Origin of the sequence: Enterococcus sp. 9E7_DIV0242 (genome assembly GCF_002140975.2) — a bacterium.
In the GTDB taxonomy this organism is placed as follows: domain Bacteria; phylum Bacillota; class Bacilli; order Lactobacillales; family Enterococcaceae; genus Enterococcus_L; species Enterococcus_L clewellii.
Genome location: NZ_CP147247.1, coordinates 345,338 through 460,680 on the forward strand (window position 1 = coordinate 345,338; position 115,343 = coordinate 460,680).

Annotated in this window: 99 protein-coding genes and 1 pseudogene (1 of these 100 cut by a window edge); 52 read left to right on the top strand and 48 right to left on the bottom strand. The window is 39.6% G+C overall.

From position 1 onward, the window contains the following. Positions 1 to 13 precede the first annotated feature (13 nt). Entirely contained in the window at positions 14 to 1,294 is a 1,281-nt protein-coding gene (locus tag A5888_RS01735; RefSeq protein ID WP_086347546.1) for an MFS transporter, read from the bottom strand. Between the two features lie 475 nt (positions 1,295 to 1,769). Between A5888_RS01735 and A5888_RS01740 the strand changes: the two genes are divergently transcribed. The 5 genes from A5888_RS01740 (at position 1,770) to A5888_RS01760 (ending at position 6,257) form a co-directional block, all read left to right on the top strand. Continuing rightward, positions 1,770 to 2,546 carry a DUF4097 family beta strand repeat-containing protein gene (locus A5888_RS01740; RefSeq protein ID WP_086347547.1) on the top strand — a complete coding sequence of 259 codons (777 nt, stop codon included), beginning with the start codon at positions 1,770 to 1,772 and terminating at the stop codon, positions 2,544 to 2,546. A 348-nt stretch (positions 2,547 to 2,894) separates the two neighbouring features. After that, on the top strand, positions 2,895 to 3,323 hold the full coding sequence (locus A5888_RS01745) for a cupin domain-containing protein (protein ID WP_086347548.1): 429 nt from the start codon (positions 2,895 to 2,897) through the stop codon (positions 3,321 to 3,323). 189 nt (positions 3,324 to 3,512) lie between these two features. Then, entirely contained in the window at positions 3,513 to 4,487 is a 975-nt protein-coding gene (locus tag A5888_RS01750; protein ID WP_086347549.1) for an ROK family transcriptional regulator, read from the top strand. Then, entirely contained in the window at positions 4,484 to 5,686 is a 1,203-nt protein-coding gene (locus A5888_RS01755; protein WP_086347550.1) for an MFS transporter, read from the top strand. The genes A5888_RS01750 and A5888_RS01755 overlap by 4 nt, the downstream gene beginning before the upstream one ends. Beyond that, positions 5,673 to 6,257: a DUF1349 domain-containing protein gene (locus tag A5888_RS01760; protein WP_086347551.1), complete on the top strand. Its 585-nt coding sequence runs from the start codon at positions 5,673 to 5,675 to the stop codon at positions 6,255 to 6,257. The genes A5888_RS01755 and A5888_RS01760 overlap by 14 nt, the downstream gene beginning before the upstream one ends. 288 nt (positions 6,258 to 6,545) lie before the next feature. Here A5888_RS01760 and A5888_RS01765 read toward each other — a convergent pair whose 3' ends face one another. Next, on the bottom strand, positions 6,546 to 6,947 hold the full coding sequence (locus A5888_RS01765; protein WP_086347552.1) for an organic hydroperoxide resistance protein: 402 nt from the start codon (positions 6,945 to 6,947) through the stop codon (positions 6,546 to 6,548). A 437-nt stretch (positions 6,948 to 7,384) separates the two neighbouring features. On the opposite strand from A5888_RS01765, the gene A5888_RS01770 reads away from it, so the two are divergent. From A5888_RS01770 to A5888_RS01790, 5 genes are all read left to right on the top strand, one after another. Next, a complete protein-coding gene (locus A5888_RS01770; RefSeq protein ID WP_086347553.1) occupies positions 7,385 to 8,188 on the top strand; it encodes a phosphotransferase enzyme family protein in 804 nt (267 codons plus the stop codon). After that, a complete protein-coding gene (locus tag A5888_RS01775) occupies positions 8,182 to 8,469 on the top strand; it encodes an HD domain-containing protein (protein WP_086347554.1) in 288 nt (95 codons plus the stop codon). The genes A5888_RS01770 and A5888_RS01775 overlap by 7 nt, the downstream gene beginning before the upstream one ends. A 90-nt stretch (positions 8,470 to 8,559) precedes the next feature. Further along, positions 8,560 to 9,165: a hypothetical protein gene (locus tag A5888_RS01780; protein WP_086347555.1), complete on the top strand. Its 606-nt coding sequence runs from the start codon at positions 8,560 to 8,562 to the stop codon at positions 9,163 to 9,165. A gap of 42 nt (positions 9,166 to 9,207) precedes the next feature. Beyond that, entirely contained in the window at positions 9,208 to 10,059 is an 852-nt protein-coding gene (locus A5888_RS01785) for a leucine-rich repeat domain-containing protein (RefSeq protein WP_339101871.1), read from the top strand. 124 nt (positions 10,060 to 10,183) lie between these two features. After that, complete coding sequence (locus tag A5888_RS01790; RefSeq protein ID WP_086347558.1) at positions 10,184 to 10,444, top strand: hypothetical protein; 261 nt, start codon at positions 10,184 to 10,186, stop codon at positions 10,442 to 10,444. A gap of 123 nt (positions 10,445 to 10,567) precedes the next feature. Here the strand turns inward: A5888_RS01790 and A5888_RS21460 are convergent. Further along, positions 10,568 to 10,687, bottom strand: a pseudogene (locus A5888_RS21460) (DUF5680 domain-containing protein); the annotation flags it as partial. 182 nt (positions 10,688 to 10,869) lie between these two features. On the opposite strand from A5888_RS21460, the gene istA reads away from it, so the two are divergent. Both istA and istB read left to right on the top strand, forming a co-directional pair. Next, a complete protein-coding gene (gene istA / locus A5888_RS01795; RefSeq protein ID WP_086348506.1) occupies positions 10,870 to 12,324 on the top strand; it encodes an IS21 family transposase in 1,455 nt (484 codons plus the stop codon). After that, positions 12,321 to 13,052, top strand: coding sequence for an IS21-like element helper ATPase IstB (istB, locus tag A5888_RS01800; RefSeq protein ID WP_086347227.1), 732 nt, complete (start codon positions 12,321 to 12,323; stop codon positions 13,050 to 13,052). Before istA ends, istB begins: the two co-directional genes overlap by 4 nt. A gap of 19 nt (positions 13,053 to 13,071) precedes the next feature. On the opposite strand, the gene A5888_RS01805 is transcribed toward istB, so the two are convergent. Continuing rightward, the gene (locus A5888_RS01805) at positions 13,072 to 13,605 is read right to left on the bottom strand and encodes a helix-turn-helix domain-containing protein (RefSeq protein WP_086351178.1); all 534 of its coding nucleotides are present in this window, start codon (positions 13,603 to 13,605) and stop codon (positions 13,072 to 13,074) included. Between the two features lie 144 nt (positions 13,606 to 13,749). Here A5888_RS01805 and A5888_RS01810 point away from each other — a divergent pair, with 144 nt between their 5' ends. From A5888_RS01810 to A5888_RS01850, 9 genes are all read left to right on the top strand, one after another. Further along, positions 13,750 to 14,235, top strand: coding sequence for a GNAT family N-acetyltransferase (locus A5888_RS01810; protein WP_170924919.1), 486 nt, complete (start codon positions 13,750 to 13,752; stop codon positions 14,233 to 14,235). A 126-nt stretch (positions 14,236 to 14,361) separates the two neighbouring features. Continuing rightward, positions 14,362 to 14,973, top strand: coding sequence for a TetR/AcrR family transcriptional regulator (locus A5888_RS01815; protein WP_339101872.1), 612 nt, complete (start codon positions 14,362 to 14,364; stop codon positions 14,971 to 14,973). A gap of 13 nt (positions 14,974 to 14,986) precedes the next feature. After that, positions 14,987 to 15,394 carry an FMN-binding protein gene (locus A5888_RS01820; protein WP_086347557.1) on the top strand — a complete coding sequence of 136 codons (408 nt, stop codon included), beginning with the start codon at positions 14,987 to 14,989 and terminating at the stop codon, positions 15,392 to 15,394. A 316-nt stretch (positions 15,395 to 15,710) separates the two neighbouring features. Next, the gene (locus A5888_RS01825; protein WP_086347559.1) at positions 15,711 to 17,855 is read left to right on the top strand and encodes a hypothetical protein; all 2,145 of its coding nucleotides are present in this window, start codon (positions 15,711 to 15,713) and stop codon (positions 17,853 to 17,855) included. Between the two features lie 102 nt (positions 17,856 to 17,957). Beyond that, a complete protein-coding gene (locus A5888_RS01830) occupies positions 17,958 to 18,449 on the top strand; it encodes a GNAT family N-acetyltransferase (protein ID WP_086347560.1) in 492 nt (163 codons plus the stop codon). A gap of 13 nt (positions 18,450 to 18,462) precedes the next feature. After that, positions 18,463 to 18,915, top strand: a complete 453-nt coding sequence (locus A5888_RS01835; protein WP_086347561.1) for a GyrI-like domain-containing protein — start codon at positions 18,463 to 18,465, stop codon at positions 18,913 to 18,915. 38 nt (positions 18,916 to 18,953) lie between these two features. Further along, on the top strand, positions 18,954 to 19,325 hold the full coding sequence (locus A5888_RS01840; RefSeq protein WP_086347562.1) for a hypothetical protein: 372 nt from the start codon (positions 18,954 to 18,956) through the stop codon (positions 19,323 to 19,325). 583 nt (positions 19,326 to 19,908) lie between these two features. Next, on the top strand, positions 19,909 to 20,319 hold the full coding sequence (locus tag A5888_RS01845) for a GFA family protein (protein WP_086347563.1): 411 nt from the start codon (positions 19,909 to 19,911) through the stop codon (positions 20,317 to 20,319). 153 nt (positions 20,320 to 20,472) lie between these two features. Then, positions 20,473 to 21,030: a GNAT family N-acetyltransferase gene (locus A5888_RS01850; protein WP_086347564.1), complete on the top strand. Its 558-nt coding sequence runs from the start codon at positions 20,473 to 20,475 to the stop codon at positions 21,028 to 21,030. A 61-nt stretch (positions 21,031 to 21,091) separates the two neighbouring features. Here the strand turns inward: A5888_RS01850 and A5888_RS01855 are convergent, their stop codons facing one another. After that, positions 21,092 to 22,387, bottom strand: a complete 1,296-nt coding sequence (locus tag A5888_RS01855) for an ISL3 family transposase (protein ID WP_339101873.1) — start codon at positions 22,385 to 22,387, stop codon at positions 21,092 to 21,094. A gap of 568 nt (positions 22,388 to 22,955) precedes the next feature. On the opposite strand from A5888_RS01855, the gene A5888_RS01860 reads away from it, so the two are divergent. The 3 genes from A5888_RS01860 to A5888_RS01870 all read left to right on the top strand — a co-directional run bounded on the left by A5888_RS01860 (position 22,956) and on the right by A5888_RS01870 (position 25,885). Continuing rightward, positions 22,956 to 23,978: an ROK family protein gene (locus A5888_RS01860; RefSeq protein WP_086347566.1), complete on the top strand. Its 1,023-nt coding sequence runs from the start codon at positions 22,956 to 22,958 to the stop codon at positions 23,976 to 23,978. A 27-nt stretch (positions 23,979 to 24,005) separates the two neighbouring features. Beyond that, entirely contained in the window at positions 24,006 to 24,812 is an 807-nt protein-coding gene (locus A5888_RS01865; protein ID WP_086347567.1) for an HAD family hydrolase, read from the top strand. Positions 24,813 to 25,018: 206 nt separating this feature from the next. Then, positions 25,019 to 25,885: an aminoglycoside 6-adenylyltransferase gene (locus tag A5888_RS01870; RefSeq protein WP_086347568.1), complete on the top strand. Its 867-nt coding sequence runs from the start codon at positions 25,019 to 25,021 to the stop codon at positions 25,883 to 25,885. A 104-nt stretch (positions 25,886 to 25,989) separates the two neighbouring features. Here A5888_RS01870 and A5888_RS01875 read toward each other — a convergent pair whose 3' ends face one another. After that, positions 25,990 to 26,301 carry a hypothetical protein gene (locus A5888_RS01875; protein ID WP_086347569.1) on the bottom strand — a complete coding sequence of 104 codons (312 nt, stop codon included), beginning with the start codon at positions 26,299 to 26,301 and terminating at the stop codon, positions 25,990 to 25,992. 166 nt (positions 26,302 to 26,467) lie between these two features. Here A5888_RS01875 and A5888_RS01880 point away from each other — a divergent pair, with 166 nt between their 5' ends. The 8 genes from A5888_RS01880 to A5888_RS01915 all read left to right on the top strand — a co-directional run bounded on the left by A5888_RS01880 (position 26,468) and on the right by A5888_RS01915 (position 31,288). Continuing rightward, positions 26,468 to 26,872: a VOC family protein gene (locus tag A5888_RS01880; RefSeq protein ID WP_086347570.1), complete on the top strand. Its 405-nt coding sequence runs from the start codon at positions 26,468 to 26,470 to the stop codon at positions 26,870 to 26,872. Between the two features lie 23 nt (positions 26,873 to 26,895). Beyond that, positions 26,896 to 27,432 (top strand): hypothetical protein, encoded by a 537-nt coding sequence (locus tag A5888_RS01885; protein WP_086347571.1) that lies wholly within the window; start codon positions 26,896 to 26,898, stop codon positions 27,430 to 27,432. A gap of 87 nt (positions 27,433 to 27,519) precedes the next feature. After that, complete coding sequence (locus A5888_RS01890) at positions 27,520 to 28,062, top strand: GNAT family N-acetyltransferase (RefSeq protein WP_086347572.1); 543 nt, start codon at positions 27,520 to 27,522, stop codon at positions 28,060 to 28,062. A gap of 190 nt (positions 28,063 to 28,252) precedes the next feature. Further along, positions 28,253 to 28,705 carry a MarR family transcriptional regulator gene (locus A5888_RS01895; RefSeq protein WP_086347573.1) on the top strand — a complete coding sequence of 151 codons (453 nt, stop codon included), beginning with the start codon at positions 28,253 to 28,255 and terminating at the stop codon, positions 28,703 to 28,705. 17 nt (positions 28,706 to 28,722) lie between these two features. Then, entirely contained in the window at positions 28,723 to 29,244 is a 522-nt protein-coding gene (locus tag A5888_RS01900) for a GNAT family N-acetyltransferase (protein WP_086347574.1), read from the top strand. A gap of 30 nt (positions 29,245 to 29,274) precedes the next feature. Further along, positions 29,275 to 29,709 carry a GNAT family N-acetyltransferase gene (locus A5888_RS01905; RefSeq protein ID WP_086347575.1) on the top strand — a complete coding sequence of 145 codons (435 nt, stop codon included), beginning with the start codon at positions 29,275 to 29,277 and terminating at the stop codon, positions 29,707 to 29,709. A 69-nt stretch (positions 29,710 to 29,778) separates the two neighbouring features. After that, positions 29,779 to 30,651: an aminoglycoside 6-adenylyltransferase gene (locus A5888_RS01910; protein WP_086347576.1), complete on the top strand. Its 873-nt coding sequence runs from the start codon at positions 29,779 to 29,781 to the stop codon at positions 30,649 to 30,651. A gap of 52 nt (positions 30,652 to 30,703) precedes the next feature. Next, entirely contained in the window at positions 30,704 to 31,288 is a 585-nt protein-coding gene (locus A5888_RS01915; RefSeq protein ID WP_086347577.1) for a GNAT family N-acetyltransferase, read from the top strand. 69 nt (positions 31,289 to 31,357) lie between these two features. On the opposite strand, the gene A5888_RS01920 is transcribed toward A5888_RS01915, so the two are convergent. Genes A5888_RS01920 through A5888_RS01930 form a run of 3 tightly spaced genes read right to left on the bottom strand, consistent with a single transcriptional unit; the run spans position 31,358 to position 33,267 of the window. Then, on the bottom strand, positions 31,358 to 32,209 hold the full coding sequence (locus A5888_RS01920; RefSeq protein ID WP_086347578.1) for an aldo/keto reductase: 852 nt from the start codon (positions 32,207 to 32,209) through the stop codon (positions 31,358 to 31,360). Further along, the gene (locus A5888_RS01925; protein ID WP_086347579.1) at positions 32,187 to 32,648 is read right to left on the bottom strand and encodes a MerR family transcriptional regulator; all 462 of its coding nucleotides are present in this window, start codon (positions 32,646 to 32,648) and stop codon (positions 32,187 to 32,189) included. Before A5888_RS01925 ends, A5888_RS01920 begins: the two co-directional genes overlap by 23 nt. A gap of 40 nt (positions 32,649 to 32,688) precedes the next feature. After that, positions 32,689 to 33,267 (bottom strand): histidine phosphatase family protein, encoded by a 579-nt coding sequence (locus A5888_RS01930; protein ID WP_086347580.1) that lies wholly within the window; start codon positions 33,265 to 33,267, stop codon positions 32,689 to 32,691. A 194-nt stretch (positions 33,268 to 33,461) separates the two neighbouring features. Here A5888_RS01930 and A5888_RS01935 point away from each other — a divergent pair, with 194 nt between their 5' ends. The 3 genes from A5888_RS01935 to A5888_RS01945 all read left to right on the top strand — a co-directional run bounded on the left by A5888_RS01935 (position 33,462) and on the right by A5888_RS01945 (position 35,907). Further along, a complete protein-coding gene (locus A5888_RS01935) occupies positions 33,462 to 34,202 on the top strand; it encodes a class I SAM-dependent DNA methyltransferase (protein WP_170924676.1) in 741 nt (246 codons plus the stop codon). Between the two features lie 73 nt (positions 34,203 to 34,275). Next, complete coding sequence (locus A5888_RS01940; protein WP_086347582.1) at positions 34,276 to 34,956, top strand: HAD family hydrolase; 681 nt, start codon at positions 34,276 to 34,278, stop codon at positions 34,954 to 34,956. A 66-nt stretch (positions 34,957 to 35,022) separates the two neighbouring features. Continuing rightward, positions 35,023 to 35,907 carry a GNAT family N-acetyltransferase gene (locus tag A5888_RS01945; RefSeq protein ID WP_086347583.1) on the top strand — a complete coding sequence of 295 codons (885 nt, stop codon included), beginning with the start codon at positions 35,023 to 35,025 and terminating at the stop codon, positions 35,905 to 35,907. A gap of 132 nt (positions 35,908 to 36,039) precedes the next feature. Here A5888_RS01945 and A5888_RS01950 read toward each other — a convergent pair whose 3' ends face one another. Beyond that, positions 36,040 to 37,836 (bottom strand): heavy metal translocating P-type ATPase, encoded by a 1,797-nt coding sequence (locus A5888_RS01950; RefSeq protein WP_086347584.1) that lies wholly within the window; start codon positions 37,834 to 37,836, stop codon positions 36,040 to 36,042. 380 nt (positions 37,837 to 38,216) lie between these two features. Between A5888_RS01950 and A5888_RS01955 the strand changes: the two genes are divergently transcribed. From A5888_RS01955 to A5888_RS01965, 3 genes are all read left to right on the top strand, one after another. Continuing rightward, positions 38,217 to 38,924, top strand: coding sequence for a class I SAM-dependent methyltransferase (locus A5888_RS01955; protein WP_086347585.1), 708 nt, complete (start codon positions 38,217 to 38,219; stop codon positions 38,922 to 38,924). 42 nt (positions 38,925 to 38,966) lie between these two features. Next, a complete protein-coding gene (locus A5888_RS01960; protein WP_339101874.1) occupies positions 38,967 to 39,896 on the top strand; it encodes an aminoglycoside phosphotransferase family protein in 930 nt (309 codons plus the stop codon). A gap of 148 nt (positions 39,897 to 40,044) precedes the next feature. Continuing rightward, positions 40,045 to 40,698 (top strand): B3/B4 domain-containing protein, encoded by a 654-nt coding sequence (locus A5888_RS01965; RefSeq protein WP_086347587.1) that lies wholly within the window; start codon positions 40,045 to 40,047, stop codon positions 40,696 to 40,698. A 368-nt stretch (positions 40,699 to 41,066) separates the two neighbouring features. Here A5888_RS01965 and A5888_RS01970 read toward each other — a convergent pair whose 3' ends face one another. After that, positions 41,067 to 41,423 carry a MerR family transcriptional regulator gene (locus tag A5888_RS01970; RefSeq protein ID WP_339101875.1) on the bottom strand — a complete coding sequence of 119 codons (357 nt, stop codon included), beginning with the start codon at positions 41,421 to 41,423 and terminating at the stop codon, positions 41,067 to 41,069. A gap of 74 nt (positions 41,424 to 41,497) precedes the next feature. On the opposite strand from A5888_RS01970, the gene A5888_RS01975 reads away from it, so the two are divergent. Together A5888_RS01975 and A5888_RS01980 are read left to right on the top strand one after the other, a co-directional pair. Beyond that, positions 41,498 to 42,349: an SDR family NAD(P)-dependent oxidoreductase gene (locus A5888_RS01975; RefSeq protein WP_339101876.1), complete on the top strand. Its 852-nt coding sequence runs from the start codon at positions 41,498 to 41,500 to the stop codon at positions 42,347 to 42,349. Between the two features lie 429 nt (positions 42,350 to 42,778). Next, positions 42,779 to 43,063 (top strand): hypothetical protein, encoded by a 285-nt coding sequence (locus tag A5888_RS01980; protein WP_086347589.1) that lies wholly within the window; start codon positions 42,779 to 42,781, stop codon positions 43,061 to 43,063. A 123-nt stretch (positions 43,064 to 43,186) separates the two neighbouring features. Here the strand turns inward: A5888_RS01980 and A5888_RS01985 are convergent, their stop codons facing one another. Then, on the bottom strand, positions 43,187 to 43,564 hold the full coding sequence (locus tag A5888_RS01985; RefSeq protein WP_086347590.1) for a VOC family protein: 378 nt from the start codon (positions 43,562 to 43,564) through the stop codon (positions 43,187 to 43,189). 102 nt (positions 43,565 to 43,666) lie between these two features. On the opposite strand from A5888_RS01985, the gene A5888_RS01990 reads away from it, so the two are divergent. The 6 genes from A5888_RS01990 (at position 43,667) to A5888_RS02015 (ending at position 49,137) form a co-directional block, all read left to right on the top strand. After that, positions 43,667 to 44,620 carry a LacI family DNA-binding transcriptional regulator gene (locus A5888_RS01990; protein WP_086347591.1) on the top strand — a complete coding sequence of 318 codons (954 nt, stop codon included), beginning with the start codon at positions 43,667 to 43,669 and terminating at the stop codon, positions 44,618 to 44,620. Between the two features lie 235 nt (positions 44,621 to 44,855). Then, a complete protein-coding gene (locus tag A5888_RS01995; protein ID WP_086347592.1) occupies positions 44,856 to 45,272 on the top strand; it encodes a MarR family winged helix-turn-helix transcriptional regulator in 417 nt (138 codons plus the stop codon). Then, positions 45,272 to 46,141, top strand: coding sequence for an NmrA family NAD(P)-binding protein (locus A5888_RS02000; RefSeq protein ID WP_086347593.1), 870 nt, complete (start codon positions 45,272 to 45,274; stop codon positions 46,139 to 46,141). Before A5888_RS01995 ends, A5888_RS02000 begins: the two co-directional genes overlap by 1 nt. Positions 46,142 to 46,384: 243 nt before the next feature. After that, on the top strand, positions 46,385 to 46,666 hold the full coding sequence (locus A5888_RS02005) for a metal-sensitive transcriptional regulator (protein WP_086347594.1): 282 nt from the start codon (positions 46,385 to 46,387) through the stop codon (positions 46,664 to 46,666). A 24-nt stretch (positions 46,667 to 46,690) separates the two neighbouring features. Next, positions 46,691 to 48,016, top strand: coding sequence for an MATE family efflux transporter (locus A5888_RS02010; RefSeq protein WP_086347691.1), 1,326 nt, complete (start codon positions 46,691 to 46,693; stop codon positions 48,014 to 48,016). Positions 48,017 to 48,141: 125 nt separating this feature from the next. Further along, positions 48,142 to 49,137 carry an IS30 family transposase gene (locus tag A5888_RS02015; protein WP_086347690.1) on the top strand — a complete coding sequence of 332 codons (996 nt, stop codon included), beginning with the start codon at positions 48,142 to 48,144 and terminating at the stop codon, positions 49,135 to 49,137. A gap of 219 nt (positions 49,138 to 49,356) precedes the next feature. On the opposite strand, the gene A5888_RS02020 is transcribed toward A5888_RS02015, so the two are convergent. Beyond that, on the bottom strand, positions 49,357 to 49,863 hold the full coding sequence (locus tag A5888_RS02020) for an ATP-binding cassette domain-containing protein (protein ID WP_086347689.1): 507 nt from the start codon (positions 49,861 to 49,863) through the stop codon (positions 49,357 to 49,359). A gap of 281 nt (positions 49,864 to 50,144) precedes the next feature. Between A5888_RS02020 and fabI the strand changes: the two genes are divergently transcribed. Next, positions 50,145 to 50,900 carry an enoyl-ACP reductase FabI gene (gene fabI / locus A5888_RS02025; protein WP_086347595.1) on the top strand — a complete coding sequence of 252 codons (756 nt, stop codon included), beginning with the start codon at positions 50,145 to 50,147 and terminating at the stop codon, positions 50,898 to 50,900. Positions 50,901 to 50,995: 95 nt separating this feature from the next. Here the strand turns inward: fabI and A5888_RS02030 are convergent, their stop codons facing one another. The 4 genes from A5888_RS02030 to A5888_RS02045 all read right to left on the bottom strand — a co-directional run bounded on the left by A5888_RS02030 (position 50,996) and on the right by A5888_RS02045 (position 74,787). After that, positions 50,996 to 52,000: a 4-hydroxy-3-methylbut-2-enyl diphosphate reductase gene (locus A5888_RS02030; RefSeq protein ID WP_086347596.1), complete on the bottom strand. Its 1,005-nt coding sequence runs from the start codon at positions 51,998 to 52,000 to the stop codon at positions 50,996 to 50,998. Between the two features lie 78 nt (positions 52,001 to 52,078). Further along, on the bottom strand, positions 52,079 to 52,765 hold the full coding sequence (locus A5888_RS02035) for a thioesterase II family protein (protein WP_086347597.1): 687 nt from the start codon (positions 52,763 to 52,765) through the stop codon (positions 52,079 to 52,081). A gap of 92 nt (positions 52,766 to 52,857) precedes the next feature. After that, positions 52,858 to 65,010, bottom strand: a complete 12,153-nt coding sequence (locus tag A5888_RS02040; protein WP_086347598.1) for a non-ribosomal peptide synthetase — start codon at positions 65,008 to 65,010, stop codon at positions 52,858 to 52,860. 42 nt (positions 65,011 to 65,052) lie between these two features. Continuing rightward, positions 65,053 to 74,787, bottom strand: a complete 9,735-nt coding sequence (locus tag A5888_RS02045; protein ID WP_086347599.1) for a non-ribosomal peptide synthetase — start codon at positions 74,785 to 74,787, stop codon at positions 65,053 to 65,055. A 518-nt stretch (positions 74,788 to 75,305) separates the two neighbouring features. Between A5888_RS02045 and A5888_RS02050 the strand changes: the two genes are divergently transcribed. Next, entirely contained in the window at positions 75,306 to 76,007 is a 702-nt protein-coding gene (locus A5888_RS02050) for a 4'-phosphopantetheinyl transferase family protein (RefSeq protein WP_086347600.1), read from the top strand. 38 nt (positions 76,008 to 76,045) lie between these two features. Here the strand turns inward: A5888_RS02050 and A5888_RS02055 are convergent, their stop codons facing one another. From A5888_RS02055 to A5888_RS02080, 6 genes are all read right to left on the bottom strand, one after another. Next, positions 76,046 to 76,759, bottom strand: a complete 714-nt coding sequence (locus A5888_RS02055; RefSeq protein ID WP_339101877.1) for an ABC transporter ATP-binding protein — start codon at positions 76,757 to 76,759, stop codon at positions 76,046 to 76,048. Positions 76,760 to 76,867: 108 nt separating this feature from the next. Then, on the bottom strand, positions 76,868 to 79,354 hold the full coding sequence (locus A5888_RS02060; RefSeq protein ID WP_339101878.1) for an FtsX-like permease family protein: 2,487 nt from the start codon (positions 79,352 to 79,354) through the stop codon (positions 76,868 to 76,870). Between the two features lie 437 nt (positions 79,355 to 79,791). Then, positions 79,792 to 80,178, bottom strand: a complete 387-nt coding sequence (locus A5888_RS02065; RefSeq protein ID WP_086348329.1) for a MerR family transcriptional regulator — start codon at positions 80,176 to 80,178, stop codon at positions 79,792 to 79,794. Between the two features lie 27 nt (positions 80,179 to 80,205). Continuing rightward, positions 80,206 to 80,778, bottom strand: a complete 573-nt coding sequence (locus A5888_RS02070) for a histidine phosphatase family protein (protein WP_422389742.1) — start codon at positions 80,776 to 80,778, stop codon at positions 80,206 to 80,208. A 230-nt stretch (positions 80,779 to 81,008) separates the two neighbouring features. Beyond that, complete coding sequence (locus A5888_RS02075) at positions 81,009 to 82,910, bottom strand: endonuclease MutS2 (protein ID WP_086347604.1); 1,902 nt, start codon at positions 82,908 to 82,910, stop codon at positions 81,009 to 81,011. Between the two features lie 490 nt (positions 82,911 to 83,400). Continuing rightward, positions 83,401 to 84,045, bottom strand: coding sequence for a hypothetical protein (locus A5888_RS02080; RefSeq protein WP_086347605.1), 645 nt, complete (start codon positions 84,043 to 84,045; stop codon positions 83,401 to 83,403). Between the two features lie 179 nt (positions 84,046 to 84,224). On the opposite strand from A5888_RS02080, the gene A5888_RS02085 reads away from it, so the two are divergent. Then, positions 84,225 to 84,758: a DUF2179 domain-containing protein gene (locus A5888_RS02085; RefSeq protein ID WP_086347606.1), complete on the top strand. Its 534-nt coding sequence runs from the start codon at positions 84,225 to 84,227 to the stop codon at positions 84,756 to 84,758. A gap of 145 nt (positions 84,759 to 84,903) precedes the next feature. Then, a complete protein-coding gene (locus tag A5888_RS02090; RefSeq protein WP_086347607.1) occupies positions 84,904 to 85,839 on the top strand; it encodes a PTS sugar transporter subunit IIB in 936 nt (311 codons plus the stop codon). Here the strand turns inward: A5888_RS02090 and A5888_RS02095 are convergent. From A5888_RS02095 to A5888_RS02130, 8 genes are all read right to left on the bottom strand, one after another. Beyond that, positions 85,813 to 86,256 carry a helix-turn-helix domain-containing protein gene (locus A5888_RS02095; RefSeq protein ID WP_086347608.1) on the bottom strand — a complete coding sequence of 148 codons (444 nt, stop codon included), beginning with the start codon at positions 86,254 to 86,256 and terminating at the stop codon, positions 85,813 to 85,815. The two genes, A5888_RS02090 and A5888_RS02095, sit on opposite strands and share 27 nt — an antisense overlap. A 66-nt stretch (positions 86,257 to 86,322) precedes the next feature. After that, positions 86,323 to 87,228, bottom strand: a complete 906-nt coding sequence (locus A5888_RS02100) for a DUF1803 domain-containing protein (protein ID WP_339101879.1) — start codon at positions 87,226 to 87,228, stop codon at positions 86,323 to 86,325. 199 nt (positions 87,229 to 87,427) lie between these two features. After that, entirely contained in the window at positions 87,428 to 88,354 is a 927-nt protein-coding gene (locus tag A5888_RS02105; protein ID WP_086347610.1) for a manganese-dependent inorganic pyrophosphatase, read from the bottom strand. A gap of 333 nt (positions 88,355 to 88,687) precedes the next feature. Then, entirely contained in the window at positions 88,688 to 89,452 is a 765-nt protein-coding gene (gene pflA / locus A5888_RS02110; protein ID WP_086347611.1) for a pyruvate formate-lyase-activating protein, read from the bottom strand. A 178-nt stretch (positions 89,453 to 89,630) separates the two neighbouring features. Then, a complete protein-coding gene (gene pflB, locus A5888_RS02115) occupies positions 89,631 to 91,877 on the bottom strand; it encodes a formate C-acetyltransferase (RefSeq protein ID WP_086347612.1) in 2,247 nt (748 codons plus the stop codon). Between the two features lie 269 nt (positions 91,878 to 92,146). Continuing rightward, a complete protein-coding gene (gene parC / locus A5888_RS02120) occupies positions 92,147 to 94,612 on the bottom strand; it encodes a DNA topoisomerase IV subunit A (RefSeq protein WP_086347613.1) in 2,466 nt (821 codons plus the stop codon). A 210-nt stretch (positions 94,613 to 94,822) separates the two neighbouring features. Further along, positions 94,823 to 96,868 carry a DNA topoisomerase IV subunit B gene (parE, locus tag A5888_RS02125; RefSeq protein ID WP_086347614.1) on the bottom strand — a complete coding sequence of 682 codons (2,046 nt, stop codon included), beginning with the start codon at positions 96,866 to 96,868 and terminating at the stop codon, positions 94,823 to 94,825. A gap of 129 nt (positions 96,869 to 96,997) precedes the next feature. Next, positions 96,998 to 97,423 carry a CoA-binding protein gene (locus A5888_RS02130; protein WP_086347615.1) on the bottom strand — a complete coding sequence of 142 codons (426 nt, stop codon included), beginning with the start codon at positions 97,421 to 97,423 and terminating at the stop codon, positions 96,998 to 97,000. Between the two features lie 291 nt (positions 97,424 to 97,714). Here A5888_RS02130 and plsY point away from each other — a divergent pair, with 291 nt between their 5' ends. After that, positions 97,715 to 98,344: a glycerol-3-phosphate 1-O-acyltransferase PlsY gene (gene plsY, locus A5888_RS02135; RefSeq protein WP_339101880.1), complete on the top strand. Its 630-nt coding sequence runs from the start codon at positions 97,715 to 97,717 to the stop codon at positions 98,342 to 98,344. An 82-nt stretch (positions 98,345 to 98,426) separates the two neighbouring features. On the opposite strand, the gene A5888_RS02140 is transcribed toward plsY, so the two are convergent. The 17 genes from A5888_RS02140 to A5888_RS02220 form a co-directional block, all read right to left on the bottom strand. Beyond that, entirely contained in the window at positions 98,427 to 99,302 is an 876-nt protein-coding gene (locus A5888_RS02140; RefSeq protein ID WP_086347617.1) for an aldose 1-epimerase family protein, read from the bottom strand. Positions 99,303 to 99,310: 8 nt separating this feature from the next. Beyond that, entirely contained in the window at positions 99,311 to 100,102 is a 792-nt protein-coding gene (gene codY, locus A5888_RS02145; protein ID WP_086347618.1) for a GTP-sensing pleiotropic transcriptional regulator CodY, read from the bottom strand. 20 nt (positions 100,103 to 100,122) lie between these two features. Then, the gene (gene hslU / locus A5888_RS02150; RefSeq protein ID WP_086347619.1) at positions 100,123 to 101,523 is read right to left on the bottom strand and encodes an ATP-dependent protease ATPase subunit HslU; all 1,401 of its coding nucleotides are present in this window, start codon (positions 101,521 to 101,523) and stop codon (positions 100,123 to 100,125) included. Between the two features lie 14 nt (positions 101,524 to 101,537). Beyond that, positions 101,538 to 102,086, bottom strand: a complete 549-nt coding sequence (hslV, locus tag A5888_RS02155) for an ATP-dependent protease subunit HslV (RefSeq protein ID WP_086347620.1) — start codon at positions 102,084 to 102,086, stop codon at positions 101,538 to 101,540. Positions 102,087 to 102,111: 25 nt separating this feature from the next. Further along, complete coding sequence (gene xerC / locus A5888_RS02160; protein ID WP_086347621.1) at positions 102,112 to 103,011, bottom strand: tyrosine recombinase XerC; 900 nt, start codon at positions 103,009 to 103,011, stop codon at positions 102,112 to 102,114. A gap of 218 nt (positions 103,012 to 103,229) precedes the next feature. Next, positions 103,230 to 104,543: an FADH(2)-oxidizing methylenetetrahydrofolate--tRNA-(uracil(54)-C(5))-methyltransferase TrmFO gene (gene trmFO / locus A5888_RS02165; RefSeq protein WP_086347622.1), complete on the bottom strand. Its 1,314-nt coding sequence runs from the start codon at positions 104,541 to 104,543 to the stop codon at positions 103,230 to 103,232. A gap of 179 nt (positions 104,544 to 104,722) precedes the next feature. Beyond that, positions 104,723 to 106,801 (bottom strand): type I DNA topoisomerase, encoded by a 2,079-nt coding sequence (gene topA / locus A5888_RS02170; protein ID WP_086347623.1) that lies wholly within the window; start codon positions 106,799 to 106,801, stop codon positions 104,723 to 104,725. Positions 106,802 to 107,020: 219 nt separating this feature from the next. Then, the gene (dprA, locus tag A5888_RS02175; protein WP_339101881.1) at positions 107,021 to 107,896 is read right to left on the bottom strand and encodes a DNA-processing protein DprA; all 876 of its coding nucleotides are present in this window, start codon (positions 107,894 to 107,896) and stop codon (positions 107,021 to 107,023) included. A gap of 61 nt (positions 107,897 to 107,957) precedes the next feature. Continuing rightward, complete coding sequence (locus A5888_RS02180) at positions 107,958 to 108,731, bottom strand: ribonuclease HII (protein WP_086347624.1); 774 nt, start codon at positions 108,729 to 108,731, stop codon at positions 107,958 to 107,960. After that, complete coding sequence (gene ylqF, locus A5888_RS02185) at positions 108,721 to 109,584, bottom strand: ribosome biogenesis GTPase YlqF (RefSeq protein WP_086347625.1); 864 nt, start codon at positions 109,582 to 109,584, stop codon at positions 108,721 to 108,723. Before ylqF ends, A5888_RS02180 begins: the two co-directional genes overlap by 11 nt. 13 nt (positions 109,585 to 109,597) lie before the next feature. Next, positions 109,598 to 110,149, bottom strand: coding sequence for a signal peptidase I (gene lepB, locus A5888_RS02190; protein WP_086347626.1), 552 nt, complete (start codon positions 110,147 to 110,149; stop codon positions 109,598 to 109,600). 68 nt (positions 110,150 to 110,217) lie between these two features. Beyond that, positions 110,218 to 111,642, bottom strand: a complete 1,425-nt coding sequence (locus tag A5888_RS02195) for a S41 family peptidase (protein ID WP_339101882.1) — start codon at positions 111,640 to 111,642, stop codon at positions 110,218 to 110,220. 209 nt (positions 111,643 to 111,851) lie between these two features. Next, a complete protein-coding gene (locus tag A5888_RS02200; RefSeq protein WP_086347627.1) occupies positions 111,852 to 112,070 on the bottom strand; it encodes a YozE family protein in 219 nt (72 codons plus the stop codon). Then, positions 112,071 to 112,592: a peptide-methionine (S)-S-oxide reductase MsrA gene (msrA, locus tag A5888_RS02205; RefSeq protein ID WP_086347628.1), complete on the bottom strand. Its 522-nt coding sequence runs from the start codon at positions 112,590 to 112,592 to the stop codon at positions 112,071 to 112,073. A gap of 14 nt (positions 112,593 to 112,606) precedes the next feature. Further along, entirely contained in the window at positions 112,607 to 113,308 is a 702-nt protein-coding gene (locus A5888_RS02210) for a YpmS family protein (RefSeq protein ID WP_086347629.1), read from the bottom strand. 1 nt (position 113,309) lies between these two features. Next, complete coding sequence (locus A5888_RS02215) at positions 113,310 to 114,194, bottom strand: SGNH/GDSL hydrolase family protein (protein WP_086347630.1); 885 nt, start codon at positions 114,192 to 114,194, stop codon at positions 113,310 to 113,312. Between the two features lie 168 nt (positions 114,195 to 114,362). Next, entirely contained in the window at positions 114,363 to 115,205 is an 843-nt protein-coding gene (locus A5888_RS02220) for a DegV family protein (protein WP_086347631.1), read from the bottom strand. Between the two features lie 133 nt (positions 115,206 to 115,338). Here A5888_RS02220 and trhA point away from each other — a divergent pair, with 133 nt between their 5' ends. Continuing rightward, positions 115,339 to 115,343, top strand: the 5' portion of a protein-coding gene (trhA, locus tag A5888_RS02225) for a PAQR family membrane homeostasis protein TrhA (protein ID WP_086347632.1). It continues 649 nt past the right edge of the window; 5 of the gene's 654 nt are visible here — the first part of the coding sequence; its start codon is at positions 115,339 to 115,341; the stop codon falls past the right edge of the window.

Consider the following 115,343-nt stretch of genomic DNA (forward strand, 5'->3'; position numbering starts at 1 on the left):
GTATAATCATGGATCAACCAAGCTCTTTCATTCTTTTTAATGAGCCAAAATAGAGAACGATCAAAACGCCAAGTATTCCCAGAATAAACAAGAGAAAAGCCGAGCCGGAACCCTTTCCTTCACCGAAAATGGAAAGGAGAGAGGAAGTCTGTTGATGCATAATTGGTTCAAACCATTCATCAATCATCAAACCAGCGAGTAAATGGCCCAACGGAATCGTAAAAAACTGCAGGGCATTTCTCACGGAATAGACACGTCCTTGCATGCTCAACGGAATTTTTTCCCTCAAGAGAACATCCATATTTGCACTCATAAAAGGGATTGGAAGCCAACCGAGAATGGCACCTATACACCAAATTGGAATAGAATCCGTTACTGCCAAAATGAAGTTTTCCGTGGCCATAGAGATGAATAAAGCTACACAAATGACCTTGATTCGATTTTTAGGTGCTCGTCGAATCGAGACGATGACGCTTCCAATTAGACTCGCTAAACCAGTACAGCCATTTACGATGCCTAAGACGGTTTCTTCATCAGGATATTTTGCCAGAACAAGCGCGGGTAGTGCTGTATCAGACATTGAAGCAATTAAGTTGATTGATGATAGAAAAAGAATCAACTCAAGAATGCCTCTGTTCACCTTCAAAAAATCGATGCCTTCTTTTATTAATGATAAAATAGAAGCATCTTTAGAATTGTCACTCAAGGGTTCATCGGGCTGTTCGATGGGAACGAATAACAGTAGAGCAATGAATGCTGTGCTGAAGGTAAGACCATCCACTAGTAGAACAACCTCAAGTCGAAAGAATGATAAGAGCATTGTTGCGATCACCGGTGTCAACATTGTAACCAGCGAATTCGAAAAGGACCGCATACCACTGGTTTTTTGAAAGTATTCTTTGGGAACCAGTAAAGTAATCGCCACATCAGAGGCCGGAGATTGAAACGCCCCCATCACACCATTAACGATGTTGATGAGGTAGAGGTGCCAGATGGCTAATTGTCCGCTTTGAAGTAAAAAGAAAGCAGACAGCGTTCCTAATACAGCGATACTATCGCAAATCAACATCGTTCGTTTCTTGTTCCACCTATCACTAAGTGCTCCGGCAAACATACTTAAAAGGACATAGGGTGCATAGGAACAAACAGTAAGAAGTCCCATTGTTAGAGCCGAGCCTTGCTGTTGATAGATCCAGATAATCAATGCAAAACTGGTCATGGCACTCCCAAAGGATGACAGTGTCTGTGTAATCCAGAGAATAATAAAACGGTTTAAATTTTGTTGTTGCTTCATAATGACTTTGCTCCTTAATAAACATTTTTGTATTATCAAAAATGCAAAGTCGTTTGGAACAGGTTCCTAGGACCTGTTTGAGACAGTCGAAAATAACTGAATGCTTCGATTAGTCCTTAAGTGATTCTCCATGCAAGTTGTTCCAAAGACTTTGCATGGAGTTTTTTGATGCAAATAACCATGATTGTATCCTCCTTGTTGCTACTATATTTTTTCATTATAACGGATTTTACCTATCGTGACGAGAGTGATTTGACTAATTCTTTGCCTCCTTCTATAGACAGCTCCTTAAATAAATGAAAGCAAGCTGATTCGATTATTTACCACGGCTGTTGAAAAAAATGTGTGAATATAGGTTGCCTAGAAAAATATCCGTCGTATGACCTATAGAAAATCCGTCGTGGGACTTATAGGAGAAAGATGGATACTGATATATACTCAATGTATAAATGAAAATAGTTAGGGGATAAAGAAAATGAAAAAAGTAGGATTAATAGCAGTAGGGTTAGGTACATGTTTTTTATTGGCAGGATGTCAATCTCTTGGGGGCTCTTCTTATGAAGAAAAGCACTATGAAAATGATGGCAATATTCAAATATTGGAAATTGCTGATGATAATATGAAGATCAATGTGGTTGGGGTTTCGAGTGATCAACCAATATCGATTAATTACTATGAAAGAAAAAATGAAACCTATACATTTAATGAAAAGAGCAACAAGGTTTCAATGAAAAAAAACAATCGTTCTTCCGGCTGGAATATTTTTTCTATCTTTAATTGGAACACTGAGAATATAGAAATGACTGTTGAAGTTCCGGAAAATCAATTAGATAATTTGATGGTCAAAACTGAAAACGGTAAAATTCTTTTAGAGAACATTGCAATTGAAGAGACAAACTTGAAAACAACAAATGGAAAGCTCGAGGTACAAGATAGTCAAGTGGATAAGCTGTTGAAGCTGGCAACAACCAACGGCAAAGTAGAGCTCGAAAATGTCAAAGCGAAAGATGTGACTATTGATACTACGAATGCCAAGATATTGTTTAATGATCTTATGATCAACAATTCTCTTAAAGCTGAGACGACCAATGGGAAAATCAGCGGAACCATTGATGGGAATCAAAAAGACTTTGCGATCGATTCACAAACAACAAATGGTAAGAATAGCTTAGGAAATACGAAATCGGGAAGCAAACAGCTAAAATTGAAAACGACAAATGGAGCGATCGATGTTGACTTCAATGAAGACTAGTCAGGAACATACATCTTAAAATAGGTTTATTCTTAGAGCTGTGGTAGCAGAAATTATCACAGCTCTTTTCGGTTTGTCTTCAAAAAGAAAAGGGGTTTTGTTAAAATGAGAGGGTAGAGTGATAGGATTTATCATTCTAATAGCGGAACAAGAGTATGAGAGAACTTTGACTAGTCTGAGTCGAGCTGAAGATAGGCTGTTCCTAATGAAAAGTTTGGAGGGCTGGTTTAGCTGTTGTACCGATTATGTTTATGAAGGAAAGACGCTTTATTCCGTAAGACGATTGATTTTAGAGAAATAATGATTATCGGTCACAGTGATCGAATAGAAAAGAACGGAGGAACATAAATGGCGAATGATTCATTAGATATACGAAAATTACAGGAGTCTATTTTTGTAAAAAAGGATGAAGGAACAGAGGTCAATTATTTTCTTTATCCAGAGTTTGAAATACATAAAAATGTTCTTACCGTAGGTGTTATTCAAGAGTGGCATACTCATACTGTTGTCGAGGAAGTCATCGTTTGCACAAACGGTGTGTTTCATGTTGAAACAATCGAGAACCATTCCATGTCCTCAGTGTGTGTTAAACCAGGGGATGTTGTTCGAGTAAAAAACAGTGTCCATCGTTTGGTGAACAGTGGAGAGGCAGATGCGGAGTTTCTTGTCTTTCGTTTTGTTCCGGATGGCACGAATAAGCAGGAAATCATCAAGCAAGACAAATGTGTGTATACAGAAAACCAAATTCAAGATTTGCTGAAAAAAAGAGAAGAGTAAAGCGAAAGAGTAGAGGGAAAATCGAACAAGAAGTAGTTTGTGGAAGAAGCAGTACAGGTTTATGAAATCTAGCTGTTCATCATCAAATCCTTGCGGTAGCAAAGAAATAGAAACTTCTTGTTTCATTTTTCATTTATGGTATACTTATGAAACAAACTTATAAAAGAATCTTTCATAAGGGGTGAGAAGTTGAAAAGTGTACAACCAAAAAACATGAAAAAGTATAATGAGCGATTACTTATTGAGTTTCTTTTATCCTGTTCAAATGCTACAAAGGCGGAAATTTCTGAAAAAACCGGGATGAGTATCACGACAGTGCGAACTCAGTTGCAGGCATTAATGGATAAAGAGGCAGTCTGTACTATGGGAGAACCCGAATCGATTGGCGGGAGACCGGCTGAAAAATATGCCTTATCCAGTTCTTATGCGCCCTTTCTATTTATCGATTTCGGTTTTGCAAAATCGACAGTAATTGTTCAGTCCTTATCTGGAAAAAAATTAGTGGAACAAGTTCTTCGGACAGAACAGATAGAAGCAGTAATCATTGCGTTATTGGATCAGTTTTCTCAAATTGAATTGATAGAGATTGCTGTGCCTGGAATACCAGTTGAACAGGGATTTCTCTATGGAGAAAATTTGGATGAAAAGAAGACGTATCATTTCGATTTTCTGAGTCAAGTGAGCGAGACTATTTCTGTTGAAGTCATTAATGATTTAAATTTATGTGCATTTGGTCAGCTACAGAAATATCCAGCTGTTGAGCACCTTGTCTATCTATCCTTTGGCGACTGCGTAGGGACAGGGATCATCATTGATCGCAAGCTTTATACCGGTTATCAAGCCTTTGCAGGAGAAATCGGGTTGTTAAACTACGAGGGCCATGTGATCGATGAATGGTTAAGAACTTCTGATGACAACCAAAGGGAAGCCGTCATTCGCTATGTCCTTGAGCTGGTTTCTTTGCTGCTCAGTCCGCAGATGATCATTATTTCTGAATGTCGATTATCTGAAAAAGCAATCGAAATGGTGAGTGAAGAGGTCAATAAACGGATTTGGTCAGAGCAACAGATTGTGCTGACGAAAGAAGCAGAAGGAGATCGATTATCCGGAGCTTATCGTCAAGCTGTAAATAATTTTATGGAGAAGGGATGGACGGAAGCATGAGTAAGAAAAAAATAACTCTTTTTTTACTAGTGATTTACTTGACCTTTATCAGTTTAGGTCTCCCTGATTCAGTATTAGGCACTGCTTGGCCGGTGATGTATGATGAGTTTCATGTGTCCTCAGGAGCAGCGGGGCTGATTGCGATGGTCGTCGCGATTTGTACTGTTATTTCCAGTTTGAAGACCGTTGCATTGGTTCAAAGATTTGGCACAGCTCGTTTAGTGATTTTCAGTGTGTTGCTGACGGCTGTCGGTCTTTTGGGGTTTGGAGTAACGCAACAATATCTCTTTTTCGTACTGTTTGCCATTCCTCTTGGGCTAGGTGCTGGAGCGATCGATACAGCGTTGAATGATTATGTTGCTTTGCACTTTAAAGCTCATCACATGAATTGGCTACATGGTTTTTGGGGCATTGGGGCAACGTTGGGTCCTATGATCATGGGGACCGTTCTCCTGAGGCAATGGAGCTGGAGATCCGGCTATTTCTTATTAGGAGGACTCCAACTTATTGTAGTCATCGTATTGTTGTTTAGTTTGCCGCTTTGGAGAATGCCTTCTAAAACAGCCAAAGCAAAGCAATCAAATGAGGCAGCAGGAATGAGTATTCGAGAGACCTTACGCATTCCAGGGGTATGGTACTCTGTGCTGTCGTTCATCTTTTATGTAGGTATCGAGGCATCGATGGGCTTGTGGGGCAGCAGTTATCTTATTCTGGTGAAAGGAACCACCGTTGGCCACGCCGGATTCATCGTTTCTGCCTTTTACGCAAGCTTGACGATCGGCCGAATGGTCTCTGGATTTTTGACCTTTCGATTTTCTAACCGATTTATTCTATACATGAGTGAGGTGCTATTGCTAGTTGGTGTGTTCCTCATTTTCTTATTTGAAGGAAGCTTGGGAATTATTGGGTTTGCATTGACCGGCTTAGGCAGTGCCGCTATTTTCCCAACAATGCTTCATGAGACACCAACCCGATTCGGTGTCACTCATTCCGGTCAGGTGATGGGCGTACAAATTGGTTTAGCTTATATAGGAACTGCAGGACTGCCCTTCTTGCTGGGATTGCTGGGTGAAACCTTTTCTATGGCGATTTTCCCACCAATGCTAATGACCTTTGGGGTGATACTATTAGTTGCTACGATCAGAATTGAAAAAATAACAGAAAATAAGGAAAAGAGGGGAAAAAATGACAATTATTGACAAACGACTATTTGACTGGTTAACGGAATCTTCTTGTGTCGTTAAGGAGAACGAGCTCCAAATGGAGGCAACAAAAAAATCAGATTACTTTATTCATCCGGAAACAGGAGAAAGCTCGTTGAATGCGCCTTTTTTGTATACAACAATCAGTGGCGATTTTACCATTCGTGCGAAAGTCACGCCTCAATTTAAGGAAATATATGATGCTTGCGGCTTACTGATTTATGATCGTGCGTCACTTTGGGGAAAATTATGTTTTGAATATACAGATATGGGCGTGAATGCTGTTGTTAGTGTGATCACTGATAAAGCTTCTGATGATGCCAACGGACAGTCATTGGTAAGTGACAATGTTTGGCTGCAAATTTCGAGAAAGGGACAGTTGTTTTCCATGCACTATTCTCTTGATGGAAAGGTATTTCGCATGGTGCGCTATTTCTCTCTACCATGTAATGAAGAAATCAAGGTTGGTTTCTTGGCCCAATCTCCTTTAGGTGATGGTGGCAGTCCCTTGTTCCAAAATATCTTTTTGGTAAATGAACCATTGACTGATATGAGACGAGGGGAGTAAATCATAGAGAAAAGCCTGAACCATTTATCAAATTCCTAGCGAACTATGCATCTAAAGAGAGTAACGGACAAGGCAACACTCTCTCCGAAGGTTGAGAAGAATAAAGATATAGAAACAGTTTTTTTGCTAAAAAGCCGAAATTCACCAAAAATCATGAAGCATTTTTGGTGAATTTCGGCTTTTTCTTTTCTTATATAATCATTTTGTCACAGTCTAAAGTCTATAAAAACTTGAAACTAAACACCTTAATTTTAGCTGTTTTAAATTATCTGATACATCAAAGTTATTTTATACAAGCGCAAGTTCTACATCGATATTTCCGCGTGTTGCTTTAGAATATGGGCAAAAGTCATGTGCTTTTACTAAATAGTCTTTCGCGGTAGCTTCATCAAGTCCTTCAATATGAACATCCATGACTACACCGATTTGATAGCCCCCATCATCCGTTGTATAAAGTGAAACACGAGCTTTTACTGTTGTTTCTGCTTCAATATTCCCTTCCTTTAAAACATGTTGCAAGGCACCGTTGAAGCAAGAAGCATATCCAGCGGCAAATAATTGTTCTGGGTTGGTACCTTCCGCATGAAGTCCCGGTGGTGTGATTTTCATGTGCATAGTTCCATTAGGAGCTTCTACATAACCGTCTCGTCCACCGTGGTTTGTCATAGCTGTTTCGTACATTTTCTTCATCTAAATTCCTCCGTCCTATTCCTTACCTCTATTCTATTGCTTAAATAGCTTTCATTCAATCAATTTGACTTGTAATATGTACGTGAAAATTAGATGGATCAACAAAAACTGAATATAAAATAACGATTGTAATCATCAGTACACGAGTATGGGTGTTTCGTCTTTAGCATTAAAATTTGAGTTAGCAGAACAGGACTAACTATTATTTTATAACTTATCTAGCTTGCTTTAAGGTTCCTTGACTATGCTTTCTTAAAGGTAGAAGGATTATGGTTCAAAAAATGATACACGCTTTCTTATCGTTGGAAAATAGGATACTATTAGAGGGAGTATGGTGACCAACATTTTTGATTCATCAAGATAAATGGTTCGCTAGGTGCGCCCTTTATTTTACCATTATGTGAGTCAGTTGCACCTTAATTTGGGAGGGGAAGCAGATGAAGAAGACACTTTTTGGTGGACGAGCAGATAAAATCTTTAAGCAGGCAGATACAGTAGTACGGCCTACAAATCGTTGGACAAAGAATGTTCACACATTCTTGCATTACCTGAAAAACAAAAAAATAGCGTTTGTTCCAACACCTATAAGTTTGATGGAGCAGGAAGAAGTCGTTTCTTTTATGCCAGGAAAGGTATACAACGAGCCATTACCGGCATCGTTTTTCACAGATGAATTGATTGTTTCAGCTGCACAACTGCTTCGTGATTTTCATGAGGCTGGATCAGATTATGTGGATCGACTGACAGGTACAGAGGAATGGATGCTAGCTGTAACAGAAAAGCCGGAAGTAATGTGTCATGGGGATTTTGCTCCATACAATGTGACTGTTAATGACGGGAAAGCAGTGGGAATGTTTGATTTTGATACATTGCATCCAGGAAGTCGCATAGAGGACATTGCGTATGCTGTTTATCGTTGGGTTCCCTTCTATGATGGAAACCAAAGTACTGAAAAAGCTCAGAATACTTGGAGGCGCTTTCGATTGTTTATTGATGCGTATGGACTTGAGGCTTCTGAAAAAGAGCAGCTGCCTGCTGCAATGGTAAAAAGATTGGATCAGTTGATTGCATTTATGAAGAGGGAAGCAGAAAAGGGAAATAGTGACTTTAGAAGGAATATCGAAGAGGGACATCTTGATAAATATAGGATTGATCGCATATATATTAGTGAGATGAAGGCAAAGATGCTTCGGATAATGAACGATCCTTCTGTTTTGATAGAGGAGGACAACAGATGTTGATTCAGGATGAGTTGTATGGAAGTTACTTACTTGAGGATGTTCTGGTCGACTTATTGGAGAGTGACGAGGTACAGCGGTTGAAGGATGTTCATATGGCAGGAGCTGCTTGTCTGGTCAACCCGGCATGGAATGAAACCCGTTATGAGCACTCGGTGGGTGTTATGTTGTTGATTCGTCGTCTTGGCGGGTCGTTGGAGGAACAAATCGCCGGGCTTCTTCATGATATCTCACATACAGCCTTTTCCCATTTAATTGATTTTGTTCTGAAAAAGGAGAAGTAGGATTTCCACGAAGAAATCAAAGCAGAATGGCTTCAAGGAAGCTCGATCCCAAGTATTCTTTCAAAGCACGGATATGAGTATACGCAATTATTGTTGGATGATTCGAAATGGTTTCTGTTGGAACAATCGGTACCGGATTTATGTGCAGATCGGATCGATTACACCTTGAGAGAAGTTCATCGTTACTTTGATGTTGCGCTTGAGGAAATCCATGCGTTTATCAGTCAACTTGTTGTCAACGAAGGAAAAGTCTGTTTACGTGATCTGCATTCAGGAGAATGGTTTGTCCGCCAGTATCGGAAAATCGTGATTGATTTTTTCTATGATCCATTGAATGTATTTAGCCATGAAATTGTTGGGAAAGTACTTTCTTACGCTATAGAGGCTGGCGAAATTACTCTATTCGATTTGATGCAAACGGATACGGAGGTTTGGGAAAAAATACAAGCAATCAGTGATCCTGAAATTGTTGATTTCTTGACGCTGCTCACTACCCCGATTATTTTTGAGCGGGTTGACGAAAATGGGCCTTATGACGGCTTTCAACGGAAAAAAGTGAGGTATGTAGATCCATTGGTACTTAATCAAGAGAGATATGTTAGAGTATCTGAGTGTTCCGTAGAAGCTAAAAGAATAATTGAAGCTACATTGGTGGATGGCAATAAGGGCATCTATTTTAAGTATCGCAATAATTAGTTAGTCATTACATGTACTAAGAATAAGAATGGGGGAGCAAATATGGAAATAGTCTATATGTCGATGAATTTAGAACAGTTACCTGTACAGGCCTATGAACCACTAGAGGTGACTGTTTGTAATATCTATAATAATAAGTTTCAACAAATTCCACAGTCCGTTTTTAAAATGACAAATTTACATGAGTTAAACATCTCAGCAAATCAGATTACGACGATTCCAAGTGAAATCGCTCTATTAAGTAAGCTACGGTCCGTAGATTTTGGGCACAATCAAATTGAAGAACTGCCGGAAAGCTTCTTTTCGTTATCTGAGCTGAAAGAGTATGTGTATCTACATAATAATCAGCTAAAAGAAATTCCTGATCTGTTTGATAAAACCAATAAGATTGAATATCTAAACTTGAGTGACAATCAACTAGAAAAAGTACCAACTAGCATCGGTACGTTGAAAAATCTACTTGAATTGAGAACTATGAACAACTGCCTTAAAGAGCTTCCGGAATCGCTGAGCGAGACGATCGAATTAAGAGAGCTTCATTTACGAAACAATCAACTGCAATATCTTCGTTTTGATAGACTTCAGTGGCATAAATTGCGTGTACTTGACGTTGAGGCAAATCAAATTGCTGACATTTCGCTTGATTTTTCTGTATTAAAAAATCTACAAAGGCTCAATCTGAGACAGAATGCGTTGACTGAGCTGCCAAAATCTATTGGACAAGCGAAGGGATTGATTGAGCTCGATTTAAGAAGTAATGAATTACAAAGCTTACCAATAGAGCTGATGGAGTTGCATCAGCTGAAACGTCTTGATCTACGTTGGAATCATAAGCTTGTAAAGCCTAATTGGTTAAATGAGCTGAAAAGCAGAGGATGTATTGTTTATATGTAAGAGGGAGATGCGTTGATTAGGAGAAAACAGTTACTTTTTACAGCGTATTAATTGACTTAAAGTGGGCTCGAAGGTGTATACTTATTGTTGTTATGTATTTCATACAACAAAGGAGGAGATGCATGTGTCTGGAGCGCTAAAATCAATTGAGGGATCTGTTCAACGAAAAGTGGCTGTTCATTTTTCTTTTTCAAACCGCAATCTTTATTTGATCCCTGTTAAGGAAGAGTTCCAGGAAAGTCTGATTGTTCCGCTGGATAAGATTGCTGTTGCTTGTAATGATACGAATGTTCAATTAACCTTTGTGGAATCTGACAGCTGTTATGAATTTTCGTTTAGCACGACACATATGAATCGGAACTTATGGAACCGATTGAGCCAATAAAAATAAGCGTTAGGACAGAAGTAGTTATTCTGCCCTAACGCTTATTTTGGTCAAAAGGGTTGTTACTTGCTCGTGTTACAACTCCGTCTTGCGCTGAAACACAATGCCTGAACGCGGTTGTTCTTATTTCAGTGTTCCCCCGTGAAAAAAGCATTCGTACACTGCTTCGCTTCGGTATAAAATTTCTTCGTATCCTTGAAACCAATCTATCGATCCAGTTACTTTGCAGTTATACAAATAGTCGCCGTTTTGGTAAAAAGTGGGCCCTCTATATGGAAATTTGGCGGAAACGGAGAGTAGTTGTTTATGCTAGTTTAAAAAGGGGCCACTTTTCATAGAAACGATGGTTGAAAAAGGGACCACTACTAACTCACAATAAGTAAAGAATCAATTTACTTATTGGAGGTCTTGGAGTGATAACTTTTATGGATAAATTAACAATCATTCGTCTGCTGGAAGGTGGCCGTTCTCAACGTTCTGTTGCGAAAGAACTGGGTCTCAATCGAAAAACTGTTGGTCGTTACTGGCGGCAGTATCAAGCAGCACAACGATCATTGGAACAAGATCCTGCCAATCCGATAAAAAAAGAGCAGTTAACGGCTCCACCAACTTATCAAACAGAGAATAGGCAACCTAGAAAATATACACCTGAAATCGACCAACGGGTCGAAGAAATTCTCGCATTTGATCAATTAAAAGCCAAACAGCTTGGTCCTCATAAACAACGATTGACCACTGTAGCGATTCACGAAATGTTGGTATCAGAAGGGTTTGATATTGGACAGAGTACATTACGTCCATATATTCGAGAAAAACTTCAAGCAAAAAAAGAGGCGTATATCAAGCAGCTTTACCCATTGGGTTATCGAACCGAGTTTGATTTTGGTGAAGTAAAATGTCTGATCAACCAACAAAAGAGAACATTGACGATCGCGGTATTCTCTTGCCCAGCTTCTGGTTACCGCTGGGGAAAGCTCTATGAATCTGCCAACCAACAGGTTTTCTTGGATGCCCATATTTGTTTCTTTGAACAGCTTCAGGGTGTTTACTCTACGGTTGTTTATGACAATATGCGAAACGTAGTGAAACGCTTTGTCGGCCGACATGAGAAGGAACTCAATGACGAGTTAGTGAAAATGGCTCTTTATTATCGCTTTGAGCCAGTGGTGACCAATCCCTTCAGCGGCCATGAAAAGGGACACGTAGAGAAAAGTGTGCAGGTTTTACGCCGAAAAGCGTTCACAAAACAGTATGAGTTTGAATCGATTGGACATGCCCAAAAACATTTAGATCAAGCTATACTTGAATTAAACTTAGACTCGACGATCGCTGTGGAACAGGCACAATTACAGCCGCTCCGAGGATTTTATGACTACGGTATCACTACAAAGCAAACCGTAGATAAATATAGTTTTGTCCATGTGAATGGCAACTACTATTCCGTTCCAGATTATCTGGTTGGTCAGAAAGTCATCGTGAAACGTTATCTCAATGAACTGAAAATTGTCGGTTCCAGCCAGATTATCGCGACACACCTTATTCAGAAGGGAGAAAAGCAATACTCGATCGATATTCGTCATTATTTAACGACTTTTTTACGGAAGCCTAAGTCATTGGAACACTCGCTTGTTTTGAAGAAGACACCTAAGTTGCGGCATTGTTTTCTTCAGTATTATCAAAAGACCCCGCGTAGATTTCTTCAATTTATTGAAAATCATTTAAGTATCTCTTTGGATCAATTGATCATCCAGTTAGAAGAAGAAGCGTTGAAAGACCATAAGGTCTCTAAAACACCACCTAGTCGAGCGGTAAATGAAGCGAGAAACCAACTGCAGGAATATAATCTGATCCACCAAGTGAGAAAGGCGGCCAATAAATGATCGAAGCATATGCCAAGCAATTAAAATTACCTTATCTGAAGAAAAACTATTCCACTTTACTCCAGCAAGCGATCGACCTGGATCAAAATTTTGAGGAGTTTCTTACACAGCTGCTTACGTTAGAGATTGAACAGCGGCAAAACAATCGGATTCAAACACTGATTCGTCAATCAAAATTGCCAAGTAAAGTGACGTTCGATGACTACATGGACAGTCATTTAGAAGTGAAAATGAAGAAACAAATCAAAGAGTTGAAAACATTACGATTCATCGATCAAAAAGAGAATCTTATTTTAATGGGCAATCCTGGCGTTGGGAAAACCCATTTAGCAACTGTTCTCGGAATGGAAGCCTGTCTTTCCGGAAAAAGTGTCCTCTTTACGAATATCCCTAACTTGGTCATCGAACTAAAAGAATCCATGAGTGCGAACCAGTTGAATTTTTATAAGCGCCGGTTTGGCAAATACGACTTAGTTATTCTAGATGAATTAGGTTATGTGTCATTTGATCAAATAGGAAGCGAGATTCTCTTTAATCTTCTCTCGAATCGAACGACTGCCGGCTCGATGATCATCACGACGAACCTGTCCTTCGATCGCTGGGAAGAAACCTTTAAAGATCCAATGCTTACAGCAGCAATGGTGGACCGTTTGGCCCATCGGGCTCATGTGTTGGATCTCAGTGGTCCATCTTTTCGTGTAGAAGATACAAAGAAATGGCTAAACTAATTTTTGGCCCCTTTTTGAATCATCCAGTGGCCCCTTTTTCAGTTGCGTTTAACAGTAGTGCAGCTTTCAGAAAGTCACTACTGAAGGATTCACTTAAGACTCTGCCTTGGTAATTCATTGAGTAAATTGGTTGTGACTTATACCAAACAGCTTCTTCCCCCGAAAATGCTGAATTTCCCAAGTAAGTATCAATGTATAAATAGTCGTCGGAATCATAGAGATAGTCTTGAGACATAGGGCGAGAAGAAGCCACTTTCCCTTTTTTCGCTGCATAGGTTTGCTTTTTAGCTTGAACCAAGAAGTCAATTAACGCAGCTTCGGAGCCTTTATCCAATAACTTTAACTCCTTTTCACACTCATTGTCTTTTACAAGATAATCAACAGTTAATCCAAAGATCGTACTGACAGCGATTAAGTTATTGATGTCCGGATAGGTCTGGCCACTTTCCCATTTAGCTACGGCCTGTCTTGATACGTGTAGATTTTCTGCCAGTTCCTCTTGTGTTAGTCCTCTACTTTTTCTTATTAATTGAAGCTTTTCCGAAAAAATCATTAGTTATCACCTCTGGAATTAGTATAGCACCGCTCTCTCTGAAAAAATATGAACCTCTGGGTGCAATTTTGCTCCTTTTCATTGCCTAATCTGCTGAAGCTATCGATTATCCATGATACACTAGTACAAAAAGGAAGGGTGAGCATGCTGGATTATATTATTAGACCATTAAAAAAAGAAGAGGTCTATTTGCTGGAGACGTTTCTTTATGAAGCGATTTTCCAACGACCAGGAGTGGAAAAGCTGCCCGAATATGTGATTCATGAGCCTGAGATTTGGGTATATATTGATAGTTTTGGTAAAGATACAGATCATTGCTTAGTGGCCGAGTATCGCTCCGAAATCGTAGGCGCAGTATGGACCAGAATTTTGGGTGGGGCTGTTTCCGGGTTTGGACATCTTGATAATCAAACGCCCGAATTTGCACTCTCAGTTTTGGAAGACTTCCGCGGACAAGGAATAGGAAAAAGCTTGATGGAACGAATGGTGAAGGACCTGAAAGAATTAGGCTTCTCACAAGCCTCATTAGCTGTTCAAAAGGATAATTATGCTGTACGACTGTACCAGCAGGTTGGTTTTCAAATCATTGATGAGAATGAAGAGGAGTTTATCATGCTATGCAAGCTGTAAAAGCATTCATAAGGGGAAAAGGCGTTGCTATCGATTATTTCATGGATAGCAACGCCTCTTCCTATTGAAATCAATGTGAACTAACGGTATAGTAAATGTACTTATAGTTCAGAAAGGTAAGAAATAATGAATAAAAAAGAAATGCTTGCTCAACTTCATAAAAAACGAATCATTGAAGTAGCTGAGGCTCTTTTCTTACAATATGGGGTAGAAGCGACAACAATGGACAGGATTGCTAAAGAAGCAAACTACAGTAAAACGACAATTTATAAGTATTTTGAAAGTAAACAGGAGATTTATTATATAGTCACGTATCAGAGTTTTGTGATGCAAAAGAAAATACTTGAAGAAGCCATTGAGAAAGAACAGAATTTTTTTGATCAATATTTTTGTTTGTGTGAGGAGATGGTCGTTTTTCAGAAAAAGTATCCTCTCTATTTTGATACATTGATGGAAACCATAGATATTAATTCTGAAACGCCTATTTTGAATGAGATTTACGATATTGGTGAAGAGATCAACAGTATCCTTCAACGACTTTTAGAGAAAGGAATCAAAGATGGGATGATTTCCAGCAATATAAAGTTTCCCGAGGTCATTTACATCATGTGGTCTTCTATTTCAGGAATCATCACAATGGCTAGCAAAAAAGAGCAATATTTTACCCAGACTTCAGATATGTCGATAACTGCTTTTAGAAATTATGGATTTAAAATTTTACTTCAAGGGTTGATGTAAGGAGGAGATGCACATGAAACATAAAAAGAAGATGATTTATTGGATAGTTGGTCTTGTAGTCGTAGCTAGTCTTATCTTTGGAGGAAATTATCTATACAGAATGCAAAAGTACAAGACAATAGTTGCAGCTATTGAAATCGCACCTGTTGATTTGACTCAAATATCGGATGGAGTATATACAGGTCAATTTGATGCCGTGCTTGTTGGAGCAAAGACGAAGGTGACTGTAAAAAGCAATCAGATTACCGCAGTTGAACTGATGGAGCACAAAACAGAGCTTGGAGCAAAGGCGGAGAAGATTGTCGATAGTGTTGTCAGTCAACAGTCTGTGCAGGTCGATGCTGTTAGTGGTGCCACTAATAGTAGTAAAGTTATCTTGAAATCAATTGAAAAAGCATTGCATTCCAAAGTGAGTGAGTAGTTTTTTTGAATGTTTGCAACAGAGTAATTATAGATAAAGCAGCTTATTTTTAATGGATTAGCACACTTTTATTTCATTTATGGTAAAAAACAAGTGCTTTTTATCAAAAAAAGGGTGAAAAACTCAAAAAACTATGAAAACATCAGTTATTTTGACTGATGTTTTTGCTATACTTAGAGAGGTGGAACTGTTCATAGGAAAAAAGGGGCGTTTTTAAAAATGGTTTAAAGCCATTTAGAATAAGTAGTAAGTGTCAAATGAAAAATGTTTACAACTTTTCGTTTGTAGACCAAAAGAGCGTTAGGGGAAGATGTGTGTGAGTTTTTATATGGATGTCCAATTTGTGGATGAGAAAAAGGGAAATATCAGTGTTTTTGAAGTGGTCTTTTCTAATCACTCAGATGACAAAATGATTGAAGGAATCATCTCTGGTGGACTAAACGCGTTTCAAAAGAGAAATCCGTATATCCAAGTAGAAGATGGTTTTATTGAGTTTTTTGATGATAACTCGATCAAATTACGAATTGAAAGTATTTGTAAGTATCCTTTATCCAAAAGAAGAATCGAAGATCTGAAACAAGAATTGATTGTTGCTTTTAAAATGACCAGTGAGGAAAGAGCACTTTTACAGAGTAAGCGTCAAGTCGAAAATAAAGACAAACAAGTATTGACTGCTATTCAAGAAATGAGAGAAGAGTGGGATACTCGTCTAGTTAATGAAATCGCAGAGCTGAGAAAATCTTTCACTGATCAACTTTCAGCCCTTCAGCCTGGGGTGGATCAAGGAATTGGTTTACAGCTGCAAGCAAAAGAAGCACAACAACTCCTTCAGTATCAGGAGCTTCAAGAAGCGATCATGCTGGGAAATGAATACATGACGGAGCATGTGCAGGAAATCATTCAAAAAGAGAAGAGCAGTTCCGCTCAACTAAAGAAGAGAATTGCTGCGCTAGACTCATCGATAGGCAAAAGAAATGAAGAGTTGAGTAGCTCATTGACAGAGATCTATAAGGAAATAACTGCGGGTAATTTCGAAAAAGTTGATTTTCTAAAAGAAAAGCTTTCCAGCGAAATTGATGAAAATAATTTTGAACTAAAAGAAGAAATCAGAAACCTGAATACAGTTTTGAGCAAGAAAATTGAGGAGGATGTGCAGCAATCCGTTAGCAAAATCCAACAGTTGGCTGAACAGCTTGTTTCCGGTAATAAGAAAGCAACTGAAAGTGAGAAACAGCTCAATCAACGTCTCAATAATCTTATTGCAACTTTTGAACAGGTTGATAAAAGAGTAGCGCCACTGAGTACTCTCTTAGATGAAAAGCTTGGAGAAAAAATAACTGCTATTGAGCAGTCAATCAATGCACTTTCTGAAAAAGTGATTAAATTACCTTCTGTGCAGGTAGAGGATCATAGTGATATTCTTTTATCCAAAATCTCCGAAGTCAAAAATGAACTGGATAAGAAGATGGATAGTCAAACGCAGACAATCACAGAAGCAGTCCAATTGACGCAGGAAAAATCTACTGTGGAAACAAATGGACATGCGGCTGTCGATCTTGAAGCGCAGTTGAACAAGATGAAACAGTTGATCAGTGCAAATGTGCACCAAATCACACCGATGTTTTCTACCTTGCAAAAAGAGAATATTTTACTTTCTCGCAAAATCGATAGCCTTGAATCAATGATTACTGAATTAAAAGAGGCCAATGAAGAAAGACAAGTTTCTACTACGAGCGAAGCGGTAATAAAGGAACCTGTTGTAAGCTTACCTGAGAAAGAGGTGGTGATTGCAGAAAAAATTGTTCCGAAAGCTGCAGAACCGAAACCAGAAGCGAGTGCTGCTACTCCTGTTTTAAATAAGGAGCAGGTAAAGCCTAAAGAACCGTCGAAACTTTCTGAGCCAGAACGAACAATCAAAAAAATTACTGCGAAGGATTCTAAACCGGTAGAAGGGGAGAACTCCAATCCAGTAAAAGAAGAAAAAACAGATGTTTTGAAGACGAAACGACCAGCACCACAGCGTCTTCTTCCTAAAGCAGAAGAGGTAGGAACTACGCGGAAAGAACCGAGGAAGCGGCCAGTTGTCAATCCATTTCGTTCGGATTTTCTGACATTAAAAGAATGTTTTTTAGAATTGGAAAACGCACCGCGTTTTGACAAGCAGGTTCGATTGAGTAAATTTGATTATCGAAAATCTGTTACTCATGTTCATTATATCGAGTACCGTTGGGAGAATGCAGTTCTTGATAAGGATGATTATCAGTTTTTCGGATTAGAGAACTTTGAGAAGCAGGTCAAAGAGTTACCAGAATTTCTTGCGGTCTTGAAATCTGATAGCAAAAAGGAATCGCTCTTTAATCAGAATAGCTTCAAAATGAAAAAGACTGTTTGGGAAAGAATAAAGGCCTACCATTTATTAAGTATTTATTTGGACCAGATTCTTGAATGGCGTCAAGGATAATCCCAATTTTTCATAGTGACGGGGCAAGGTGGCTAGGACTCTATGAGTGTCCTAACTACTTTGCCCTATTGAGATTATAGGAACAAGGAGAAAGATGAGACAATGAAGCTTATTTCCGTAAAAGAACAGCCTGAGTATCAAGAAGCTGCTATACAGTATTTCCAAAAACGTTGGGGAAGTGAAGAAACAAATGCGCTTTATGCAGATGCTATCTCGCATGCTGTTACATCCGATTCACCTCTTCCTCAGTGGTATTTGTTGTACAAAAATCAGCAGATTGTCGGCTGTGCCGGTTTGATCACGAATGATTTTATCAGCAGAATGGATCTATACCCATGGCTTTGTGCGTTGTATGTGGAGAAAGCAGCTCGGGGCCACAATTTGAGTCGTCTATTAGTAGAGCAGGCAAAAATAGATGCGGAAGAATCGGGTTTCAAACAACTGTATTTATGTACAGATCATGTTGGATTTTATGAAAAAATGGGTTTCTCCTATATCGGGGATGGCTATCATCCGTGGGGAGAAAAGAGCCGAATTTATTCTGTTTCACTCAATGAACAAAATGAAGAATTAAACATTATTTATAAAGATTAAAGGAGGGAAAAGTATGAAATCAATAGTAGATTATGAAGTTGTTTTTTTAAAGAGAAAAGTGTTGATGGGGCTTTCTTCAGATGTACAAGAGGAAACGCCCGATATGGAGTTATGGGGAGCCTTCTATAAAAACTTTTATGAGAAGGTACCAAACAGGTTGAACGAAAAGGTTTATGAAGTATACTCTAGTATTGATTCACATCTGTTGACCTGCCAGGTTACTATCGGTTGTGAGGTCGCTAACTCAGAGAAGCCTCCGAAAAATGCTAGGGAAATAGTGATTCCAGCGGGGAACTTTGCTAAATTTACGCTTAGAGGAAATGTTTACGAGATAGTTCCAAATTTTTGGAAGCAATTGAAGCATGTGACTCTTCCGTTTGAACGCAGCTATAGCTATGATTTTGAAGAATACCCGACAAGTGAAACAGATGATGTAACTGTTTCTGTCTATTTAGGTATTCAATGAGGGCATAGTAATTTTTAGAAAAGGATAAGGAGGTACGTGTGAGCAATAAAGAACAGGAGCTATTTGAGCTTCATTATCGAGGGCAAGGATTTGTTATTATGAAAAGCAAATTATCCTATCAAATCAGGTGGTTAGTAGGTGCTTTTGGTAGAGAAGCAATTTATCCTATTTCTGAAGAACTCGTGCAGACAGCAATGCAATCAAACGCAGAGGCTTGTGCGGTAATGAATTATGTAGAGACAGGGAACTGGCCAACAAAACAAACAGAAGCTGAGAAGGAACAAGCAACGAAAGCCTTTTTAAGGAGACATCCGGAGCTGCTGATTAAGATACCGGATAATCAGAAAAAGTTTGATTCGAAGGAGTTGAAAGACCTATTGTCTCGTGGTAAGCGTATTTTAGAGAAATAGGGTGATCTGATTAAAAGGATACGGAAAAGGGCGTAGCTGATGATTATAGCAGAAGGATTTTTTCCTGAGAATATTACAGGGTTTGGGGTAGTTGAACGAGACAAGCACTGTGACGAGGTACTTCGGACACAAGTTTATCAAGCTGTAAGGATGTGCTAAAAAGAAGTAATCTCTTGGGTGCCTCCAACGTATCCTAAGAATTTTTATTAAGCCTTTTTGATTGGGAGAGGGCAATAGCTGAGTTGTTTGATACATGAGACATATAACCGCGTGAATTGAATGTAAGAGACGATATAGGAGATACAATGGATGAGCTGATTCCGTCATTAGAAATGGATACTTGAAGTGTTTGCTGAGGCGCTAAGGGCTATCAAGACCTGTCGGCAGCTCACTGTATAGTATATCCAATCACAATAATGTTTTAACCTCTGAGGTATTTGATCAAATTCTGACCATGATTTAAGAAGAAATGGAACAAATCAAACCACGTTTTTTGAGAACAGGCTGTTTTTCATTTTTTATTCTGTTATACTAAAAGAAAGAACAAACGTTCTTATTATTTATTGGCGAAGGAGAAGAGGCAATGAAGAATATTCAAGGAACCTGTTTGTGTGGGAAAAATCATTTGGTAATCAAAGAGTATGGGCATTTTGTCTACAGTTGTCACTGTGATATGTGCCGCAAAATGTCAGCGGGGCCTGTCATGGCAGTTGATCCTGAAACAAGTGATAATGTGGAATTACAACTGGATGATTCTTCAGTTACTTACTATCATTCAAGCCCGGAAGTAGAGCGGGCCTTCTGCTCGACATGCGGGACCTATTTGTTTTGGCATCATATCGAACGAGACCATTACTGTATGAATGCTGAGTTGTTCCCAGATATCATCAAAGGGGCTGAGTTTGGGTTGCAGGTGTTTTATGATAAAAAGCCGAACTACTATGATTTTTCAAATAAAACAAAGAAAATGAGCAGCAAGTGGGAAGAAATGTAAAAGAATAGTTAATAGAAAAGGCTGGGCTGATACATCGGTCTTTTCAGCTATCTTGAGGCCCTTATTAGTACAAATACAACGCAGCATAACCTAGTTGAACAACTTGTTTCGTTTGTCTTAGAAGAAAGTACAAAGGAGAAAGTGAGGGATTGTATGCTACGATATACCGAACGTCTAGTTTTACGTCCTTGGAAAGAAGAGGATGCCGAGTGTCTCTACGAACTCGCGAAAGACCCTAAGGTAGGACCCATGGCTGGTTGGCCACCACACATTAGCGTCGAGAATAGTAAAGAAATCATTCAGCAGGCCTTAATGGCTCCTCTTACTTTCGCATTAGCATTGAAGGATGAGCCACATAAAGTAATCGGAAGTATAGGTATTATGCTGAATTCGGAAGAAATCCGTTTCCCTTTTATGGATCAAAAGGATGCAGAAATCGGTTTTTGGTTAGGCGTTCCTTATTGGGGAAAGGGCTATGTACCGGAAGCAGTAAGAAATCTCTTAGCCTACTGCTTTGAAGAATTGCTTTTAGATAATATCTGGTGTGGGTATTATGAAGGAAATGACAAATCTAAAAGAGTTCAGGAGAAGCTTGGATTTGACTATGTCCGAACGGAAAAGCAGCTTTACGCTCCTTTGCTTGATGAATACCGCGATGAACATTTTACAAAATTGAGTAAGAAACAATGGCTCATTGTCAAATTGGACTGATGAGTAGAAATAAGGAGGTTGGTTATTGAAAGAGAAAATCTTTTGATAACCAACTTCTTTGTTATGTCATTTTTATCAGATCGTTCATAAGAAAAATTCGTGTTTTCATATTTTGAAAGGATTTAAACCCATAAGAGACACGCTTTAGTGCTTTTATATGAGTATTCATTGCTTCTATTTTTCCATTCGAATAAGGATAAATCATGGCATTTCGGATTCCTTCTTCATAGGTTAATAAGTTGGTGATTGATTGACGAAATACTTCATCTAATTCTTCTGGAAGGGTCCGTAGTTGTTCAAAGAATTGTTCATGATCTTTCCTTCGGAAAGCCTCGGTTAATTCATGAAATACTTGATACGTAAAATGCAGTGCCGGAGAAAACTCAAGGAGTCGATCAATCATCATGGCTTCTGTCAGATAAGGAAACTTAGGGGCTCTAAAGCTGCGCCAAGTTTTGTAGATCGAATGATTAATATGGGCTCGATTTTTCAATAAAAAGCGCCAATTACTTTTTAATTTATTCGCTAAAGGATGTTTATTTTCCTGTCTCAATCGCGCAACCTCTTTGATACGAAAGGCATTAAAGGCCCGATTAAGGTGTTGAACAACATGAAATCGGTCAACGACCAACTTTGCTTGAGGGAATACACGGGGAATCAATTGAAAATAAGCGGCATTCATATCTGTGACTAGAAATTGTACCTTCTCCGGATTTGAACATTTTTGAAAGTAATGAACCAAATGGTTCAATTTTCTAGAAGGAAGAATATCAACCAGTTCACCTGTTTCTCCATCAGCACAAATAAAACTCATCTTATCTTCAATAGACGTATGAGAACGGAATTCATCAACCATTAAAACAGAAGGCAGATAGGTTCGTTTTCGTGTAGGAAGATAGGCTTCTGTTGTCTTAAGTACACGAATGACTGTCGTAATAGAGACATGGCACAGAGAGGCAATCAGGCGAAGAGATATCTTCTCTTTTAGTAGTGCAAGAATTTTAACCTGTAACTGTTTGGCAATAAAGCAATGTGGTGCAACGAAATAAGACTGAGCCGTCCAGTGGCGAGAACAGGAACGACAAAAGTAGCGTTGTTTCGCTAATTTCATGACTAGGGGCAAGTATTGATAGGAATCAAAACGAATCATTGTCGCTTTTGTTCCATTTTTAACCACTGCTTGTTTCCCCGTGAGGGGAACTTTTGAAGAAGAGCAGTAGGGACAATGAGCCATACAGGGAGAAAGCTTGGCGTGAACGATAAGTGTCTGCGTTCCTTTGATTTTTTGTTCTGAGACTTCTGAAATAGTTAGGTTTTTGTCTATGATTCGTAGCATTTTTTTGATAGTATTAGTCATAGCATATCGTTCCTTCCGATTAGATTTGGTTGTGGTGACTTAATCCTATCAGAGAACGATATGTTTTTTTAGATAAAAATAAACATGGGACTGAAAAAAGTATTTCTACTTTCATCAGTCCCATTTATTATAGAGCCGAAACAATGGGGACTAAAGAAAGCATGTGAATAAAAAAATAAGCCTTTAAACCTTTTCATATGAGAAGGTTTAAAGGACGATGGTTCTTCTGGATTAGAAGAAGAAGCCAATGATAGTCATAGCTGCATCATATAAAAATTGTAAAGCACCAAAAATGAATGACATTTAAGTAACCTCTTTATTTCTTAATGTAATAATAAAATAACATATATCTACGCTGAACACAATACTTTTTTTGAAAGAAATTATTTACATTAGAAAAAGATGTGAGACCTCTACCAAAAAAGCTTTAGAACGAATGATTTAGTCGGAATAAAGATAATCTATTAATTTCTACTAGGGTGGTTTACATTTGATTCTTTTTTTTATATACTTAGTTAAGCAACTTAATTAAGTTCGTTAATTAATTAATTGGTTGGTGAGGAAAGGAATGGATTCTGTGACTATCAATAAAAAGCATTTGATAAAGGAAGAAAACTTAAAGAATATGAAGATGTTCCTTTATCAGAAGGAGATGGCAACAAAAGCGGAGTTGGCTGAGGCGGCAAATGTCAGTGTGGTAACCTCCAACGCTTTAGTAAAAGAACTTGTTGAAGCGTCCATTTTTCTTGAGGGTGCACAAATCCAGCGAGAAATGGGGCGTCCGGCAACGAACTATTATTTCAATTATAACTATCAGCACTACTTATTACTTTCCATTCAAGAAAAAGATCGTGTGTTAAAAATTATGGCAAGAGTTATTAATTCTAAAGGGATGTCTTGCTTAGATCAAGAAGTTGATTTTAGCTCCGTTGATTTAGATGAATTGGCAGTATTGAGTAAAAAGCTTTGTGAAACTTTCCCCACAATTGTTGCTATTGGTATTTCATTTCCGGGGAAAACCGCGGGTGATATCGTGACATCTAGTTGGTATGACAAGATGAATGGGTGGAATTTCAAAGCAAAAATCAGCGAGGTTCTCTCTCTTCCCGTATATGTTCAAAACGATGCTAACTTAGCAACCATTGGGTATTGTCTTACACATGGAATATCACCCTCTCGTTTAGTCACTGGCATTTATTATCCAGAAAAGAGCATGCCGGGGATATCTGTATTTGTGAATAATCATTTGCTTCTCGGGAATAATGGCTTAGCAGGAGAAGCGAAATACTTGCCGCTTTTTATTGATCAGGAAGATACGCAGCAGCTTGATTTTGAACAGTATTATAAGAACTTGATTGAGCTTATTATTCTTTATAATGGCTTTATTGCCCCACATACCATAGTTGTTTTCAACTATGGTAATGATCTATTAGCAGAGCAGATAGAGCAGAGCTTAGCGAAAACAAAAGCATTTACTCGTCAACCGAATCGACCAAAAATCAGTGTCACAGATTCATTTGATACGAGTGTATTTAAAGGAATTCAATGGCTGGCGATGAAAGAATCGATCTATTTTGATGCGCTGAGCTAGAATATAAATAGTAGGAGGAAGATACAGATGATCAAATTAATTTTATCGGATATGGATGGTACGTTCCTTAATCGACAAGGCGATTTTAATCGAGAGCTGTTTCAGGAAATGCAGCAGCTGCTGAAAGAGACAGGAGTTATTTTTGCGCCATGTACCGGGAAACAATGTGAACGCATCGAGGAGCTTTTTGGCTCAGAGACAGCAAAGGATTTCTGGATCCTGGGAGATAGTGCAACACGGATCAAACATGAGCAGGCATATGTCTATCAGTCACTATTACCGAATGAACTAGGACTGCAAATGATTCAAAAATTGGAAGATATCAGTAAAGAATATACTATTATTGCGTGCACACCAACTGCAGCTTTTGTAAAGAAGACGATCTCTTCAGAGGAATTGAAAATCGTTATGGGGTCTTATGCAAAGGTAATTCAATTGGATGCATTTGAGGAAATAGAAGAAGATTTCGTTAAAATCACGATCCATGACAAAAAGCTTCAATGCTTTAAAACAAGAGAAAAACTATCTGATTTCTTTGACAAGGCGTATATCGTCGCTTCTGAAGCAGCTTGGATCGATATTTCTAACTTAAATGTCCATAAAGGGACAACGGTTGAAAAGCTTCAAGAGATGCTAGGGATCGATTATGAGGAAACGATGGTTTTTGGTGATGGCTTGAACGATGTCGAGCTGATGGAGAGAGGGGCTTTCAGCTTTGCGATGAGAGATGGCTTCGAGGAAACGAAGGAAGCTGCGAACTACATTATTCGGACAAATGAAGAGGATAGCGTGATGAAAACGATCATGCAAATTGTCTCTTTGCAGAAAAAGTAATTTTACTACTAAACTATTTTACAAACAGCTGGGACTATTTTCAATGTCCCAGTTGTTTTTTTGAGAGTAGAACACCATGTTTAGTCGGTTATCTCGACCAATGGACAAGGATACTTTGCTGTATTTTCTAGTGAAAAAAGAAAAAGGAGAGCACGTTTATCTGTGGGGAAATGATATACTAAAGGAAAAAGTGGAGTGATGATAGGATGAGGAATCAAGAGTTTTACAGCGAGTTTGTTAAGCAGTTTGCTAAGGCCGGTCGGAAAAGGAGCGATATGAAAGCTGCCTATATTATTGGCTCTCAAGCTAGAAAGAAGCATCCTGCGGATCAATGGTCAGATTTAGATATTTTGATCTATACAGCTGATCCCGCGTATTATTTGGAGACTTCTGATTTTTTACAACAGTTTGGTGAAATATGGAGTTCCTTTGCGACGAAAACATTGGGTGGCGATAAAGAGCGGCTGACACTTTTTGCAGGTGGATTTCAGGTGGATCTTGTTGTGAAAACCGCGCAGGAATACGACCAGCAAGTTGCTTCTAGACAAGCTCCCTGGTTGTTTAAGCGAGGAGTTCAGCTAATTATCGATAATACTGGTCATGCAGAAGAGTTATTACCAAAAGAAGACATCTTACCGGAAAAATTGCCGTTAAATGAAGCGACACTCAATGAGATGAATCAGATGTTCTGGTTTGTGACGATGTATATCAGCAAACAGCTGTTACGAGAAGATAATTGGGCAGCGAAAGCCAGAGATATGGACTATAAAAATATTTTACTTCAACTCATTGAATGGTATGAGCAAAGCCTACATGGATCAGCTTATGATACATGGCATGGTGGAAGATTTATGAAAGTATGGGTTGAATCGGACATTTATAATGAGCTTTTTGGCATTTTTGGTCATTTTGATTTGGCAGATAGTTGGTCAGCCTTGGAGCAATCAATTAGATTGTTCATAAAATTGAATGATGGCATTCAAGCATCAACAGGTATCTTTATTGAAAAACACCTCCAAGCGAATGTAACCAATTGGATAAAAAGTAAAAAAGCGGATTTTGCAATAGACTAAATAAGTGATTCGATCCTCGTTGAGCGAGAGGATTGGCTCAGATAGCGGATAAGAAAAACGAGCACTCTTACCAGCTCAATGTCTGGGAGAGGTGCTCGTTCATTTTATGCTCTTTTTTGTACTCTTGCAGCAACTCTATATACAATAAAGCTCATTAGCAAGGATAGCAGTAGGAACCATAGATTATCATAAATGTCTAACGGGAGAATTTTTCCACCAAAGTAGAAGAGTGCAAATGTTGCTAAAGCAAAAACCAAAGCAGTTATTTTTTTACGGACATTTCGTTTCGAATAGTTTGACGTTATAGAGTCATCAGAGGGAACATAGGCAGAAAGATTAGGATCACGGCTCAGCATTTTGTTGTCCCGGTCGATATCATTTTTTCCAACAGACCAGCGCTTATCACCCATACTCATTGTGTTCATCTCCTATCTGAATCATATATAGTAAGTATAACATATATCGAACAATACCGTATCAGAGCTGTTTAGCAACTTGGACATGAGAGACAAAGAAATACGTGAAAAAAATGCTTAACTACGCCATTATCTTTGGTATAATTTCTTTAAAGAGGTGAGAAAAATGAAAAAATTTGAAACAAGAGGTTACGTTGTGAGAGAGACAGGGCCCGTTTATTATACAAAAGATATGGATCGAACCATCCAGTGGTTTGAATCAGTTCTTGGTTGGTATAGTGAAGTGGATGAAAGAAATGCCTCTGGATTTGGCTTGTACGGTTGTGTGTATGATACACCACCGGTATTTGAAAATTTACATTTAGCTCCGTTTACAGGAATCCATCTGTTTTATGGTGAGCCAAAGCAGGGGATGGTCGCCTTTTTAAAAGTGTCTGGTATAGAAAAGCTTCATGAGTATGTAAAGCTGACTGGTTGGAAAGAAATGACGGAAATCAAACTGGAGCCTTGGGGCGGAAAAACCTGTTCAATAGAGACTGTTGATGGCTGTGAATTACGGTTCTTTGAATAGTAGCGAAGAAAGGTTAGGGGAAAATGGTAAATGAAAAGTTGAGGGTAGCATATTCCTTGTCTGTAGAGGACAATTTGATTTATCTGAAAAAGATTTTTTTTAGTAAAAAGAATCCCAGTATTGTGGAGGGCATCCAACGTTGGATAAGAAAAGCTTTTTTGTTGCTTGTTGTATTGTATCCATTATTGATATTTGTCCTGACAAACTCAGTTAGGTCTGCCATAATCACAGGTCTAATTGGTTTACTGCTGATGGGTGTATTATGGTTAAATGCAACGAAGATTTATTGGGCAAGGTATTGTTCAAAAGCGAAAAAGGATTTAATCAGGTTTCATTTTGACAATGATCCAGAGGGAAGAGTTCCAATTGAAGCTGTATTTACCGAAGAAGAAGTAACGATTATTTCAGAAGCCAGAACGAAGACTCTTCGAAGTTCAGACATTTGTTTGACAGAAGTCACAGAGGATTACATTATTTTCTACACAATCAAATACGATGGTTCATTCATTCCTTTAAATGGTCTTATAAACAAGCAAGAAGTCATTGCATGGTTCAGCTAACCAGATAAACACTGTTTTGGGAAATGCAGGGAGAATAGCTAGAGCAAAAGAATTAAAAAATGAGGTTTTTCGGGAGGAATTTTTACGATGTTAACAATCAGAACTGCAACAGAAAAGGACAGTAAAGCATTACTTGCTATTTATGCCCCCTATGTTTTGGAAACACCGATTACATTTGAGTACACTGTTCCATCATTGGAGGAATTTACCCAAAGAATAGTAAATACTTTGTCGAGCTATCCGTATCTGGTGGCAGTGGATGAAAAACATACTATTGTGGGCTACGCCTATGCCCATAGCTATAAAGCTAGAACTGCTTACGATTGGTCAGTAGAGGTGACAGTTTATATAGCAGAACGTGCACATGGACTTGGGGCAGGAAAGCTGCTCTACCGCGCGCTTGAAAAAGAACTTGCGGCACAGAATGTGGTAAATTTGACTGCCTGTATCACGGGACAAAATGATGGCAGCATTCGCTTCCATGAAAAGATGGGCTACAAGTATGTGGGGGCGTTTGAAAAAATCGGCTATAAATTTGATCGATGGTATGATGTCATCTGGATGCAGAAGCGCTTGGAGAATAACTCAGAGCAGGCTGCGTTCATCCCTTATTCTGATTTAGGAAGATAAGCAACTAAGAGTTTGTGACTAGACAGAAAAATGTCTGGTCCTTTTTTTTTATTGAATGTAAAAAATAGGCATACTTAGATTACCATAATTATATTATGTAAACCGGCCAATGTAACTCCAGTTTTTTGTTGCATTTACTACAAAAAAGTTGTAGGATAACAATAAGAAAAAGAAGGGGAGGAAGAAAAGGATGGTGGATATTCTCAGGGATATAGGGGTGATCCATCGAGCCTTGGATTCGATTGCTAACATAGAGTTCAAGGATTTCGCGCTTACCAGGGGACAATATCTCTACTTGGTGAGGATAGTTGAAAATCCTGGTATCATTCCAGATAAATTAGCGGAAATGATCAAGGTCGACCGGACAACAACGGCCAGAGCTGTAAAAAAGCTGGAAGATACTGGCTTTATCGAAAAAAAGCCAGATGAACAGAATAAAAAAATTAAACGACTATTCCCAACAAGTAGAGGAGAGGAAGTAGCAGCATATATTATTAAAGAGACTATCTACTCGAACAGTCGGGCATTAACAGGATTTAGTGAAGAAGAGGCAGAGGAACTTTCACTGTTGCTTCAAAGGGTTAGAGCCAATATCGAAGATGATTGGGATTATGTAAAAAAAGGGAATCATCGAACATATTAGGAAAGGGAGCTAAGACAATGACAACGAAAATTACCCCATGTACTAAGAATGACTTAGAAACACTGCAAAAAATCAGTATTGAAACTTATTCAGATACCTTTGGTGCACAAAACACCGAAGAAAATCTTAAAACCTATTTGGAGCAAGCGTTTAATTTGAAGAAGCTACAGGATGAGCTATCAAATCCCACAAGTAAATTTTTCTTTATTTACTATGAGGACCAATTGGCTGGGTATCTTAAGGTAAATTATGATGGTGCACAGACGGAAGACATTGCAGAAAATGCCTTGGAGGTTGAACGTATCTACATTCGAGTAGCGTTCAAGCGAAACGGATTGGGGCAATTGTTGATCAATAAGGCGATTGACTGCGCAGAGGAGCTGCAAAAGAAGCACATTTGGCTAGGCGTTTGGGAAGAAAATGATGCTGCGTTAAAATTTTATCAAAAAATGGGCTTTGTGCAATCAGGGCAACATTCCTTTTTCATGGGCGACGATGAACAGACGGATTTAATCATGGTCAAGGCTCTGACAGAATAATCCAAAGTCTGATATTTTTAGGAGGAGAAGATGGAATTTATAAATTTTCGTAGTGACGAGGCTATTTATCAGGAGTCATTAGTCCTACGTAATCGGATCTTACGCTTGCCACTGGGAAGAGATGTTTATGCGGAAGACCTTCTGATCGAAAAAGAGAATGATTTCTATGGTATTCTGATAGATGAAAAGCTCATTGCAACGATGAGTGTGTATAGAGAAGCGCCGTTTATTGCTCATTTAACAGCTTTTGCTGTTGACAGCTCTTATCAAAGAAAAGGATATGGTCGTGAGCTGCTTGAATTCGTTCTAGCCGACTTAAAAAAGAAAGGCTATAAAAGAATCAATGTCGATGCACGTGCGGAGGCCAAAGTATTTTATGAAAAATGTGGTTTTGGAATTATCGGAAAGACTGTTCAAAACAAATTACTAGGTATTGATGAGTACAAAATGAGCTACGTATTTTAAAAGCAGTGGGTGTAACAACAATGACAAAGAATACGTAGCCGACTTGTCGGAAGAGCGGAGGGAACCAGTATGCAAGAACCTGTGATGACACAATTAATGGATTTTTTCGAAAGCAATGATGATTTAAAAATTTTCAGTATGAACGGCTCAAAAACAAACACGAATATTCCTGATGATATTTTTAAGGATTACGATGTGGTCTTTTTTACAGACAATGTTTCTAAGTATAAAATAGATTCGAGCTTTTTAGAGCAGTTTGGCGAGATCCTTTTATTCACTGAGCCGGAAATTGAAGCTGTCGATCCACTGTTCCCACAAGGCAATGGCTATATTTATCTTGTACAGTATACGAATGGCGTTCGGATCGATGTTCAATTTCGTTCGCTGGATCAGCTAGAGACTTATCTAAAAGAAGATAGTTTAACACAACTTATCGCTGATAAGGAAGGCTTGGTAACAAAAGCACCGCTACCTAATGACTCTGATTATTGGCTGAAGCCGCCAACGAAAACAACCTTCGAAGCATCGGTCAAAGAGTTTTGGTGGGAAATGAATAATACGTTGAAGGCTACACTTAGGGGCGAGCTTTTATTGGCACAATTCTACTTAGCGTTGACAAGAGAAGAGCTGATCCTTTTGATGACTTGGACGCTTGCGCATGAGCATGGTTACGAAAGAAATTACGGGAAAAAGTATACTGGTATACTCAAGTATCTATCTGACGAAGAAAGACAGCTGTTGATGGGAACCTTTGACACAGGTTCAACAGAAAAAATATATCATTCATTGAAGCAGATGAAAAAACTGGAAGAAGATTATCTGCCGGTCCTTGGAGAGGCGTGTGGCTTTGATTACCAAGACCTAATTAGCCTGAACGAGGTACCAGCAAAGTACCTAAATAGTAAAAATCAGCAAGAATTAGCTGCATATTTTGAAAGCTAGGAACAAAAAAATAGGACAAGCAGCAAAAAGGAAATGGGAAGGAGGAGATCGAATGATTGAAACCAATAGACTGATAATAAGAGAAATGGATTCCTCTGACCGAGATATCGAAGCACTTTATGCTATTTTATCCGATGTGGAAGTGAATGCTTACCTTCCTTGGTATCCACTTAAAAGCGTGGACGAAGCAAAAACGTACTTCCAACAAAGAATCCAACCTAAGTACGATGCAGTGGATGAAGGGTATTACTTTGCTGTTTGTAAAAAAGCGGACAACAAACCAATCGGGTATATTGCAGTAAGCGGGGATGAGAGTCACGATTTTGGCTATGGGCTGAGAAAGGATTTTTGGAATCAAGGGATCATTACTGAGGCAGCAGCTGCTGTGATCGATTTTTTGAAGACCAAGAAATGGTCCTATATTACTGCAACACATGATCGCAAAAATCCTGCAAGCGGAGCGGTCATGAAAAAACTAGGCATGGACTATAAATATTCCTATAACGAGCAATGGCAACCCAAAGATATATTGGTCACTTTTAGGATGTACCAGATGAATTTTGATGGAAAAGAGCGTACCTATCAACAATATTGGGAGAAATATTCGGAGCATTTTATTGAGGACGAAGTACAATAGTTCAGAATAGATGGAAGCCTCTCCGGACATCCAAGAGATTGATTTGTCCGGAGAGGCTTTTTTGTTGGGCTATACGTTCATTTTTCGTTCTGCCATCCAACGAATCATAGCGGGATCAGCATGAGAGAAAAATTGACTTTCACCTTGATTTAGCGCAGTGATCGCCAGTTTATCTTCGTCTGTAAGAGAAAAGTCAAAAATGTCTAAATTTTCGGCCATTCGTTCAAGCTTGACAGATTTTGCTAAAACGACGAGTTCCTGTTCGACTAACCAGCGCAGAATAACTTGCGCAACTGTTTTATTGTATTTTGCTCCAATCTTCATCAAGGTATCATTCGTGAATATATGGTTCTTTCCTTCGGCAAAGGGAGCCCAAGCTTCTGGAATGATTTTCTCTTCTTTCAATGCTTGAATCACTTGTGTTTGCTGGTTGAACGGATTGATTTCTATTTGATTTATCTGAGGTGTTACTTTATTGAATTCAGCGAGATCGACTGCTCGATCAACCGCAAAGTTCGAAATACCGATCGAGCGAACGAGCTTTTCCTCCAACAGTTCTTCCATAGCACGCCAAGCACCATAGACATCGTTGTAAGGTTGATGAATCAGCAAAAGATCAATATATTCAAGCCCAAGACGTTCAAGAGAGCGTTGAAAGGATTCCTTTACCCCATGATAGGAAACATTCTCTACCCATATTTTAGTAGTAATAAAGAGTTCGTCTCTAGCGATCCCAGAGGCGGCAATTCCTTGACCGACTGCGGCTTCGTTTTGATAGGATTGGGCGGTATCGATATGACGATATCCTGCCTGCAATGCATCAATCACAGCTTGACGTGCCTCGTTTGGATCAGTGATTTGGTAGGTGCCAAAGCCAAGTACAGGGATTTCTACACCATTATTCATTGTGATTGTTTTCATTCTGATTTTCCTCCGCTTCTTCTTTAAAATGGGGCATTTTCCACAATTCTTCGATATCATCGTCTGACGTCTCTCCACTTTTAAACTTCGCTAGATGCTCATCATAGGTATCGATCTTGTATTCAAGAAGATTACGCACACGCATCATCTCTTCAAGCTTGTCATTCAATTCGTTCAGTTGTTCGTTCAAAATATCTTTTTGCGCGAGTCGTTTGTCATCTTTAAGCTGGGAAAGCGCAGCAAATTCAATCAATGATTCAATGGAAAGACCAGCGTTGCGCAAACTTTTTGCTAGAAACACCCAGTTTAAATCACGTTTTTTAAATATACGGTAGCCATTTTTATCTCGTTCAACTGGCGGAATCACACCAACTCGTTCGTAATAACGAATGGTTTCGACAGTCAAGTCGAACATGTCTGCTACTTGTTTGATATTCAATGGTCTGTCCTCCTTTTATGAGTGATTATGGGATGAGCACTCAATCAAGAATAGAAAAATCATGATTGATAATTTCCAATAACTCAAAAGAATCATCAGCAAATGCAAATTTTAGAATGCAGCAATTGCCAATTCGTGCTTGTTGCTCGATCCCGCTTGTATGTTCCCAGTTTCTCATAAATTGGCGACAAGAGGCCCCATGAGAAACGACAAGAACGGTTTTACCCGCTGTTTCCTGCATCAGCTGCAGCATAGTATCAGACATTCGTTTCCTAAATGCCTGCTCCTCTTCGCCACCGTAAGCCACAAAGAAGTCGCGATAGGGGAGAGGTGGGTTCAAGTATTCATGCTCGGCTTCCATTGAACCAAAATTCCACTCCTTCAGACCTTTGAGCTGTTTGTAATCAAGGTCTGTGACCAGCTCTAATGTATCACAGGCTCGTTCAGAGGTTGACGAAAATGCTTGATCAAAATAAATACCTTTCGATAAAAAATACTCTCGGGCGATCATGGCCTGCTGTTTGCCTTTTTCCGTCAATGGAGAATCACACCAGCCTTGAATTTTTTTCTGTTGATTAAACAATGTTTCTCCATGGCGCATTAAATAAACTGTTTTCATTCCTGAACATCCTTTCCTTCACATTGTCTATCTATCATAAACCCTTAAGTGGACTTCAGGGCAAGAGATAAAGTGAATTTTTTTTAAAAAGGTATCGGTGCCACACATGAAAGCGCTGAGTAACCCATATACAAGCGAGGAGGGATGCGATAAACTGAGTGTGTGACAAACGAATGGATAAAGGAGTTGTAGGGATGTTTATTGAATATGGTGAATTAAGCACAATAATGTACGAGTTGACCAAGCCTGTCGGTTCTTCGATGAATGGCGATGTAGAATATTACTATGAACAACTAGTGGGTACAACTGGAAAAATTTTAGAAGCCGGTGTAGGCACAGGTAGAATGATGATTCCTCTTCTTCAGAAGGGGCTATCTATAGAAGGTGTTGATTTGTCTGAGCAAATGTTAGCACAATGCCGCAATAATCTGGAAGAAGCAGGACTTAGTGCCCCCCTGTATCAAGGGGATCTAACAGCGTTGCGGCTGGAAAATAAGTATGAGGCAATTATCATGCCAACAGGTAGTTTCTGCCTTCTTCCAAGAAGCTGTGTACAGGCAGTTTTGCAGTCATTTTTTACCCATTTAGAAGTTGGCGGCAGACTTATCATTGATTTGGAGCTACCATCATGGTTTGTGGCAAAGGAAGTCGAAACAAGTGAGTACCCAATGGATAAGGAATCTGGCATTCTTTTTACTTGTACAGCCCAAACGATGGATTGGCATGAGCAGAAAACCTCTTATATCCATCGTTATGAGTTGGTAAGAAACGGTTATGTTGAGAAAACAGAGCTATCAAATTTTGTTCTCTATTGGTATGGTATTGAGGAGTTCACGATGCTGTTGAAGGCAGCTGGTTTTTCTTCAATTTCTTATGAGGTAGGTTACGGGAAAGATCCTGCCGCTTCTCTCCTAACATTTTTTGCAGAGAAATAACGTGCGTCAAATCAGTTAGAAGGAATCGTTTTTACACAATACTGCAAATCAAGAAAAGACATAGGGGGTAACTATGAACAGACAAGCAATCATTTTTGATATGGATGGCGTTATCGTTGATACTGAATTTTTAGATTTTCAGATTCAAAAGGAGTTTATCAATAACCTCAATGGAACACAGGTGACGGATGAAACACTGGATTACAGTGTGCTAGTTGGCAGGTCGTATGATGATTTGTATCGAACCATGCAAACCTTCATCAAGCAACAATATTCCTTAGTTGAGTTAAAAGAACTGTTTCAACATTTTAATGCCAAAAGATACTGCCAATTGGACTATCCTTCCTTGTTTAGAAAGGATATCGTCAGCATTCTGCAAAAAGCCAAACAGCAGGAACGATTACTGGCTGTCGCATCTTCATCAGAGCATGCTCATATTCTCGAAGTGCTGGAGGCTTGCGGGATTGTGGACTATTTTGATGTCATTTATAGCGGGGAATTCGTAAAAGAAAGCAAACCACATCCGGAGATTTATCTAAATACGTTAACTAAACTAGGCGTTCTTCCTGAGCAGGCCATTGCCATTGAAGATTCTCCTCATGGGATAAGAGCGGCCAAAGGTGCTGGTATCCAGACGATTGCCTTTGAGGAAACGAGAATGAACATCGATCAATCGGAAGCGGATTATTTAGGTGGAAACATGATTGAAATTAGAGGAATCATTGATGAACACTTTGGGAATATGAATAACTAGAAGAGTGTGTTCGAGCGTAGATGACAAGCTCTCTTTTTGAATTTTGAAAGGTGGAGGTTTATATGTATGGACTATAGATATCAAAAGCTTGAAGGAGTAGATACTCCGTTGCTTTATCAGACTTTTTTAGCTGCTTTTTCAGATTATGCTGTTGATCTCACTCTTTCCTATGAAGACTATAAAAAAATGCTAGAAAGACGCGGACTAACGAAACACATTTCAATAGGTGCCTATCAGCAATCTGATTATTCACTAATCGGTATGATACTCAACGGCTTACGGGAATGGCAAGGAAAACGAACAGCCTATGATTTGATGACGGGCGTTGCCCCCGACCATAGAAAATTAGGGGTCACAAAGAAAATGTTTGCAGAAGTATTGACCGTTTTAAAAGAGGAGCAGGTCGAACAATACTTGCTTGAGGTTTTGCAGGAAAATCAGGCAGCAGTCTCTTTGTATAAAAATCAAGGATTTGAAATAACAAGAGCGTTCTCGGTTTTCAAAGGGAGTAAAGAAGAGCTCCTCAAACGATCGATTCCCGATACTAAAGATGTTTCTATCCTTGATGCAATCGAACGACTTGATTGGAAGCAGCTCAGCAATTTCTGGGATTTTCAGCCATCTTGGCAAAATTCTATTGCTTCTATCTGTGCGGTTGAAAAGGCTTTCTGTTGTGTAGCAGTATTCCACAGCGGACAAATCATAGGGTATGGTCTGATTGATAAAAAAACAGGGGATATCCCTCAACTCGCTGTTCATAGAAGCTATCGGAGGCAGGGGATTGGCAAGAGTCTGGTTGTAGCATTAGCGAATCAGGCAGAGGTGCAATCAGTTAGTATGATCAATGTTGATGACCAATGTGACGAAATGGTTCAATTCTTACGGCATTTGAATTTCACACTAACGACCAAGCAATATGAAATGATGTTGACTCTTAAGAATATGAAATAAGAAAAAAGGGCTAGGACATTCGTGTGCCTCAGCCCTTTAAAACCGGATAAACGGTGTTCCAGACGCAGCGTCTGTCACAACCTATTTTTCATAGCTATCAGTAATAGTTATAGTACATTTCATTGGCATTACTCAACGTTCTCGACGAGCACGAAGCGCTGATAAAATGGAAACCGTGTCAACAACTTCCTGAAGAGCTGCGCCTAAAAGTGCTGGGATGATTCCAGTGCTGGCAACTAACATGAGAAAAACACAAATAAATATACCGATAAGCACAGATTGGCGGGCAATGGTCATCGTATCTTGAGAGATTTTTACGGCTTCTGCTACTCGTGTTAGATCATCCTTCAATATGACCGCATCTGCACTTTCACTGGCAGCTGTTGAACCGCGGGCACCCATAGCAATTCCAATATCTGCAACTGCCAAAGCTGGTGCATCGTTGACACCATCACCAACCATTACAACCGGACGGTCGGATTCAGCCGCTTGATTCAGAACGGCAATTTTCTCTTTTGGTAGACATTGTGCGTGCACCTCAGTTATTCCAACCTGACCAGCTATTTGTTCTGCAACGGCTGATTGGTCACCAGTCAACATCAACAGTCTGTTTATTCCTAAGTGTCTCAGTTTTGAGATTGTTTCTTTTGATTCAGGGCGGATGCTGTCTTTGAAACTGATTTTCCCGCTATAGACCTGATCGATTGATACCCATACACTTGTTTGATCAGCAAACGCTTCTTCATCACAATCAGCGAATGCAGCTTTTCCAACCTTGATCAGCTGCCCCTTAACTAGTGCTTGAATTCCTTGTCCAGTGATTTCCTCTAGGTTAGTTACCGGGTAGAGAAGAAGAGTGGTATCTTTTGCATAGGCAACTAAAGAACGAGCCAGAATATGTGAAGACTCTTGTTCCGCACTGGCAGCTAATCGAAGGAGCTCTTCAGAAGTAATTTTTGGAGAGTCTGGTTCGATTGAGTCAACGAGCAGTTTCCCTTCAGTTAATGTTCCTGTCTTGTCAAAGGCGATTGTTCTTGCTCGTGCTAATTTCTCAATGGTTGTCCCACTTTTCACAACAATTCCATTTCGACTGGATCGACTCATCCCTGCGACTAACGCAATAGGGGCAGCTAAAATCAACGGACAAGGGGAAGCAACCACTAATACTTCCGCAAACCGCACAGGATCTTTCGAGAAGAACCAAGCAAGTCCACCAATAATATAAGCAATGATGGTAAAAGGGACAGCGTACCTATCTGCTAATCGAACAAAGTGTGCTGGTTTCGCTTCGGACTCCTTAACTAGTTTGACGAGTGTTTGATATTGACTGTCAGCTGCTCTCTTTGTTACCTTGAAACGTAAGGCTGTATCCCCATTGATCGATCCTGACATCAATTCATCAGACCGCTTTTTTTCTACAGGTGTTGATTCACCGGTAAGTGAAGATTCATCAACCAAAGATTCTCCGTCAATAATAATGCCATCGACTGGAACCAATTCACCGGGTCTTACTAACAGTAAATCATTGATCTGCACATCATTTACAGGGATATCCTCATTCTTTTCGGATGAAATACGATGTGCAGTTTGAGGAGAGTTATCAAGCAGTGCTCGAAGCTCCTTACCAGCTTGCTTTCCGGCATAATCCTCTAAGCTATCTCCACCCGTCAGCATGACAAGGACCATCAGACTAGCCCAATATTCACCTACAGCCAAGGTTGCAATGATGGCGGTGATTGCCAGAATATCGACCCCGTATTTCCCTGATTTCAAGGTTTCGATCATCCCCCACAGCATGGAAATCGTTGTGACACCACCTACAAAAACAATTAGCCAGAAAGCGAGAGTAGGCTGATCAAAAATAAACTCACTGATTAATGCGGCAACTCCGACCAGAATCGTAACTGTAAATTTCTTAAAATTACTCATAATAATTCCTCCGTTTCATTCTCCTTGCTTTGAGTATAGCATCAGGATAAGAAGCAGAATAACAAATAGGGCTAAGTGAAAATGATAGTCATTTCAAGTGCTTTCAATACGTAAATGTGGTCAGATACTATAATCCGCCGTAACACCCATTAAGTGCCTATAAACAGAAGGAAGCAATTGATCTAACTATGCCTGCATTTGACCCGTTCGAAGCAAAAAACTGGATGAACTTACTCCTAAAATGATTGAAAGCTATCCTTCATAAAAAAGTCGAAAATAAAATGGTCCAATCGCCAAACTATGCTACACTGTTTCTATAGATGCTGTTCGCTTATAATGTATAACTGAAATTGAAAGCTAAAAAGGGAGTGTTGTAATCAATGGATAAGCATTTAGAGCAAGTTGGGCAATCTTATGATAAAGCAATTGACTATGGCAGCAAGGGAATCGATCTCTATCAGAATCTTCCTGATCATATTATTAATGATCCTGATTACCTGTTTTATCAAAAATGTGAATCAGATAGTTCTTTTTCAGATAGTGGACGCAAAGAAATTTTTGAGTTTCTAAAACCACAAACAGGTATGTTGTTCGTTGATTTGGGCTGTTGTTTAAACCTCATGTTTCGCGGATATGATACATGGCCTTCCACATATTATGGTGTGGATATAAGCAATAAGACGATTCAATTGTTGAAGCATTTTGTGTCATCAGAAAACTCAACAGTTGGTGCATTGCATAATGGAAGTATTCATGAAACCCCATTTGCAGAGGCACAATTTGATATTGGTGCATGTATCGGTGTGCTTGAATATTTTGACCGTGATTTTGTAGAAAAAGCCTTGAAGGAAATGAGTAGGATCATGAAACCGGAGGGAAGACTAGTGATTGATGTTCCCGATTTGGGCAGCCCAGAGTGCCGGATTGCGATGATGATCGAGGCACATTTGGAAAGACCGGACAATTATAATTTATCCGTCGAAGAATTTGAGAAGCTGCTCCATCCTCATTTTATTATAGAGAGGAAAGAGAAAGTGGGACCAATGATCCAGTATTTCTTGCGGTGCGAGGGCCAGAATTTACGGTGAGAAGGGGAGGGGCAGTCAGTCATTTCGAAGGAGAGATAGCCTGTGAGCAAAGCAGAGAAAATACAGAACGATTACCCGAGTTTCACCATTGAATCCATGCAATATTTAAGTTCTGGCTATGACAGTGAAGCATATAGTGTTAATGAAGACTTGATTTTCAAATTCCCAAAACATGGGAAGGCAGCAGTTAATCTTTATAAAGAAGCCCATGTCTTATTGGAGATTAGAGACCGGTTGCCAATCAAGGTTCCTGAGGTAAAGTTTTTAGGTAAAGCAGAAAATGAGGGAGCTATGGCATTTGTTGGTTACGAAAAGCTAACTGGTGAGCAAATGACTCCTGAATTGATTGATTCATTAAGTGAAGAAAGAATGGATGAACTCGCCCAAGAAATTGCTGCTTTTTTTAAAGCACTGCATAGTATCAACTTGAAGAGTCCGATTGATGGATTACCTCTTGATAAGAAAGCGAAAGCATCAAAGGAGTTTGAAGTAATTAAAAGTGTTGCTTTTCCCGTTGTATCAGAAGAAATTAGGGAACAAATCACTATGATTTATGCGTGTATTTTGACCACTATCTATACGGAGCCCAGTTGCTTGGTTCATAATGATTTTGGTGCAAGTAATATTTTCTTTGATAGACAAACAAACAAGCTTTGCGGGATTATCGATTTTGGAGATATTGCCATTTATGATAAGGATATTGATTTTGTGTGCTTGTTGCAAAGCCAGGAAGAAGGATTTGATCAAGCATTTGTTGATAAAGTCTTAACTTATTATGGGCATCAAAATAGAAAACTATTGGAAAAGAAGAATGCGTTTAATCAATTTTATGCTCAGCTTGAAAATGTGGTGTTGGGTCATGTATTTGAAATGGAAGGACTACTTGAAGAGAGCTTAGAAAATTTAAGATTGGGAATTGTAGGTTATGAAAAGCATATCTTGATTGAAAAAAATTATAGATACTATATTTAGCAAGTAATCACTAAAGTAAGGAGGGATCGTATGATCTACGCACCATTATGTGAATGTGATGTACCAAATTTCTGCTAATCAGCGGAAGTTCTCCGCTGGAAGAAGATACGATAAAATAAAAGATCTATTATGCGGAGGTTTACAAGAAATGAGTATTAAAAAATTAGAACAATTGCCTGATTCGGCCCGATTGGCTGTAACAGAAATAAAACTGGTCAATAGTAGCTATGACGAACAGCTATGGCAGACATATCTGAATCCATTGATAGATAGTCTACAGGATCATTCGATAGAAGAAATCCGGACGGAACCACGTATTTTAGCGACAAGAAAAGCCTATAAAAATTTGGGTTTGGACCCGTCAAGGTATCGTCCATCCTCCGAAAGTCTTCTTCGTAGGGTGAGTAAAGGTAACGGGCTATATCAAATCAACACATTGGTGGATTTCAATAATTACCTTTCTTTACTGCTACGTTTTCCTGTTGGCAGCTACGATAAGGCAAAAATAGCAGAACCAATCGTTTATGGAGTTGGACGAGAAGGGCAATATTATGATGGGATTGGAAAGAAGAGCATCACTATCAATCACTTTCCCGTATTGATCGACCAAATGGGCCCCTTCGGCAGCCCGATATCTGATTCTACGAAAGCTATGATTTCATTGGAAACGGAGCATGCGCTACTTATTGTCTATTGCTTCGATGAAACCGAAGAGGGGATAGAAAAAATGCAAACCACGATCAAGGGAGCCATTGAGAACATGCTGCCGAAAGCTCAAGTTATTCAGCAGTTAATCGTTTAGTGGATTAAGCTGTTTGATACTACTTACAAAGTAAGACAATGTCAAAAAAACATTGTCTTACTTTTTTTCATCAATACTTCGCTGCTATTATCGCTAGTTCTTATATGTCGGAACGAAGTGCAATACTCAGTGTATTCTTGTTGGCTATTTTTTCTGTGGAATAATAAGCAACTCCTATAAGACAAATTTTATAATAGCAACCAATAAAAAATAGACTTAGTGAAGTATGAACTTTTTACAAAAGGGATAAATAGCAACTCTCTATAAAATAGCATAGCTAACTTATTATGCACACCAAATCAAGTAAAAAAGAAGACGTTTTGTAAAGTATAGATTTACCGAATAAAAGGATAACGACTACTATGCCACTATCCTTTTAATACATTCTTTTGAAGGTAATCTATTTTTGTGGTTAACAATTTATCAGCTTGTTCTAATTTGTTTATATCAGCCTGAATTGTTTTTCGATAATCTATTAAATAATCAACTCGTTCTTGCATACTAGTGCCCTGAATGCCAATCAAACTTTTGATGGGAATACCAATTTTTCGGATAATAATGATAACTTTAATCCAGTCGATATCCTCTTCTGTATAGCGGCGATAGCCATTTTTATTGCGCATAATTGGGCCAATAATTTCATTTTGTTCATAGAAACGTAAAGCTGCCTTTGATGTACCAACTAATTGGGCAGCTTGTTCTGCTGAAAAGGTCTGTTGATTCATGAATAATTCTCCTTGCTATAAAGTTTGCTTTATAGTTTATAATCAACTCAACTTAAAAGCAAGGAGAAATTGACATGACAAACAAAGTAGCATTAATTATTGGCGGAAATTCTGGCGTAGGGAAAAAGACTGCTCAAGATTTGACTCAAAAAAACTATCGAATTCTAATCGTGGGCCGAAATGAGCAAAAAGGGAAGCAAGTCGTTCAGCAGTTGAATCAACTCAATTCCAATTCACAAGTCTTTTTTCTGCAAGCTGATTTAAGTACTAAAGCTGCAGTTAATGATTTAGCTAAAAGACTTGCTGATCTGGTGGATCACATTGATGTACTCGTTAGTTCTGTGGGGATTTTGGAAGAGACGCAAGTGTTAACCGAAGAGGGATATGATCAAAATTTTGTTTTAAATTATTTAGCCCATTTTTGGTTAATAAACGCTTTATTACCATTATTAAAAAAATCTTCTCAAGGTCGGATACTATTGGTTGGAGCTTTGCCCATCATCATTCGCCATCTTAAAGTACAGGTACCGCAACCAGTTCCTAGTAAAGAAGGTTATAGTGGGATGGTGATTACCGGACAGGCACTGGCTGGTAGACTCTTACTAACAAAAAAATTATCCAAAAGATTGCAAGATACAAAAGTTACGGTAAATATCTTTCATCCGGGTAATATTCCAGACTCTGATTATGGTTCGACAAGCAGTAGTTTATTTCTGAATTTAATGGGTTCCTTGCTTGCTAAGTTATCGAAAAAAAATAGATCGATTGGTGCCCAACAACCGATCCTAAACTTGCCCAAACAAGTGGTCAATTCTTTAATGAATCGGGTAAATCTATCCCATTTCCGAGCCAATTTTCTGAAGAAATGGCTGATCAATGGTGGGCTGTTAGTCAAGGCTTATAAAAGCTCTTACGATAAAATATAGAAGAGAGTTTTTGGAAGTAGAAAATGGTAAAAGAATATATTGTAAAAGCAAGAAGTGGAATAAACATTCCAGTGAAGAAGGGGGGGAATTGAAATCATTTTTCTTGGCGAACATCAATCAGACCGTAAATGTGGTATTCAAGACTGAAAAAGAAGAGGTTACTCCATTCAACATAATGGCAAACTTATGGTCTTTTTTTCTACATGACTATGCAGTTTTAAGTACTCTAAAATAGATATATTGAGTGGATGACTTTAAGAAAATTGGGAATAAAATGATTATCAAATAATAATACCTCAGGAAAAATTGGAAAAATAAAACTTTTCACTTGCTCTGGAACTAGTTCCATCATTTATGCTGTTTATATAGAAAATAGTAAGAGACAAATTTTCCGAAAAACAGTGAAATGATCAGGAGGAGGAACAAGCGATGTTTACCAATTTGGAGATACAAGAAAATACAAGTAGACGATTCAACCATGTAAGATTGACGATTGAAGGGGCGAATGTGGTAATCAAGAGTTTAGCAGGTGATGATAGAGGACAGCAGGTAGTGATACCTATTAATAAGCTGGAGTCGCAGGTCTTTGATTTATATTGGGGTGGCCAAAGGTGGTCCTTTGAGTTTTCAGGAGTTACCTGGACAGTCTTTGAAATTGGCTTAGGATTATTTGAATATATTAAGAAAAATTTGCCTGAGAAGGTAGCATCCTAGTTTTTAGTAGATGGATATATCTAGCTAAAAAAGCCTTGATGGGTATCATAATCAATCAAGGCTTTTACAAGTTAGAGATTTACTAAATTGACTACATTATTTTTTTCTACCTATACTGTTAACTCAAACTGTTAACTCAAGTAGATTCCCTTCTGGATCAGAGACAACTGCTTCATAGTAGCCATCGCCAGTCCAACGTGGTCCATTTAGAATTTCGAACCCATCGTTGATAAACTGAGTGGCCATTCTATCAACATCAGCAACTTCACCAACTTTAATTGCTAGGTGGGCAAAACCGAAAGCCAAATTATTGGCTGCTGCAAGCCCTTCTTTATGTTGGATTTCCAATCGCGCGCCATCTTCAAAGTTTAAGAAATAAGAACGGAAACCTGTTTTAGGGTTATGATATAGTTCAGTTGACGTTACATCAAAGTATTTTGTATAAAAAGCCTTCATTTCTTCTAAATTATTTACCCAAAGTCCGACATGTTCGATTTTCATATTGAATTACCTTCTTTCATTATATTCGATAAAAGTTTATTATAAAGTAACTATATTCTATGGAACGCGTTCCAAGTCAAGGGGAAAAGGGGAGTATAAAAAATGGCGACTATCTCAGATATTGCAAAAATTGCAGGAGTATCAAAAACAACAGTATCCAGAGTGTTAAATTCAGAAAAATATGTGTCAGATGACTTAAGAGCACGAGTTAAAACAGTTGCTGATGAGCTAGGATATATTCCTAATGGCAATGCAATCAGTCTTAGTACCGGGAAGACCAACACATTAGGAATCTTATTACCTGCTAACGATTATTGCTACGATGAGTTGGTCAATTCTATTTTGTTGAATGCGAAAGAAAAGAATTATCGTGTAATGGTTCTGCCGAGTTATTACGAAACAATGGCAGAACAAGCGTATTATGAGATGTTTAGAATGAAAGTTGTTGATGGTTTGATCCTTGCTTCCACCAATACACCAGAAGAAATTACAGAAAAACTACAGAATTATGGGAAAATAGTCTCTGCTGAGAAATTGGAAAATACGGATATTTCAATGATTTATCCAGATAGAAAAAAAGGGTATCAAACCTTATTTGCTCATTTAAAATCAACAGAAAAAAAGGATGTTGTTTTTACATTAGAAAGAGATCCTAAGGTTAGTAAAAGTTCAAGATATAAAATAAATGCGTATAAAGAATATTTTGATGAACCAATTGAGAACGAAAATTATTTCGTTGGAATCAAAGGGTTTATAGAAGGATACGAATGGGCCAAACAAACTTTTTCAACAAGAGAAATACCGGAAGTGATTTACACTAGTGGTGATCAGATCGCTGCTGGCGTTATCAAAGCCCTGAATGAACAACAAGTTTATCACGGTCAAGAGTATGAAATAATAGGTGAAGGAAATACACCATATAGTCAATCCATGGATTTTTCTTCTGTTGATTTTCGATTACATGAAATTGGAAAAGAGCTTGTTGAATTTATGCTTTCTGACGCAGAGCGCAAAGTAAAGTCCTATGAGCCTCAATTTCATTTTAGGTATGATTAGAATCGATAAGTTGTCAATTATAGAACGCTAGAGCCAATGTGATTGATGATGTATTTGTATTTAAGAGGGTGATAGGGGCCCTTAAAAGAACTTTTAAATGGATAAAGTGCAACACTCAGCATGTTTTGGTTGAGTGTTTTTGTTATGGAAAGATTAATATTGACAAATCCTCTTTATATAGTTAGTATACTAACTATATAATTAACGCACTAATTATATTGAAAGGAGAAAGATAATGGACACAGGCTATTTATTAATGAACATTTCTAAAAACTTAAAATATACACTGAATCAAGCTCTAATAAAAAAAGGGGTGACTATCCAACAATGGGCAGTTATTCAGCAATTGTCTATACGCAAAGGGTGCACTGCAGCAGAATTAGCAGTCATTCTAGATATGGATAAACCAACAATTTCGGGAATTGTGAAAAGACTCGAACTAAAAAAGTTATTGGTAAAAAATGATAATCCTTTAGATCAACGCTCTAAGTTCCTGTCATTAACTAATTTAGGGGAGGTTCTGCTAAATGAATGCCAAGACATAAGTGAAACAATTATTAGTAAATACTTAGTTGTACTGTCTTCCGAAGAACAACAAAAGTTGAATCAGCTACTAATGAAAATCAATAAGAATGAAGTGGGGGAATCGTAATGGATCATATACTTATAATTGGGGGAACTGGAAATATCGGATTTCCATTAATTGAAAGTTTATCAAAAAACAAAGAGTTAAAAATTAAAGTAGGGATTCGTACTATTTCACCAAACATAAAAGAACAATTTGAGCATTTAAATAATCTGAGCTTTGTTCACTTTGACTTTCTTGATCCGAATACATTTCCAGAGGCATTTATTGGCGTGAACAAAGTGTTTTTTGTTCGACCACCTCAATTATCTACCCCTAAAGAAGACATGTTCCCATTTTTATCCTATGCTAATCAACAAAAGCTTCAGCAAATTGTTTTTGTTTCACTTATTGGTGTTGAGAAAAATCCAGTTACCCCACATCACAAAATCGAAAAAATGATTCGCCAGCTAGAAATACCTTATACCTTTATTCGCCCAAGCTTCTTTATGCAAAATTTAACTACAACACATCTGGAAGACATAAAAATTCAGCATGATCTTTTCATTCCTGCTGGTCATGCGAAAACTAGTTTTATTGATACCAGAGACATTGGAGAAGTAGCAGCTGTTTGCTTAACAGATTCAAATTATATCAATCAAGAATTAGAGCTGACTGGTCCAGAAGCTCTGACTTATAACGAAATAGCCAAAGATATGAGTAATATTTTAGGAGTAGAAATAACATATAGTAAGCCTGGTTTGTTAAAATTTCGACGAGTTATGATAAAGAGAGGAATTCCTAAAGAGTATGTAAATGTTATGGTGATGCTTTATCTAATTACTCAGTTGGGAAATGCGAAAAAAGTAACGAATACTGTAGAGAAGGTTTTGAAACACTCGCCAAGGAATATCAAAGAATTTATCAATGATTACAAGAATGATTTCACCGGATAAAGCTGAGCAGAGTTGCTATAAAAGAAGAAGTTGCGCTTGTGTCAATATTATGCGCAACTTCAAAACAGTTCGAAACAACTCCTTTTAAAAACAACTCCTACATGTCAGAATAAAGTGCAACATTCACCATGCCTCTGTTGGGTATTTTTGTTATGGAATGAGGAAGCTTGAAATTACTGAAGCTTCGTATTAACATATAGGGTATAGGGGTATGCTCTATATATTAATTAAGGAGTGAACTATATGTCACATCATCCAGATCATGAAGTAGGTAATTTAGTTAAGCGCATCAATAGAATCGAAGGACAGGTAGGTGGAATTAAAAACATGATTATTGAAGAACGTCCTTACGACGAAGTAATCATCCAATTGAATTCTGCTAGATCTGCTCTTCAAAAAGTCAGTCAGATCCTTTTAGAAGCTCATGCCGATCACACATTTATGGACGCCGTTCAATCAGGCCAGACTGAAAAAGAGCTCGCAAGTCTTAGACGGGCCATTCAGCAATACAGTAAAATGTTGTAATTAGGAAAGTAGTAGGTGATATGTATGAATACATGGAAGGAAAACAAAATCATTTGCTTAGCATTACCAGCAACTATAGAGAATGTTCTTCAAACACTTGTTGGCTTCATCGATACTCTTATGATTTCCAAAATCGGACTATTAGCTGTAACAGCCGTTGGTGTCGCGAATACCATTTTAAACGTGTATCTAGCGTTGTTTATTGCTTTAGGAGTAGGAACATCTGCGTTGATCGCTCAAAAAATTGGTGCCGGCAAGGGAAAAGAAGCACAGACTATTACCAACCAATCGGTGATCTTGGCCATCTTGATCGGGCTTTTTTTAGGTGTGATCTCCATCCTGTTTGGCCGCCCGTTATTAGGGATTATGGGTGCATCAGCGGAAGTCTTAGATTCCGGAATGCAGTTTTTTCTGGTTGTTGGGGGAGCTTCTGTGTTTATCGCTTTAATGACTATTTTTGGGAGCATCCTACGTGCAACTGGTGATACAAAATCACCTATGGAAATAAGTGTTGTAGTAAATATTGGGAATATCGTGATTGATTACATTTTGATTTTTGGGTTTGGTCCAATTCCAGCTCTAGGTGTACTGGGTACAGCGATTGGGACAGTTCTATCACGAGTGATTGGTTGTGTACTGCTTTACAGAAAGGTGCAACAGTCCCAAAGTCCAATTGATTTACCTAACTTATTTTCAAAGAGCAATTTCAAACCGCTGATCGATATTTCTATTCCAGCTGCATTAGAACGTTTGGTTATGCGACTGGGACAGGTTGTTTATTTTGGTTTAATTGTCAGTATTGGCGCTAAGACATTCGCTGCCCATTCAATTGCCGGGAACATTGAAAGCTTTACTTACATGCCTGGTTATGGATTAGCGACAGCAGCAACTACTCTGGTTGGAAACAGTATCGGTGCTAAGAACTATAAGCAGACGAAGGAATATGCTTACTCATCTGTAAGATATGGGGTAATCGTCATGTCAACCCTTGGTGTGATTCTTTTCTTTGGCGCACCATTCTTCGCTTCTTTATTTACTGACGATCAGGAAGCTATTCGACAAATCATTATTGCTTTAAAAATTGATGCTTTCGCTCAGCCAGGGTTGGCAATAAGTTTAATCACCACAGGTGCTCTTCAGGGAATGGGGGATACTAAAGCACCATTGTATAGTACCGCCCTTGGAATGTGGGGTGTCCGAGTGGTGGGAGTTATTCTTCTTTCGAAAGTATTGAATATGGGGATTGCAGGAATTTGGCTATCTATAGCCGTTGATTTATACTTACGTTCACTGTTTTTGGTTTATAGATTTGGAAAGAATTTGAAAACCTATGAGAAAAATAGGAAATAATCTGTTAGTTCTCTATTTGGTAAGACTCTTATTCATGTAAAGGAAAGGAAGTCTGTTATACCAGGCTTCCTTTTATTCCGGCAGCAAAGTAATTTAAACTATACAAAAGGAGAGTGTAATTGTTCATGTCAACTTATCAACATTTAACAGCTGAGGAACGAGGAAAAATCGAAGCATACTTAGACGAAGGTTTGTCTCAGGCTGAGATAGCAAGACGTTTAGACCGGCATCGATCAACAATCTCCAGAGAAATCCGGAGAAACAGCGAAGAGAGAAAAGCAAACAGCCTGGCAGCATTGCGCTATCAGGCTTCAAGTGCTGGTAATTTGGCTCGCATGAGAAAAAGAAACTGTGGAACAACTACAAAAGCAACTGTACATAATACAAAAACTATTTTGAAATACTTGAAGAAGAAATACTCTCCAGAACAGATAGCAAACAGTGTACGCAGCATCAATGTATCTACAAATACCATCTACAACTGGATTTATTCTGGTTTGATCAAGTTTCCAATAAAGAAGCTACGACTGAAAGGGAAGAGATACCGGAGAAAATATAGCGGTAGATTACTGAAGAAAACTCCATCACCACAATTCTATGAGAATCGCTTAGTCACTGATCGACCTGAAGCAACTATTCTAAGAACTGATTTTGGTCATTGGGAAGCTGATACAGTACTCTCTAAGCGTGGTGTAGAAACTTGTCTAGCAACGTTCGTAGAACGTAAATCACGGCATTATGTGGCCATTAAAATGACTCGAAAAGACGGTGCTTGTATGTTGGCAGCTATGGAACGCTTGGTTGAAATGTATCCCTCAGGTGTGAAATCAATTACCTGTGATCGTGGTATTGAATTCGTGAACTTCCATAATGTAAAACACATGGAAGATACCTATGGTATTAAAACATATTATGCGCACCCATATGCGCCACACGAACGTGGATCAAACGAATACCATAATGGACTACTAAGAGAGTATTTTCCAAAGCCTACAGACTTCAATAAAGTATCCCAGTTAAAGATCGATCAATCAACAAATGAAATCAACAATCGGCCAAGAAAACTGTTCAAATGGAAGTCAGCAAACCATAAATTCCATTTGGAGTACGCTAAAATATAAAACAATGTTATTCAATGAAAAGCATTTTCAAGCAAACCGTTTAAAAAAGCGGAACAAAATTGTATAATGAAAACCATTAAGAATGTTATTAAGATTTGTTTAAGATGTTGCACTTAGTATTGACAAGTGCCACCTTAAAACAACTTCGTATAATATATATTATGTAAACTAGAACAAAGAATTTTATATCAAGCGCTGTAAATACACATCCACTATTCCTCACATCAGTTGATCATAAAAAGTATCCAGTTCTTTTTGGTTTTTTATAACCACTAGCTTTTCTTCATAAGTAGTTGTGATCTTTTTAAACGCATCTCGCTTTTTCTTATCTCTTCCTTTATAGAGAATCCACCAAATGAATTCAGCATCTAATTTTTCTATACAACCATCTGTGACATCCGGTCGAGTCTTGCCGCGATATGTCTTGTACCGTTGAATAATTCTTTTTAAGCAAACCAAACGCGGGAAATCCAAAAAAATAATTTGATCTGCTTGTTCCAGGCGATCTTTTTGATAGAGGCTTTGATAGTTGCCCTCAATGATCCAGCTCTCTTGATTCAAATGATTTTTTACTATTGTGAGGGCCTCTTCTTGTTCTCTGATTTGCCAGTCTCGATCAAAATAAACCTGATCCAAATGCAGCAGTGGCATTTGTTTTGTTTCAGCTATATATTTTGCAAGGGTTGACTTGCCGCAACCGCTATGCCCTAAAATCACTAATTTCATTTTTACTACTCCCCTTCCCTAACCATCGCTTATAGTATCATAAAAAATACTTCTATTTCTACACTCTTTTTTCATTCTCAACGATAAGTTCCTTCCTTTGATTTCTCTATAAAAAGTTGTTCACTTCATTTTTGTTTATTATATGGCAGGACTGAGAATAATTATTTTGACAATCAAAGTATTTTATTGAATAATAGTGATTAGAGCTTTCACCTGTTGAAGCTGTGACCACAAAATAAACAATGGTTAATTTAAACGTTAATTAGGAGGAATAATCATACATGGGATTTTTAGAGGGTAAAAAGATTGTAATTATGGGTGTGGCTAATAAACGCAGTATTGCTATGGGCTGTGCCAATGCAATGCTAGAGCAAGGCGCAGAGCTTATCTATACCTATCAAAATGGGCGCATGAAAAAATCAGTGGAAAAGCTGGTAGATGCTTCAGCTTTACTGGTTGAATGTGACGTGGCTAGTGATGATAGTATCGCTACAGCATTTGAAACAATTGAAAATACAGTTGGAAAAATTGATGGTGTCGTCCATTCTGTAGCTTTTGCTAAAAAAGAGGAGCTTTCTGGAGATGTGACCGATATCAGCCGAGATGGCTATGCTCTTGCGCAAGATATCAGCAGCTATTCTCTTCTCGCTGTTTCTAAATATGCCTTACCAATATTAAACGAAAATAGTGCAATTGTGAGTTTATCTTATTTAGGAGCTGTACGTGCAATCCCGAATTATAATATGATGGGGATCGCTAAAGCGGCGTTAGAAGCTGCTATTCGTTATTTGGCAGCTGAGCTAGCTCCTAAAGGTGTACGTGTGAACGGGATTTCTGCCGGAGCCATCAAAACATTAGCTGTGACAGGTGTAAAGGATTATCAAAAGCTGATTCAGCTTTCTGAGGATCGGACACCTGATAAGGTGGGTGTGACGATTGAGGAAGTTGGTAATACTTGCGCGTTTCTTATGAGCCCTCTTTCAAGTGGGATTATTGGAGATATTGTTTATGTAGATAAAGGAGTCCATCTCACTTAATTTCATATACTATCAAAAAAGAAGTACCGTGAAAATGACATCACGATACTTCTTTTTTTGTATTCAGAGTTTTCTTACTGATTCAATAGCTAGTCTTATGCATGTATTTGCATGTAACGATCTCTTAGCTGTTCCATTTTTCGTTCTCTGGAATGACTGATTTCTTTTGTACTCCCCTTTGGTAACACCTTATCAGAGGTACATTGGCTTTCGCGGTCCCACGTCATAGGGTCGCCATAGTCAAATTGAGTTAAAAATTGTACGGTTTCACGGATAACGTAGGTCGGTGTGGATGCACCACCGGTTACGCCAACAACATTGACATCCTTCAGCCACTCAATCTTGATATCAGAAATATCTTCGATCAAATGAGCGGGCGTCCCTGCTTGCTCGATCGATACCTGTGCCAAACGATTACTGTTGTTACTTTTCGCATCCCCTACGACTAACAGCAAGTCACAATCGCCGGCTTGCTCTACTACAGCTGCTTGACGCTCGATTGTCGCACTGCAAATATCTTTGTTGTAAATAGCATTTGGAAACTTGTTCATTAGGTGTTCTGTCATTTCTTCTACATCCCATTGACTCATGGTTGTTTCATTTGAAATGTAAATCTTATCATTATCAAGCTCAATTGCTTCCGCATCCTCAAGTGATGTTATCAAATGAACTTTTTCAGGATTGATCCCAATTGTTCCAACGGCTTCCGGGTGACCCGCCATGCCTATATAGAGGACATCAAAACCATCTTCAACTCTTTGTGCTACGATTTCATGAATAATTGCAACTTCCGGACAGGTTGTATCAACAACCGCCAGATTTTTTGCTGCAGCAATCTCTCTCACTTTAGGAGAAACCCCGTGTGCGGTAAAAATAACTGTACCGGAATCGATTTTTTCCAGCATTTCTTCTCGATCGCCTTCCATCACGATGATTCCTGCTTCTTCAAATGCTTTGGCCACGATCGTGTTATGCACGACATACCCAAGTGAATAGATTGGTCTTGGTAAGCTTGTGTCCTTCACCACATTTTTAGATAAAACTAACGCATCAACAACGCCATAACAATGCCCTCTTGGTGTAATATTTAGAACGTTCATTTAATAAAATCCCCTTTTCGTTTGAATAGATATGAACTGTACTCAGTAGCAGTCATTTCATCTATTTTTCGTATTTTTTTATGCATACTGATTAATAACTGCTGCCGTTTCCGTATTTTCTGTGATAAAGAAGTGACCGCCCTCTACTTGGAAGAATCTGCATTCGGCTGTTGTATATTTTTGCCAGTCTTCATGATGTTCTAAAGCATCTGCATCTTCTTTCCCGTTGATGACAAGTAACTCTCCATCTACCGGTTCTGGTATCTGTGACACTAATGAGTTCAATAAACGATAGTCAGCTTGAACAATCGGTAAAAATAGTTCTACCAGCTCCGGACTTTCAAAGAACTCTTCAGATGTCGCACCTCCTTTCTTCATTTCATCTAGAAGTGAAGCTTCATCTGTCTCCGCCAGTGTTAAGTGCTCTGGCGGTTCCGCCCCACAGATAATTAGCCCTTTTGGGGGAGTTCCGCCGCGTTTTGTGATCATATGATAAAGGTGAGGCAGAAGCTCTCCCCCCATGCTATGACCAAGAAGATAGTACGGCTTATCCTGCTGAGTATACTGTGACAAGGTCGATTCGAGCGCCTTGAACAGCTCCTCTGTTGATAGCGCACATTCTTCACCAAAACGCATCCCCCGTCCTGGTAACTCCAAAGGGACAAGAGTAAATCTCTTGTTATCCAGCTCCCCAGCTAGTACATCCGTTAAAATGGCTGCAGATCCTCCAGCGTAAGGGAGACAAAGTATGTCGATTGTTCCCATTAAAATACCTCCTGTTACGTATTGTTTACATAGATGTGTAAAATGAATTCGTTTCGGCGGACGACAGAGGGTCCAGCCGCCGAAACGAGTTATTATTTCTCTTTCAGTGAACGAATAAACTGTTTCAGCTCGAAATCAAGCGTTTCAATCAGTTCTTTTTCTGCACCACTTTTACACTCTAGATTTGTCAAAATAATTTGGTCTGTTGTGTGAAGAATATTTGCTACTTTTCTACTATTGGTTGTTCCAACTGCTTCGTCATTTGCTAACAGTTGGCGTTCATCGAACAAGCTGTTTTCCTGATCAAACATCATCAGGAAATTGACGATTTGTGTTGGTAAATCAGCTAAATCTATTCTATTCACGATTTCTGCTACATTCGGGTATTGTTGCTGCAATGCTTGATTTTCCATTAATGTCAACAGATGTACATGATGTGCACTCATATAGCTTAGACTATTTCGACTTTTTTCAGTCAATGATTGTGTTTGTCCCGCTTTCACTGTTAGCGGCAATAGATCTATATAACTGCCGATTTGTTCTGTAAACTGCTGTTTTCCATAACTTCTGCCAATTTGAATCATCAAAAGCGGAATATCGATAGTTGAGAACGTATGTCTCAAAGCACTCAGATACAAATGCTCAGCTAAACGGAAACCTTCATCCTCTGCTAATGCATACTTAGACATATCGTGATGATAAGTCACCCAGGTATGGGCAGTTTTCGCTTTAGTTGTTTGGTAATCGGTCAAGGCTCGATCGAAATCAGAAAGTTCCATTGCCTCAATTAGTTCTGCTTCAGTAGCGGATACAGGTCCCGCTTCCAGAAGCTGCGTGTAGTCTGTATAGTGCGCAATTTCAGCTGCTATTGGGTTGTCCATCGCTAATAACTCATGGAACCTGGCGTTGAGAATCTCGCTACTAAAGCCATCAAAGACCAAATGAGATACCGGAAGCAGGACTTCATATTTTTGCGCATGCCATTTTACAACAAATAAATGATGCGTCAAATCGTCATGAATAGGATAGTCAGGATTGCTGTAGCATTCAATCTGTCCCTCGATTTTCTTAAGATGCTGTGCTCTTTCTTCTGCCGGATAAACAGAAAGGTCAATGAATGGAATTGTCTGGATTTGTGTTGATTCCATTAATTTCATCGTTCCTTGTGCCGGATCGATCTGGCTACGCAACATCTCTTGTTCTTGTAGGAGCGTGTTCCAGATAGTAATAAACTGCGCTTTATCCCACGAACGATTTACCTGAATTCGTCCAAAAGAACCCATGACATCCATTGCATATAAGGCATTTTGAGAGGCAGACAGGGTTGTAGTCAACGCAGTGTCTGCTGAAAGGACCTCCTCACTATACTTCACAGCTTGGCTTAATGCCTGCTGTAGTTGTTCATCAATTGATACCGCAGTTTTTAAGGATAGCTCAGTCGCATCTGCTGTTTCTACGCTTCGAGCTGCTTCAGCTTGAAGCTCCGCTAGTTTATTTCCAAGCTCCTTCACGCTTCTGTATTGGAAAATATCTCGGACAGATAGCTTTATTTGTTCCTTCGTCAATAAGGATAAAATACTGATGGCTTTGATTGAATCGCCGCCAAGCTCAAAGAAATCATCTGTTCGGCTGATTTGTGGTACACTCAAAACCTTTTCAAACATTGCCGCCAACATCTCTTCATTGCTTCCAATAGGAGCTTCGTATTGTCGATCAGTTTTCAGTTCTATTTGAGGTAAGCTGTGCTTGTCTACTTTCCCAGTAGCAGTTACCGGTATTTCGTCTAATTGCATCATATAGGATGGCACCATGTAATCAGGCAATTCACTTCGTAAAGCTTCGCGCAGTTGTGGCAACTGCAGGTTTTCTTGGCTGACCATGTAGGCGTGGATAGCAGATTCTCCAGTATGATCTGGTTTAACAACGACTGCGGCATTCTGGATATGTGTTTGCTTCCGCAGGACACTTTCGATTTCTCCAAGCTCCACTCTTAAGCCGCGAATTTTCACCTGATCGTCCATCCGACCCATATATTCCAAGACACCGTTTGGTAACCAACGAACGAGGTCACCGGCATGATACATCTGACCAGAACCGAATGGATTTGGTACAAACTTTTCAGCGGTCAATTCAGGTCTATTCATATACCCGCGCCCGAGGTTTTCCCCTGTAATACACAGTTCTCCCGGCATACCTACACCACACAGTTGTCCCTCATTCAAGACATAAATTTGGTTATTCGGTACCGGTTTTCCTAACGGAATATAGCTACTGTCAGTGACTTCATGTGTCACGATCAGAACGGTTGCTTCTGTTGGCCCACACATATTGAATATTCGAGCATCCGTGTGTCTGCGCATTTGCTCATACAAGGCGCCTGGGAAGACTTCTCCACCTAAAACGATGGTTGTCAAATGACGCATATATGCACAATTTTCTTCATCCATCATGAACATTTTCATTTTAGACGGAGTCGTTACCATTAAGTTTGCTTTACTTTGTTCGACCAGTTGAGCCAGAAGTGCCTGACTTTCCTGCTCTTCTTCGTCTGCCAAGACAATCTTGATTTGATTCAAGAGTGGCAAGAAGCTTTCTTTGATAAATACATCAAAACAGTAGGTTGTCACAGAAATAAAGGTTGGTTCCGGATGGCTCAGCATGGAATCTCCAAAGGCCATTTTTCCTGTACAGTAATTGACAATATTTCGATGCTCCAACATAGCCCCTTTTGGTTTTCCAGTTGTTCCGGACGTATAGAGACAGCAAAACAGATCTGTCGGTTGATTGACCCCAGGTAGATTTTTTGTTGGTAATTGAGCCAATTCGGGATTCTCGTATAAATCGATCACCGGAATCTCTGTTACTATTGGTAGGACACGATGTGCCGTCAAAATGGCTTTCGGTTGACTATCTTCCAACATATAGGTGATTCGTTCCTCTGGATAACTTGGATCGATCGGCACATAGGCACCGCCGGCTTTAATAACGCCTAGCATAGCAACCAAAAGCTCTACACTTCGAGCAGTGAACAAGGCCACCCGGTCATCTGGCTGAAGGCCCATTTCACGAAGTTTTACAGCTAACTGATTTGCCCGCTGATTCAACGCGTCATAAGTGATTTCTTGCTCTTTAAAGACAAGTGCAGTTTTTTGCGGTACTTTCGCTACTTCTGCTTCAAACAATTCAACCATTGTTTTCCCTTTTGCATAAGGTGTCTCTGTATCATTGAAGGTCGTCAGAACAAGCTGTGTTTCAGCATCATCCAATAAGGATAGTTGACGAAGGGTTTGGTTCGGCTCCATCAGCATGGCTTGAACAAGCTGCTTCATTCGTTTTACAATCAATTGAATTTCTTCATTTTTATAAATAGCTGGATCATAGAGCACTTCGATCGTTAATTGCTCATTCATGAAGACTTTGACCGTGATCGGGTAATTCGTTTGCTCTCTAACTGCTTTTGTCTCAAATGCAGTTCCCTGTTCTACAGATTGACGAACCGTTTCATCAATGTAGTAGTTTTCAAAAATGAACAACGTTTTGAATAGCTCAGAGCCCAAACTACTTTGCTGTTGCACCTCTGCTAAGGAAAGGTAATCATAGCTACTGCTTTCAATGGACTGCTGCTGCACCTCTTTTAAAAGCTCAAGGAGGGATCGATCTTTTTCAGCAGTTACACGAACAGGAACAGTGTTGATAAATAGTCCGACTGCTTTTTCGATGTCTGTCAGTGGCACATTTCGTCCGGAGACAACTTTCCCGAAAACAGCATCCTTTGTATGATTTAGGTAATGCAGGGTCAATCCCCAAGCGGTTTCCAAAATGCTGCTTAGTGTTAGTTGGTTTTTAACAGACAACTCTTGTAGTCGTCCACTCTCTTCTTTCGTCAACATGACCTGTGCAGCCGCTACCTGCTCTTGGGTCTCTTCCCTCCCCCCTAGCATTGGGATGATTTCTGCTGTTTCTGAGTAATCGACCAGCAACCTTTGCCAATAGCTAAGTGCCTCTTCTTTATCTTGTGCTCGCTGCCAATGAATATACTGTTGATAATTGGGTAGCGTAGCCTCCTCTGCCTTCGCTTTTTCAGCTAAAGCAGCCATTGCCCTACCTTCTGCGAGTGCTTGATAGTTTTCCATAAAATCCTTGAATAAAATCGGGAAACACCAGCCATCTAAAATAATATGATGGGCACTCCAAATCAATAAGGTCTCCTCTTTAGAACGCTGAACCGTCAGTCGTATCAAAGAATCTGTGTCAAAGTCAAAACCTCTTTCGACATCGGCTTCAATCACTGTTTTACGTTCGTTTTCTGTTTCCGATACATCGATCACAGTTGCTTCCAGTTCCAGTGTTTTCATCACAGCCTGGACTGGATGGATCAAGTCTTTAAACACGATTTTTGTTCTTAGAACAGGATACTTGTACTGCAATAACTTGAAGCTTTGGCGCAATGTGTCTATATCTGCTGGAACAGTCAAGCGGAGAATTTGCTGCATGAAGTATTCTCCGGAGCGTTCATTTTTTAGTCGATGATACAAAATACCTGACTGCATCGGGCTTAACGGATAAACCGCATCTACCTCATCTAAGTCGACTTGCTGTTTTAGCAGTTCGAACTCTTCTGCTGGCATATCCAGACTAAAATCAGAAGCAGTGAGTACGCGTTCTTTTTGAGCCAAGCAATGCTTGGTCAGCTCATGAAGGCTATTTTTGAAATTATCAGAGAAATCAGCAATAGCCTTCTCCGTATAGTTAAGCGCATCGTAGATCATTGTGATTTTCAATTGCTCATCGATGATCGAACAATTAATCGTCAACGGCTGATCCATCTTATTTTGACAAGAAATGTTATCGCCCGTGCTATAAATAGATTGCTGGAAGAAAACCGAAGCTTCCTGCTTATTGTTCCCAAGATAATTAAAGGCGATTTCCGTCTGGATTTCCGGCAGCTCATACTCGCTGTTATAACGGATGATGCCATAGCCTAATCCATTATCAGGTACTTTTCTTAGCATCTCTTTCGTATGGACAATCGTCTCTTTTAGAGTCTCTTGGTTTGTTAATACCAATGGATATAAGCTGGTAAACCAGCCCACTGTTCGATCGATATCCGGAGAATTCGGTATTTTTTCCCGACCGTGACTTTCCAATTGTACACTGATTTTATCTTTTCCAAGCCATTGAGAAGCAGCTTGGCTTAAACCAGTCAATAATAAATCGTTGATTTCCGTTCCATAGGCTTTCCCTGCTTGATAAAGGAGTGCTTCAGTAGTGTCCTGCCCTATTTCCAGATGTGCTTCCTTGTACATCGGCTCAACTTCAGTATTTGAAGTTACAGTAACTGTCTGCATATCAGTGATTTCTTCTGCGATGTTCTCCCAGAATGGCACTTCTTTTTTGAGCTCAACACTTTGACTATGCCTTTCTAAAGCAGTCGCCCATTGATCGAACGCAGCAGTTTTTTCAGGTAATTGAACGGTTCCTTGCTGTAGCAGCTGCTGATAGCTTGTCGCTAAATCTTCTAAAATAATCTGCCAAGATACTGCGTCTACAACCAAGTGATGAATGCAGATAAAGAGTTCATCTGCTTCTTTAAGGCGATACAGTACGGCTTTCACCAACGGGCCTTTTTCAAGGTTCATGCTAGATTGGATACGTGTATTTCCTTTTTTAATTTTTTCTGTGACGTCTATTTCTTTTCGCCAGTCTACAGTTTGGACTTCTACAAGTAAGCTGTCTTCTGTACTCTGAATGCGTTGTTGCCCATTTTTATACACACTTCTTAGTTGGTCGTGGTGTGCGACTACTTTATCAAAGGCTGCTTTCAATACCACATTATCCATCCGTTCAGCTGCTCGCAACATCAATGACTGATTGAAGTGTTCCGGGTGTTTATGAGCTGTTTGGAAGAAGTGTTTTTGTACAGGTGTCAAGGCAACAGGACCCGTCACTTCTCCTTGCGCATATACAACTACTGCGGCTTTGGTGATCCGCAGAGCAATCGATTGGACTGTATAAAGCTGCATGATATCCTTCACGCTGACTTCAAACCCTTTTTCTCTCATTTTTGAAACGGCTCGAATGGCTTTGATTGAATCACCGCCAAGTTCGAAAAAGCTGTCCGTGATGCCAATTGGTGATACGGCTAGCACCTCTTCAAAAACAGTCACAAGAGCGTGTTCCATGTCATTGCTCGGTGAAACATACGCTCGTTCTGTCGAAATTTCTATTTGAGGTAATCGGCGTTTGTCAACCTTTCCTGTTGGTGTTACAGGAATCTCCTCTAGCTGCAGCATATAAGGCGGCACCATAAAATCAGGTAGTTCTTGTCTCAATACTTCGCGCAAGTGAGATAGATCAAGAGTCTCAGGACTGACCAAGTAAGCATGGATCGCCGGCTCCTCTGTATGATCCGGTTTAACGACAACTGCAGCATTGGTAATGCGAGCTTGTCTGCGTAGTACACTTTCAATTTCTCCCAGCTCAACACGCAAGCCGCGTATTTTGACCTGATCATCAATTCGACCCAAGTATTCTAAATCACCATTTGGTAACCAACGGACGAGATCTCCTGCATGATACAACTGGCCGGGACCGTACGGGTTTGGTATGAACTTCTCAGCAGTCAGCTCCGGACGCTTCATATAGCCTCGTCCAAGATTTTCTCCAGCAATACATAATTCCCCTGGCATACCTACACCACAAAGCTCGCCATGATCCATCACATAAATCTGATTGTTCGGCACAGGTTTTCCTAATGGGATATAAGCACTGTCAGTCACTTCATGGGTTACAATCAGAACGGTTGCTTCTGTCGGCCCACACATATTGAAAATTCGCGCATCTGTTTGTCTACGCATCTGCTCATACAAACTTCCCGGAAAGACCTCTCCCCCTAAAATAATCGTTGTAAAATGGCGCATGTAGTGACAATTGGATTCATCCATCATGAACATTTTCATTTTAGATGGTGTTGTTACCAGCAAATTCGCTTCATGCTTCTCTACAAGCTGTGCAAGTAAATGCTGACTCTCCTGCTCCTCTTCATCAGCCAAAACGATTTTAATCTGGTTCAGCAATGGCAAGAAGCTTTCTTTGATAAAAATGTCAAAACAATACGTCGTGACCGAAACAAAGGTTGGGTTAGGATGGCTCAAGAAAGAATCCCCGAAGGCCATTTTTCCAGTACAATAGTTCACGATATTTCGGTGCTCCAGCATCACGCCTTTTGGTTTACCTGTTGTTCCGGAAGTATACAGACAACAAAATAAATCTGTTGGGGTATTCACTGCTGCTAAATTACTGACATCCGGAACCTCTGTACAAGTATCAGGAGTTGTGACCTCAATAACTGGGATAGTAACAGCCAACGGCAATTCTCTATGAGCAGTCAAAACGGCTTTTGCTTCGCTGTCCTCCAACATATATTGGATGCGTTCTTCCGGATAGCTTGGATCGATCGGTACATACGCTCCACCAGCTTTGATGACTCCTAACATAGCCACAAGCAACTCCACACTTCGAGCCGTGAAAAGAGCTACACGATCGTCCGGCTTGATTCCTGTTGAACGTAAATACCAAGCAAGACAGTTCGCCCGCTGGTTCAACTCTCTGTAAGTTACTTGCTGCTCTTTAAAGACGACAGCTACCTTATCAGGTGTCCGTGCAGCTTGCTCTTCGAAGAGTTCAACGATCGTTTTTCCTTTTTCTGAAGGAGTCTCTGTATCATTAAAGGTTTGAAGAACAAGCTGCTGCTCTTCAAGTGATAAAGCATTCAACGAGTGAATCGAGCGCTGGGCATTGTGAGTAACCTCCTGTAACAGCTGCTCATAATGAGCAATCATATAGTGAATCGTTGCTTCATCAAATAAGTCAGTCGCATATTCAACGCTTAATTCGTAGCCTTCGTTTTTCTCAATTAGATTGAATGTCAGATCAAACTTGGCAGCTGGATGGTTCAAGGTCAACTCCTCGACCTCAATGTCCTTCAAATGGATAGTGGCAGATTCGTTATTCTGTAGAACGAACATGACATCAAACAAGGGATTCCTAGAGAAATCTCTAGCTAATGCCAAATCCTCTACCACTTCCTCAAATGGATATTCTTGATGCTCATAAGCTTTCAAGCTTTCCTCTTTGATTTCACGTAAGAAGGTATCAAATGATTTCTCTGGTGTTGGTTTCCCTCGCATGGCCAGTGTATTAACAAACATACCAAGGATTTTCTCGGTATCCTTATGCGTTCTTCCGGAAATCGAGGTTCCGACAATAATATCTTCTTGGCGACTATGCTTGTGAAGCAACAGCATGCATGCTGAAAGTAAAACCATATATTCTGTTGCTCCATGGGCTTGCGCCAATTGCAGTACACCATTTTTTAGCTCAGGTGCCAGTGTTTTTTTGAGCATAGCCCCACGGTAGGTTGGCTGCAAAGGTCGTGGATGATCTAATGGTAGATCAAGGACCGGCAGCTCTCCGCTAAAGTGTTCTTTCCAGAATTCTTGCTGTTCTGCCAATCCTTTCTCCGCAAACCACTGACTGTAATCCTTATAGGAAACCGTAAGTTCAGGGAGCGTAGCGGAGGAATCGTTATATAAAACGGAAAATTCTTCAAACAATTGATTGATTGAAATTGCATCTGCAATGATATGGTGAATATCGAAAAATAAGACATGTTTTAGCTCTGATAGAGTCAGCAAGCGGCCTCTCATCAATGGTGCTTGAGAGAGATCGAATGGTTGAACAAAATGATCAAACAGCTGTGCCAGTTCCTTCTCCTCTAGTGTCAACTCATCATGCGTAAAGGCTAGTTCTGTCTGTTCATGGATTTTTTGAACAGCTTCTCCGTTGATCGTATGGAAGCTGGTTCTTAATATCTCATGGCGCTGTACTAATTGTTCAAACACAGCTTTTACTTTCACTGCATCTACTGGACCATCAAAGCGAATGGCCGCGGGTAGGTTATACGCAACACCTAAGTCATTTAACTCGTTCATAACGTAAATTCTTCGCTGTGCAGAAGACATTGGATAATACTCTTGCACATTTGCTTTAGGAATTGGCTGATAATCTGTCTCCTGCTTTTGCTGCTGCACGACCTCGCTTAATTGCTCAACGGTCGGCGAACTGAAAAGCATCCGCAAAGGCAAACGTACCTTCGTTGCAGCTTCCAGTTTATTGATTACTTGAGTTGCGCGAAGAGAATGACCACCGATTTCGAAAAAGTTATCCGTGATACTGACAGCTTCACTATTCAGGACTTCCGCAAAAATATCAGCAATAATCTGTTGCAGCTCATTGATAGGTGCCACACGTTCCTTGTCTTCTGATAGCGTATGGATCTCTGGTAATTCACGACGGCTGACCTTTCCTGTTGGCGTGACCGGAATATGCTCAATTTGCATCATATAAGGTGGGATCATAAATTCCGGCAGCTCTTCTCTCAACACCTCACGAATATGTTGGAGGTCGATTGCTTGTTCAGATACCATATAGGCGTGGATTGCTCGGTCTCCATTTCGATCATTTTTAACGATAACCGCTGCATTACTGATCGCTTCCTGTTTTCGAAGAACACTTTCAATCTCGCCTAACTCCACTCGGAAGCCACGAATTTTCACCTGTTCATCAATTCGACCAAGGTACTCTAAATCCCCATTAGGCAACCAGCGAACTAAATCACCTGCATGATACAGTTTACCTGGACCATAAGGATTTGGGACAAATTTTTCAGCAGTCAGCTCCGGACGTTTCATATAGCCTCGCCCAAGATTTTCTCCGGTAATACACAGCTCTCCCGGCTTTCCAATCCCACAAAGCTGTCCGTTATTCATCACATAAATCTGGTTGTTTGGGACGGGTTTTCCTAATGGGATGTACCCACTATCGGTCACCTCATGCGTGACGATCAGAACGGTTGCTTCTGTTGGACCACACATGTTAAATATTCGCGCATTTGTATTTTCACGCATCTGCTCATACAAAGTACCGGGAAAGACCTCTCCCCCAAGAATGATTGTCGTCAAATGACGCATGTAGCGGCAGTTTGATTCATCCATCATGAACATTTTCATTTTGGATGGTGTTGTGACCAGTAGATTTGCTTGATGCTTCTCTACGAGCTGAGCCAACAAGTATTGACTTTCTTGTTCTTCTTCATCTGCCAGAACGATCTTGATCTGATTCAATAAGGGCAAAAAGCTTTCTTTGATAAAAATGTCAAAACAATACGTTGTGACAGAAACAAAAGTCGGATCTGGATGACTTAAAAAGGAATCCCCAAAAGCCATTTTCCCAGTACAGTAGTTCACAATATTTCGATGCTCCAGCATCACGCCTTTCGGCTTACCCGTCGTTCCGGAGGTATACAAGCAACAGAATAAATCCGTTGGTGCATTTACCATAGGAAGATTTTGACAGGGGTGATCGGTCTCGATAGTACTAGATAAGTCAATAAGTGGTAGCTCTGTTTTTATTGGAAATGTTCGATGGGCGGTCAAAATGACTTTCGTTTCACTGTCATCCAACATATACTGAATCCGATCCTCTGGAAAAGTTGGATCAATAGGCACATAGGCTCCACCAGCTTTGATCACGCCTAGCATAGCAACTAATAGCTCCACACTTCGAGCTGTAAATAGTGCCACCCGATCATCCGGTTGAATGCCCAGCTCACGAAGCTGAATGGCTAAATGATTGGCTCTTTGGTTCAAGTCCTGATAGGTTACTTGTTGCTCTTTAAAAATCACTGCTACCTTCTCAGGTGTCTTCGCTACCTCGGCTTCAAATAGTTCAACCATGGTTTTACCCTTTGCAAAAGGAGTTTCAGTCTCATTGAATGTGTAAAGAACTTTTTGCTTTTCAGACTCTGTTAAATAAGGCATCTGCGTAATTTCCACTTCTGGATTTGTCGCCGTTTGAATCAGGATCATCTTAAAGGTTTCCAATAGTTGCTTCATCTCTTCGCTGCCATACATTTTAGGATCATAAAGAGCTTCTAAGCTTAGCGATTGTGTATCAGCTGCATGGTAAACTTTCATGGCAAGAGGGTAGTTCGTTTGTTCACGCATTGAATCAGGAACCACCTCGATATCCCTCATTGTTTCTTGAAAAGCTGCTGCATCGAAATAGTTCTCATACATGAACAGCGTTTTGAATAAGTCACTACCGAGCTCGCTTTGCTGTTGGACGTCAGCCAGTGAGAAATAATCGAACGTACTACTAGTTGTGGCTTGCTGCTGTACACTTTGAAGCAGCTGAGCCGGTGTTCGCTGATTTCGGGCATCTACTCGAACTGGAATCGTATTGATAAAGAGACCTACGGCATCCTCGATCCCTTTTAGCGGCGCATTTCGCCCAGACACGATTTTTCCGAAAACAACATCCTCTGTCCAATTATACTTTTGCAACGTGATTCCCCACGCAGTCTCCATGAGCGAGCTCATGGTGATCTGCATAGAGAGTGTTGCTTGATGAAGCGTTTGGCAAACGGCTTCATCAAGAGTAACTTTTTCAGTTCGAACCTGTTGTGTGTCAGCAGGATTGCCTGTATACATTGGGCGGATCTCAGCAACCTCTGAATAATCAGTTAGTGTTTCTTTCCAATAATTCATGCCAAGCTCTACGTCCTGCTGCTTTTGCCAAGCAACATATTCTTTGAAAGAAAATAATGTCGCTTTCTCTTGCTCAGCTTCTGCGTTGAGTACCTCAAAGCTTTTGCCAGCTAGCAAGCTATTATAGTAATGAATAAAATCCTTGAACAATATGGAGAAGCACCAGCCATCAAGAATAATATGATGGGCACTCCAGATCATGACAGTCCTTTGTTCACTCAGGCGGACAAAGCTGACCCGAAGAAGTGAATCTCTCTCCAAATCAAAGCCTCGTGCAATATCTGCTTCCTTAATCGATTCCAAGCGTTGTTGCTGGATATCTTCTTCGTATCCGCTTAAATCAATTGTGCTTGTTTCTTGTTCTTTCTCGTTCAAAACGATTTGTCTAGGTTTGGCCGCTTTCCTATATAGAAAGATGGTTCGCAAACTTTCATATTTTCTATTTAACAACTGAATGCTTGCCAGCAGCTTTTCTTCATCGATCGTCCCATTCAATTGAAAACTTTGTTGCAGAAAATACTCACTGGATGTTTCATCTAATAACTTGTGATAAATCATGCCAGACTGCATTGCTGTTAAATCATATATCCCTGCGACATTCTTGTTGATTGTCCGCTGCTTCATTTTTTGTACCATGAGCAATCCCCTCTCGATTCCAAACCTGTTCCATTCCTTCAATTAATCCAATAACGTATTCAATAAGTCGATTTCATCAGCTTCCATATCGAATATGTCAAAGTCTTCCGCTGTTCTTAATGATTCTTCCTGCTTTAAGCAATGATCAATAATCTGCAGCAGGGCTTTTTTATATTCTTCTTGTAAGGCCTCAATCTCTTCAGTAGAGAACACCTCCGTTACATAATCAACAAGCAATTGAACCTCTGTGCTAGTGAAAGCAACAGTCAATTCTAGCGCTGTGTAGCTTGGTGTGTATACCTGTTTCATACCTACTGTTTTATGGAACAGCTTCTCTGTTTCTGAATCCAGAAACGCTTGTTCCGGATCTTTTGAACGGAATAGAACTGGGTTGGTCAACTCTAAAACTTTTTCCTTGTCTGTTTGCTGTCCTCTTCGCATATACTCTTTTGTTTGGAGGATCGTTTCTGTTGTGTTCAATCCATTCTGTAATTGGATGGATTGAAGCTCTGTAAATTGTCCGATGGTTCGATCGAACCTCTCGGCCTCATGATATCTACCGTTTTTGTCGAGAATCACTTCTACTGCTTCTTGCTGCTGCCACTCCTCAAAGGCTTCAGCAAGGGCAGATAAAAGTAATTCCTCCGTTGTTGTTGAATAGGCTTGATTTGCCACTTCCAATTGCTCAATGAAATCTGTCATTGGCCAGCATTTCTGCGCATGACTTCTAGGGCCTGTTTTTCTCTTTTGCTTCGTTGTTTCTGATAGTAGTAACGATGTTTGCTGTAGCGGATTGGCTTCGATCCAAGTACTGAAGGGCCATGTTTTTTCCGGAAGGATCGTTTGCCCGGTTTCTTCCAATCCTCTGTAAATTGCAATCAAATCTTCAAGTAAAATCTGAACAGATCGCTCGTCTGCGATGAATGGCGATATACTAATTACAAGATCACTTTCTTCAGTGAATTGCAGAAAATGCCCATTTAGCAAGATATCTCTATTTTGTTGAGCAAGTAATTTTTGCTCATTTTCTACTTGTGCCAATACCGCTTGACGATCTCCTTCTTGGCAAATCGTTGCTACAAGCTCGAATGCGTTTGTTTCGGCAATCGCTTGAATTTCTTGTTGGTCATTGACGTACTTTGTACGCAGCATGTCATGGTGTCGAATCAATCCATCAAAGGCAGCAGCTAGTAATTGGTTATCCAGCACACGATCAAAGTGTAAATGAAGCACATGGTTTTCGATCATTGGTGCCTCTAGTAAATGCCTTTGAGCGGTAGATAATAAGACTGGACCACTTTGCTCTTCCTGTGATGCTACGGAATTACTTCCACTACTTGTCTGCACCTGCTGACTGATTTGTTCAATCGTCGAGTACTGAAGAATATCTTTGACTAAAATCTCATACCCATTCTCTCTGATTTTTGCTGCGATACGAATTGCTTTGATAGAATCGCCGCCAAGGGATAAGAAGTGTTGGTTTGTTCCAACTTCTGCCAGCCCCAATACCTCTTGGAATACATAAACAAGCTGCTCTTCTATAGCATTTTTGGGTTGAACAAGTGGTTCGTTCCCTACAGTGTCGATTGCTGGCAAAGCTTTTTTATCTAATTTTCCATTAGGTGTTACTGGAATCTCATCAAGCTGCATAATTGCTGCAGGAATCATATATTCAGGTAGTTGTCCTGCAAGATAATTCCTAAGCTCCGACAATGATACGTGTGAAGGGCTGACAAAATAGGCGGCTAATTGCGGCTCTTGATTTGAATGGTCTACAATGACTGCAGCATCTTGGATAAAGTCAGCACTTCGCAAGATACTTTCTATTTCACCTGGCTCAATACGATAGCCCCTGATCTTCACTTGCTCATCTACACGACCGAGGTATTCTAAATTGCCATCAGGCAGCCAACGAGCCAAATCACCGGAGCGATAGAGCTTTCCTTCTCCAAATGGGTGGTCAATAAATGCGGCGGCTGTTTGTTCCGGACGATTGAGATAGCCCCTCGCCAGACTGATGCCACTGATGCACAGTTCTCCGATAATCCCTACACCACAAAGCTGTTCTCCTTCTACGATATATACCTCTACATTTGTGATCGGTTTACCGATCGACAGTTGTTCCGGCAGCTCTGTAACGGTAGTACTTTCCTGTTTTCGATAAGACCAGCTTGTTGTATAAACTGTTGCTTCTGTTGGTCCGTAAGCATTCAGATAGTGTTCGATTGTATTTCCGCTTTCTGCTGAAATGATCTTACGCGTCGCGACAGAACCACCTGTCATCACAGTAGCCACATTTCTGATTTGGATGCTGGCTGCATATTGTGGTGGTAAAATGGCAAAGCTGATCTGTTCTTCTAAATAATTTTCGATCACCGTTGGATTTTTCAATTGGTCTGTATCGATAAGGTGAAGCGTTGAACCGTTTAGAAGTGCTGTAAATATTTCGAGTGCCGAAGCATCAAAAACATAGTTTGAGAATTGGAGCATCTGGTCCTCATTAGTGAGACCTAACGACTCATGGAAATACTGTTTCACATTGAGTATTCCCTTGTGCTCAACCAACACCCCTTTTGGCTTGCCAGTCGTTCCAGAAGTATAGATACAGTACAGCAAATCATTACTTTTATTGATCCTCGCTGGGTTTTCTTTACTGAAGACATCGAACGTCTCCTGAGTAGCAGAAACCACCGGTATGCCATAAAGCTCATTTGGAAGGTCAAAGGTTGTCAATATGACTTTGGGCTGGGCATCAGTCAAAAGATATTTTTTGCGCTCCTCTGGTGCATCCGGATCGATCGGCACATAGGCTCCACCCGCTTTGATGATTCCTAGAATACTTACAAGCATCTCAAAACTGCGATCCGCAATGACAGCAACCAAATCATCTCTTTCTATCCCCCTATTTCTCAAGTAGTGGGCGATTTGGTTCGCTCGTTGATTCAATTCACCATATGTGAGCGTTTGTGAATGATAAACTAGAGCAGCCTGATTGGTGACTTGTGTTACTTGCTCTTCAAAGCTTGTGACCACAGTTTGTTCTAAATCAACGACTGCTTTTGAGCCGTTGAATTGCTTCATCACAGTATTCTTTTCTTCCTCATCGATCAACACAAGCTCTTTGATTGCTTTATCCGAATGATCAAGTGCGTCTTCCAATAAAACAAGGAAATGTGCCAACATATAGCTGATGCTTTCAGCTTGGAACAGCTCTTTCGCATATTCAATGATCAGTTGGTAATCTGTAGCAGTTTCCGTAAAACGGAAAGACAAATCAAATTTTGAAATCGTTCCTGCCGCTTCGATTTCTCTACCAACATGACCATTTAATGAAATCTGCTCTTCCTGTTGATTTTGATAGACGAACATTACATCAAATAATGGATTTCTTGAACGACTTCTTGGAAGATCCAGCATTTCCACGATAGATTCAAATGGAAACTCCTGATACTCCAACATTTGCAGGTTTTGTTCCTTGATTTCGGCGAGGAAGGCTGCAAATGTTTTCTGTTTCTCCGGCTTGCCCTTCAATACGAGTGTATTGACGAACATACCAAGCATAGTTTCAGTATCTGCATGTGTTCGTCCAGAAACAGATGTCCCAACGACAATCTCCTCTTGCCTGCTGTACTTATGCAAAAGAATCTGATAAACAGCTAGCAGGATCATATATTCTGTCGTGCCTGTTTTTTGTGCCAGTTTTGCCAGCTTCGTTTTCAAGGAGCCGTTGATTCGTGTAGCTAATGTTGCCCCGGCAAAGGTTTGCTGCTGAGGACGGCGATAATCAAGAGGGAGCTCAAGTACTGGAAGTTCGCCTCCTAATTCGTTCTGCCAGAACTGTGCGTGCTCTTCCATAGAACGGCTATTCAACCATTCACTGTAATCCTTATACTGCAATTCCTGTGCTTCTAAAGTTTGTCCATTGTACAGTTCTGCGAACTCCTTTAACAGAATCTGTACAGATAATCCATCAGCGATGATGTGGTGGATATCCAATAAGAACAACGAACCACCGGAAGGATCAGTAATGATCTTGACTCTGAATAACGGACCCGTTTGCAAGTCAAAAGGTCGAATAAATGCTTCTAGTGCGTCTTGGTGCTCTTCATTTTTCAAACGAGCAGTTTCAACGGTAAAAGCGACAGTTTTCGGTTCAGCTATTTTTTGCAGTACTGTTCCATCTGCCCCTGTATAGAAGGTGGTTCTCAATGCCTCATGCCGTTCTATTAGCTCTTCAAAACAATGGGCCACCTTTTCCGGATCAATCGACTGTTCAAAAGCAAGGCCAACTGGAATATTGTACGCAATCCCGGTTTCATCAAATTCATGAATCACATAGAGTCTTCGCTGTGTGGATGAAGCAGGATAAGCGTCATGCTTTTCAGCTTTTTCAATTCGTTCATAAGACTGTGTTGAAGCCGTCTGAAGTGTTTCAACGATACCTTCAACTGTCGGGTTCTCGAAAAAGTCTTTCAATGGTACCCTGGCATTTAATTTTGCTTCTAATTTATTTAGCAGCTGCATTGCTTTTAATGAGTGACCACCGTAGTCAAAGAAGTTCGCTGAAATGCTGGTTACCTCTCGATTTAGAACCTCTGAAAAGACAGCGGCTATCTTTTGCTCTACAGCTGTTTTTGGAGCAATCCCTTGTTCTTCCGTTTGGGCAGCAATCGCAGGTAGTGCTGTTCGGTCAATTTTCCCTGTAGGCGTGACGGGCATTTCCTCTAGTTGGAGCATCAAATCAGGGAGCATGTATTCAGGTAATTTTTTACGCAGCTGTTTCTTCAGCTTATTGAGATCAACGGTTTTTTCATCCGCAAGATAAACAGCAATTTTTTGCTCGTCAGTTAAAATGGTCACAGCCTGTTGAATCGTTGTTACACTCAACAGTGTATTCGTGATTTCTTCCAGCTCTACTCGGAATCCACGTAGTTTTATCTGGTTGTCTACACGCCCTAAGAAATCAATTGAACCATCAGAACGCCATTTAGCTAAGTCGCCTGTGCGGTACAATCGACCAACGGGTGAGTCAACAAATACGCGTGCTGTCAGTTCAGGATTTTGCCAATAACCTTTTGCTAAACCTGTTCCTCCAATGCATAACTCGCCCTTCATTCCGATTCCGCACAATTCGCCCTCTTCTGATAAGATGTAGGCGGATGTTGTTGGAAATGGCTTGCCGATCGGTACGACTGCATTCAGCTCTTCCTTTTGGATGGGATGGACGGTTGAAAAGGTCGTTCCCTCAGTTGGTCCGTAGACATGGAGCAAGCGAGTCTGTTGATTTTTTTCAAGAAGCTGACCAACATGACGCTCTGATAACTTCTCGCCGCCAAACAGTAAGCAATTCAGCTGGTCGAAGACACGAGGGTCAATGTCAATATGCTGATTAAACAATGCAGTAGTCAGAAACATCGTGTTGATTGCATGTTGTTCAATGGTCTGCTTTAATAATTTACTATTCAAGAAGGCTTCTTTATCTGTAAGAACCAACGTTCCGCCTTTCAGCAAGCTTCCCCAAATCTCAAAAGTTGCTGCATCGAAGCTAAGTGAACCGGCTTGCAGCATGATAGTCTCGTTGGATAGTCCAACTGGCTCTGATTTCTCAAGAAGGTGGAAAACGTTTCGCTGCTCAATCATCGTACCTTTGGGTTTTCCAGTTGTTCCGGAAGTATACATCAAATACAGCAGGTCATCCTCTGTACTGATAGGTTTTGGATTTTCTGTAAGACCTGCTTCGGTAAAAATCGTATCTAGTGAAAAGACAGGCATCGAAAGGTTCATTTGAGTAGTAAAGCTTGTTGTTGCTGCTATTGCTTTGGCTTGACAGTCCTCGAGGATATAGGCAATTCGCTCTTTCGGGTAATCCACATCAATTGGTACATATGCCGCACCTGCCTTCACGATTCCGAGAATACCAATAATCGTTGCCGGTGCTCTTCTTGCTTCCACAGCAACAAAATCATTGGCACTAATTCCCGCAGCCCTTAAATCAGCCGCAAGACGATTGGCTTTTTCATTTAATTCCTGGTAGCTTAGGGTTTGGTCTTTATAAACAAGGGCTTCTTTATTAGGAAAAGCTGTTGCTTGTTGTTCAAAGATTTCAGCAATCGTCTGGTTGCTGTACTCAGAAACCTCTTGAGGCTTGTTAAATACGGTCAGAATTTTTTGCTTTTCTTCTTCATTTACAGCTGTTAGCTGAGCTAATTTCTGCGTATCATCGGCTGTCGCATTTTGAAGGAGTACAAGATAATGCTGCAGCATCTGCTTCATTGTTTCTTCCTTAAACAAAGCTGTCCGATAATCCAACGACAGTTCGTAGCCTGCAGCTGTCTCTGAAATACTGAACGTCAAATCAAATTTGGCTCCTTGCTCTTCCATGGTGGCAGTGACTATTGACGCATCTCCCCAAAGCTGCTCCGGTTGCTCGTTGTTCTGTAGAACAAACATGACATCAAACAGTGGATTTCTGGATAAATCTCTTGGAATAGCTAAGGCTGCCACTAACTCGTCAAAAGGAAATTCTTGGTTTTGATAGGCCTGCAAACTTGTTGCCTTCATTTCTTCAAGGAAGCTGCGTATCGTTTTATCTCCTTGAGGCCGTCCCCGCATTGCTAAGGTATTGACGAAAATTCCTTGAACCTTTTCTATTTCCTGATGGGTCCTACCCGAAATCGAGGTTCCGATGACTACATCTTCTTGTCGGCTGTATTTACTAAGCATAATCATGCAAATACTTAACAAAACCATATAATCTGTTGTACCAGTTTTCTCAGTCAGCTTTTTCAACGCACTTCTGGTTTCATTTGGAATAGCCAACTTTACAGTATGTCCTTCAAAGCTTTGTCGGGCAGTACGTTTGTAATCTAATGGGAGATCTAATGATTCGGGAATCTCACTGAATTGTTCCACCCAAAACTGCTTCTGTTGGTCTAGATTTTGTTTTCGCTGCCATTCACTGTAATCTTTATATTGTACCGGTAATGGAGCCAAGGTATGCTCACCATACAGTGCAGAAAACTCTTCTAACAAGGCATTCAATGAGCTTCCGTCTGAAATAATGTGATGAATATCAACAAACAGACAGCTTTTTTCTTGGTCTGAAAGAAGCTTCACTCGCATCAATGGGGCCTGTCGCAAATCAAATGGACGAATAAATGCGTTGAAACGTTGCTCTACGACAGTGTCAGAAAGTGCTGCTACCTCTTCCTCCTCAACGACTGCATCCATCGCCTCTTTGATTACTTGAACGCTCTGACCATCAATTGTCTGGAAGGTTGTTCTTAAGCTGTCATGACGATCGATCAGCTGTTGGAAAGCTTTTGTCAGTTTCTCTTTTTGTAGTCGTCCACTGAATGTCAGCAATACAGGGATATTGTAGGACAGTGCTGTATCATCTAGTTCAGTAGCAATATAAACTTGTTTTTGTGCAGAAGATAATGTGTAGGTTTCTTTTTCTTCAACCACTGTAATCGTATTTCTTTCCTGTTTCGCGCCTGTCTCAATCTGCTTGCTGATTGCTTCAACTGTTGAATGTTCATAGATATCTCCAACAGACAATCGAACACCAAAGGCTGAATCAATGGCATTGATTAGACGAGTCAAACGCAATGAATGGCCGCCAGCCTCGAAGAAGTCTGTTTGTTTCCCGACTTTTTCAGCTTTTACTATCGTTTGGAAAAATTGTGCAATTTGTTTTTCAATCATTGTTTCCGGTGCAGCAAAGGTATTGCTTTCTTTGATTGGGATCATTTCTAAGGCTTTTCTATCTACCTTTCCATTGACAGTCAAAGGCAGTGTTTCCAGCTGGATAATATTTGCTGGAATCATATAGTCCACTAGTCGTTTCCGTAATTGTCGTTTCATTTCACGAATATCAATAGTCTCTTTGCTGGTAATAAAGGCTGCGATACTTGTTTCTCCCTGTTGGTCTTCACGACTGATTGCAGCGACATTTACGATTGCCGGATCATTTAGAAGAGAATGCTCAATTTCTTCCAGCTCTACCCTCATCCCTCGGATTTGAACCTGATTGTCGCTTCGTCCGACATACTCTAATTCACCCTTATGGTTCCATTGAACGATATCGCCTGTTTTAAGCATTCTTCCTTCACCAAATGGATTCGGAATAAATCTTTTTTCATTCAACTCCTGTAAATTCAAGTAACCATTAGATACTGCCATTCCCGTTACGCATAACTCTCCAGGCATGTACAGTCCATTGACCTTGTCGTTGTTCATGATATAAACCTTGCTGTTTGCAACAGGCTTCCCAATCGGGATTTTCTTCACTTCTTCCCCAGGCTGATGCTCCCATACACTGATTACCGTTCCTTCAGAAAGACCGTAGGCATTGTAATATTTAGCTCCTTGTGCCACCATACGTTCTGCCGCTTCTTTATGACAGGCAGAACCGCCCGTCTCTACCATACGTACCGAATCCGGTAGCTGTACATAATCACAATAAATTGGAGGAAGCAAACACATTGTTGCTTGAATGTCATGAATAAATTGATTAAATAATGGAATATTTTTAATGACCTCATCTGTTACAAGATACAAGGTAGCACCTGAAAGTAAAGTAGTTGTAATCTCGCTGATTGCTGTACTGAATGTGATTGGAGCAAATTGCGGGACACGGTCATGCTCATTTAGCTTAAGGAAATCAAAAGCATTGAACTCACAATAATTGACAATCGCCCCATGATTGATTTTGACGCTTTTCGGATTTCCGGTGGTTCCTGAGGTATAGATAAGGCAAAGCGTATCGTCTGATCCAGCTTGACTTACAGGGTTTCCTGCATTCCCTTCGTATAGTGTTGGATCATTCAAATCGACGATTGGACAAAATACGTTCAATTCTTCTGGGCATCCTGTGGAAAGAATCATTTTTGCTTGACTATCCTGCATCATATATCGAAGACGATCGATTGGGAAAAGTGGATTCATAGGCACATAGGCCGCACCACTTTTTAGTACACCAAAAATTGAACAAATCAGTTCAATGCCTCGAACGGCCATAATAGCAACATAATCCCCGGCCTGTATATTTTGTTTTTTTAGAAAAGCAACAATCTGGTTGGAGCGTCGATTGAACTCTTCAAAAGTGACTTCCTCACCTTCATACACAAGCGCAGTCTTATTGGGGAACTTCCTGACAGTGTTTTCGATGATTTCGTGAACACAAGCATCTCTGGAAAAGTCATAATCTGTTTGATTGACTTCCTCTAGTAAGTCTCGTTCTTTTTGAGAGACAATATCGTAGTCAGAAATATTTTTTTCGGAATCTGATAAAATAGCTGTTAGTAATGTTTGGAAATGCAGATGCAAAATATCAATTTCTTCTTTTTCGTATAGCTCAGCAGAGTAGCGATAATCGATCAGCAGCTCATTTTCAGATACTTCGCGTAGCTGTAACATCAATTCAGAAAATATTTCTTCTTCCAGTGGTTCTTGCTCAGTTAACCAGACGATCCCTCGAACATGCTCATTTTCTTCTTTTGTTGTGGTGGCTTCTATCCATGTTAATGAGCTTAAGCTAGTCAACAGTTTGTCTCCTTCTGTCATCGTATAGCTCAATGTTCCAGAATAGTGATTTTTTTGGAATAGATCCATTGAGTAGGCTTCGTTTCCTTTTGTTTTACACATAAGAAGCAGGAAAACTGCGGAAAGAAATCGGTTTTTTGATACTCCGGCCTTCTCACTTAATTCAATGACTTTCTTCCCATTTAACTCGATACGTTTGTTCTGTTCCCATAAGTACTGGTTACTGCTCATTTATCCATCTCCTTTTTTGTTCAATCCTGTTACACATAAATTTTTTTCAAAAATAAAAAATAAGTCCTGTGTCATTGATTTTATGTGTAGAAAATAACTATTTGCCATCTTTAACGATCCCTTTGAAGTGACGAATAACATTGTTTAATTAAATTATGTTTTGCTCACAAATATATGTTTTTAATTTAAAAATTTCATTATTTATTTTTAATAAAAACACCTTTTTTATATTACTGTTTTCAAAGGATAGGACATGTAAAAATGACAACCAAACATTTACCAAACGTTATTTTACATTTGATAAACTAAAGTATACATAAAACGAAAATGGAATTCAATACAAAATTTGTATTCTTGGGTAAAATAACACTTTTAAAGTGTAAAAAATACTTTTTATTAAGACGTGAATTGCCGGTGTTTTCGAGAGAACCTATTTGCAGGGTTTGAACGAAATATTATTGCTTTTGGTTTTATTTATATTATAATTTGTTATAAGTAGTCTGAAGGAGGCAAAATAGATGATTCAACTATATGCGATTGATCTGAATAACTTTGAACCAACAACCAATTATGCACGCTATTATTCATTGTTGGAGCAGGAACGATTATTTCGCATCCAACAATTTCAATTTGAAAAAGATCGAACAGTTTGTACAGTTTCCGGATTATTGTTTCAATACATTGCTCGATGCTGTTTTCAACTGAAGAAACAGGAAGCCTGTCTAACCTATAATCAGCAAGGTAAACCTTTAATGTTAAACAGTCCATTTCATTTCAGTATTTCTCATTCTGGAGACTGGGTTCTTTGTGCTTGGAGTGACCAGCCTATTGGAGTGGATGTTGAAAAAACAGAGAAAATTATTGATTATCTAGATATTGCCAGACTTTTTTTCCATCCTACAGAATATACAACGATTCAACAGCTGAGAAAGGAGCAACAACTAGCCTATTTCTACAGAATATGGACAGTAAAAGAAAGCTACATAAAATACTCTGGTGAAGGTCTGAGTCGTCCCCTCTCCTCCTTTTGTGTAAACGAAGATGAGGATGGCTTCACACTCTCTAGCCTACCGGAGTCTTGTGCACTTCAATCAGGCTGGCTTGATCTGAAACACCCGTATTCAATCTGCGCATCAGACAAGATGACTGGGTTTTGCATAGATTACATTTCTCCAGCCATTTTTCTTTCCGAATTGGATCAATTGTTAAAAGAAGAGTAGAAAAAAGCGTGGGCTAAAAAACCACGCTTTTTTCTATGTTAGCCTCTATTTGTCTGTTTGTGTTCGATGATTGCGCCATCTTTCATATGAAGGACATGTGTACCGTATTCTGCCGACTCCTCTGAATGCGTCACCTGAACAATGGTTGTATCTTCTTCTTCGTTGATCTTTTTCAACAGCTCCATAACAGCTTGCCCGTTTTTGGAATCTAGATTACCAATAGGTTCATCTGCAAGAATTACTTTAGGTTCAATAATTAATGCTCGCGCAATGGCAACCCGTTGCTGTTGCCCACCAGATAGCTCATTGGGATATGCACCGCGTTTGTCTCTGATGCCTATTTTTTTCAATAGCTTATCTAGTTTTTCTTGATAATCCTTGATATTTTTTCCATCTAATATCAAAGGTAAAAGGATATTATCCTCTACAGTTAAGTTAGGAACTAAATTGTAGAATTGGAAAATAAACCCAATATCTCTCCGTTTTAACAAACTTTTTTCCTTTGCGGACATTTTCCCTAATGGTTTCGTATCAATCCAGATTTTTCCTGAAGTTGGCTCATCTAATCCGCCAAGTATATAGAGAAGCGTCGATTTTCCAGACCCGGAAGGTCCCATAATGGACAAAAATTGTCCTTGATTCACCGAGAATGAAATATCCTTCAACGCCTGCACATGCAGTTCACGATTGACTTCAAAGGTTTTCTGAACATTCTCTACACGAATAATGCTTTTTGATTCCTTCTTTCTCATTGGTTCTCTCCTTGCGTTTTATAGTTGAAGAAACAGAGCAATCCGTATTATTGCTGATTTTTCTCTTCTGATGTGTCTCTTGTGCTACGGTAGTGATCACAATAAAATCTATTCATATTTCAGTTCTTCAATGATGGTCATTCTACGCAATTTCCAAAGCGCCGGCAAAGAAGAAACGACAACGATCAACCACAATAATATAAACGTGATCGGAAGATAACCGATATTGATCTTTATTGGAAAATCTGTTTCCATCAAGTATTCCATTACTTTCTCGACAAGATGTGCTTCAGCAAACGACAAAGGCACTCCAACGATGAAGGTCATTAAGACAGTCAAGAAGCCTTCATACAGCAACATACCTGTCAATTGTCCTTGCGTCATCCCTAATGAGGCATACAAAGCGAAGTCCTTCTTTCTTTGCAGGAAACTGATCGTCGTGTTACTGATGATCCCAAAGCTCCCTATAATGATTGTCATCAAAGAAAACGCTCTGAAAATGGTGATCATTAGTTCATTTTGGTCCGTATTTTGTTGTGTTTGTTCATCTTTTGTATAGACATCTGCAGTATAATCATTTAACTCTTTTTTCAATTTTTTCTGTGTTTCCTTTTGACCTTCTGTTGAATTGAAATAGTAGTTTGTTGTTAATGTTGTCCGAATATTTTCCGGGATGTTTTCAAGGTTGAGTAAAAAGTAATTGAATGATGATTTGTTTTTATACAAGCCCACCAGCTTCATTTCTTTCTCTTCATTGCCGAATGGAAACAGGACGGTATCCCCTATTTTTAAAGAAAGCTTCTCTGCATAACTGTAGGTCGTCATGAAAGAATTTGACCCGTCTCCCAACTGTTTGAACACCTTATCAAAACTTTTATCCTGCCAGTCAATATACGCATAATATCCTCTATACGCTGTTGGGTCATCGAAAGCAATAACATTATAGGCATAGTCGTCGATTTTGATATTGGTCAGGATTTGGCCATGGAAATTCCTCTCGATCAATCCTGTCTCCTGTAAGCGTTCGGTAACTTCTTCTTGCTGACTGCTCAACCCATTAGCCGGAACTTGAACATTCACATCATAGTGATAGCCTGCATACACACTTGTCATTGTATTTCTCATACTGTTTTCAATGCCATTGATTAGTAACATGACCATCAAACCGACCGCAAATAGGGTAATGTTGCTTCGGATGATCTTTGATGTACCCATATTTTGCGCTGATAATGCCAGTAGACTCAGTTTATTTTTTAACCCTACAAACAACCCATTCATCAATTTTTCTGTCAGCTTTGGATAGATGAGTAAAAAGGCAATAAAAACGAGTGCCAACAACACGACAAGAACAATGATTTGCTCACTGAAAAATAAATAGCCGCCTAGTGAAACTACCAGTAAGGCCGCACCTATGAAGAAACTACTCCAGCGCACGTGTTTTTCAACAGTAAACTCGTTAAGTATAACTTCTTTGATTGAGTATTTTTTTAGGCGAATTACTGGAAGTAAAACAGCTGCCAGGCTCAAAATAATCGAAAATAGTAATCCTGTTAAAATCAATGTTGGCGGAAATACAACTGATTCATAGATGCCATATTCCGCTAATGGTGAAGAAACCTGATTGATTACCACAGTCAAACCGTAGCCAATCAAAACACCTATTAACCCACCAATTAAGCCGTAAATTCCGCTTTCTGCAAGAAATAGCACACGAATTTGTCCATGTGTGGCACCTTGACTAAGAAAAGTGCCTACGGTGTTCATCCGCTCTGTAATAGTCAATCGGAAAGCACCATTAATAATCAAAATACTTGCCAAAACAACCATAAGAAACATAAATGTGATGACCATCGTGATTTGGTTGACGATTTGTTCCATTTGCCCGGAATCATATACTTCCGCTGCTGTGTAGTCGGCATTTTCTTTATTGAATGCTTTGATTGCATCCACGACTGTACTCTTCTCTGTCTCCGCAAACACAACAGTGTAATCCGATCCAGAAATTTCCTTCAAGTAATCTTTTTCAAATAAAACCGTGTAATTACCACGTGTATCATTGTAAAATATCCCTTGATTCTGAGCGATTGCACCAATTTTCAATAGATGATCCTGATTATTGATATGAATACTTAAGGTATCTCCAATCGATAGCTTCAGTTCTTTACTGGCGCGTTGACTAATACTCACGCTGTCTTTGTACCAATTCTTTTCTGAAACTTCTGTAAAGGTGGACTCCTTTGGAAAATCTTTTTCTAATCGTCCACGTAAAGTCAGTGATGTTTCGAGCTTGGCCGGATGATTCTTCAGCTTGATTTTATTCAGAAGTATTTCAGGAACTTCGTTTTTCAGCTTGGTAAAATCAAGCGTCTTTAGATCGATTCCAGCTCCTGTAGAATAGTCATTTTTTGTAATAGAAACCTCTTTTCCTTCAAAAGCTTCCATCTGGATCTTTTTCTGGGAATCCATTACTGTTTCAAAGGCTTTTTGACTACCGATAAATAAGCCTGTACTTAATGCAATTGAGACAATAAGCATCAGTAATCTGCCTTTATTTTTTATCATACTTTTCAAAATATACTTGATTAGAATTCTCATAATCCGCTCCTTTCCTCCTGGTTAATCCTGTTTTTCCTCACTTTGTTGTAAATAATTCCAGACATAACAAAACAATAGTACCACAACGAGTCAATCTTTTGTATATATATAACAATCATTTTGTTATATTTTTTTTTACCTATTCATTATTATCTTCTTTATGCCTATAAATATAAAAATAAGCCGAAATAAAAATTACATGAACCAACAGCTTACTTGGTCTTTAAGATGAGCTGATGCTTGAAAAAAAGAACGAAGGCATACAAAAAAATCCGGACCATTTTATGGAAAATGCGCCGGATTTATTAGAATATATTTGGAAATACTAGTAATAGAAGAGCTAGTTGATTCTCCCCAAAGAGGAAAACCTGAGAAGTGGTATTCTATTTGGCAAGTATAGCCACATACAGAGCCTCCTTGCTTCTTAATTCTCTCTTCTATGCCTCGAAATCTCGTAGCTTTTTTTCAGCTGATGCAGTATGTGTCTGGTAATTCTCAATCTTGAATGTCAATCTGTCCTTTGCTTCTTGCAACTCGTTGATCCGTTCTTGAAGCACTTGTTGTTGCTCTTCAAGTAAGGACAATCTTGCCGGAACGGTTTTTTCCCCGTCTCGAAAAAGAGACAAATATTCAATTAGCGCATCGATCGAAAGACCGGCATGCTTCATTTGTCTGCTGAATTTGATCCATCGCAGATCCTCTTCGTCAAAGGTCCTAATGCCCGATTCAGTTCTTTTGACTGGTGGGATCAACCCGATTCGCTCATAATAACGAATCGTATCTGGAGAAACACTTGTCAACGAACTAGCTTCTTTAATGTTCATATCCATCCTCTTCCCTTCTGTTACCGACTAATCGACAGGACGATACACTTTAAGCAGACGAAATGATTCATCCTCTGACTCGTATTCATATTTCAAAATCATACAATTGGGAAATCCTTTTTTAAGCTCTGGCATTGGGTCCTGCCAATGACTCAAAAAATGAAGACAAGCTCCGGCGTGAGAAACAGCTAAGACTGTTTGATGCCCGTCTTGCTTCATGATCGCTCTACAAGTACCTACCAATCTTTTTGTAACTTGCTCTCTAGATTCTCCACCATATTCCAAAAAGAAAGTACTTTTATCTTCTGGGTTCAAATCTTCGCTCTCTCCTTCGAAAGTTCCAAAGCTCATTTCTTTCAAACCCTTTAGCCTGGCATAAGGCATTTTATTCTTTGTAACAATCTCCAACGTATCACATGCTCGTTCTGCCGAAGAACTATATACGTGATCAAAAGAAATATCCTTTAAAAACGCTCCAGCGATTTCTGCTTGTTGAATCCCCACTTCTGTCAATGGAGAATCACATGAGCCTTGAATTTTCCGTCTGATATTGAATAACGTCTGTCCGTGCCGCATCATATAAAATGTTTTTTTCACAATTATTCCCCCTATTTACTTGTCCACTTTTTTAGTGTAACCCTTGGAGTAAACTCCAAGTCAATGGTTTTTTATCGTGTGATTCTTTGGTATTCATCCTCTACCTCTTTATTTTTTGTCTAGTTTTAGCATACCATATTCTGCACTAGGAGCGTCAGACATCTTTAGCGAAAAAAAAGAAGCAAAACCATCATTACACGGTTCTGCTTCTTTACTAAAAGATAGCTGTAGCGCTATTGTGCTTCTTGCCTTCTTTGCTTCATCTCTTTATTCAACTTCTTATGCGCCTTTTTCGATCCGCGTGCCAAATCTTTCTTGTATTTACGTTCTGCAAATGCTTCAAATAATGAATCTAAATCATAATCCATTGGGTAAAGCTCTTCAGCCGTTGAAATGAGCGTCAAACGTTTCAGTGGTTCTTCAATCATTTCCTTGTTAACGTAAATCTGTCCCTGATGATCATCCAAGCGCTCATAGAAAAGTCCGATTTTTCCAGTGTCATTGACGCGCACTCGATCGCCTTTAGAAAAGCTATGTTCTTTCAGAGGTGATTGAACCTGTTGTACGGGTGCCATACTTTGGAACTCTTGTTTCGCCAGATCATACGTATGATCGTTCAGATACTTCGCTGCTTTCGCAAGAACACGTTCATTGATTCTCATCTTATCAGCAATCCAAAACGCATGACTCTCTCCCGTTTCTCCAAGAAGCAATCGATATTTCGGCGTTAATGTCTCCGCATCAAAAGCCATACCGGCTGTGGTGAAATCTTCATGCTTCACTGCGAACTCTTTGATTTCACCAAAGTGAGTCGTAGCAATTACCAGACCTCCCTTCGAATACATCTCTTCCATCAAAGCGATGGCTAGTGCTGCACCCTCGTTCGGGTCCGTTCCACTGCCGATTTCATCTAAAAGAACCAATGTGTGACGCTTCACCTGCTTGATAATATCCGCAAGATTTTGCATATGACCGGAGAATGTACTTAAGGAATTTTCGAGACTTTGCTGATCCCCGATGTCAATAAAGATATCATCAAAGACAGCGATATCCGTCCCCTCTCCATTCGCGACCAGAATCCCAGTCATAGTCATCAGCGAGATCAATGCGACCGATTTTAAGACGATTGTTTTTCCACCGGCGTTTGCACCGGTAATGATCAATGCTCGATTTTCTATCCCAAGATCCAATGTAAGTGGTACAGGATCAATGAGTAGCGGATGTTTCACTCGATGAAAGATGATCCGCTCTTCTTTGTTAATCTGAGGCTTGGTCCCATCAATTGCTCGACTGTATTTTGCACGAGCAAATATAACCTCCAGCTCAGTTACTACGTCAATACAATAAGTGATTTCTGCCATCCGCTCACCAATCAAACCAGTCAGGTATGCGAGTAGCTGATAGACTTCTCCGACCTCCGCTGCTTTTTCCATAATCAATTGGTCATTGTATTTTCTGACCGTATCCGGTTCTACAAAAACCGTAGTTCCTTTTGAGGATTGATCAACAATCGTTCCACCGATTTTCTGCTTATATTCCGCTTTTACAGGTACCGTATACCGATCATCCTTGATTAGAACTAAACGATCCTGAAGCTTTGGCTGATTCTGACTACTTGCCATGAATTTTCGTAGCCGCTGATCGATTTCTTTTTCCAGCTTAGCAATCTGATTTCTTATCTGCTTCAAGGCTTTGGAGCTTTCGCTTTTCACTCTGTTCCCTTGGATAAATTCATAGACTGTGGTATCTATTTCGGAAAAGTCAGTAAGATCATTTGTGTAAGAATACAAAATAGGTGTTTGGTATTTATTTTTTTCAAATAGCTTGGCAATTAAACGGAAGCTTCTCAAAAAGTCCGCGTATTCTACTAATTCACCTGGTTCTAATACCATCCCTTTATTGATTTGATTTGTCAGTTGTTCTACACGAGTCAAGCCCATAAATGGGACATGTTGTCCGCTGGCAAGAATGGTCATTGCCTCTTCTGTTTCATCTAACCATCGTTGCACCGTTGGTAGAGAAGAAGAGGGTTCTCGTTTATCGATCGCTTTTTTAGCAAAATTACTAAATGCGTATTTTTTTAATTCATCTTTTATTGTGTCAAATTGTACAGCTTGATAGATTTTATTATTCATGATATCCATTCCTTTCGTTAGAAGAGATACCTGACAAAAACGTCAACAAAATTTGTTCAAAAAAAGGGTAAGACAATTATCCTCAGAAAATCGCCCTACCCGTTACATTCGAAAGAAAGAGTGTGTTAAAAAGTAAATGATAAACTGGAAATCCAACAAAATTTCAGCAAAAATCTGTTCAACAGTTCTCTGCAAAACTCTTCTGATTTCTTATATGTTCCTACTTTTCTATACACGAATTACTCTATAATTGACAGGTATCTCATGAGCACGACAAATAAGCATTCCTTATTTATCTATTAAATTGCTTAGTTAGATACCTAAAACACTCACCAAAATACCTCATTTCTTCTGTTGAACAACTTTGTTCACAAAAACTATTATACTGAAAAAATGAAAAATTGCAATCTTTTCTTGGCTATAAATCTCATTGAGGAAATCTGAGCATAGCTTCTTCTTTTGTTTACACGTTTAAATAACATGCAACCACCTACGTTTGAGGAGAAGTGTCTCTTGTAGAATCGACATAATCGATCATTTTCGCAATATCCTCTGCAGTCATCCGCACTTTGGATTTCTCGATCAACACATTTTTGCCTGTCATGATATACGCTGGGAAAACACGGATACTGTCGTAATACACCTCGCTATTTCTTAGCTTATATGTAGAGATTGACGGCACAGCATTTTTGCCGCTTTTTTGCTTTGCTAATAGATTGAATGCTTTTTTTGCTACATCTCCATTTAGCATAACAGCCTTTACATTAGGGAAAAGTCGTAATTCCTCCTCAAGAAGCGAAAGATATTTCTTTATCTGTTCCGTAGCAATGGTTGTTTCGCTTTTTGGCTGCTTTACTGTATTGGTGATGTAGATGCCCATTTTTAGGATGTCTTCAATGGAATGTACATCTTGCCCGGCTTTTTGAAAGAGTGGGATTGTTGTTTCCATATAGTCAGAGTGGTCTTGTTCGCTATAAAAATCATTTTCCGGACAATCAGCCACAACCTCATTTATCATCACGATCTCCATTTTCTCCGGGTCAAGCTCTATTGTTGGATAATATGCTAGAATCCGCTCTGCTTCCTCTGGAAATCGCTTCATCACAGCCTCTTTCATTGTTGTCTGTATGTTCATATTCATCCACCTACTCTTCTAACTTATTATAAAAATTATATACCAGACAATATCTGCAAACAAGCGAACATAGAGGGTTACCCCTTGTTCATTTCTCTATCTGCCTTCTCTTTTTCTTTGATTTCTCCTCTATTTGTTACTATAATGGCCTAGTATAAAGGATAGAAAGAAGGATAAAAATGGTTGATTTTAAGATGCTTGCGATGATTTTTGTGATTAATTTCGCTTATATCACGCTGAATACAATTCGATTTATGCTAACAATGAAAGGCTACCGACTCTTAGCTCCCATTGTCAGTATGGCTGAAATTACTATCTATGTTTTGGGCTTGAGTATGGTTCTGAATCGCCTGGATGATCCGCTGAACCTTCTTGTATACGCATTGGGGTATGCTGTCGGGATCAGTGTCGGTATAAAAATCGAGGACCATTTAGCCTTAGGCTATATTATGGTGACCGTGATTCTTCCCTCAACGACAAAACAGCTGAATCTTCCTGAAAGCATACGCGCAAATGGCTACGGCGTAACGGAGAGTGTGGCTATGGGACGCGACGGTGAACGATTGGTCCTGGAGATACTTTCTCCGAGAAAGAATGAGCGGAAGCTTTACCGATTGATCAATGAGATTGAACCGAGAGCCTTCATTATCTCCTATGAACCGAAATATATTTCTGGCGGCTTCTGGACAAAGAAGGTCAGAAATCGGAATTGATTTATGATCTAGGAACAACAGTCATTTTTCCTCTAATGGGAAGAGTCTGTTGTTCTCTTTTTATTGAAAGAATCTTCTCTTTCCAAATGGATAAATGTTTGATAAAATATATGTAACGAGTTAGTGACAAGAAAGAGGTCATTTTATGTTTATTTATGTTGGATGTGCCGGTGGAATGACGTCGAGTATGTTTTGCCAGCGGATTATCAAAGCAATTGATAGCGCAAACTCTCCTTTACGAGCGGTTTTTGATAGTGTTGGGACGATCATACGAAGAAAAAAAGAGTTTGAGGGAAATTATGATTTGATTTTTGCTTACGGTGGCATCAATCTAATTCAAGCTTACAATGCTTATGACATTGGTACGATTTTTGATGTTGTCTTTATTGCGCCTCAAATGCGTCATATGACAAAATCAAAACAAGAAATTTTGAAGGATTATCCTGTCATTGTAAAAGACATTGAAATGAAAACCTTTGGTACAATGGATGGCGCCACTGCCTATAATAACCTTCTTGATGAATTGATTGGGCTTGATTATGAGCGTTCGTATGTTTCCAATAAGCATCCGGAAACCAAAAACGGCGATAAAAACATTGAGCTACTCGTGTTAGGCGCTGATCGAAATGATTCATTCACTGATTCATTTTTCAGCGTATGGCAAGATCTCGACTTGCGTGTTTTGACAGAAAGCTATTCCTTGGAAGCACTTTATGATTTTCATCCAGAGGAAACGTTTGATATTAGAGTTTTATTTGGTAATGCTGCCCAACTGTCAAAAGAAGAATTTCCAAAGTTATCTCGCAGAATCGATGGCGTTTTGATGACCCCCTTTACCAATCCTTCTCTTGAAAAGAAAAAACAATGGTTCGATGATTATAACATTCCAGTATTTGTTTTTGATACACGTCACTTTGCAATAAAAAACGGTGAGTTGGAAGCCCACCGTTTTCAACGAATATTAGAAGGTATTTCCTATGACTCAGAATATACACGGGAAATAAGTCCGGCCGAATGGGAAACACCACCACCGGTAAAAGTCAGAAAAACTGCTTTATTCGGACTGATTTCTTGGGAATAGTGATCGTTCTGTCAATGTGAGCCAACTATCCCACTTCGTTTGATCCGTAAATAAATACAAAATAATTTCTTTTCCAAATATTTTTTCTTTGACTTGAAGCTGTCGTTGCTGACTAAAGGCAAGGGCAGCTTGTTTGTTCATTTTTTTAAAGTCTGCTGACGATGGTCCTTTTTTTATTGCAGAATAAAGCTCTGTTTGATTGAATATGAGTGGTTCTTCTGAAGCCTTCGAAGCAGGAAGAGGACCGAACACTCGGGTCATCGCTTCATAGGTAGTCAGCCAGACAGTGCCGCTTTTACGGATTTCAGCCTCATGAAATCGTCCTCTGGCTACTGCTTGTCGGAGCGTATTCCCACCCGCTAGCTGCCATTTTTCAGCTGCCTCTGTAAAGGTCAGTACCTGAGTTAAATCGATCATTCGCTATTCCCTCCTATGCTTTTATAGAAATTTTTTTCGAGGTTTACATAATATAATTATAGTAAACTAAATAATCAAATAGCTAAATGCTTCTTTTCCATTCAAAATTATTGCCATGCAGCAGCTATAGAATTGCATCTTTTCGAAAACACGTTGATTGGTATCTGTCACCTGATTATAGTGTGTTATATAAGGTGAAATATCTAGCTCTTTAGTTATAGTTTCATTTTGAAGTATCGGAGCTTTCAGTTGCCAGCCCTTTTCTGTTTTGATCAATCCATTTGTCATGACGAATGCCTCAAGAAAAATATTTCGCTTATCTGCGATTCGCCGATTCTTGAGTACTGCTCGAACGATTCGATACGTCTGCGCAGCAAAATATGCGCTATCTACATCCCCGATCAACTCTTGTAGCTCTTGGTATACTTCTGGCAATCCTTCACCCGATGTTGCTTCCATAACAGAAAAATAAGAGGCAAAATCCAACGGTTGTTGATCTTTTGGATGAATAGAAACGAATTGCAATTGTTCATTTCCTGTCTGATGCTTTTCAAAAAACGGTTGGGTGTCATCTGAAGAGTCAATCACACCAAAAAAATAGTCATTTTCCGATTCAAATAGACGATTCCACAAGACTTCCCCATATAGATAGCTTGGATCTACCTCTTGATTTGTCATATCCTGAGTGAAATCCTCGGCGAATTGCTTATCTTTATCAGATATAGCGGCATCAAAAAAAGAGAGAGTTAAAGAATAACCACGTTCTTCCCGCCGAATTAATTGGAAATCAACCATTTCCTCTAAAAACTTTTCGAAATTTTTCTCTTGAAATGTCTGCTTCAACGCTCTTAGAATGATCTTCTCTGTTTGATGCTCGTTAAAATAAGTAATGATTCGATCAAATAAGGGATCATTTACCAGCCTATTTAACTTTTTTTGATTCTTATGTTTAAAATAGTAAGTGATTGTCATTTTCCCTCTCCTAACTTGATAGGGTAGCGTTGATAGCTCCTCTTCTCTTTATAAAGCAGAATGAAACAATTGTTATAAGAACAAAAGCTTTTAGCCTGTACAAAACCTGTACAATGGGGGGCATGCTAACGCTAGCACAGCCCTAGTTGAAAAGCGAAGCTCAACCGTTCTCGATTCAAGCTCCGCTCTGTTTATTTTCTTAATTGAATGCCTCGGTTAATTGCGGCACGATTTGCTTTTTACGAGAGACAACGCCCTTCAAGAATGAACGATTATTCTCTAATGAAATATTAAAGGCCTTTTCAACCTTATCCAGTGAATTTCCGAGAACTAGCAGCTCAGAATCGCTATCTAAAATATTTGTGATAATCAAAATAAACATTTCATAGCCATTTGCAGTGATTTCTGCATTCATTGTTGCTTCCAACTCGTCTTGACGACTAAGAATATCATTGAAATCAACTGTATTGATCTGTGCAATGCGCACATTTTTATCTCCTAGAGGGAAGCTTTTCGCATCAAGATCCAGTAATACCTCAGCAGATTTATCACTCAGATTTGTTCCTGCTTTTAGCATATCCAGACCATAGCCGTTCAGATCGATTTCTGCAATAGCTGCTAGCTCATTGGCTGCTTGGATATCCTCTTCGGTACAAGTAGGTGATTTGAAAAGTAACGTGTCTGAAATGATCGCTGAGACCATCATACCAGCAATTTGAGTAGGGATTACGACATTACTCTCTTTGAACATTTTGAAAATGATTGTACTTGTACAACCAACTGGCTCCGCACGGTAGTACAATGGGTCAGCTGTTTCAAAATTGGCGATTCTATGGTGATCCACAACCGCTAGAATTGACAGGTCTTTAATATCCGCAACACTTTGCTGAAATTCATTATGATCAACAAGCATTACTTGCTTCGTTTGTGAACCAGCCTCTTCAATTACTCGTGGTGCAGGAACGTTGAAGTAGTCTAACGCATATTGCGTTTCTTCGCTAGGAGTTCCTAAAGCGACAGGCACTGTATTTTTCCCTAATTCTTTTTGCAGGTATGCAAAACTTATTGCTGCTCCGATCGCATCTGTATCGGGATTTTGATGACCAAAAACGAAAATCTCTGACATATTTCTATTCACTCCTCATACATAATGACCTGAATCGATAAATTGCTATCGCTCGTGGTCTTTTAGATTGGTATCATCCATTTTCAATAGATGGAATTACTGTTGAAAACAGTGTACACATTATCATTCATTATTAATAATAACAAAAATCAGAAAAAGAACAACAATTTTATGACTAACCTGCCTTTAAAAGTGTTGTTTAGTTAGAAAAATCCTAAAAAAACAATTATCTCAAGTCCCACTTTTAGTTAGATACATGATTTTACACTTCTATAACGATAAAAAACTACAGCACCATGTTTAATCATGAGCTGCAGCTCTCTTGTGGCGCTATTAATGAGTCAAATAGCCTTTATAGTCGTTTACATGGAGTAGATTCTTCGCATTTGTCACGCGATCTTCTGTGGGTGGTTCGATCCCATCCAAAGGATAATCTAGTCCTAGATCGTCCCATTTATATTTCCCCATTGTATGATACGGCAAAACTTCTACTTTCTCTACATTGTTCAATGTTTTGATGTATTCATCCAATCGAATCAAGTATTCGTCATAATCACTGCGTTGAGGCACAAGAACGTGACGAATCCATACCGGTTGATTGATTTCTGAAAGGTATTCTGCCATTTCAAGAATATTTTCATTCCCTAGTGAAGTCAACAACTTATGCTGCTCGTTATCAATATGCTTAATATCAAACAAAATCAAGTCTGTATATTTCATTAATTCTTGGAATTGACTGAAGAAAGGTTCTTCTCTTGTGAAAGGTTTCCCACACGTATCCAAAGTGGTATTGATTCCCTGCTCTTGAGCCTTTTTAAATAATTCAATCAAAAATTCCATCTGCAGTAATGGTTCGCCCCCACTTACAGTGATTCCGCCTTTTTCTCCCCAATAGGAACGGTATTTCAATGCTTCAGCCAGTACTTCATCTGTAGTGACCTCTTTCCCGCCAGATCCGATTTTCCAAGTATCCGGATTGTGGCAAAATTGACATCTCATACGACAGCCTTGTGTAAATACGATAAATCTAACGCCAGGTCCGTCAACGGTACCAAAATTTTCTGTAGAATGGATTCTACCTTTTACTGCTTCAGTCATAATCATTTCTCTCATTTCTTAAGACAGTATGATCGGAACATTCTTAATAATGCCTTCTCCTACCCTCTTTTAATTAGAAAAGCCCGGAACAAAATTAGTTATAAAATTGTCCCAGGCTTCAGTTATTGGTTTAGCTTCGAAGATTGCTGCTTAGTGTTACTTTATCACAATCTCTTTATTATAATTTGTCGTGTGAAGTTCTTGAGATAACGTCTGCTTGTTGTTCAGGCGTCAAGTCACGGAATTTAACAGCATATCCAGATACACGGATTGTCAAGTTAGGATATTTTTCAGGATTCTTTTGAGCGTCTAATAGTAATTCGTTTGTGAATACGTTAACGTTCAAGTGGTATCCGCCATTGTCAAAGTATCCGTCCATTACGTTACGTAAGTTATCGATTCTTGTAGAATCATCTTTACCTAAGCCGCTTGGATTGATTGTTTGTGTATTAGAAATACCATCAAGTGCACATGTGTATTCTAGTCTTGCAGTTGAGTTTAATGATGCTAAAAGACCATTTTTCTCACCTAGGAATTTACCGTCGCGGTAGCTTGGGTTCGCTCCTGGAGCAAGTGGTTTACCTGCACGACGTCCGTCTGGTGTGTTACCAGTTGCTTTACCATAAACAACATTAGAAGTGATTGTCAATAATGAAGTTGTAGGACGAGCGTTACGGTAAGTGTGCTGACGTTTGATTTGAGTCATGAAGTACTCAAGGATCCAGTTTGCCATAGCATCTGCTTCTTCATTGTCGTTTCCGTAAGTTGGGAACTCGTTTTGTGGTACATAGTCCACTGCCAGTCCATCTTCGTCACGAATAACTTGTACATTACCATGTTTGATAGCCATTACAGAGTCAGCAGCATGAGAGATACCGGCAATACCAGTAGCAAACGTACGTTTCAAGTCGCTTTCCATGAATGCTAATTGTAGGGCTTCATAACAATATTTGTCATGCATGTAGTGGATAACGTTCAATGTATTTACATACAATTCAGCTAACCAATCCATGATATCTTTGAATCTATCAATGAATTCATCGTACTCTAATGTTTCGCCAGTCATTGGACGGAACTTAGGAGCAACTTGCATTTTAGTCTTCTCATCAACACCACCGTTGATTGCATAAAGAACAGCTTTCGCAAGGTTGGCACGAGCGCCGAAGAATTGCATGTCTTTACCCATTACTGTCGCTGACACACAACATGCGATTGCACAGTCGTCAGATCCCCAGTTTGCACGTAGTAAATCATCATTTTCAAACTGAATAGAAGAACTTTCTTTCGCAATCTTAGAAGCGAATGTTCTAAATCCTTCTGGTAAATGAGAAGAATACAATACAGTCAGGTTTGGTTCTGGTGAAGGACCCATGTTTGTTAATGTATGCAGGATACGGAAATCACTCTTCGTTACTAATGAACGTCCGTCAATACCCATACCAGCGATAGATAATGTTGCCCAAATTGGATATCCTGAGAATAATTGGTTGTATTCAGGCGTACGTGCGAATTTAACCATACGTAGTTTCATGATCAAGTGGTCGATCATTTCTTGAGCTTCAAACTCAGTGATCGCGCCATTATCAAGATCACGTTGGATATAGATATCCAAGAATGCAGAGATACGTCCGATAGACATTGCTGCACCATTTTGTGATTTGATTGCACCAAGGTAACCGAAGTATAACCATTGGATTGCTTCTTGAGCATTCGCAGCTGGTTTAGAAATATCACAGCCATAAGTTGCAGCCATCTTCTTCAAGTCAGCCATTGCTCTGATTTGTTCAGAAATTTCTTCTCTTAAACGGATAACATCGTCAGTCATCACTTTGTTACCAGTGTTGCTCAAATCTTTCATTTTTTCTTGCATCAAACGATCGATACCATAAAGAGCGATACGACGGTAGTCACCGATGATACGGCCACGGCCATAAGCATCTGGAAGACCAGTAATGATTTTATTTTTACGTGCAGCTCTCATTTCTGGAGTGTAAGCATCGAATACACCTTGGTTATGTGTTTTTCTTAACTCAGTAAAAATTTTCGTCATTTCATCATCAACTTCGTAACCATTTGAAGTTAGGGAATTGTTCGCCATGTTGATTCCGCCGAACGGCATATAAGCTTGTTTCAATGGTACATCAGTTTGCAGACCAACGATCTTTTCTTCTTCTTTGATTAAATAGCCCGGTGCATGTGAAGTCACAGTTGCAGGGTTATTTGTGTCCATGTCGTACACACCATTTTTCTCGTGTTGCACTTCAAATAATTCTTGTAGTTTTGTCCATAATTTGTCAGTACTTGGTGCGATTGGTTCTAAGAAACTATCATCACCTGTATATTCTGTATAATTTCGTTGGATAAAATCACGTGTGTCAACTGAATGTTGCCATTTTTCGCCTTTAAAGCCTTTCCATTGCTCCATGTTGTGCCTCCTTAAAATTGCTGCTAATTAACTATAACAGCTTTATGTGACAAGTATAACACATAATTGATTTTATGCAAGCCTTTACTTGTTATATTTTTTCTTTATTTATACTAATACTAAACTAATAAGGGTCTTATCGTTGATATTACAGCGTTTTAATTTCGTGAACAGTTTCACTTAATTAATTTCTCATAAAATTGACATCTTTTATTCTGTTTAAAAAACAGCCAAAACTGTACTAATACAGTTTTGGCTGTTTCATCTTTTTATATAACAGAGTCATCCTCTATCTTCAAAGTGACCAACTGATGAACTTCAGCAATACCGATCTCCTCTTTTTCATTAATAACAAACGAGCCATTTGATGTCCGATCGTTGATCGGTGCATTTGCTGCATCGATCATCAAACGTGTACCCTTCTGTGTAATGACTAACAGCTGTTTCTCTGTCTGACTTTCATTCATGAAAATAACCCGATGCGGCTGGCTCTTCAATTCTCTCAGGACCATCAGACCGCGTTTGGCACGCCCAAGCTGATTCAATTCCTGGGCCAGCATACGTTTCATGCTCCCACGTTGTGTCAGTATAGTGATCGGCGTATCGCCTTCTTTATATACAAGCAATCCATTGACCACAAAATCATGTTCTTTTAAGTTCATTGATTTCACACCAGCAGCTTTTGCTCCTACAACTGGGACTTCATCCAATGAATAGCGTAAACCAAAGCCTCGGTGACTAACCAAGAAGACATCCCAGAGCTCTTGCTCGCTTGTCAATGTAACGTTCACAAGCTCATCATTTTCTGATTTCAGCTTCATGCATGAAGTCGCTTTGCTTCGATACGTACGCCATGGTTCAAAGTCGCTCATTTTCGTCTGCTTGATCATACCTTCTCTCGACATAAGAACAAAGGTAGCCATTGGATCGATCTCTCTATAGGGATAGACAGCAATAATCGATTCATCAATCGCCATTCCAGTGATTGTTTGAGAAATATGCTCACCGATGTCCTTCCATCTCAAGTCAGGAAGCTCATGGATTGGCCGATAAATGACATTTGCCTTGTTGGTAATCATCAGCAAATGATCCAATGTATTGGCTTCTCCAACGAAAATTGGGAAGTCACCTTCCTTCATCCCCAACTCTTCAGGCTTAGAAGCAGTATAAGATCTCACACTGCTTCGCTTGACATAGCCTTCCTGCGTCACAGAAATAACCACATCTTCTTGCGCAACCAGTACCTCGGTTTCGATTCTTATTTCTTCGATTTCATCTTCGATTCTTGTTAAGCGTTGAGAACTGTATTGCTTCTTCACTTCTCGAAGCTCTTTCTTCATAACAGACATCAGCTTCTTCTCATCATTCAGGATACTTAGCAGTTCAGTAACCTGCTCATCCAAAGCTTTTGCCTCTGCTTCCAGCTGCGTGATATCTGTATTAGTCAATCGGTATAATTGTAAGGTAACAATTGCTTCAGCTTGTTCTTCTGAGAAGGCGAATTGTTTCACTAAATTATCCTTTGCATTTTTCTTGTCTTTACTTCCACGGATAGTTGCAATCACTTTATCGAGAATCGATAAAGCTTTAATCAAGCCCTCCACGATATGCTGACGTTTCTTCGCTTTTTCCAGATCAAAACGGCTTCGGTTTGTGATAACTTCTTTCCGGTGAGTAATATAACTCTCAAGAATGCGTATTAGGCCAACTTGATGGGGGGTCATCTTATCAATGGCCACCATATTGAAATTATAGTTGATTTGCAGCTCTGTATTTTTGAACAAATAGTTCAGGATTCCCTCAGCATTCGCATCTTTCTTCAACTCGACGACCATCTGCAATCCCGTTCTATCTGATTCATCCCGTACTTCAGCAATCCCGTCTATTTTTTTACTTAGACGAATCTCATCTATTTTTTTAACCAAGACAGCTTTATTGACTTCATAAGGAATCTCGGAAATAACGATTTGTTGCTTGCCGCCTTTGATTTCCTCGATTTTAGTTTGTGAACGTAAGATGACTTTTCCTTTACCTGTCTCATATGCCTTTTTGATTTCTTCTTTCCCTTGCAGAATTCCTCCTGTTGGGAAGTCCGGACCAGGGATATACTCCATTAGCTTATCTAATGAAGCGTTCGGATGATCAATAAGGTAGATGGTTCCATCAATTACTTCTTCAAGGTTATGTGTTGGGATTTCTGTAGCGTATCCGGCAGAAATCCCAGTAGAACCATTGACTAGTAAATTCGGATAACGGGCAGGAAGAACAGTCGGTTCTTTTTCTGTATCATCAAAGTTCCAGACAAAGTTAACTGTTTCCTTTTCGATGTCCTGAAGCATTTCTCCACTCAATTTTGATAATCGAGCTTCGGTGTAACGCATTGCAGCAGGCGGATCACCATCCATACTTCCGTTGTTTCCGTGCATTTCAATCAATACTTCTCGTAGCTTCCAGTCTTGACTAAGTCTTACCATCGCTTCATAGATACTGCTGTCACCATGAGGATGGTAGTTCCCCATGATATTTCCGACAGATTTTGCTGATTTTCTAAAGCCTTTATCAAAGGTATTTCCATCTTTATTCATTGAAAAGAGAATTCTCCGTTGAACGGGCTTCAAGCCGTCCCGAATATCGGGCAATGCTCTTTCTTGAATGATATATTTGGAATAGCGCCCAAAGCGGTCGCCCATTACTTCTTCAAGAGTCAGTTCTTGAATTTCCTGACGTGTATCCAAAACTGTTCCTCCTTTTGTTTTTTGCAGAAACTTGTTCCTGTGCCAAGCAACGATAATTTCGTAGAATAGACATGGCACAGTGCAAAACGACTTTAGTTAAGGCGTCTTGCTACCACAAGCTTGCCTAGTTTCTCTATTTTATAGTTCCTTTATTTCCTACTACTTTTTCTCTTTTAACGAACAAAAAATTTTCTTATGAAGGTCGTCTAGCTATTCTAAATCAAACAAGCTGATTTCGCCATTGTCGTTTGTTACCGTTTCTTCAACCTCTTCTGTTGGTTGAGCAGCAATCGCTGTTTCATCCTTTTGCTTATCTAGAATACTGCCTTCTTCTTCCATCGTGAACTGGACATGTTTTTCTATCCATTCTCGTCTTGGCGGAACCTTATCACCCATTAGCGTACTAACACGACGCTCGGCTTTATCATCTTCATCGATATTGACACGAATTAAGGTTCTTGTTTCAGGGTTCATCGTTGTTTCCCATAATTGGTCGGCGTTCATTTCCCCCAACCCTTTATAGCGCTGCAACATATACCCTTTCCCTATTTTCTTGGTCGCAGCTTCTAGTTCTTCATCGGTCCAGGCGTATTCAAGGACTTCTTTCTTGCCTGACCCTTTTGATACTTTATATAAAGGAGGTAAAGCGATGTATACCTTACCTGCTTTGATCAGTTGCTTCATGTAACGGTAGAAAAATGTCAATAACAGTACTTGGATGTGCGCGCCATCTGTATCCGCATCGGTCATGATGATGACTTTATCATAGTTACAGTCTTCCACAGAAAATTCTGCGCCCACACCTGCACCGATCGTATAGATCATCGTATTGATTTCTTCATTTTTCAGGATATCCTGCATTTTAGCCTTTTCAGTATTCAAAACCTTTCCACGCAACGGCAGAATCGCTTGGAACTTTCTATCGCGCCCTTGCTTCGCTGAGCCTCCGGCAGAATCCCCCTCCACTAAATACAATTCATTTTTCTTCGGGTTTCTTGATTGCGCCGGTGTCAGTTTTCCAGAAAGAAGGGACTCCCCTTTTTTCTTCTTCTTCCCATTGCGGCTTTCTTCTCTCGCTTTACGTGCCGCTTCTCTGGCCTCTCTGGCCTTGATTGCTTTACGTATCAGCATTTGACTCATGTCGCTATTCTCTTGCAGATAGAAGCCCATTTGCTCCCCTATAGCGGTATCAACCGCATTTCTTGCCAGAGGCGTTCCCAGCTTCTCTTTGGTCTGACCTTCAAACTGAAGTAGATTTTCAGGAACCCGTATAGATAAAATAGCTGCCAAGCCTTCACGGAAGTCACTACCTTCTAAGTTCTTGTCCTTTTCTTTCAACAAGCCAACTTTTCGAGCATATTCATTATATGATTTTGTCATGGACATTTTCATCCCGACCTCATGGGTTCCGCCATCTTTAGTACGCACATTATTTACAAAAGACAGAACATTTTCGGAGAAACCATCATTATATTGATACGCCAACTCTACTTCAATCCCGTCTTTTTCCCCGGAAAAATAGATAACAGGTGTCAATGAATCCTTCTCTTCATTTAAGTACTCTACAAACTCTTTGATTCCCTCTTCATAATGAAAGACTTCTTCTTTTTGTTCATCTTCTCTTAAGTCAGTCAACGTAATTTTGACTCCTCGAAGAAGGAAAGCAGATTCCCTCAAACGTCCTGCTAATGTTTCATAAGAAAATTTCGTTGTTGAAAAAATGCTGGCATCAGGTAGAAAAGTTACAGCTGTTCCATTTTTCTTTTTGGTCTTACCAATTTTTTTCAACTTGCCAACTGGCTTACCGCCATGTTCAAAACGAGCCATATATTCCGTGCCATCGCGTACAATCCGAACCTCTAACCATTCAGATAACGCATTTACAACGCTGGCCCCCACGCCATGAAGTCCGCCAGAGGTTTTATAACCACCTTGTCCAAATTTACCACCTGCATGCAGCACAGTAAAAATGACTTGAACAGTAGGAATACCAGAAGCATGCATTCCTACGGGCATTCCACGACCGGAATCTTCCACCGTCAAGCTATTGTCTTTATTGATCGTTACTTTTATTTCGTCACCGTATCCGGAAAGAGCTTCATCTACTGCGTTATCAACAATTTCATAAACCAAATGGTGCAGGCCACGACTATCTGTTGAGCCGATATACATACCCGGACGCTTTCTAACCGCTTCAAGGCCTTCTAAAACCTGAATAGATGAATCGTTATATTCATTATTTACCTTTTTTGCCAAAGAAAAAACTCCTTATACTTGGATTCTCACAGCATTCAAGCCGCATCATTACAATAATACTCTAAAAGCTCTCAAAAAAAAAGAGCTTTCCGTCTGGGTTGCTCTTTCTTAATAATATACGTAGAACAATTAAGAAGACATTTTTGCCAGTTCGATTTTAATGCAACGATTCATGATGATATCATGTCTGTCGGCATTTTTCAACAGCTCTGCTGCCTCTTCGCTTTCCAGGCCCAGCTGTGCCCAAAAAACAGTGGCATCTGTTTGTAGAAATTCCTCTGCTACTTCTGGAAGAAACTCGCTTCTTCGGAAAACATCAACGATATCAATTTTCCCAGGAACAGCCATCAAATCCGGGTATACTTTTTCCCCTAAAATTTCCTGACCTGCTAAAACAGGATTCACAGGAATGATTTCATACCCCTCATCCTGAAGCAGCTGTGCTATTTTATAGCTTGTTCGTTCTTCTTTGTTACTTAAGCCAACAACTGCGATTCTTTTAGCAGTTCTTAGATAAGAAAAAATTTGTTCGTCTGTTGGGTTTTGAAATGTCATGCTTGATCGTCCTACTTTCTTTATTTATAGCTATCTATCCGATTCTTATCAACATATACTAAGATAGCATTTTTTTATGATTTTGAAAATGATTTCCTTCTATAATTTGCTTATTTAAAGGGATTTCCAATAGATTAAACTGTTTTTGACCACTAAGTTTTGGTTCTCTCGTTTAAGCCATATGAACCAACCGATATCGCCGATTTCTTTCGTATGAAAAATTCATGATTGTTCCTGAAAATTTTTCATGATAAAATGAACATTAGTTTGAATAAAGAAAGGGGCAAAAATATGAAAATAGCAGCCTTGCTACTCATTGCCTATCTGTTAGGCTCTATCCCTTCTGGGGTATGGGTCGGAAAAATATTTTTTGATAAAGACATTCGCCAATTCGGCAGCAACAGCATGGGAACGACAAATACCTTTCGAGTATTAGGGAAAAAAGCCGGAATTGCTGTTCTGCTAATGGACATTTTAAAAGGGACACTTGCTACCTGCCTACCGATGATTTTTGCGGTATCTGTTAATCCATTGATTTTCGGTGTCGCAGCGGTTCTGGGACATACGTTTCCGATTTTTGCTAAATTTAAAGGTGGGAAAGCTGTTGCAACAAGTGCTGGCATGATTTTAGGATACAGTCCGTTGTTCTTTGCTTATTCTGCCACGATCTTTGTTGTCACGCTATTTATTTCAAGTATGGTTAGTGTGACCAGTATGGTCAGTGCGATCCTTATCACACTGTCTACAATCATTTTGCCATTTGTCTGGCCAACGATCCTACCGCAATTCGACTGGCTGTTGACAGCCATCGCAGGAGGATTGACCGTTTTTATTTTTATCCGTCACAAAGACAATATCGGCCGAATAAAAAATGGAACAGAAAACCGAGTACCTTTTGGGTTAAACAAGAAAAAAGAATAGCTTGAATCGAATAGTGCTGTATGGCAAACTGAGTCAACTCATTTTGTCACGCAGCACTATTTTTTCTTGCCATTCTTCTTTGCTATTTTACAGAAATCGTATAGCTTGTTTTAAATAGTTTTTGAGGCTCTAAATGATTGATAGCAAATTTGTCAATCAAAGCACCGTTGCTTCCTACTTTATCTGCAATCCCCCACCAAGGTTCGATGCAAACGAATGGAGCTTCCGTACCATAAGGAGACCAAATTCCAACAAATGGAATATCCTCATATTTTAAATGAAGGCTATGCGCACCTTTATCTGTCTTAAAAGCAATTTCAGTTTTCCCAGGGGTCTCATAAATCAAGGCATCCTTTTCAAACAGTTCACGTTTAAAATCAACATCCACGCTTGTTTGACCTAATGTTTTATGCTCCAAATCAACAAAAGGACCTTCTAATGGTAACTGTACCCGATCGATTTTCGGTTCAAAGGACAAATAATAGTCTGTGAATGACAGCGATTCTTCTAAAGGAATATTGAACGCCGGATGACCACCAATTGAAAACAACATTTCTTCTGTTCCGGTATTCTCTACTTGATAACCAACGATGATACCAGCGTCTTCCAATGTATAAGTCAGAACCAGTTCAAAATCAAAAGGATAGATTTTTTTTGATTCTTTTGAGCTTTTGAGTAACAGAGAAACCATCTCAGGTCCTTTTTCAATAACCTCAAAGACTTGATCTCGAGCAAATCCATGCTGTCCCATTGGGTAAGTCTGTCCTTGATAGCTATAGCTATCATCTTTCAATCGCCCAACAAAGGGGAACAAAACTGGCGCATGTCTCCCCCAAAATTTAGGGTCTCCCTGCCAAATATATTCCAAACCGGTTTCTTTTGCCTTTAAGCTGATTAGCTCAGCTCCATCTTCAGCAATTGTCGCTATAAGTTTTTCGTTTTCAATAATAACGGTCATTGTTCTCCCTACTTCCGCTTTTTATCCAGTTCTTTGATAAACTGCTTGTTCAGTATTTTCAAGTAAGTTCCCTTCATGCCTAGTGAACGTGACTCAATAATACCTGCTGATTCCAATTTTCTAAGAGCATTGACGATGACAGAACGAGTGATGCCGATTTCGTCTGCAATACTAGATGCCGTAAGACGTCCCTCGTCCCCCTCTAACGCATTAAATATCGCCTGTACAGCTTTTAACTCACTGTAGGATAACGTATTGATTGCCATTTGCACAGCAGTTGCACTACGTACCTCAGCTTCAATGCTTCGGGATTTCTGGTAAAGGATCTGCATCCCAACCACAGTCCCACCATATTCAGCAAGCACAAGATCCTCGTCTGCGAAAGATTCTTCCATTCGAGCCAGAATAATCGTTCCTAGACGTTCCCCTGCACCATAAATAGGAATAACTGTCGTTAAGCCATTAGGATACTCTTCTCTTAGTTCGATTGGAAAAGCCGTAAGATCACTATTGATCGGGATGTTAGCTTCTGTTTTTTGCAGAACAGCTACTGCGTCTGTATAATTTTGAGGAAATTGCTTTTCCTCAAACATATGTTTGACACGGGCATTGTTCACATCTAGTTTTTCGTTATAACCTAACAGCTCCCCATTGCTGCTGATAACATAGGCATTACTCACTAAGATATCCCCTAAAATTGTTGCCATCTTGCCATAAGGCAAATCCGCTTCCAAATCAAACGTGTTCTTCTGTTGAAGCAAACGATTGATCTGACGCGTGCGATCCAATAATGTTTCCATTTTTTCGTACTCCTCTTCTTTTATAAAATATAACGACTTAAATCTTCATTTTTCGCGATGTTGTCTAATTTCTCGTCAACATAAGCTTCGGTAATGGTTATTTCCCCCATCTGCATATCAGGTGCTTCAAAGAGAAGCTCTTCTAATAAACGTTCTAAAATAGTATGAAGTCTTCTGGCACCAATGTTATCTGTGTCTCTATTTACATCAAAAGCAATCGTTGCAATTCGTTCAATCGCTTCCTGCGTAAAGGTAACTTTTACGTTTTCCGTACCGATCAACGCAATATACTGTTTGATCAGTGCGTTATTTGGCTCTGTCAGTATACGAACAAAGTCTTCTGCAGTAAGATCCTCCAGTTCCACACGAATCGGGAAACGGCCTTGCAATTCTGGTATTAAATCACTTGGTTTTGAAAGATGGAACGCACCGGAAGCAATAAACAGAATGTGGTCTGTCTGGATTACGCCATATTTCGTATTTACCTGTGAGCCTTCAACAATCGGTAAAATATCCCGCTGCACACCTTCTCGTGAAACCTCACCTGAATTTTGTTGATTTTTCGTTGTGATTTTATCAAATTCATCGATGAAGATAATCCCACTAGATTCTGCCAGCTTGATTGCTTCACTATGAATATCCGCGTCATTGACGATTTTAGCAGACTCTTCTCTCACTAACAGCTCTTGGGCTTCTTTAACTGAAACTGTGCGTTCTACTTTTTTCTTAGGAGAAAGCGCACCTAATGTTTCATTCAGATCGATCCCCATTTGTTCCATACCAGCATTCATTGTCGGCATCGTCTTCTTCGGTTCATCGATTTCGATGGTTACTTCTCGTTTATCAAGTAAGCCTCGTTCTAGTTGGTCCAACACCGTTTTTCGATTGACCTTGATCTCTTCTGTCACTTCTTCTTGAGGTTCATCAGCTTGTTGTTGTGCATTGAACATCTTCATCATCTGTTCAAATTGATTACCGGTCTGCTTCTGTTCCTTCTTGATGCCAGGAACCAACGCTTTGACCAACCGATTATTGGCACGCTTCAGTGCCTGTGCATATACGTTGCTATATTGTTGTTTCTCTACGATTTTTATTGCATTTTCAACAAGGTCTCTGACCATAGATTCTACGTCACGGCCTACATAACCGACTTCTGTAAATTTTGTTGCTTCAACTTTTATGAATGGTGCGTTGACGATGCTCGCGAGACGACGGGCAATTTCTGTTTTACCAACCCCAGTCGGTCCAATCATCAATAGATTCTTGGGTGTCACATCTTGCTGCATTTGCTCATCCAACTGCATCCGACGGTAGCGGTTTCTTAAAGCCACAGCCACCGATTTTTTGGCGCTGTTTTGGCCAATAATATATTCATCTAACTCTTTGACGATTTCTCTTGGTGTTTTATTCAATTCTGTCATATTCGATCCCTCATTTATAATTCTTCTACGATAATATTATGATTTGTAAACACACAAATGTCTGCTGCGATATTTAACGCATTTTTTGCAATCTCTTTCGCCGGCATGTCTTTGTCACCATACTGTTTCATTGCACGAGCAGCAGATAAGGCGAAATTCCCACCGGAACCAATTGCCAGAATGCCATCATCTGGTGTGATGACCTCTCCTGTTCCTGAAACAAGAAGCATTTCTTTGCTATTCATAACAATCAGCATCGCTTCCAGCTTTTGCATGGATTGCTGTGTCCGCCATTCCTGTGCCAGCTCAACTGCTGCACGGGTCAGATTGCCGTTGTATTCATTCAATTTTCCTTCGAATTTTTCTTCTAATGTAAATGCATCTGCGACACTACCCGCAAAGCCAACGACAACTTCATCATTATAGATACGTCGCACCTTCTTTGCACTGCCTTTCATAACAACAGATTCTCCCATTGTTACCTGACCATCACCGGCCATAGCAAATGTCCCATCTTTTTCAACCGCACAAATCGTTGTTGAGTGAAATTGTGATTCTACCATATATACTTCCTCCTTGACACCCTCACTACGCGCGAGGATGAAATGTTCGATAATTCTTTTGTAAGCTTTCTCTTGTGACATGGGCATAAATTTGAGTGGTTGATAAATTTACATGCCCTAATAGTTCCTGAACCGTTCGCATATCTGCCCCATTATTTAGTAAATGTGTTGCGAATGTATGGCGCAGCATATGAGGATGGATATCCATGTTCAAGCTGCTTTTCTTTATGAGCTGATTCAATACATATTCGATCCCTCTCGGGGTGATTGGATCTCCTCGGTGATTGATAAAAATGTAATTATGTTCTTTTCCGTATTTTTCCATCACAGGCTTGCGACCGTTTTCCAGATAGTTGGTCAATGTGTCTGCGGCAAAGGAACCAAACGGAACATAGCGATCTTTGTTCCCTTTTCCAGTCACAAACAATGTGCTCATAGAAAAATCAACTCGCTCAATCGTTAACGTTGCACATTCGCTTAATCGAATACCCGTACCATACAGGATTTCCAATAATGCTTGATTTCTCAATTCCAAAGGCTTCTCTCCTTGTGCACTGTCAAAAAGAGCGGTCATTTCTTTTTCATAGAAGAACCGAGGTAGACGCTGTTGCTTTCTTTTCAGATGGACATAGGAAAATGGATTCTCTTCGATCTGCTCATTTTTCAAAAGAAACTGATAAAAAGAACGTAGGCTGGCAACATTCCGGCCTACAGAGTTTCGACTGTACTTCTTATCATAGAGCTCACTTAGATAGGTTCGCACATCCAGATGATCAATGGATAAGTAGTCTTCACTGCCTGATTTTTGCAAAAATGTCATGAATTGATTCAAATCATTTTCATAGGCAATCTTTGTTTTTTCGGAGTAGCCTCGTTCAACAATTAGATAATTGAAAAACAAATCCGGCCAATTCTTTTCTGTCATGAAACCCCCTCCAGTAATTACATTGTTACTGTAGCATAACGAATTTCAAAAGACAAATGAATTGTCAGAATTTAATCAATATTTCTAAATTTGTTCACAATTCAACCATTTTTCTTAAGGTCCGCCATATCTCTTTACAAATTAAAGAACAAAAAAACAAGAAAAAAACGGAACGATTGCCCTGTCTTCTTCTTGTTTTAACGTCACTTGCATCAGAGTTACTTGCCTTTTATTTCAGCGATAACTTCTTTCTGAGCAGCTAAGGCACGTTGCGCAATTGCTTCATAACGTTCCTTTTTATCTCTGATTCGTGTTGGCATCTCAGGAAACAGACCAAAGTTGGCATTCATTGGTTGGAAATGTTTTCCTTCTGCATGCGTAATGTAGTATGCCATGCTCCCCATTGCCGTTTCTCTCGGCAGAACAATCGGTTCTTCCTCTTTAGCTAAACGAGCAGCATTGATTCCAGCTAACAAACCACTTGCTGCACTTTCCACATAGCCTTCAACACCTGTCATTTGCCCAGCGAAAAATAGATCTTGGCGTTGCTTCGATTGATAAGTAGGAAGCAATAACTCCGGTGAGTTCATAAAGCTATTACGATGCATAACACCATAACGGACGAACTCTGCATTTTCAAGCCCCGGAATCATCTGGAATACTCGTTTCTGTTCGCCCCACTTCAAATGCGTCTGGAAGCCGACAATGTTGTATAGAGATGCCGCTGCATTATCCTGTCTCAACTGAATCACAGCGTAGGGACGTTTCCCAGTCTTAGGGTCTTCCAAACCAACAGGCTTCATTGGTCCAAACAACATCGTCTTAATGCCGCGTTTTGCCATAACTTCAATAGGCATACACCCTTCAAAGAATTTCTCTTTTTCAAAAGTCTTCAATGGGACAACTTCCGCATTAACTAATGCATCATGAAACTTATTAAATTCTTCTTCGGACATCGGACAGTTCAGATACGCTGCTTCGCCCTTGTCATAGCGAGATTTCAAATATACTTTATCCATATCGATTGTCGATTTATCAATAATCGGTGCTGCCGCATCGTAAAAATAGAATCCTTCGGAGCCGTTGAATTCTTTGATTTTTTCAGACAGGCTTTCAGAAGTCAACGGACCTGTCGCAAGAATCGTGATTCCTTCTGGTATATCTGTAATTTCTTCATTTTTTATAGTAATTAATGGATGATTTTTAATTTTCTCTGTAATCATTTTCGAGAAATTGTCGCGATCGACGGCAAGTGCGCCACCAGCAGGAACAGCTGTCTCATCAGCAGAACCAATAATGATAGAATCTAGCTGACGCATTTCTTCCTTTAGCACTCCTACTGCATTAGTCAGGCCATTTCCTCTAAGTGAATTGGAGCAGACCAACTCAGCAAATTCCTCTGTTTGGTGCGCTGGTGTCTTTTTGACCGGACGCATTTCATAAAGCGTTACGGGAACCCCGGCTTGTGCAACCTGCCAAGCTGCCTCACTTCCGGCAAGACCGGCACCAATTACTGTTACTGTTTTTACCATGTTCATCCTCATTTCATCCAAAAATTTGAAGAGCCTGAACAATCAGACTCTTCGTATATTTACAACTGTATAGCTGGTAGAATATTTCTTCTACCATCCGTGCAATGCTTAATGCTGGTTAAAATCTGCGAGTGCATCAAGCTCGTCTGTTCTATTCTAACTATTCTTTTTGAAGTGCTTTATTTTTGAACGTTTTCTTCGTAATCACCGTTGATACAAACGACTTGTTTCCCACCTTTAACCTTCTTCTCAACAAGATACTCCTTACATTTCGGACAGTTTCTTCCAATTGGTTTGTCCCAAGAAGTAAATTCGCAGTCAGGGTAACGGCTGCAGCCATAGAAAATGCGGTTTTTCTTAGATTTACGTTCGATAACCTGACCTTCATGACAAACCGGACATGTGACACCAATTTCTTTAACAATTGGTTTCGTGTTGCGGCAGTCCGGGAAGTTGCTGCAGGCATAGAATTTTCCATATTTACCAAGCTTTATGACCATTGGATGGCCACAAAGATCACAGTCGAATCCTGCAGGTTCATCCTTGATCTGAATTTTTTCAATTTTCTCTTCAGCAACAACCAATTCTTTTTCAAACGGTTTATAGAACTGATCGATGACTTCGATCCATTTTTCTTTTCCTTCTTCCACATGGTCAAGGTCATCTTCCATTGATGCTGTGAAGTGAACATCGACGATTTTCGGGAAGAATTCTACAATTAGACCATTAACGATTTCGCCAAGCTCTGTGGGTTCAAACCGTTTATTTGTCAATTTTACATAATAACGACGTTGAATGGTTTCCAATGTAGGGGCATAAGTAGATGGTCGACCCACACCGTTTTCTTCTAACGTACGAATCAAAGTCGCTTCACTAAAACGAGCCGGTGGTTGTGTGAAGTGTTGTTTTGGTTCGATATCAACAGCCAAAACAGTATCGCCTTCTGCCATATCAGGTAGAATATTTTCTTTATCTTCTTTCCCGTCATCTCGTCCTTCAACATAGACCTGCATGAAGCCTTTGAATTTCACTTTCGATCCATTTGCAATGAAGATTACCCCATTTTGCTTCAAGGTGACTTTCATTGTATCTAAAACTGCGGGTGTCATCAAACTAGCTACCATTCTTGACCAAATCAGTGTATAGAGCTTCAACTGATCCTTATCTAGGTATTGTTTGACTTCATCCGGAGTACGTAAAACACTAGATGGACGAATTGCCTCATGGGCATCTTGTGCACCTTGCGCATTTTTTGTCTTTCGTCCGCCGTGTGCAGAGTATTCTTTCCCATATGTCTCTTCAATAAACTGAGCAGCTTCAGCTTTTGCAGAATCAGCTAGTCTGGTCGAGTCCGTACGCATGTAAGTGATCAAGCCCACAGTTCCTTGCTTCCCTAGGGCAATTCCTTCGTAAAGCTGTTGTGCGACCATCATTGTTTTTCTGGTCCGAAAATTTAGTTTTCTCGCCGCTTCCTGTTGCAAACTACTCGTTGTAAATGGCAACGCCGGATTCCGCTTGCGTTCCTTCTTTTCAACTTTAGCTACTTCGTATTCTTTTCCATCAATGCGGTCTGTTACTTCTTTCACTGCAGCTGGATTTGGCAGCTTCTTCTTTTTCCCATCCAAGCCCCAAAAATTAGCCTTGAATTTCTTTTTGCCTTTTTGGAAGTTTCCATCAATGCTCCAATATTCTTCCGGAACAAATTTTCTAATTTCCTGTTCACGATCAATAATGATTTTTAGAGCAACTGACTGTACGCGACCGGCACTGAGGCCTTTTTTGACCTTTCTCCATAGAATCGGACTGATTGAATAGCCTACAATTCTATCCAGTACACGACGAGCCTGTTGCGCATCAACTAAATCAATATTGATAGCACGAGGTTCTTTGAAGGCTGCTTTTACAGCATCTTTAGTGATTTCATTGAAAACTACTCGGTTTTTATCCTTCAAATCTAATCCTAATAAGTGGGACAAATGCCAAGCAATAGCTTCCCCTTCTCTATCCGGATCGGCTGCGAGATAAACTTTGTCAGCTTTTTTCGCAGCTGCTTTCAAGCCTTTAATGATGTCGCCTTTTCCACGAATCGAAATATAGTGCGGCTCATAATTATTTTCAAAATCAATCCCCATTTTACTTTTTGGTAAATCGCGGATATGACCAACACTCGCAACTACTTTATAGTTTCTACCTAAATATTTTTCAATTGTTTTAGCTTTTGCAGGTGATTCCACAATAACTAGATATTTATACGCCATTCAATGTGCGTCTCCTTTCAAATTTCCTGTTTCTACTATATATAAGTCTATTAAAGGAAGCTACTCACAAAGAGTATCCTTAAGAAGGAAGAATTACAAGAGAAATCAGGATACCTTTTGCTTCTTTAGCAAAATTTATATAGGTATACAGTATAAACTCACAAATCGTAGTTCATCATATCTATTCATTTTGTGTTTGTCAAGGATTGATATAGCGAACTAATAAAAAAAGTTGATTTGATTTAGGATATCTTGCGGAGAAAATGCACAGGTCGCCCCTTCGGAAATCAAAGAATGACTACCTTCAGAATGCGGAAGAAAAATGTTTCCCGGAACAGCAAAAACCTCTCGTCCATACTCCATTGCCGCTTGAGCCGTAATCAACGAACCACTTTTTTTGCTAGCTTCGATTAGACAGGTTCCACTGCTTAAGCCGGCAATAATCCGATTTCTCATTGGAAAATGATGTCTTTTTGGCTTGGTTCCATTGGGATACTCACTAAGAAGCAGGTGTTCTTTTGCAATTTTATTATGTAAAAAAGCTGTTTCTGCCGGATAACATTGATCAAGTCCTGTGCCGATGACACCAATTGTCTGCCCGCCATTTTTGATCGTTGCCTCGTGACAGCTGCTATCTATTCCTTTTGCTAAACCACTGACAATGACAATCTCCTCAGCAACCAATGTAGGAATGAACTCACGTACTACTTGGAATCCATAGGGAGATGCATTTCTTGCACCAACGAAGGATAAGGACTTCTTTGTCAAAAGCTCCAGGTCGCCACGGTAAAAGAGAATGGCCGGACAGTTGTATATCTCCTTTAAATTCGCTGGAAATTGCCTATCAAGGATCGTTAAAAATTGGTGTTGTTGCTGAAAACGAAGAAGCTGTTCTCCTGCTCCCGCCCACTGATCCCAAGAGTGAATAAAATTTTCTCTATATTTTGTGATCGCACCAAGCCTAATTAGTTCTTCTTTGGTAAAGTCTATGTATTCTTTTTCCAAAATAAATTTTAAAATCCTCAATATTCCTATGTTCCCAATCCCTTGACAATTGGTTAGGCGAAAGACTAAATCTTTGATTGCTTGCTCCATAAAAAACCTTCCTTTCAAATACTCTCTTGTAGTAGTATTTGCAAAAGAAGGTCGTTATCATTTATTTTTGGTATAAGTTTTTTATAGGAGCAAATGTTTTCCTGTGAATTGGACAGATACCAATCTTTTGGAGTCCTTCTAAATGCTCTTTTGTTCCATAGCCGGCATTTTTTTCAAAGCCGTATCCCGGAAACATCTTTGCATAGTCTTCCATCAATCGATCTCGGCAAACTTTTGCAATAATACTGGCAGCAGCAATCGATACAGAGCGTGCATCTCCCTTGATCAATTTTTTCTGAGGTAGCTTAAGCTCCAGTTCCATGGCATCGATCAGCAAATAATCCGGGACAAAATCCAGGTCTTCGACAGCCATTATCATTGCCTTTTTACTTGCTTGATAGATATTTATTTTATCGATTTCTTCATGGCAGACAACACCTATCCCAATTGATATAGCTTGTGTCTGGATCTGTTCATATAGCTCTTCTCTTCTTTTCAATGAAAGCTGTTTAGAATCGTTGACACCCAAAAGCTCACAGTTTTCCGGGAGGATGACCGCTGCTGCAACAACCGGACCCGCTAACGGCCCACGTCCTACTTCGTCAATTCCGGCAATCAATCGATAGCCCTCAGCCTTTGCCTCGTTCTCAAAGATAGACAGTTCTTTTAATAAAGCTTTTTCTTTCTCACTCTTCAGCATTCGTCGTTCCCACTGGCTTAATGCCAGCTGCACACCGGAGCGCTCATCCTTTTGCCAGATTGCCAGTCGCTCATCTTCCCGTGAATGAACATCCTTTAGTGCTTCTTTGATTTCTTTGATTGACTCATGCTTCATCCTCAACTGCTCCTAACTCTTCCCGACGATCCAATGTATACGTGCCTAGCTTTCCACTCCGAATCTCTTGGACGATCATTTCACTTGCACGATCGTAATCATCCTTGAAACCTCTCTTTTTACTAATCAATATCAACAGTTCTGCTGATGGCAGAAAAATATCTTCTTCCGAAAGCTGATAACGTGTCATCAAACGTTCCGGATAAAAACGTGCAAAGAACTCCAAGCCATAAATCGCCAAGTCATCAAAATGCAGTAGCTGGTCCTTTATCGCACCAGTCAATGCCAGTTTTTTTCCGATTTCAGGATCTTCAAACTTCGGCCACAGAATACCAGGTGTATCTAAAAGCTCAAGATCTTTTCCAGATTTCAACCACTGCTGTCCCTTGGTCACACCCGGTTTGTTTCCAGTTTGCGCTATCTTCTTTCCTACCAGACGATTCATCAATGTTGATTTCCCAACATTTGGAATTCCGATACACATTGCTCGAATTGCTCTCGGTTTAATCCCCCGTCGCTTATCTCGCTCGATTTTCTCTTTTAAGGCTTTCTTTGCTTCATTGATGATCTTGTTTGTTCCCTGACTTTGTTGAGAATTAATGATCAGTGTATGAAATCCTTTTTTCTGAAAATACTCTTGCCACTTTTTACTTTGATCAGGATCTGCAAGATCACCTTTGTTCAATAACACTAGCCGAGGCTTCTGTTGAACAATCTGATCCATCATAGGATTTCTTGAGGATAGAGGCAGTCTGGCATCAATCAATTCAAAAACAATATCTACAAATTTTATTTTTTCTGATACTTCTCTTCGGGCTTTGGCCATGTGGCCGGGGAACCATTGTATTGTCATGTCATTCACCTATCTAATTAATAAATTTTATGTGCTTCAATGGATAATAAACGAATCTTGCTTTTCCGATAATGTATTTGCTCTCGACCGCACCAAATGAGCGGCTATCTTTAGACATTCTACGATTATCGCCTAAGACGAAGTAATGGTCTTCATCCAGCTTCTCTTGATTGATTAAATCCGAAAGTTCGAAATTTGTTGTGTATGGCTTGTTATCATACTGCTTTAGCTTGTTATTTTTTAAAAATGGTTCGGCCATTTCTTCTCCATTGATGTAAAGCTGATCCTCTTCAAATCGAACAGAATCTCCTGGGAGTCCAATCACCCTTTTTACGTAAATTTCGCCATCTGGCAACTGAAAAACAATGACATCAAAACGGTTTATTGATGTGTATTTTTCCATTAGTACCATATCTCCCTGGCTAAGATTTTTCTCCATAGAACTTCCGTCTATGGGTACAGGAATCAAGATAAATCCTCTTATAATAAATAATAGAACAAGGGAGGGGATCAGTAGCTTTATAAAGGACATGAAGTATCCGATATATTTCCTCTTTTTTTTCATTTCTTTCCCTACTTCCATTAATAGTATAACGAATTTTTTTGAAAAAATAATGTTTTTGGTTCATCAACCTACTTGGATAATAATTCTATCGCCTTATCATGTGCCGGATCGATTTCTTGGATTTTTATTCTCAGCAATGTTTCAATTGTTCCGGCAGTTTGATCATCGACCTGTCCTGTTACCGGCAATCCTTGCGCACTTTGAACACCTTCAACAGCTGCTTGTGTTTTATCATCAAAAACCGAAGTCTCATTGACATCGTATGCCAAGGCCTTCAACAGCTTATTTAGATTAGTGATCACTTCCGAATCTTCCCCATTCTGGAGCACATGGCTTCTCGATATTGGTGAAAGATAAGCATACTCTGGGTAGTCCGCTTCAATGGTTGGCTTCAACCCTTTTTCATTGATCCAATTCCCATTTGGCGTTAACCATTTCAGTATGGATAATTTCATGCTTGTCTTCTCACTAATACTTTTGACAGTTTGAACTGTTCCTTTGCCATAGGTTTGAGTGCCGACAATTTCTACATCTGCCGATTCTTTTAGTGCAGCCGCAAATATCTCTGATGCACTGGCACTTCCTCCGTCAACAAGAACAATTACAGGCTCCTCAACTTTAAACCCACCATCTAATTTAGAGGAAGCTTTGTGTGCAATCATATTTTTATTTTTATCTTCAAATTGAACAATTACGTCATCATTTTTTAAAAACATACTCGCCATTTTTTCTACTTGATCCAATAAGCCTCCCGGATTCTGTCTGAGATCGATCACGAATGACTTCGCACCTTCTTTTCGTAAGTCCTTGACTGCAGTTTTCAACTCACTAAAGGTTTTTCCTCCAAAAGAAGTAATCCTAATTGTACCAATTTTAGGATTCTCATCAAGAGTAGTGGTGATTGTTGTTAACGGGATTGTATCTCGGGTAAGAACAACATCAAAGGTTGTCCCCTCTCGCTCGATTGTTAACTGCACTTTGGTACCCTTTTCGCCTCGTATCTGCTTGACTGCTTCTGTTAACGTCTCTTCTCCAACAGGCCGTCCATCGATTTTTAGAATCGTATCGTCGACCTTCAGCCCACCTTTTTCAGCAGGTGAGCCTTCTACAGGGGCTTCCATAACTTTTAGCATCTCGTCTTTTTTCCCTAAGCTAGCACCAATTCCCTCGAAGCTTCCGGAAACCTCATCATTCAAATCAGAAGATTCTTCTTCCTTCAAATAAGCAGAATGAGGATCTTCCAAAGAGTCCATCATTCCTTTAAGTGCACCTTCTACCAGTTCATTACGCTTTACTTCTCCAACATAGCTCGTGAGGATATCATTATATAATTCATGGACTTCCTTCAGTTCTGCTACCTCATGCGTTTGGCTAGATACATAAGAAGTAAATTTGTAATTAAAGTATGTATAACTTCCTCCACCAACAATAACTGCTGTACAGACAAGCGAAATAATATATTGATAGTATGGAATTTTCTGTCGCTTCTTCATTCTTTTTTCCTCTCTCTACCTGCTCTTACAACTAGGTCCCAATCTCTATAGTTTACCATGAAAAGGAAGATGAAAAAAGAGGAGAGAAGAAAGTATTCTATGTGGTACTACCTATAAAATCGAATCAAGTCTCAAACAATTTTCTGAAAACAATCAGCTAAAAAGACCTTTCCACATCTTTGCGATGGAGAAAGGTCTTTTTATATAAATTATCGGTTGTTTTCCAGATACTTCTCCCACAGCTCATCAAAAACAGTCATCGTTGGTAAATAGTTTACTTCCATCTCTAAATAGCTGGAAATCTCGTGATAGTCCTCAGAATGCTTGGGAAATCGGATATCTTTGGCCGCCGCATTGGCAAACTGAGTTTCGTCGTTCGCTGCCGGACCCTTTAAGGTAATCAGGTAATGGTAAAAGCTTCTTCTCATCTATAACGTACTCTCCCAGTTTTCTTTTAAAAATTCGCCACGCACTTGATGGGCATCTTCGTAACGCTCCGGATCTTTTTTATAAAAATCCTGATGATACTCCTCGGCAGGATAAAATGTTACTGCGGGCTCTATTGTGGTAACGATTGCTTCTTTGAATCTCCCACTGTTTTCTAACGCTGCTTTACTTTTTTCAGCTATTTTTTTCTGTTGCTCATTCTGATAAAAAATCACTGGACGATAGTTGTCACCACGATCCTCAAATTGCCCTAAGGCATCAGTAGGGTCCGTCTGTTGCCAATAGATCTCCACTAATGCTTCATATGAGATGATTGCTGGATCAAACTCAATTTCCACTGCTTCTGTATGCCCCGTTGAATGGCTTTTGACCTGTTCATAGGTTGGATTCGGCACATGGCCGCCTGTATAGCCTGAAACGATAGCATGGATTCCCGGCTGTTGGTCAAAAGGCTGGATCATGCACCAAAAACAGCCTCCTGCAAAAATCGCTTTTTCTCTCATTCTTTGTCTCCTCTCTACTCACTCGAAGAAGATGTTTCTGTTGTTTTCGAACTGCTATTCGTTGTTTCAGGTAGATAAATACTAACTCGAATATCATCATCGATCAAATTGATTTTATCTGCATGAATAAATAATCCGTTTTGCATTTGAAATTTATCTAGTCGCAATAAAATGTATTTGTCTTCCGGCATAACCTCTACCCAATCAGGTAGATTATAGTCTCGCTGTACAAATCCCAGAATATCTCTAATAGGTAAACCCAAAGTTCCGATAGAAAGGCTCTTAGCTTTCAGCTGGACATTTCCGTTATCCATTACATAAGGATCAAAATACAGATTAAACTGAATAGGGTGACCCAGTATCTTGAAATTTCCTGCCAACATTGCTTCGTTTTCCAAATAAAAATCATAGGTTACATCAGAATTTTTTTGAAAATCGTCTAAATAAAAAGCAATCAGTTCATTGATTTGCTGCTTATTTGATTGGATCGTCAACACTGGGTTGCCGCTTCTTTTAGCAATTTTTGACGAATCAAAGTCAGGTTCTCTGACCTGAGTCGCTCTGATCCCTATGAAAAGAAGGAACCCAACAAGGACGCCGATCAATCCAAGAAATGCGAGTTTCCATGGATTGATCGTTTTCGCCATTTTGCTCTTTTTTGACTGCTTTTCTTTGTTCTTTTTTTGAGGCTGCTTCTTCTTTGTATCTTCAGTCATTCTAATCATTCACTCCTTTAATCAGCCAATCTGCTTTGGTCTCAATCATTTTCTGCCTTACCGCATTCGCCATAAGCTGATAGCCGAGGTTATTGGGATGGAAATGATCTTCTTCATAAATCGCATTGTTTACTACATCCCCTGTATTACCACTTTCCTCCTCGGAACCGGTAATACCTACATCACCATCTACACCTTTATATAGGAGGTCATTGATAGGGATAAAGTACATATTATTCTGCTCATTAACGACCTCCTCTGTCCCTGTATTCCAGTTCGTAACAATTTGCTGCATCTCTGTGATTTCAGGAAAGTATAAATAAAATGGGTTGTAAATGCCCAAAACATAAACAGGTGCTTTTTCATTGTAGCTTCGAATTTCATCCAGCAAAGCAGTCATTTGCTTCTGATAACTGACTAACGGTTTATCAAATGACTGGACTGTTAAGTTGAACACATCACCTTTGATAACCTTCATAAGATCATTTCCACCAACTGTTAAGGTAATCATGTCTGCTTCGCCAAGCTGCTTTTGAATCTCATCACTCTTCTTGATTCGCTTCAAGATTTGGTCACTACGATCACCGTTCTTTCCGAAATTTTCAATTTCTACGGCATTTAGTTGGAATTTTTCTTGAATATCTTTGGCAACAATTGGAATAAACCCTCCCGCGCTGGTCGAATCGCCCACGCCCTCTGTTAAGGAATCTCCGATTGCTACATATTTTATGATTTCTTTGTTATCTTTATTTCGATTTTCTGTATTTTGGGTATTAAAATAGGGCTGTGCTTTGGGAATCAGTAGTAGGAGCAGAAGAGTTGTTATCAACGCCGTTCCCAAAGGAAGCAAAACCATGACCCATTTTTTGTGAATCAATTGTTTCATTTTATCCCTCTTTCATTGAAAGAATCCATCGTTGTATCCATTCAGCGTAATCAATCATTTACACCTTCTATTTTTAAGTGTAGGATTGGCTGGACTATGTAATCAATTGTAACTTAAAGGGCGAGACATCAACCGGTTCGATTAAGTCCCACCCTACACATCATCTACTTAATTTGTGTAATACATGATCGCAAATGCACCTTTACCTGTGTGAGTAGCAATGACTGGATTTGTGTGCAAAACAGGGATATCCATATCTGGAAACAGTTTTTGCAATCCATCCTTGAAGTAATTTGCCAACTCTAAGCCTTCTGCATGAGAAATACCAATTTGACGAATATTAGAGATTTTTTCCAGCTCTGATTTCAGCTCTTCAAACCATTTATTGAATGTTTTGACACCCCGTCCTTTTACAACAGGGATCAATTCTGAATGGTCGAAGTCCATCACAACTTTCATATTGAAAACATTTGAAAGTAAACCTGTTGCTCGACTGATTCGTCCGCCTTTGACTAAGTTGTCCAATGTTGAAATACCAATATATAATTTTGTATTTTCTTTGATTCGTTCGATTTCTGCTAAAATTTCTGCAGCGCTCGCACCCTCTTCGGCCATTTTTGCTGCTGCAATTACTTGAAAAGAAAGTCCTTGGTCCGTAAAATCGCTATCGATCACAGTTACTTTACTTGCGCTCAGATTGCCCGCCTGTCTAGCTGCTTCTACTGTTCCACTGAGCCCCTTTGTCATATGAATAGAAATGATTTCACTGCCATCTTTCCCAAGTTCATCATAAAGCTCAACAAACTCTCCGATTGGAGGTTGGCTGGTTTTTGGTAAAGCTTTGGCTGTTTCCATCATTGCCATGAAGCGCTCGCCCTCCAAATTATCGTCATCTGGATAAACAACGCCATCTATCATCACAGATAAGGGCATCATGTGAATGTTCAAATCATCTCGCACTTCTTTTCTCATCGTACAAGAAGAATCCGTTACAATCTTTACATTTGTCATAAAATTAACCACTCTTTCTTTAAAAACAACCTGTATTCATGATAGAATGAATATACATGGTTTAGGTTATGGATATAGTATAACAGACCGAAAATAATTTTTCATCAAATTAAAATAGAAGGAAGTTGATTTCTTGGA

Bases quoted from the DNA above. Each gene is read 5' to 3' on its own strand.
- A5888_RS01735 (WP_086347546.1), bottom strand. From the start codon at position 1,294: ATGAAGCAACAACAAAATTTAAACCGTTTTATTATTCTCTGGATTACA.
- A5888_RS01740 (WP_086347547.1), top strand. From the start codon at position 1,770: ATGAAAAAAGTAGGATTAATAGCAGTAGGGTTAGGTACATGTTTTTTA.
- A5888_RS01745 (WP_086347548.1), top strand. From the start codon at position 2,895: ATGGCGAATGATTCATTAGATATACGAAAATTACAGGAGTCTATTTTT.
- A5888_RS01755 (WP_086347550.1), top strand. From the start codon at position 4,484: ATGAGTAAGAAAAAAATAACTCTTTTTTTACTAGTGATTTACTTGACC.
- A5888_RS01760 (WP_086347551.1), top strand. From the start codon at position 5,673: ATGACAATTATTGACAAACGACTATTTGACTGGTTAACGGAATCTTCT.
- A5888_RS01765 (WP_086347552.1), bottom strand. From the start codon at position 6,947: ATGAAGAAAATGTACGAAACAGCTATGACAAACCACGGTGGACGAGAC.
- A5888_RS01770 (WP_086347553.1), top strand. From the start codon at position 7,385: ATGAAGAAGACACTTTTTGGTGGACGAGCAGATAAAATCTTTAAGCAG.
- A5888_RS01775 (WP_086347554.1), top strand. From the start codon at position 8,182: ATGTTGATTCAGGATGAGTTGTATGGAAGTTACTTACTTGAGGATGTT.
- A5888_RS01785 (WP_339101871.1), top strand. From the start codon at position 9,208: ATGGAAATAGTCTATATGTCGATGAATTTAGAACAGTTACCTGTACAG.
- istA (WP_086348506.1), top strand. From the start codon at position 10,870: ATGGATAAATTAACAATCATTCGTCTGCTGGAAGGTGGCCGTTCTCAA.
- istB (WP_086347227.1), top strand. From the start codon at position 12,321: ATGATCGAAGCATATGCCAAGCAATTAAAATTACCTTATCTGAAGAAA.
- A5888_RS01805 (WP_086351178.1), bottom strand. From the start codon at position 13,605: ATGATTTTTTCGGAAAAGCTTCAATTAATAAGAAAAAGTAGAGGACTA.
- A5888_RS01810 (WP_170924919.1), top strand. From the start codon at position 13,750: ATGCTGGATTATATTATTAGACCATTAAAAAAAGAAGAGGTCTATTTG.
- A5888_RS01815 (WP_339101872.1), top strand. From the start codon at position 14,362: ATGAATAAAAAAGAAATGCTTGCTCAACTTCATAAAAAACGAATCATT.
- A5888_RS01820 (WP_086347557.1), top strand. From the start codon at position 14,987: ATGAAACATAAAAAGAAGATGATTTATTGGATAGTTGGTCTTGTAGTC.
- A5888_RS01830 (WP_086347560.1), top strand. From the start codon at position 17,958: ATGAAGCTTATTTCCGTAAAAGAACAGCCTGAGTATCAAGAAGCTGCT.
- A5888_RS01835 (WP_086347561.1), top strand. From the start codon at position 18,463: ATGAAATCAATAGTAGATTATGAAGTTGTTTTTTTAAAGAGAAAAGTG.
- A5888_RS01845 (WP_086347563.1), top strand. From the start codon at position 19,909: ATGAAGAATATTCAAGGAACCTGTTTGTGTGGGAAAAATCATTTGGTA.
- A5888_RS01850 (WP_086347564.1), top strand. From the start codon at position 20,473: ATGCTACGATATACCGAACGTCTAGTTTTACGTCCTTGGAAAGAAGAG.
- A5888_RS01855 (WP_339101873.1), bottom strand. From the start codon at position 22,387: ATGACTAATACTATCAAAAAAATGCTACGAATCATAGACAAAAACCTA.
- A5888_RS01860 (WP_086347566.1), top strand. From the start codon at position 22,956: ATGGATTCTGTGACTATCAATAAAAAGCATTTGATAAAGGAAGAAAAC.
- A5888_RS01865 (WP_086347567.1), top strand. From the start codon at position 24,006: ATGATCAAATTAATTTTATCGGATATGGATGGTACGTTCCTTAATCGA.
- A5888_RS01870 (WP_086347568.1), top strand. From the start codon at position 25,019: ATGAGGAATCAAGAGTTTTACAGCGAGTTTGTTAAGCAGTTTGCTAAG.
- A5888_RS01875 (WP_086347569.1), bottom strand. From the start codon at position 26,301: ATGAGTATGGGTGATAAGCGCTGGTCTGTTGGAAAAAATGATATCGAC.
- A5888_RS01880 (WP_086347570.1), top strand. From the start codon at position 26,468: ATGAAAAAATTTGAAACAAGAGGTTACGTTGTGAGAGAGACAGGGCCC.
- A5888_RS01885 (WP_086347571.1), top strand. From the start codon at position 26,896: ATGGTAAATGAAAAGTTGAGGGTAGCATATTCCTTGTCTGTAGAGGAC.
- A5888_RS01890 (WP_086347572.1), top strand. From the start codon at position 27,520: ATGTTAACAATCAGAACTGCAACAGAAAAGGACAGTAAAGCATTACTT.
- A5888_RS01895 (WP_086347573.1), top strand. From the start codon at position 28,253: ATGGTGGATATTCTCAGGGATATAGGGGTGATCCATCGAGCCTTGGAT.
- A5888_RS01900 (WP_086347574.1), top strand. From the start codon at position 28,723: ATGACAACGAAAATTACCCCATGTACTAAGAATGACTTAGAAACACTG.
- A5888_RS01905 (WP_086347575.1), top strand. From the start codon at position 29,275: ATGGAATTTATAAATTTTCGTAGTGACGAGGCTATTTATCAGGAGTCA.
- A5888_RS01910 (WP_086347576.1), top strand. From the start codon at position 29,779: ATGCAAGAACCTGTGATGACACAATTAATGGATTTTTTCGAAAGCAAT.
- A5888_RS01915 (WP_086347577.1), top strand. From the start codon at position 30,704: ATGATTGAAACCAATAGACTGATAATAAGAGAAATGGATTCCTCTGAC.
- A5888_RS01920 (WP_086347578.1), bottom strand. From the start codon at position 32,209: ATGAAAACAATCACAATGAATAATGGTGTAGAAATCCCTGTACTTGGC.
- A5888_RS01930 (WP_086347580.1), bottom strand. From the start codon at position 33,267: ATGAAAACAGTTTATTTAATGCGCCATGGAGAAACATTGTTTAATCAA.
- A5888_RS01935 (WP_170924676.1), top strand. From the start codon at position 33,462: ATGTTTATTGAATATGGTGAATTAAGCACAATAATGTACGAGTTGACC.
- A5888_RS01940 (WP_086347582.1), top strand. From the start codon at position 34,276: ATGAACAGACAAGCAATCATTTTTGATATGGATGGCGTTATCGTTGAT.
- A5888_RS01945 (WP_086347583.1), top strand. From the start codon at position 35,023: ATGGACTATAGATATCAAAAGCTTGAAGGAGTAGATACTCCGTTGCTT.
- A5888_RS01950 (WP_086347584.1), bottom strand. From the start codon at position 37,836: ATGAGTAATTTTAAGAAATTTACAGTTACGATTCTGGTCGGAGTTGCC.
- A5888_RS01955 (WP_086347585.1), top strand. From the start codon at position 38,217: ATGGATAAGCATTTAGAGCAAGTTGGGCAATCTTATGATAAAGCAATT.
- A5888_RS01965 (WP_086347587.1), top strand. From the start codon at position 40,045: ATGAGTATTAAAAAATTAGAACAATTGCCTGATTCGGCCCGATTGGCT.
- A5888_RS01970 (WP_339101875.1), bottom strand. From the start codon at position 41,423: ATGAATCAACAGACCTTTTCAGCAGAACAAGCTGCCCAATTAGTTGGT.
- A5888_RS01975 (WP_339101876.1), top strand. From the start codon at position 41,498: ATGACAAACAAAGTAGCATTAATTATTGGCGGAAATTCTGGCGTAGGG.
- A5888_RS01980 (WP_086347589.1), top strand. From the start codon at position 42,779: ATGTTTACCAATTTGGAGATACAAGAAAATACAAGTAGACGATTCAAC.
- A5888_RS01985 (WP_086347590.1), bottom strand. From the start codon at position 43,564: ATGAAAATCGAACATGTCGGACTTTGGGTAAATAATTTAGAAGAAATG.
- A5888_RS01990 (WP_086347591.1), top strand. From the start codon at position 43,667: ATGGCGACTATCTCAGATATTGCAAAAATTGCAGGAGTATCAAAAACA.
- A5888_RS01995 (WP_086347592.1), top strand. From the start codon at position 44,856: ATGGACACAGGCTATTTATTAATGAACATTTCTAAAAACTTAAAATAT.
- A5888_RS02000 (WP_086347593.1), top strand. From the start codon at position 45,272: ATGGATCATATACTTATAATTGGGGGAACTGGAAATATCGGATTTCCA.
- A5888_RS02005 (WP_086347594.1), top strand. From the start codon at position 46,385: ATGTCACATCATCCAGATCATGAAGTAGGTAATTTAGTTAAGCGCATC.
- A5888_RS02010 (WP_086347691.1), top strand. From the start codon at position 46,691: ATGAATACATGGAAGGAAAACAAAATCATTTGCTTAGCATTACCAGCA.
- A5888_RS02015 (WP_086347690.1), top strand. From the start codon at position 48,142: ATGTCAACTTATCAACATTTAACAGCTGAGGAACGAGGAAAAATCGAA.
- A5888_RS02020 (WP_086347689.1), bottom strand. From the start codon at position 49,863: ATGAAATTAGTGATTTTAGGGCATAGCGGTTGCGGCAAGTCAACCCTT.
- fabI (WP_086347595.1), top strand. From the start codon at position 50,145: ATGGGATTTTTAGAGGGTAAAAAGATTGTAATTATGGGTGTGGCTAAT.
- A5888_RS02030 (WP_086347596.1), bottom strand. From the start codon at position 52,000: ATGAACGTTCTAAATATTACACCAAGAGGGCATTGTTATGGCGTTGTT.
- A5888_RS02035 (WP_086347597.1), bottom strand. From the start codon at position 52,765: ATGGGAACAATCGACATACTTTGTCTCCCTTACGCTGGAGGATCTGCA.
- A5888_RS02040 (WP_086347598.1), bottom strand. From the start codon at position 65,010: ATGGTACAAAAAATGAAGCAGCGGACAATCAACAAGAATGTCGCAGGG.
- A5888_RS02045 (WP_086347599.1), bottom strand. From the start codon at position 74,787: ATGAGCAGTAACCAGTACTTATGGGAACAGAACAAACGTATCGAGTTA.
- A5888_RS02050 (WP_086347600.1), top strand. From the start codon at position 75,306: ATGATTCAACTATATGCGATTGATCTGAATAACTTTGAACCAACAACC.
- A5888_RS02055 (WP_339101877.1), bottom strand. From the start codon at position 76,759: ATGAGAAAGAAGGAATCAAAAAGCATTATTCGTGTAGAGAATGTTCAG.
- A5888_RS02060 (WP_339101878.1), bottom strand. From the start codon at position 79,354: ATGAGAATTCTAATCAAGTATATTTTGAAAAGTATGATAAAAAATAAA.
- A5888_RS02065 (WP_086348329.1), bottom strand. From the start codon at position 80,178: ATGAACATTAAAGAAGCTAGTTCGTTGACAAGTGTTTCTCCAGATACG.
- A5888_RS02075 (WP_086347604.1), bottom strand. From the start codon at position 82,910: ATGAATAATAAAATCTATCAAGCTGTACAATTTGACACAATAAAAGAT.
- A5888_RS02080 (WP_086347605.1), bottom strand. From the start codon at position 84,045: ATGAACATACAGACAACAATGAAAGAGGCTGTGATGAAGCGATTTCCA.
- A5888_RS02085 (WP_086347606.1), top strand. From the start codon at position 84,225: ATGGTTGATTTTAAGATGCTTGCGATGATTTTTGTGATTAATTTCGCT.
- A5888_RS02090 (WP_086347607.1), top strand. From the start codon at position 84,904: ATGTTTATTTATGTTGGATGTGCCGGTGGAATGACGTCGAGTATGTTT.
- A5888_RS02095 (WP_086347608.1), bottom strand. From the start codon at position 86,256: ATGATCGATTTAACTCAGGTACTGACCTTTACAGAGGCAGCTGAAAAA.
- A5888_RS02100 (WP_339101879.1), bottom strand. From the start codon at position 87,228: ATGACAATCACTTACTATTTTAAACATAAGAATCAAAAAAAGTTAAAT.
- A5888_RS02105 (WP_086347610.1), bottom strand. From the start codon at position 88,354: ATGTCAGAGATTTTCGTTTTTGGTCATCAAAATCCCGATACAGATGCG.
- pflA (WP_086347611.1), bottom strand. From the start codon at position 89,452: ATGACTGAAGCAGTAAAAGGTAGAATCCATTCTACAGAAAATTTTGGT.
- pflB (WP_086347612.1), bottom strand. From the start codon at position 91,877: ATGGAGCAATGGAAAGGCTTTAAAGGCGAAAAATGGCAACATTCAGTT.
- A5888_RS02130 (WP_086347615.1), bottom strand. From the start codon at position 97,423: ATGACATTTCAAAACCCAACAGACGAACAAATTTTTTCTTATCTAAGA.
- plsY (WP_339101880.1), top strand. From the start codon at position 97,715: ATGAAAATAGCAGCCTTGCTACTCATTGCCTATCTGTTAGGCTCTATC.
- A5888_RS02140 (WP_086347617.1), bottom strand. From the start codon at position 99,302: ATGACCGTTATTATTGAAAACGAAAAACTTATAGCGACAATTGCTGAA.
- codY (WP_086347618.1), bottom strand. From the start codon at position 100,102: ATGGAAACATTATTGGATCGCACGCGTCAGATCAATCGTTTGCTTCAA.
- hslU (WP_086347619.1), bottom strand. From the start codon at position 101,523: ATGACAGAATTGAATAAAACACCAAGAGAAATCGTCAAAGAGTTAGAT.
- hslV (WP_086347620.1), bottom strand. From the start codon at position 102,086: ATGGTAGAATCACAATTTCACTCAACAACGATTTGTGCGGTTGAAAAA.
- xerC (WP_086347621.1), bottom strand. From the start codon at position 103,011: ATGACAGAAAAGAATTGGCCGGATTTGTTTTTCAATTATCTAATTGTT.
- trmFO (WP_086347622.1), bottom strand. From the start codon at position 104,543: ATGGTAAAAACAGTAACAGTAATTGGTGCCGGTCTTGCCGGAAGTGAG.
- topA (WP_086347623.1), bottom strand. From the start codon at position 106,801: ATGGCGTATAAATATCTAGTTATTGTGGAATCACCTGCAAAAGCTAAA.
- dprA (WP_339101881.1), bottom strand. From the start codon at position 107,896: ATGGAGCAAGCAATCAAAGATTTAGTCTTTCGCCTAACCAATTGTCAA.
- A5888_RS02180 (WP_086347624.1), bottom strand. From the start codon at position 108,731: ATGAAGCATGAGTCAATCAAAGAAATCAAAGAAGCACTAAAGGATGTT.
- ylqF (WP_086347625.1), bottom strand. From the start codon at position 109,584: ATGACAATACAATGGTTCCCCGGCCACATGGCCAAAGCCCGAAGAGAA.
- lepB (WP_086347626.1), bottom strand. From the start codon at position 110,149: ATGAAAAAAAAGAGGAAATATATCGGATACTTCATGTCCTTTATAAAG.
- A5888_RS02195 (WP_339101882.1), bottom strand. From the start codon at position 111,642: ATGAAGAAGCGACAGAAAATTCCATACTATCAATATATTATTTCGCTT.
- A5888_RS02200 (WP_086347627.1), bottom strand. From the start codon at position 112,070: ATGAGAAGAAGCTTTTACCATTACCTGATTACCTTAAAGGGTCCGGCA.
- msrA (WP_086347628.1), bottom strand. From the start codon at position 112,592: ATGAGAGAAAAAGCGATTTTTGCAGGAGGCTGTTTTTGGTGCATGATC.
- A5888_RS02210 (WP_086347629.1), bottom strand. From the start codon at position 113,308: ATGACTGAAGATACAAAGAAGAAGCAGCCTCAAAAAAAGAACAAAGAA.
- A5888_RS02215 (WP_086347630.1), bottom strand. From the start codon at position 114,194: ATGAAACAATTGATTCACAAAAAATGGGTCATGGTTTTGCTTCCTTTG.
- A5888_RS02220 (WP_086347631.1), bottom strand. From the start codon at position 115,205: ATGACAAATGTAAAGATTGTAACGGATTCTTCTTGTACGATGAGAAAA.